The 115343-nt window shown below is 42.0% G+C and carries 111 protein-coding genes, 1 tRNA gene and 1 other RNA gene (2 of these 113 running past the window's edge); 48 read left to right on the top strand and 65 right to left on the bottom strand.

The features are described from left to right. Positions 1-112, top strand: the 3' end of a protein-coding gene (gene atzF / locus Q4492_RS01625) for an allophanate hydrolase (RefSeq protein WP_303415515.1). 1694 nt of this gene lie to the left of the window's left edge; 112 of the gene's 1806 nt are visible here — the last part of the coding sequence; its start codon lies beyond the left edge, outside the window; it ends in the stop codon at positions 110-112. A gap of 87 nt (positions 113-199) precedes the next feature. Here the strand turns inward: atzF and Q4492_RS01620 are convergent, their stop codons facing one another. The 4 genes from Q4492_RS01620 to gcvP all read right to left on the bottom strand — a co-directional run bounded on the left by Q4492_RS01620 (position 200) and on the right by gcvP (position 5874). Beyond that, positions 200-1147: a hypothetical protein gene (locus tag Q4492_RS01620; RefSeq protein WP_303415514.1), complete on the bottom strand. Its 948-nt coding sequence runs from the start codon at positions 1145-1147 to the stop codon at positions 200-202. A gap of 217 nt (positions 1148-1364) precedes the next feature. Beyond that, positions 1365-2219 carry an EamA family transporter gene (locus tag Q4492_RS01615; protein ID WP_303415513.1) on the bottom strand — a complete coding sequence of 285 codons (855 nt, stop codon included), beginning with the start codon at positions 2217-2219 and terminating at the stop codon, positions 1365-1367. A gap of 143 nt (positions 2220-2362) precedes the next feature. After that, on the bottom strand, positions 2363-2623 hold the full coding sequence (locus Q4492_RS01610) for an HlyU family transcriptional regulator (RefSeq protein WP_303415512.1): 261 nt from the start codon (positions 2621-2623) through the stop codon (positions 2363-2365). Positions 2624-2970: 347 nt separating this feature from the next. Next, on the bottom strand, positions 2971-5874 hold the full coding sequence (gene gcvP / locus Q4492_RS01605) for an aminomethyl-transferring glycine dehydrogenase (RefSeq protein WP_303415511.1): 2904 nt from the start codon (positions 5872-5874) through the stop codon (positions 2971-2973). 277 nt (positions 5875-6151) lie between these two features. Here gcvP and Q4492_RS01600 point away from each other — a divergent pair, with 277 nt between their 5' ends. Next, on the top strand, positions 6152-8137 hold the full coding sequence (locus tag Q4492_RS01600; RefSeq protein WP_303415510.1) for a TonB-dependent copper receptor: 1986 nt from the start codon (positions 6152-6154) through the stop codon (positions 8135-8137). Positions 8138-8235: 98 nt separating this feature from the next. Here Q4492_RS01600 and Q4492_RS01595 read toward each other — a convergent pair whose 3' ends face one another. The 8 genes from Q4492_RS01595 to Q4492_RS01560 all read right to left on the bottom strand — a co-directional run bounded on the left by Q4492_RS01595 (position 8236) and on the right by Q4492_RS01560 (position 14303). Next, on the bottom strand, positions 8236-9297 hold the full coding sequence (locus tag Q4492_RS01595; RefSeq protein WP_303415509.1) for a lipid A deacylase LpxR family protein: 1062 nt from the start codon (positions 9295-9297) through the stop codon (positions 8236-8238). After that, positions 9294-9821 carry a disulfide bond formation protein B gene (locus tag Q4492_RS01590; RefSeq protein ID WP_303415508.1) on the bottom strand — a complete coding sequence of 176 codons (528 nt, stop codon included), beginning with the start codon at positions 9819-9821 and terminating at the stop codon, positions 9294-9296. Before Q4492_RS01590 ends, Q4492_RS01595 begins: the two co-directional genes overlap by 4 nt. A gap of 79 nt (positions 9822-9900) precedes the next feature. Continuing rightward, positions 9901-10245, bottom strand: a complete 345-nt coding sequence (locus tag Q4492_RS01585; protein WP_303415507.1) for a YdbL family protein — start codon at positions 10243-10245, stop codon at positions 9901-9903. Positions 10246-10258: 13 nt separating this feature from the next. Then, on the bottom strand, positions 10259-10459 hold the full coding sequence (locus Q4492_RS01580; protein ID WP_368389426.1) for a YnbE family lipoprotein: 201 nt from the start codon (positions 10457-10459) through the stop codon (positions 10259-10261). Between the two features lie 47 nt (positions 10460-10506). Continuing rightward, a complete protein-coding gene (locus Q4492_RS01575) occupies positions 10507-12879 on the bottom strand; it encodes a YdbH domain-containing protein (RefSeq protein WP_303415506.1) in 2373 nt (790 codons plus the stop codon). 27 nt (positions 12880-12906) lie between these two features. Next, positions 12907-13317 carry a hypothetical protein gene (locus Q4492_RS01570; protein ID WP_303415505.1) on the bottom strand — a complete coding sequence of 137 codons (411 nt, stop codon included), beginning with the start codon at positions 13315-13317 and terminating at the stop codon, positions 12907-12909. Continuing rightward, on the bottom strand, positions 13317-13955 hold the full coding sequence (locus tag Q4492_RS01565; RefSeq protein WP_303415504.1) for an O-methyltransferase: 639 nt from the start codon (positions 13953-13955) through the stop codon (positions 13317-13319). The genes Q4492_RS01570 and Q4492_RS01565 overlap by 1 nt, the downstream gene beginning before the upstream one ends. A gap of 15 nt (positions 13956-13970) precedes the next feature. Beyond that, on the bottom strand, positions 13971-14303 hold the full coding sequence (locus Q4492_RS01560) for a hypothetical protein (protein WP_303415503.1): 333 nt from the start codon (positions 14301-14303) through the stop codon (positions 13971-13973). Between the two features lie 141 nt (positions 14304-14444). Here Q4492_RS01560 and Q4492_RS01555 point away from each other — a divergent pair, with 141 nt between their 5' ends. The 7 genes from Q4492_RS01555 (at position 14445) to Q4492_RS01525 (ending at position 20792) form a co-directional block, all read left to right on the top strand. After that, entirely contained in the window at positions 14445-14840 is a 396-nt protein-coding gene (locus Q4492_RS01555) for a hypothetical protein (RefSeq protein WP_303415502.1), read from the top strand. A 4-nt stretch (positions 14841-14844) separates the two neighbouring features. Further along, positions 14845-16332, top strand: a complete 1488-nt coding sequence (gene rmuC, locus Q4492_RS01550; RefSeq protein ID WP_303415501.1) for a DNA recombination protein RmuC — start codon at positions 14845-14847, stop codon at positions 16330-16332. After that, positions 16332-16967: a gamma-glutamylcyclotransferase gene (locus Q4492_RS01545; RefSeq protein ID WP_303415500.1), complete on the top strand. Its 636-nt coding sequence runs from the start codon at positions 16332-16334 to the stop codon at positions 16965-16967. The genes rmuC and Q4492_RS01545 overlap by 1 nt, the downstream gene beginning before the upstream one ends. 702 nt (positions 16968-17669) lie before the next feature. Then, positions 17670-18911 carry a cell division protein FtsA gene (ftsA, locus tag Q4492_RS01540; protein WP_303415499.1) on the top strand — a complete coding sequence of 414 codons (1242 nt, stop codon included), beginning with the start codon at positions 17670-17672 and terminating at the stop codon, positions 18909-18911. 80 nt (positions 18912-18991) lie between these two features. Next, positions 18992-20215 carry a cell division protein FtsZ gene (gene ftsZ / locus Q4492_RS01535; protein WP_303415498.1) on the top strand — a complete coding sequence of 408 codons (1224 nt, stop codon included), beginning with the start codon at positions 18992-18994 and terminating at the stop codon, positions 20213-20215. A gap of 326 nt (positions 20216-20541) precedes the next feature. Beyond that, positions 20542-20629: transfer RNA gene (locus tag Q4492_RS01530), tRNA-Ser, on the top strand. Positions 20630-20670: 41 nt separating this feature from the next. Beyond that, a non-coding RNA gene (locus Q4492_RS01525) (RtT sRNA) lies at positions 20671-20792 on the top strand. Between the two features lie 75 nt (positions 20793-20867). Here the strand turns inward: Q4492_RS01525 and Q4492_RS01520 are convergent. Next, positions 20868-21458, bottom strand: coding sequence for a 2-hydroxychromene-2-carboxylate isomerase (locus Q4492_RS01520; RefSeq protein ID WP_303415497.1), 591 nt, complete (start codon positions 21456-21458; stop codon positions 20868-20870). 164 nt (positions 21459-21622) lie between these two features. Here Q4492_RS01520 and Q4492_RS01515 point away from each other — a divergent pair, with 164 nt between their 5' ends. Next, positions 21623-22372: an AraC family transcriptional regulator gene (locus Q4492_RS01515; protein ID WP_303415496.1), complete on the top strand. Its 750-nt coding sequence runs from the start codon at positions 21623-21625 to the stop codon at positions 22370-22372. Positions 22373-22453: 81 nt separating this feature from the next. Next, the gene (locus Q4492_RS01510; protein ID WP_303415495.1) at positions 22454-23329 is read left to right on the top strand and encodes an AEC family transporter; all 876 of its coding nucleotides are present in this window, start codon (positions 22454-22456) and stop codon (positions 23327-23329) included. A gap of 82 nt (positions 23330-23411) precedes the next feature. Here Q4492_RS01510 and yghU read toward each other — a convergent pair whose 3' ends face one another. The 3 genes from yghU to Q4492_RS01495 all read right to left on the bottom strand — a co-directional run bounded on the left by yghU (position 23412) and on the right by Q4492_RS01495 (position 25615). After that, positions 23412-24278 (bottom strand): glutathione-dependent disulfide-bond oxidoreductase, encoded by an 867-nt coding sequence (gene yghU / locus Q4492_RS01505; protein WP_303415494.1) that lies wholly within the window; start codon positions 24276-24278, stop codon positions 23412-23414. Between the two features lie 40 nt (positions 24279-24318). After that, the gene (locus Q4492_RS01500) at positions 24319-24993 is read right to left on the bottom strand and encodes a haloacid dehalogenase type II (protein ID WP_303415493.1); all 675 of its coding nucleotides are present in this window, start codon (positions 24991-24993) and stop codon (positions 24319-24321) included. An 82-nt stretch (positions 24994-25075) separates the two neighbouring features. After that, complete coding sequence (locus Q4492_RS01495) at positions 25076-25615, bottom strand: carboxymuconolactone decarboxylase family protein (RefSeq protein ID WP_303415492.1); 540 nt, start codon at positions 25613-25615, stop codon at positions 25076-25078. Positions 25616-25776: 161 nt separating this feature from the next. Between Q4492_RS01495 and Q4492_RS01490 the strand changes: the two genes are divergently transcribed. The 3 genes from Q4492_RS01490 (at position 25777) to Q4492_RS01480 (ending at position 29522) form a co-directional block, all read left to right on the top strand. Continuing rightward, a complete protein-coding gene (locus Q4492_RS01490) occupies positions 25777-26358 on the top strand; it encodes a TetR/AcrR family transcriptional regulator (protein WP_303415491.1) in 582 nt (193 codons plus the stop codon). A gap of 234 nt (positions 26359-26592) precedes the next feature. After that, positions 26593-27555 (top strand): ABC transporter substrate-binding protein, encoded by a 963-nt coding sequence (locus Q4492_RS01485; RefSeq protein ID WP_303415490.1) that lies wholly within the window; start codon positions 26593-26595, stop codon positions 27553-27555. 71 nt (positions 27556-27626) lie between these two features. Then, positions 27627-29522, top strand: a complete 1896-nt coding sequence (locus Q4492_RS01480; RefSeq protein ID WP_303415489.1) for a diguanylate cyclase — start codon at positions 27627-27629, stop codon at positions 29520-29522. 27 nt (positions 29523-29549) lie between these two features. On the opposite strand, the gene Q4492_RS01475 is transcribed toward Q4492_RS01480, so the two are convergent. Next, positions 29550-30509 (bottom strand): ketopantoate reductase family protein, encoded by a 960-nt coding sequence (locus Q4492_RS01475; protein ID WP_303415488.1) that lies wholly within the window; start codon positions 30507-30509, stop codon positions 29550-29552. Between the two features lie 467 nt (positions 30510-30976). Here Q4492_RS01475 and Q4492_RS01470 point away from each other — a divergent pair, with 467 nt between their 5' ends. From Q4492_RS01470 to Q4492_RS01445, 6 genes are all read left to right on the top strand, one after another. Next, entirely contained in the window at positions 30977-32329 is a 1353-nt protein-coding gene (locus Q4492_RS01470) for a magnesium transporter (RefSeq protein ID WP_303415487.1), read from the top strand. Between the two features lie 11 nt (positions 32330-32340). Next, complete coding sequence (locus tag Q4492_RS01465) at positions 32341-33138, top strand: hypothetical protein (RefSeq protein WP_303415486.1); 798 nt, start codon at positions 32341-32343, stop codon at positions 33136-33138. Positions 33139-33141: 3 nt separating this feature from the next. After that, a complete protein-coding gene (locus Q4492_RS01460) occupies positions 33142-33990 on the top strand; it encodes a mechanosensitive ion channel family protein (protein ID WP_303415485.1) in 849 nt (282 codons plus the stop codon). A gap of 23 nt (positions 33991-34013) precedes the next feature. Then, complete coding sequence (gene ptsP, locus Q4492_RS01455; protein ID WP_303415484.1) at positions 34014-36245, top strand: phosphoenolpyruvate--protein phosphotransferase; 2232 nt, start codon at positions 34014-34016, stop codon at positions 36243-36245. Between the two features lie 48 nt (positions 36246-36293). Continuing rightward, entirely contained in the window at positions 36294-36881 is a 588-nt protein-coding gene (locus Q4492_RS01450) for a DNA-3-methyladenine glycosylase I (protein ID WP_303415483.1), read from the top strand. Between the two features lie 92 nt (positions 36882-36973). Continuing rightward, complete coding sequence (locus tag Q4492_RS01445) at positions 36974-37978, top strand: class I SAM-dependent rRNA methyltransferase (protein ID WP_303415482.1); 1005 nt, start codon at positions 36974-36976, stop codon at positions 37976-37978. Here the strand turns inward: Q4492_RS01445 and Q4492_RS01440 are convergent. Then, the gene (locus tag Q4492_RS01440; RefSeq protein ID WP_303415481.1) at positions 37975-38301 is read right to left on the bottom strand and encodes an MGMT family protein; all 327 of its coding nucleotides are present in this window, start codon (positions 38299-38301) and stop codon (positions 37975-37977) included. The two genes, Q4492_RS01445 and Q4492_RS01440, sit on opposite strands and share 4 nt — an antisense overlap. An 88-nt stretch (positions 38302-38389) precedes the next feature. Here Q4492_RS01440 and Q4492_RS01435 point away from each other — a divergent pair, with 88 nt between their 5' ends. Next, positions 38390-39856: a YdiU family protein gene (locus Q4492_RS01435; protein ID WP_303415480.1), complete on the top strand. Its 1467-nt coding sequence runs from the start codon at positions 38390-38392 to the stop codon at positions 39854-39856. Positions 39857-40082: 226 nt separating this feature from the next. Beyond that, positions 40083-40289, top strand: a complete 207-nt coding sequence (locus Q4492_RS01430) for a cold-shock protein (protein WP_368389427.1) — start codon at positions 40083-40085, stop codon at positions 40287-40289. Positions 40290-40380: 91 nt separating this feature from the next. Here Q4492_RS01430 and Q4492_RS01425 read toward each other — a convergent pair whose 3' ends face one another. After that, positions 40381-40701 (bottom strand): DUF3301 domain-containing protein, encoded by a 321-nt coding sequence (locus tag Q4492_RS01425; protein ID WP_303415478.1) that lies wholly within the window; start codon positions 40699-40701, stop codon positions 40381-40383. A gap of 132 nt (positions 40702-40833) precedes the next feature. On the opposite strand from Q4492_RS01425, the gene Q4492_RS01420 reads away from it, so the two are divergent. The 5 genes from Q4492_RS01420 (at position 40834) to Q4492_RS01400 (ending at position 47313) form a co-directional block, all read left to right on the top strand. After that, complete coding sequence (locus Q4492_RS01420) at positions 40834-41547, top strand: DUF599 domain-containing protein (RefSeq protein WP_303415477.1); 714 nt, start codon at positions 40834-40836, stop codon at positions 41545-41547. 121 nt (positions 41548-41668) lie between these two features. After that, a complete protein-coding gene (gene htpG / locus Q4492_RS01415) occupies positions 41669-43594 on the top strand; it encodes a molecular chaperone HtpG (RefSeq protein WP_303415476.1) in 1926 nt (641 codons plus the stop codon). 503 nt (positions 43595-44097) lie between these two features. Then, positions 44098-44391, top strand: a complete 294-nt coding sequence (locus tag Q4492_RS01410; RefSeq protein ID WP_303415475.1) for a cytochrome c5 family protein — start codon at positions 44098-44100, stop codon at positions 44389-44391. Beyond that, entirely contained in the window at positions 44381-44551 is a 171-nt protein-coding gene (locus Q4492_RS01405; protein ID WP_303415474.1) for a hypothetical protein, read from the top strand. The genes Q4492_RS01410 and Q4492_RS01405 overlap by 11 nt, the downstream gene beginning before the upstream one ends. Before the next feature lie 521 nt (positions 44552-45072). After that, positions 45073-47313, top strand: a complete 2241-nt coding sequence (locus Q4492_RS01400; protein ID WP_303415473.1) for a diguanylate cyclase — start codon at positions 45073-45075, stop codon at positions 47311-47313. Between the two features lie 54 nt (positions 47314-47367). Here Q4492_RS01400 and Q4492_RS01395 read toward each other — a convergent pair whose 3' ends face one another. From Q4492_RS01395 to Q4492_RS01375, 5 genes are all read right to left on the bottom strand, one after another. After that, positions 47368-48471, bottom strand: a complete 1104-nt coding sequence (locus tag Q4492_RS01395; protein WP_303415472.1) for a phosphoribosylaminoimidazolesuccinocarboxamide synthase — start codon at positions 48469-48471, stop codon at positions 47368-47370. Between the two features lie 99 nt (positions 48472-48570). Continuing rightward, positions 48571-48789, bottom strand: coding sequence for a hypothetical protein (locus Q4492_RS01390; protein WP_303415471.1), 219 nt, complete (start codon positions 48787-48789; stop codon positions 48571-48573). A gap of 345 nt (positions 48790-49134) precedes the next feature. Continuing rightward, on the bottom strand, positions 49135-49521 hold the full coding sequence (locus tag Q4492_RS01385) for a hypothetical protein (protein WP_303415470.1): 387 nt from the start codon (positions 49519-49521) through the stop codon (positions 49135-49137). A 123-nt stretch (positions 49522-49644) separates the two neighbouring features. Then, complete coding sequence (locus tag Q4492_RS01380; RefSeq protein WP_303415469.1) at positions 49645-50847, bottom strand: EAL and HDOD domain-containing protein; 1203 nt, start codon at positions 50845-50847, stop codon at positions 49645-49647. Positions 50848-50971: 124 nt separating this feature from the next. Further along, positions 50972-51277, bottom strand: coding sequence for a hypothetical protein (locus tag Q4492_RS01375; RefSeq protein WP_067863713.1), 306 nt, complete (start codon positions 51275-51277; stop codon positions 50972-50974). 243 nt (positions 51278-51520) lie between these two features. On the opposite strand from Q4492_RS01375, the gene Q4492_RS01370 reads away from it, so the two are divergent. Beyond that, positions 51521-52450 (top strand): AEC family transporter, encoded by a 930-nt coding sequence (locus Q4492_RS01370; RefSeq protein ID WP_303415468.1) that lies wholly within the window; start codon positions 51521-51523, stop codon positions 52448-52450. 38 nt (positions 52451-52488) lie between these two features. Here Q4492_RS01370 and Q4492_RS01365 read toward each other — a convergent pair whose 3' ends face one another. Next, positions 52489-53556: a nucleoid-associated protein gene (locus Q4492_RS01365; RefSeq protein WP_303415467.1), complete on the bottom strand. Its 1068-nt coding sequence runs from the start codon at positions 53554-53556 to the stop codon at positions 52489-52491. Between the two features lie 140 nt (positions 53557-53696). Here Q4492_RS01365 and Q4492_RS01360 point away from each other — a divergent pair, with 140 nt between their 5' ends. Then, positions 53697-54230 carry a YaeQ family protein gene (locus Q4492_RS01360; RefSeq protein WP_303415466.1) on the top strand — a complete coding sequence of 178 codons (534 nt, stop codon included), beginning with the start codon at positions 53697-53699 and terminating at the stop codon, positions 54228-54230. Between the two features lie 17 nt (positions 54231-54247). Here the strand turns inward: Q4492_RS01360 and arfB are convergent, their stop codons facing one another. Next, positions 54248-54661 (bottom strand): alternative ribosome rescue aminoacyl-tRNA hydrolase ArfB, encoded by a 414-nt coding sequence (gene arfB, locus Q4492_RS01355; protein WP_303415465.1) that lies wholly within the window; start codon positions 54659-54661, stop codon positions 54248-54250. A 167-nt stretch (positions 54662-54828) separates the two neighbouring features. After that, entirely contained in the window at positions 54829-55044 is a 216-nt protein-coding gene (locus Q4492_RS01350; protein WP_303415464.1) for a PA3496 family putative envelope integrity protein, read from the bottom strand. Between the two features lie 377 nt (positions 55045-55421). Between Q4492_RS01350 and Q4492_RS01345 the strand changes: the two genes are divergently transcribed. Then, positions 55422-58166, top strand: a complete 2745-nt coding sequence (locus Q4492_RS01345) for a bifunctional acetate--CoA ligase family protein/GNAT family N-acetyltransferase (protein ID WP_303415463.1) — start codon at positions 55422-55424, stop codon at positions 58164-58166. A 125-nt stretch (positions 58167-58291) separates the two neighbouring features. Here Q4492_RS01345 and Q4492_RS01340 read toward each other — a convergent pair whose 3' ends face one another. After that, positions 58292-58576, bottom strand: a complete 285-nt coding sequence (locus Q4492_RS01340; protein WP_082792353.1) for a helix-turn-helix transcriptional regulator — start codon at positions 58574-58576, stop codon at positions 58292-58294. A 361-nt stretch (positions 58577-58937) separates the two neighbouring features. Between Q4492_RS01340 and Q4492_RS01335 the strand changes: the two genes are divergently transcribed. Genes Q4492_RS01335 through Q4492_RS01325 form a run of 3 tightly spaced genes read left to right on the top strand, consistent with a single transcriptional unit; the run spans position 58938 to position 63687 of the window. Next, on the top strand, positions 58938-61568 hold the full coding sequence (locus Q4492_RS01335; protein ID WP_303415462.1) for an RND family transporter: 2631 nt from the start codon (positions 58938-58940) through the stop codon (positions 61566-61568). Beyond that, complete coding sequence (locus tag Q4492_RS01330; RefSeq protein WP_303415461.1) at positions 61568-62377, top strand: outer membrane lipoprotein-sorting protein; 810 nt, start codon at positions 61568-61570, stop codon at positions 62375-62377. The genes Q4492_RS01335 and Q4492_RS01330 overlap by 1 nt, the downstream gene beginning before the upstream one ends. Next, a complete protein-coding gene (locus tag Q4492_RS01325; protein ID WP_303415460.1) occupies positions 62377-63687 on the top strand; it encodes a hypothetical protein in 1311 nt (436 codons plus the stop codon). The genes Q4492_RS01330 and Q4492_RS01325 overlap by 1 nt, the downstream gene beginning before the upstream one ends. 33 nt (positions 63688-63720) lie before the next feature. Here Q4492_RS01325 and Q4492_RS01320 read toward each other — a convergent pair whose 3' ends face one another. Then, positions 63721-65001 (bottom strand): GGDEF domain-containing protein, encoded by a 1281-nt coding sequence (locus Q4492_RS01320; RefSeq protein WP_303415459.1) that lies wholly within the window; start codon positions 64999-65001, stop codon positions 63721-63723. A gap of 180 nt (positions 65002-65181) precedes the next feature. Further along, entirely contained in the window at positions 65182-65595 is a 414-nt protein-coding gene (locus Q4492_RS01315; RefSeq protein ID WP_303415458.1) for a DUF2892 domain-containing protein, read from the bottom strand. Between the two features lie 209 nt (positions 65596-65804). On the opposite strand from Q4492_RS01315, the gene Q4492_RS01310 reads away from it, so the two are divergent. Both Q4492_RS01310 and Q4492_RS01305 read left to right on the top strand, forming a co-directional pair. After that, entirely contained in the window at positions 65805-66734 is a 930-nt protein-coding gene (locus Q4492_RS01310; protein WP_303415457.1) for a universal stress protein, read from the top strand. A gap of 25 nt (positions 66735-66759) precedes the next feature. Further along, entirely contained in the window at positions 66760-67023 is a 264-nt protein-coding gene (locus tag Q4492_RS01305; RefSeq protein ID WP_303415456.1) for a hypothetical protein, read from the top strand. Positions 67024-67163: 140 nt separating this feature from the next. Here the strand turns inward: Q4492_RS01305 and Q4492_RS01300 are convergent, their stop codons facing one another. The 5 genes from Q4492_RS01300 to xthA form a co-directional block, all read right to left on the bottom strand. Next, complete coding sequence (locus Q4492_RS01300) at positions 67164-67889, bottom strand: hypothetical protein (protein WP_303415455.1); 726 nt, start codon at positions 67887-67889, stop codon at positions 67164-67166. Between the two features lie 115 nt (positions 67890-68004). Further along, on the bottom strand, positions 68005-68319 hold the full coding sequence (locus Q4492_RS01295) for a 4a-hydroxytetrahydrobiopterin dehydratase (RefSeq protein ID WP_303415454.1): 315 nt from the start codon (positions 68317-68319) through the stop codon (positions 68005-68007). A gap of 87 nt (positions 68320-68406) precedes the next feature. Continuing rightward, complete coding sequence (locus Q4492_RS01290; protein ID WP_067863768.1) at positions 68407-68673, bottom strand: hypothetical protein; 267 nt, start codon at positions 68671-68673, stop codon at positions 68407-68409. A 72-nt stretch (positions 68674-68745) separates the two neighbouring features. Beyond that, positions 68746-70005, bottom strand: coding sequence for a DEAD/DEAH box helicase (locus Q4492_RS01285; RefSeq protein WP_303415453.1), 1260 nt, complete (start codon positions 70003-70005; stop codon positions 68746-68748). A gap of 203 nt (positions 70006-70208) precedes the next feature. After that, on the bottom strand, positions 70209-71024 hold the full coding sequence (gene xthA, locus Q4492_RS01280) for an exodeoxyribonuclease III (protein WP_303415452.1): 816 nt from the start codon (positions 71022-71024) through the stop codon (positions 70209-70211). A 193-nt stretch (positions 71025-71217) separates the two neighbouring features. Here xthA and gorA point away from each other — a divergent pair, with 193 nt between their 5' ends. Then, a complete protein-coding gene (gorA, locus tag Q4492_RS01275; protein WP_067863777.1) occupies positions 71218-72570 on the top strand; it encodes a glutathione-disulfide reductase in 1353 nt (450 codons plus the stop codon). A gap of 116 nt (positions 72571-72686) precedes the next feature. On the opposite strand, the gene chrA is transcribed toward gorA, so the two are convergent. Further along, positions 72687-73859 (bottom strand): chromate efflux transporter, encoded by a 1173-nt coding sequence (gene chrA / locus Q4492_RS01270; RefSeq protein WP_303415451.1) that lies wholly within the window; start codon positions 73857-73859, stop codon positions 72687-72689. A 143-nt stretch (positions 73860-74002) separates the two neighbouring features. Further along, positions 74003-75259, bottom strand: a complete 1257-nt coding sequence (locus Q4492_RS01265) for a glycosyltransferase (RefSeq protein WP_303415450.1) — start codon at positions 75257-75259, stop codon at positions 74003-74005. A gap of 109 nt (positions 75260-75368) precedes the next feature. Between Q4492_RS01265 and Q4492_RS01260 the strand changes: the two genes are divergently transcribed. Then, the gene (locus Q4492_RS01260) at positions 75369-75902 is read left to right on the top strand and encodes a DinB family protein (RefSeq protein ID WP_303415449.1); all 534 of its coding nucleotides are present in this window, start codon (positions 75369-75371) and stop codon (positions 75900-75902) included. 68 nt (positions 75903-75970) lie between these two features. Beyond that, a complete protein-coding gene (locus tag Q4492_RS01255) occupies positions 75971-77068 on the top strand; it encodes a DUF1835 domain-containing protein (RefSeq protein WP_303415448.1) in 1098 nt (365 codons plus the stop codon). 415 nt (positions 77069-77483) lie between these two features. Here the strand turns inward: Q4492_RS01255 and Q4492_RS01250 are convergent, their stop codons facing one another. Continuing rightward, on the bottom strand, positions 77484-78512 hold the full coding sequence (locus tag Q4492_RS01250) for a GGDEF domain-containing protein (protein ID WP_303415447.1): 1029 nt from the start codon (positions 78510-78512) through the stop codon (positions 77484-77486). Between the two features lie 366 nt (positions 78513-78878). Here Q4492_RS01250 and Q4492_RS01245 point away from each other — a divergent pair, with 366 nt between their 5' ends. Beyond that, positions 78879-80528 carry a SulP family inorganic anion transporter gene (locus tag Q4492_RS01245; RefSeq protein WP_303415446.1) on the top strand — a complete coding sequence of 550 codons (1650 nt, stop codon included), beginning with the start codon at positions 78879-78881 and terminating at the stop codon, positions 80526-80528. Here the strand turns inward: Q4492_RS01245 and Q4492_RS01240 are convergent. Both Q4492_RS01240 and Q4492_RS01235 read right to left on the bottom strand, forming a co-directional pair. Further along, positions 80504-81124 carry a YigZ family protein gene (locus Q4492_RS01240; RefSeq protein ID WP_303415445.1) on the bottom strand — a complete coding sequence of 207 codons (621 nt, stop codon included), beginning with the start codon at positions 81122-81124 and terminating at the stop codon, positions 80504-80506. The two genes, Q4492_RS01245 and Q4492_RS01240, sit on opposite strands and share 25 nt — an antisense overlap. Next, a complete protein-coding gene (locus Q4492_RS01235; RefSeq protein WP_303415444.1) occupies positions 81121-82299 on the bottom strand; it encodes a cation diffusion facilitator family transporter in 1179 nt (392 codons plus the stop codon). The genes Q4492_RS01240 and Q4492_RS01235 overlap by 4 nt, the downstream gene beginning before the upstream one ends. Before the next feature lie 538 nt (positions 82300-82837). Here Q4492_RS01235 and Q4492_RS01230 point away from each other — a divergent pair. After that, positions 82838-83719 carry a bile acid:sodium symporter family protein gene (locus Q4492_RS01230; protein WP_303415442.1) on the top strand — a complete coding sequence of 294 codons (882 nt, stop codon included), beginning with the start codon at positions 82838-82840 and terminating at the stop codon, positions 83717-83719. Between the two features lie 28 nt (positions 83720-83747). Here the strand turns inward: Q4492_RS01230 and queE are convergent, their stop codons facing one another. Then, complete coding sequence (gene queE / locus Q4492_RS01225; RefSeq protein ID WP_303415440.1) at positions 83748-84380, bottom strand: 7-carboxy-7-deazaguanine synthase; 633 nt, start codon at positions 84378-84380, stop codon at positions 83748-83750. Between the two features lie 114 nt (positions 84381-84494). Between queE and Q4492_RS01220 the strand changes: the two genes are divergently transcribed. Together Q4492_RS01220 and Q4492_RS01215 are read left to right on the top strand one after the other, a co-directional pair. Continuing rightward, entirely contained in the window at positions 84495-85004 is a 510-nt protein-coding gene (locus tag Q4492_RS01220) for a DUF3087 family protein (protein WP_303415438.1), read from the top strand. A 175-nt stretch (positions 85005-85179) separates the two neighbouring features. Further along, positions 85180-85818 carry a rhodanese-like domain-containing protein gene (locus Q4492_RS01215; RefSeq protein ID WP_303415436.1) on the top strand — a complete coding sequence of 213 codons (639 nt, stop codon included), beginning with the start codon at positions 85180-85182 and terminating at the stop codon, positions 85816-85818. 34 nt (positions 85819-85852) lie between these two features. On the opposite strand, the gene Q4492_RS01210 is transcribed toward Q4492_RS01215, so the two are convergent. The 17 genes from Q4492_RS01210 to ccoN form a co-directional block, all read right to left on the bottom strand. After that, positions 85853-86311, bottom strand: a complete 459-nt coding sequence (locus Q4492_RS01210) for a hypothetical protein (protein ID WP_303415435.1) — start codon at positions 86309-86311, stop codon at positions 85853-85855. 210 nt (positions 86312-86521) lie between these two features. Then, on the bottom strand, positions 86522-87493 hold the full coding sequence (locus tag Q4492_RS01205; RefSeq protein ID WP_303415433.1) for an SLAC1 anion channel family protein: 972 nt from the start codon (positions 87491-87493) through the stop codon (positions 86522-86524). A gap of 120 nt (positions 87494-87613) precedes the next feature. After that, positions 87614-88528 carry a recombination-associated protein RdgC gene (gene rdgC / locus Q4492_RS01200; RefSeq protein WP_303415431.1) on the bottom strand — a complete coding sequence of 305 codons (915 nt, stop codon included), beginning with the start codon at positions 88526-88528 and terminating at the stop codon, positions 87614-87616. Between the two features lie 104 nt (positions 88529-88632). Next, positions 88633-89103 carry a thioredoxin fold domain-containing protein gene (locus tag Q4492_RS01195; RefSeq protein WP_303415429.1) on the bottom strand — a complete coding sequence of 157 codons (471 nt, stop codon included), beginning with the start codon at positions 89101-89103 and terminating at the stop codon, positions 88633-88635. A gap of 40 nt (positions 89104-89143) precedes the next feature. Next, complete coding sequence (locus tag Q4492_RS01190; protein WP_303415427.1) at positions 89144-90025, bottom strand: alpha/beta hydrolase; 882 nt, start codon at positions 90023-90025, stop codon at positions 89144-89146. A gap of 101 nt (positions 90026-90126) precedes the next feature. Beyond that, entirely contained in the window at positions 90127-90669 is a 543-nt protein-coding gene (locus Q4492_RS01185; protein WP_067863821.1) for an adenine phosphoribosyltransferase, read from the bottom strand. A 160-nt stretch (positions 90670-90829) separates the two neighbouring features. After that, positions 90830-91624: a fumarate/nitrate reduction transcriptional regulator Fnr gene (gene fnr / locus Q4492_RS01180; RefSeq protein WP_303415414.1), complete on the bottom strand. Its 795-nt coding sequence runs from the start codon at positions 91622-91624 to the stop codon at positions 90830-90832. 72 nt (positions 91625-91696) lie between these two features. Next, the gene (gene hemN, locus Q4492_RS01175) at positions 91697-93085 is read right to left on the bottom strand and encodes an oxygen-independent coproporphyrinogen III oxidase (RefSeq protein ID WP_303415412.1); all 1389 of its coding nucleotides are present in this window, start codon (positions 93083-93085) and stop codon (positions 91697-91699) included. 83 nt (positions 93086-93168) lie between these two features. Next, positions 93169-93831 (bottom strand): sulfite exporter TauE/SafE family protein, encoded by a 663-nt coding sequence (locus Q4492_RS01170; RefSeq protein WP_303415410.1) that lies wholly within the window; start codon positions 93829-93831, stop codon positions 93169-93171. Then, on the bottom strand, positions 93824-94024 hold the full coding sequence (gene ccoS, locus Q4492_RS01165; RefSeq protein WP_067863833.1) for a cbb3-type cytochrome oxidase assembly protein CcoS: 201 nt from the start codon (positions 94022-94024) through the stop codon (positions 93824-93826). Before ccoS ends, Q4492_RS01170 begins: the two co-directional genes overlap by 8 nt. A gap of 52 nt (positions 94025-94076) precedes the next feature. Next, entirely contained in the window at positions 94077-96557 is a 2481-nt protein-coding gene (locus tag Q4492_RS01160; RefSeq protein ID WP_303415408.1) for a heavy metal translocating P-type ATPase, read from the bottom strand. Then, the gene (locus tag Q4492_RS01155; RefSeq protein WP_067863839.1) at positions 96557-97078 is read right to left on the bottom strand and encodes a FixH family protein; all 522 of its coding nucleotides are present in this window, start codon (positions 97076-97078) and stop codon (positions 96557-96559) included. Before Q4492_RS01155 ends, Q4492_RS01160 begins: the two co-directional genes overlap by 1 nt. Before the next feature lie 133 nt (positions 97079-97211). Further along, on the bottom strand, positions 97212-98636 hold the full coding sequence (gene ccoG, locus Q4492_RS01150) for a cytochrome c oxidase accessory protein CcoG (RefSeq protein WP_303415406.1): 1425 nt from the start codon (positions 98634-98636) through the stop codon (positions 97212-97214). A 149-nt stretch (positions 98637-98785) separates the two neighbouring features. After that, complete coding sequence (ccoP, locus tag Q4492_RS01145) at positions 98786-99679, bottom strand: cytochrome-c oxidase, cbb3-type subunit III (protein WP_303415405.1); 894 nt, start codon at positions 99677-99679, stop codon at positions 98786-98788. Beyond that, entirely contained in the window at positions 99676-99861 is a 186-nt protein-coding gene (locus Q4492_RS01140; RefSeq protein ID WP_067863848.1) for a cbb3-type cytochrome c oxidase subunit 3, read from the bottom strand. The genes ccoP and Q4492_RS01140 overlap by 4 nt, the downstream gene beginning before the upstream one ends. Positions 99862-99867: 6 nt before the next feature. Next, the gene (ccoO, locus tag Q4492_RS01135) at positions 99868-100485 is read right to left on the bottom strand and encodes a cytochrome-c oxidase, cbb3-type subunit II (protein WP_303415723.1); all 618 of its coding nucleotides are present in this window, start codon (positions 100483-100485) and stop codon (positions 99868-99870) included. 23 nt (positions 100486-100508) lie between these two features. Then, positions 100509-101939, bottom strand: coding sequence for a cytochrome-c oxidase, cbb3-type subunit I (ccoN, locus tag Q4492_RS01130; protein ID WP_303415403.1), 1431 nt, complete (start codon positions 101937-101939; stop codon positions 100509-100511). Between the two features lie 371 nt (positions 101940-102310). On the opposite strand from ccoN, the gene Q4492_RS01125 reads away from it, so the two are divergent. Further along, the gene (locus Q4492_RS01125; RefSeq protein WP_368389425.1) at positions 102311-102910 is read left to right on the top strand and encodes an alpha/beta fold hydrolase; all 600 of its coding nucleotides are present in this window, start codon (positions 102311-102313) and stop codon (positions 102908-102910) included. Beyond that, positions 102907-103974 (top strand): 23S rRNA (cytidine(2498)-2'-O)-methyltransferase RlmM, encoded by a 1068-nt coding sequence (rlmM, locus tag Q4492_RS01120; RefSeq protein ID WP_303415402.1) that lies wholly within the window; start codon positions 102907-102909, stop codon positions 103972-103974. Before Q4492_RS01125 ends, rlmM begins: the two co-directional genes overlap by 4 nt. Positions 103975-104004: 30 nt before the next feature. Here the strand turns inward: rlmM and Q4492_RS01115 are convergent, their stop codons facing one another. Then, positions 104005-104286 (bottom strand): antibiotic biosynthesis monooxygenase, encoded by a 282-nt coding sequence (locus tag Q4492_RS01115; RefSeq protein ID WP_303415401.1) that lies wholly within the window; start codon positions 104284-104286, stop codon positions 104005-104007. 150 nt (positions 104287-104436) lie between these two features. Between Q4492_RS01115 and tusA the strand changes: the two genes are divergently transcribed. Further along, positions 104437-104679 (top strand): sulfurtransferase TusA, encoded by a 243-nt coding sequence (gene tusA / locus Q4492_RS01110; RefSeq protein WP_303415400.1) that lies wholly within the window; start codon positions 104437-104439, stop codon positions 104677-104679. A 121-nt stretch (positions 104680-104800) separates the two neighbouring features. Further along, complete coding sequence (locus Q4492_RS01105; RefSeq protein ID WP_303415398.1) at positions 104801-105217, top strand: ProQ/FinO family protein; 417 nt, start codon at positions 104801-104803, stop codon at positions 105215-105217. A 65-nt stretch (positions 105218-105282) separates the two neighbouring features. On the opposite strand, the gene Q4492_RS01100 is transcribed toward Q4492_RS01105, so the two are convergent. The 5 genes from Q4492_RS01100 to mqo form a co-directional block, all read right to left on the bottom strand. After that, positions 105283-107229, bottom strand: coding sequence for an EAL domain-containing protein (locus tag Q4492_RS01100; protein WP_303415397.1), 1947 nt, complete (start codon positions 107227-107229; stop codon positions 105283-105285). A gap of 100 nt (positions 107230-107329) precedes the next feature. Beyond that, positions 107330-107962, bottom strand: a complete 633-nt coding sequence (locus Q4492_RS01095) for a transglutaminase-like cysteine peptidase (protein WP_303415395.1) — start codon at positions 107960-107962, stop codon at positions 107330-107332. A 22-nt stretch (positions 107963-107984) separates the two neighbouring features. Continuing rightward, on the bottom strand, positions 107985-109082 hold the full coding sequence (locus Q4492_RS01090) for a DUF3080 family protein (RefSeq protein WP_303415393.1): 1098 nt from the start codon (positions 109080-109082) through the stop codon (positions 107985-107987). Next, positions 109063-110367, bottom strand: a complete 1305-nt coding sequence (locus Q4492_RS01085; protein WP_303415721.1) for an MATE family efflux transporter — start codon at positions 110365-110367, stop codon at positions 109063-109065. The genes Q4492_RS01090 and Q4492_RS01085 overlap by 20 nt, the downstream gene beginning before the upstream one ends. Before the next feature lie 500 nt (positions 110368-110867). Then, on the bottom strand, positions 110868-112361 hold the full coding sequence (gene mqo, locus Q4492_RS01075; RefSeq protein WP_303415390.1) for a malate dehydrogenase (quinone): 1494 nt from the start codon (positions 112359-112361) through the stop codon (positions 110868-110870). A gap of 443 nt (positions 112362-112804) precedes the next feature. Here mqo and Q4492_RS01070 point away from each other — a divergent pair, with 443 nt between their 5' ends. Both Q4492_RS01070 and Q4492_RS01065 read left to right on the top strand, forming a co-directional pair. Continuing rightward, entirely contained in the window at positions 112805-113206 is a 402-nt protein-coding gene (locus tag Q4492_RS01070; protein WP_303415388.1) for an SMI1/KNR4 family protein, read from the top strand. Positions 113207-113209: 3 nt separating this feature from the next. Then, a complete protein-coding gene (locus Q4492_RS01065) occupies positions 113210-113623 on the top strand; it encodes a tetratricopeptide repeat protein (RefSeq protein ID WP_303415386.1) in 414 nt (137 codons plus the stop codon). A gap of 67 nt (positions 113624-113690) precedes the next feature. Here the strand turns inward: Q4492_RS01065 and phaC are convergent, their stop codons facing one another. Then, positions 113691-115343, bottom strand: the 3' portion of a protein-coding gene (gene phaC / locus Q4492_RS01060; protein ID WP_303415385.1) for an alpha/beta hydrolase. 105 nt of this gene lie beyond the right edge of the window; the window shows 1653 of its 1758 coding nt (coding positions 106-1758); its start codon lies beyond the right edge, outside the window; it ends in the stop codon at positions 113691-113693.

Raw genomic sequence — 115343 nt, 5'->3', positions numbered from 1 at the left:
ATTAGCGGATGGCCGTTGGGTGACGAGCTTTATCTGTGAAGGTTATGCGATCGAAACGGCTGAAGATATAACTCATCATGGTGGCTGGCGTAACTATATGCTTGCTAAATGAGCTGATAATCGATAGCTAAGCGTTAACGAAAATGACATGCCTAGTGCATGTCATTTTTTTTATAAATCGATATTTGGGAGAGCTTATTTATTTTACGTGATATCTGAATAATACGAGGTTATCCAAAATTACATTGCTTGACCAAATAAACGAAGCGCCTGTCCCAGTAAATTTCTCACGGAAATTCATGTAGGCTTTTTTGTTATTAACACCGATCTCATCTTCCGTGAATTCTACGGATTTAGGCCAAGATAAATAGCTGTCGCTTGATTCCCAGTTTGATGGGATATCCCAATGCAATGAGTAGGTTTCAATATATTCATCGCGACCGCTGGTATCACAGGTTTTAGTCATACGTTGCTCGCCAACCTCTTCTACGCAGCTTAAGTCATAAATTGGGGCTGTATAAAAGGTTTGGGCGGACCAGTCTGCATTGGTTTTAGTACCATCAGAGAAACTTGCAATGAGCCCACCATCTCCAGGGAAAAAGCGTTTTCCGCGGTTATTCTCACTACCTAAACCTGAGTTTTCCTCCCAGTCGACAACTTTAATCGCAATGTCGTACGGCGTTTTAACTTTGAATCTTACAATATTGGAATTGAACGGTGTGAAAGGTACAGGATCAACACCAATGAGCTTGCCATTAATAAATAGCTCAAAGTAATTATCAGCAAATATATAACCGGTAATGACCTCACCCTCTTGATCGACTTCAATGACGGGGACTGAAGATAGATCAACTTCAGCTAAGGAGCTGGGTACTACATTAGAGCACTCATCATAAAGATTGCTGGCAAATTTATCAGCTTCATATTGAACCTTAGCTGGTACCGTAAATGAGTGATCATTAATAGATTTTACACCTATAGGCGATAAACGAGATCGCCCATTCTCACAGCTAAATAAAGTTTGGGTTTTAACTTCAGCACCGCCTTTGATGACATGTGCTGCCCCTGCATATTCATTGCTGGCAGATACTGGGAAGCTTAATATGCTAAGTAATAAAAGTGATTTTATCGGTGTCTCAATCTTCATCGGGGGACCTTTACTTCAAAACGCTAATGGGGAACATCATATAGGAGATGAAGAGAGTGGAAAAATATTAATAGCGTTGTCTTTCTTTTTTTGTGAATAGGCTGATCTTAAACAATAATCGCTCACTCTGTGTTTTAGCTAAGCTTGATTGGCTTCCGATTGACTCACTATAATTTGTTCTTAGCTTGGTGCTTTAAAGTATCAATGCTATTGAGTACTAAGCACCCCAATAAAGTAAGACTAAACCTGCACTAACAATAATGGCGCCGAGCAGTCGTTTCTGCCAATGATCCTTTTCATGGAAAACAAAAATAGAGAATAACACCGCTAAAATGATGCCCGCATTGGTAAAGGATACAACATGGGCCGCAGGCATTAAGCCCATGGCTCTCACCACGAGCGCATAAGAGGTGCCTATACAGCAGCCACCTAAAATTATATAAAACAGTGAAGGGCGTTCTGCCGGTACCCACCGCTTACTTTCACGATGTTGAATCAGCGTTAAGCCAATAAATGCGCATAAATAACCAATAGTGATAAAACCTAATTGTTCGGCAAAACCGGGAATATAAGCGACCGCCACTTTATCGCTTAACGAGTAAATACTAGTTCCAAGCGCCGCAGCAAATGTCCAAGGCAATGCTTTCTTTGTATCTCCAACCTTAGAGGAAGATCCTACAACCCAAAGTCCTACAACGCTTACCAAAATAGCAAACAGCTCAAATGGACTAAAGCTGTTGCCAAAGAATAGGAAAGACCATAAAGCAATTAATAAAGGTGAGCTACGCGCCAGTGGGTAAACTAAAGAGACAGGCGCATAGTGGTAGGCGCGCCGTAAAGAGACGAAGTAGAAAATATTAGCGCATGCAGTTACCGCCATAGCGGCGACTAAAGGCCATTCCCATTGAGCATTGAGAATAAGATGCCAAAGTGCAAAAGGTCCCAGTATGACGCAGTGGGAAAGTAGCCCCCACCAGAGGTAATTTGCGCGTGAATTAACGTGGCGTGCCAGCAAGTTCCAAGTCACATGCATAATGACCGACAGCCCGATTAACACATAAGGGTTATCCATTATTCCCAAAACCTATCCCTTCGATATAATATTTTTTATTTTTGACAGTATCATCCCCCTAGTATTTTCAGCAATAGGCAAAAGTGACAGAATTATTTTGCTCCCACGCAGAGCATGGGAACGAGGAGGAAAGCTTTTAGTGTTTAATGGGCGAAGATCTTATCGCCTTTTTGATCAATGAGCCTTTTCGCTTTTTGATGCGTCAGTGTTATACAGTTTTGCTTATCCGCAACACGGTCAATCAGGGTATAGCTACGGTGATTCTTCTTTTTGCTGATGACTGCATGCAACCGGTACCGACCAAACTCTTCCTCTGGTAGGGCCGCAATGGTGTAGCCTTTATAACGAATGGCGCCATCCGGCAGAGGTGAAAACAGAGATTTAATTGACCCAAGTAGACTCATAACGATGCTCCTATATTTTATTGTTTTCGACACTATGAGCATTGTTAGAGAAAAGTGGAATAACCTCAGTACCAAATGACTACTTTTTGTACAACTGGATATAGACTTAAGTTGCAGTGTTTCTGTCTCGTATCTCGTTACCACGCTCGGCGTGGTAATTAACAACAATGCTTCCTGATAACATATTTACTTGCTCTAAACGAAAAATGGGCCGTCAGGCCCATTTTTTAATTTCAACGCCATTGTAAACATTTTCCTAATTTATCCGGAGATGTTTTCACAATCTTTATTGAAATTCACAATCTTTAATGTCGATTCACAATCTTTATTGTAAACCGACAAATAAATTACCCTTCAGCGTAATCCTCTACCGGAAGGCATGAGCAAAATAGGTTGCGGTCGCCGTATACGTTGTCGATACGGTTAACGGTTGGCCAGATTTTGCTGTCTTTTAGGCGTTTAACAGGGAAGGCGGCTTGAGCCACGCTGTATGGGCGATCCCAGTTTGGATCGATAAGATCTTCCAGTGTATGAGGCGCATGCTTTAGCGGGTTATTCTCCGCGTCCATTGTGCCATCTTGCACTTGGCTGATCTCTTCGCGAATGGTGACCATTGCTTCGATAAAACGATCCAACTCTGCTTTAGATTCAGATTCGGTTGGCTCGATCATTAAAGTGCCTGCCACAGGGAACGACATAGTTGGGGCATGGAAACCAAAGTCCATTAGACGCTTAGATACATCTTCCTCAGTGATACCTGATAGCTCTTTTAGCGGGCGTATATCAATGATGCACTCGTGGGCAACACGATCATTACGGCCTGCGTAAAGAACAGGGTAGTGCTCGCCTAGTTTCTTCGCTAAGTAGTTAGCGTTTAGGATGGCATTTTCCGTAGCTGCACGAAGGCCGGTGCCGCCCATTAAGGCGATATAGACCCAAGAGATTGGTAAAATTGATGCGCTACCCCAAGGGGCTGCGGAGACTGCGCCATTTTCAGGGTTAGGCCCTTCAATCGGTTGTACTGGGTGGTTGGCAACAAAGGGTGCTAGGTGCGCTTTAACACCGATAGGTCCCATACCTGGGCCACCGCCGCCATGAGGAATACAGAAGGTTTTGTGTAGGTTCATATGGGAGACATCGGCACCAATGGCTGCAGGCTGGCTGACTGCCACCTGTGCGTTTAGGTTAGCGCCGTCCATGTAAACTTGTCCGCCGTTCTCATGGATGATGTCGCATATCTCACAAATACTTTCCTCATATACACCGTGTGTAGATGGGTAGGTAATCATTAGGCAGGCAAGGTCATCTTTATGTTGTTCCGCTTTAGCGCGCATATCCGCAACATCAACGTTACCTTTATCATCACAGCTAACCAGCACGACTTTCATATCAGCAAGGGCTGCAGACGCAGGGTTGGTACCGTGGGCAGAGGTTGGGATTAGGCAGATATTGCGGTGGTGATCGCCATTTGATTGGTGGAATTTACGGATAGCCAGTAGGCCGGTATATTCCCCTTGAGCGCCGGAGTTAGGCTGCATGCAGATGGCATCAAACCCTGTGATCGCTTTTAGCTGATCTTCCAGTTCATCAATCAGTTGTTTATAGCCCTGTGCTTGATCAATCGGTGCAAAGGGGTGCAGTTGACCAAATTCAGGCCAAGTCACTGGGATCATCTCTGCGGTTGCGTTGAGTTTCATGGTGCATGAACCTAACGCGATCATGCTGTGCGTGAGGGAGATATCTTTGTTTTCTAGTTTCTTAAGGTAGCGCAGCATCTCAGTTTCACTGTGATAGCTGTTAAAAACGGGGTGCTGAAGGATCGCTGATTCACGTACCAGCGCAGCAGGTATAGAGTTAGAACCTTTGGCCGTTAGGTCGGCATCTATCGCTTCAATATCAAGCCCATGGCCTTCACCTAAAATGCAGTTCCATAAGGTATTGATAATTTCACGGTTCGTGCATTCGTCACAGGTTATGCCTAATTGAGTGTCGCTAACCTTGCGTAGGTTAATACCTGCATCAAGGGCTGCTTGATAGACCGTTTCTGCGTTGTCTACTTCCAGTGTAAGGGTATCAAACCAGCTGTTATTTAGCAGCTTAACGCCTTTGGACTGTAGGCCTTTTGCGAGGATATCGGTTAGACGGTGGATACGGCTTGCAATGGTTTTAAGACCGTCTGGGCCGTGGTAAACCGCGTAAAACGAGGCCATATTGGCCAGCAGTACTTGCGCAGTACAGATATTTGACGTGGCTTTCTCGCGGCGAATATGTTGTTCACGGGTTTGCATCGCCATACGTAGGGCTTTATTACCGCGGGCATCGATAGAAACACCGATAATACGGCCGGGTACAGAACGTTTGTAAGCATCACGGGTTGCAAAGTAAGCCGCATGTGGGCCACCGTATCCCATAGGTACACCAAAACGTTGAGCACAACCAAATACCACGTCAGCACCAAGTTCGCCGGGTGATTTAAGTAGGACTAAGCTCATGATGTCTGCCGCTGCACAGAACAGCGCTTTCTTCGCGTGTACTTTTTCAACCAGTTCCGCGTAGTCGTTGATGTCGCCTGTTGTGCCAGGGTACTGAACTAATACACCAAAAAATTCATGTTGATCGACCAGTTCAGCTACATCACCTACAACTACGTCATAACCGAGTGGTTCGGCGCGGGTTTGTATAACGCTGATATTTTGTGGGTGTACGTTTTTGTCAACGAGGAAGGTATTTGCCTTTTTCGCTTTTGACATACGTTTACACAGTGTCATCGCTTCAGCGGCCGCGGTTGCTTCATCAAGCAGAGAGGCGTTTGCTAGATCTAAACCGGTTAGGTCAAGAATCATGGTTTGGAAGTTAAGAATCGCTTCTAAACGGCCTTGGGATACTTCCGGTTGGTAGGGAGTATAGGCTGTATACCAACCCGGATTTTCCAATACATTACGTAAAATTACATTAGGCACGATGGTATCGGTGTAACCCATACCTATCATTGATGTGTTGATCTTATTCTTTTGGGCAACGGATTTAAGGTAAGCCAGAACTTCATCTTCGGTACGGCTATCATCAAGTGCGATCGGGGACGTTACTTTGATCGACTCGGGAACGGTCTGCTCTATTAACTGATCAAGGTCAGCTACACCCAGTTCGTCCAGCATAGCCTTTTGTTCTGCGGCAGAGGGGCCAATATGACGTGCGATGAACGCATCTTTTTGCTCCAGCGTAGATAGTGGAGTCTGATTCTGTAACGGCATCTTTTAATTACCTGTAATCAGTTGCTTATTTATTTAGAAAAAAGTGCTCAAAATTTGGGCTAATCATACCTGTTTTTTTCTATGCTTGTGAGAGGTAAACGACAAAAGTTTACTTTAGGAAACTTTTTTCTCTTATTCGGAATATTTCGGAATATTGTTGTTAAGGTCAATTTACGGCTTAAGTCTGCGACACTGTGTCACATCCCTTTTTTGACTCTGTTCTATTAGAATTCGCGCAATTTAGTTGTTTCTAATGAAAGTTTATTAAGGTGAACCTGTGAAAAAGAAAATTATATCGTTGATGGTGGCAGCGTCTGTCTCCCAATTGGCTCAGGCGGGCCATGAGTCTGATCAAAATATGGTTATTGAGATTAACCAAGGTTTACCTTCATTAGAGACAACGGTTAGTAAGTCTACTTCAGGTGTTAAAGCTTCGCCTGTATCCGATGGTGGTGAGCTACTACAAAGTATTACCGGTGTGTCGGCTGTGCGTATGGGCGGGCGAGCATTAGATCCAGTGATTCGTGGTCAGAAAGAAACTCAGTTAAATATTTTATTGGACGGTGGTTATATTCACGGTGGTTGTCCAAACCGCATGGATCCGCCAACCGCTTATACCTCCGTTGATAGTTATGATCGTGTAACGGTAATAAAAGGTAACCGCACTGTGATTTATGGTGGCGGTGGTTCAGGCGGTACGGTTTTGTTTGAACGTGATTGGCCGATGATTGATGAGAAAGGTTATAACGCGGATATTTCAGGTAGCTATCGTGGAAATGGTGAGCAGTGGGAGCTAGGTGCAGATATTAAGGCGGGTAATGATGATGGTTATATCCGCTTTATTGCTCATGAAGGTGAATCTGAGAATTATGAGGATGGTGCGGGTAACGAAGTTGAGTCTAAATATGACAGCCAATCAAATGCGATTTTGGCGGGTATTCGTTTAGGTGAAAATACAACGTTGCAAGCGAGCTTTGAAAAAGTTGATGAGGAAGATGTACTTTTCCCCGGCGCACAGATGGATAGTCCTTATGCCGATGCGGAAAATTCGCGTATCAAACTTGAGCATCAATTTACTCAAGGTGCATTGCGTCAGTTAAAAGTAGAAGCGTATAAATCGGATGTTATCCATTTAATGGAAAACAGTATGATGGGTGTGCCTTCAAGCTCAGATACAGAAGGTATACGCATTGTTTTTGATGCTAATGCTGCCGATATTGATTGGACCTTTGGTGCTGATATCCAAAATAATGATCGTACAGCTATTGGTTATATGAAGATGAATGGCATGGCGGCGTTTAGTCAGTGGCCAGGTGTTTCTATTGATCAAACGGGTTTGTTTGTTGAGGGCGAAAAAGCCCTAACCCGTGATGATGTGCTCAAAGCTGGTGTACGTTATGACCGCGTAGAAGCATCAGCTTCTAGAGCTGGTGAAACCTTTGGTATGACGACGCCTGCGTCTCAGTATACTGCGATAAATGGTACGACTGAGATCGATAGTAATGAAAATAATGTAGGTGGTTTTGCTTCTTGGACGCATCGTTTAAATGAGCAATATACTATTGAAACAACGTTCTCTCGTAGTGTTCGTACAGCTGATGCAACAGAACGTTATATTGCTAAAACCAGTGGTACACCTTGGATCGGTAATCCTCAGCTAGACCCTGAAAAACATCACCAATTAGAAGCAGTATTGGCCAGTGATCAAGGTGATTTGAATTGGACATTAACGGGTTGGTATAACCGTGTTGATGATTATATTTTACGGTTTAAATCAGGCGGTACTGAACAGTATAAAAACGTTGATGCCACCTTGTACGGTTTAGAAGCCGGGCTCTCATACAAACTAACAGATACACTAGAGTTTGGGTCTTCTCTTGCTTGGTTGGAAGGTGAAAATACAACCGATGACACAAACCTATCGCGCATCTCTCCACTTGAGTTGAACACATCACTTAATTACCAGAAGCAGCAGTGGAAAGCGGGTGTTGAATGGAAGCTAGTCGCTCAGCAAAATGATGTGTGTTTAAGTAGCGATGCTTGTGGTGGACAGGACGTACGTAAAACACCCGGTTATGGGCTCGTTAATTTGCACGGAGAGTATACGGCCAGCAATGGTTTTGTGGTTGCTATGGGTGTAGATAACCTGTTTGATAAGGACTATACATTGCATGAAAGCCGTGATTATCTGCTAGATACTGATCCTGTACAGGTTGCTGAGCCGGGTCAAAATATCTGGGTTAAAGTTAGCGCTCATTTCTAATTAGTCTAACTAGACGCTGCAATATACTGGATCAGGTCGTTGGTATTTACGAGCTGATCCAGCCTCTCTCCTTTATCTATTTTGCCTGTGACTTCGCGCTATATACTGTATGAGTAGCTTAGGCTGAGTGAGCCAAAAGAGTGCCCCTCATCTTGTGCTTTAAATTCTCGACTGCGATGCACCTGCGCAAATGAAATTTTCCAGCCATGGTAAAGAGCTGCAATACCGAAGGCTGTTTCACCGACAAGATTTTCTTTGTCTATAGAGTGACTATCGCGGAAGGTGTTTCCATCTAAGAAAATATCTTGGACTACCCAACGGCCATCCATAGATATAAAAGCATGTACCCCGAGGTTATGATTACGGCTGCCTCGCTGATAACGTCCATCGCCTAACCCCGGCGCGCTATTATCACCGCCGCTACGTAAGGCCGATGTGCCAAAATCTTGTGGCAAGTTCCAACCAAATCTTAGTTCAGCACCGGCATTGAGGTAGGTTGCAACATTACCTAAGCTGCCACCGCCATGGATGATAGTATCGTATTCAAAAAAAGGGGAAAGTTGCCCTTTTACTATACGATTTTTGTGTTCGTAGACTAACTGAAAGCCGGGTTCGTTCTTGAGCTGATTATCCCAGCCTTTAAATTTTTCAAAGCCGCGAATGTCATGGATAAAGTCTTGTGCTTCTTGGCCTAAGGCGAGAGGGCCGACAATACCTAAATTAAGCTCAGCCGTATTCATCCTGTTTTTTGTTCGGCTATGGTAAGCCAAACCACCATATAACCAAGCGGCATAAGGGCGATCATTAGGGTCAACACTGGTACGATCAATATCTTGGGGTGTATATATCTGCTGCCCAACGCTAATAACCACGTTGCGTTGTAGTTGATTGGACGTTTTATCGCTTGGGTCAAATAGAGGAAGGTATGGGGTGATACCTCTGACCCAACTAGGAAGCCTCTCATCATTGAGATAATCATTCACATTAGGTGAAACCCAAGAGGCCCGTACACCATTAGTGTAGTCTTGATCGGTTTCAGCAAATAGATCATTTTCAAAATATAGATTTAAGGTCCAAGGCGCCTTGGGTTCTGCTAAAGCTGCCTGCGTTGTGAGTAATAAAAAACAGGTAGCAGATGCCACGCGTGGAGTAAGTGTCACAGAAATAGCCCTTTGTTTTTTGTACGGCGGGTTAGAATCTTCCAACTGATCACAAAAAGTGCGACAAATAAGATTAAGCATTGTTCGGCCGTCCCTAAGCCAATAAGGCTTATCTGTTCCACGGGACATTGGATCGCTGCATTGATCAGTTCTGCTAGTTTACCATTAATCGATTTTTGTTCACTTAAAAGTAGTTCTATAGGCTGTTCGCAGGTGGCTGGGCTCAAGGTTGAGCTAATGGAGTGTTTCCATAAGTGGTAGCTGGCTAAGGTTATGCCTGTAGCAGATAGCAGGGTATTAAGTGTTCCATAAAACCGCTGCCCGAAGGTCTGTGGATTGTGAATTAAAGCCATAAAGAAGAGTAGGGCGTTGATTAAAACTAAGAGCTTTGAAATAGACACCAGTGGGCTGCTGGTATGGGTTATAGGGTCTTGTAGGCTATAGATCGCATAGATAACGGCGGTTAAGCATAATATAAAGCCTAAGAAGTTAAAGCGGCGATAGATGGGGTCTGTAGTACTCATCTTACTCTCTTTAAGTGTTCTACGAACAAGAGCATCTTATATAGAGCGGTTCTTGTTCGTAGAGGTGTAGATACGCCGGTTATTTCTTTTGCCAATTACCGTTTTGAAGCTGGATATATTGTCCAGCAGGTGTACGTTGCTGTAGACGTTGCCCCATACGGATTTCAAAAACGGATCTTTCTACGCCCGCTTTAGCTGCACGTTTTGTATAGGCTTCGCGGCGTTTATTGTTGATACTATCGACGAGGCTACGTAGGCCAGCAGAGGGTGTGGAGGTAACAACACCAATATATCCGTTGCTTCTCTCCCCGATCAACCCCTGTGATTTGGCGTCATCCATAGAAATCGCCCAAACGGGTGTCGCTATAATTGAGAGCATGAGTGCGAATAGCGCTATAAAATTACGTAGGTTTAACTGTTTCATCACTTAAGCTCCCTTAAAAAATATCGCTGTTTTCAGATAGAAGATCATCAATCTCTCGATCAACTTTAACAAGAATTTCATGTTCTATCTTAACATTAAGATTAATTGTGATGGGTTCGCTAGGAACGGCGACTTCAACACGGGGTGAACATCCGCTAACACCAGCTAACGCAATCAAAAGCGCCATGGGTGGAAGTAAAGAAGTTAGTTTCATGATCGTTCCTCAATAGTAGCTTACTTATAACTTAAGTCTTAATTGCCTTAACGATAACGCTTCTCAATTGTTCTCGTCAATTTATCTGCGAATTGAAGTGTTTTAAGTAGTTTGGGAATGTTTTCCTCAACGTTAATGGTAAAGTCGATGGGGTGGCCGTTATGCCAATCTGGATTACTACCTTTTAGGCGAGTTGTTAGTAACGCAGTGCCATCGGGTTCATAATTAAGTTGAATATTTAATAACTCAAAGTGGAAGTTTTCTAAAGCGTCTATTGCTGTTTTTAGACCAACGTTAGTGGCTGCGTAAGCTGCAACCGAAGCGCTTGGTGAAAATATTATTTTCCCTCCAGGCGCTAAACTAAGTAGCTTGCCATTATTGACGCTTATTTCGCCATCTTTGTAACGTAAGGGAAAACTACCTGAGAGTTTTCCTTCTCCTGATAATCCCTGTTGCTGTTCAAGTTTAAGTACTTCGCCCAAATCAAGCTGTTCAATATCAAGTTGTGTTGCTAGGTCTGGGTTTAACGGATCAAACTCCAGATCCTTTACTTTTATACGTCCACCGAGTATTTCAGCGGTAAGCGTTTTTAAAGAGACGAGATCACGCCTTTTGCTACGCTCTTGCGTGTAGCTGTAATTTGTACTGACCTTTGTGATCTCAATGCCATTTGTAACCTTTCCTAGCTTAATGTTGCCTGTATCAGTTAAGCGTCCAGAGGGGGTAAGTGCTGTTTTGGAATCCAGATCTAGTTGTTCAATAAGTGATTCGCCCCAGCCAATTGTCGCTGTTCGGATGCTCGTGTTGGCATTGATTGATAGTTGGTTGTTTTTAAATTGACCACTACCCTTATGAAAAAGGCTGCCTGCTTTAAGGCTAAGTTCTGCTGGTATAGTGAAATATTTCCGCAGGGGCGTGTCGACTGTCGCTAAGCTGATAGGTTTAATTTCCCAGTTAAAGCGGCTGTTCAACGTTGTTATATCTGTTGCTGTTGTACCATTTATGACGACAGGTAAGTCTGGTGAGCTGAGTGTGTAGTTATGACTGAGTTGTTGTTTGCTTAGTTTGAATTCGGTTGACAGATTGATTAGCGGTTGCTGCTTTTTTTGTAGTTGTATATCGACCTTTTGAAGTTCTGCATGGCCTTGTAGATCTCCCTGCATTACGTCTAGTTTCTGCAGATTTAAATTAAGCTCCAGCGGCGCTATAGCTATATCAGGTAAGTTTATCGACGTGGTATTGATCTTGAGTTTCAACGGTTGTATTTGTGGCGATAGGGGAGCTTTCAATGTTTCTTTTGCAAGGTTTAAATCTACATCCACTGGGTTTTGAAGCTGAATGCTAAGCTTTTGAATAGGTTGGCTTAAAGCCGCATGATTGATATTGAGCACAGTAAGTGTGCTGGCCTTATCGATGGATGCCTTTAAGTGACTGCGTGAAAAGTTTATATCTCCACTAAGTTCAGCTTTTGCTTGTTCTATCTCTTGTGTGGGGTTTAGCAGGTTTAAGCTAGCGTTTATTGTTTGTTGTGTTTGTATGCTTTCCAGCAGCGCATCAGGGGTAAACTGAGTGCGTAATGGGAAATGAGTTATCCCTTGAGTTTTAAGCTGGCCATTCACTACGAGCGGTTTTTCTGTGTTGTTGCTCGCTGTTATCGCAGTGCTTAGGGTTGGAAATATTTCATTCTTCCAGCGTTGAAGTCCGGCGACCTCTATCTGTTGAGTTGAGTCCAGCTGTAATTGATCGGTATAGGAAAGCGCGCCATCTATAGTGAGAAAGGGTTCGTCGTTTTCTAAAAGCCTTAGGTAAAAATGGTTATCGTAACCTAGCTTTAAGTCGCCCCAGCCTAAGTCTTTGCTGTTTCGATAGAATTTAACGCGGCTGTAGAGTTCTTCTCCATCAAAAAGAAGAGCGCCGCTAAAACGCCAGTCTGCGGTATCCGATGGGTAATCTAGGTTGAGATTCAATTCACCAACTTGGATAAGATCTACAGGTATTTTTTTGAACCATTGCTGAGGTAGACGATTACTTAAATCGATAAGGTCGTTGCTCTCTTCTGTTTCAATACTGTCCGTTAAATAGGTGATGGTAATATCCGATTTTGGCAGTTGGATTAAGCTAAGGCGCTGACGTAGATACAGATCGACAGGGTTAAAACGCAGTAGGATATTTTCTGTTGAAAGGGTGATCTGTTTGCCGGTTTGGTTTTTTTGCAATTTGAGCTTTTCTATTCGCAGTGAATCCCAGCTTGGAGGCTCCATAACTAACTCAACATGGGAAAACTCTTGCTTTTGTAACCAGTGTTCAAGCCCTTTTTGGGCAAGTATCGGCGAAAGAAAGTATAGAGCGATGGGCAGAAGTAAAAGAAATGTCAGACTAGAAGACAGTAGCCACCAAAATAGCTTAGCGCGCTTTCGCATACCGCCTCCATTTTATTAAAAGAGTTATTAGGCTGATTCGAGTTCTAAATCGTACAGTCTTTCGACCGCATCTTTTAGGTGGAATATAATATCGGTGTATTGATCGCTATCATTCTCGATATCAATGTCGCCGAGTCTATCAGCGGTTTCTTCTAATGATTCACCACGGTTATCGATTCCCTTGTCGCCCAATAGCCAATACATTAGGCCGTAGATCTCTTTAACTGAACCTACTTGATCTAAGTCTTCAATGATTTCATCACGTAGCTTAATTAAGAGTGGCATTAAAGGGGCGCTGTTGTCAGTTTCTAAATAGAGATCTAAAAGCTCAGCGGCGGTTGAGATCGCATAATCTTCTGAGTTGATCATGGTGAGACCCCCGTCTATTTTTTCTAGAGAGGGGATATCGGTTTGATAGCTTTTAATTAAATACGACATTAGCGAATTTTCCTCACCACATTCATTCCATCTCTTACGGTAAGGAATAGGTTTTCAACATTCGGGTCTGTGGCAATCTCTTTGTTTAGATCAACCAGTACATCATCTATATCTGATTCGGGTTGTAATACCTTACCTGACCACAGCATATTGTCTAAAACAATAAGTCCGCCTGGGCGAGTCATTTCTAGCACTTTATGGTAGTAATTCAGGTAGTTACGTTTATCGGCATCAATAAAGGTAAAGTCTAACTGAATATCGAGAGTCTCTATAGTTTCCAGCGCTTTACCAAATATAACTTCAATTTTATGACCGTGAGGGCTGCGGTCAAAAAAAGTCTGTGCAAACTCTATGGCACGTGGATTGGTTTCACAGCAGATTATTTTGCCATCTTCAGGCATACCCTCAGCAATTGATAGTGCTGAGTAACCCGTAAACATGCCAATCTCTAATACATTTTTTGGCTGGTGGAGCTGAGATAATAATTTAAGTGTACGCCCCACTAAACGGCCAGATAACTTTTGCGGCCAACCCATATTTTTATTAGTTTCATCAATCAACTCCTGTAAAAGTTCAGGTTCAGGAGTTGTACTTTGAAAGGCATAATCTTCAACGGCTTCGTTTACCAGAAATTCCACGTATATCTTCTCTGTCTATGGCTTTTCAGCCCTTAATATCACTTTACTGGCCCAGACATTTAGCAGGGGACTGCCGTCAACAGGGCTCAATTCAAATTGGCAGATAATAATATCACTTTCTGGGCACTGCTTGATAATGGCTTTTGCATTGGCAGGGGCTGGGCGGCAGCCTGTTTTTGGTGGTGTTCCTACAGCATACAGAGACCAGTGCAGAAGTTGCTTATATTGATCGAGGGTATCGCAGACGGTATAGCTGTCATCAATAACGCGATAGGCGGGAGTAGACTCAGAATATATGGGCAGTGGTAGCAAGAGAAAAAGCCATAAGAGCCTGCTTGCTTTTAGCATAAAAGTTCCTCTAGAGCATTAATTGGCGTATTCATTATAGAGCGCTGAGTGGTAGAAAGCCTGATCGGTTCTTATATTTATGGGTTGTGCTTTTGTATCCGTACAAACAGTCAGTTAACAGCTATAGATAAAAGCCTTACAATGCGGTCTGATTTATTACTTTTATGGAGTACCGGCGTGCCTATTATTGATCCACTGATTATTTTCTTAGTGACAGGAGTTGTTTCTATGTCTGCTGCATTGAGTGCAGGGGCGTTAAATAAACTGTCTGAAGAGGAGAAACCCCCGTTTGCGAGTACGCGTAACGGTATGGTGACTATTGTTATGTTGGGCAATCTTGCAGCCTTAACTCTTGTTTTCTCTGCTGCTTACGGATTTATCAATTTGGAATGGTGGATCGCATTACTTTGTGTCTTTATCTCCTTCCCTGTTGTTCATGTCATAGTGATTCAACAGATGTTTGGTGAATTTAAGGCATTAATGTTGACCTCGCCTTTAGTTATTCTTTCTATCCCTGTTTTATATTTATATTGGTAATTTAATGATGCCATCGCTAACACAGCTTGATGTAGGAAGTTTGTTAATAGGTACTGTAGCTGGGTTGGTTGTGGCGTTTGTTGTTGCCAAATTAATGTTTTCTTCGTTGCGCCGTCAATTGAGTGAGCGTAATGATCAGTTAGAACAAACGCTTCTGCAAGCTCAAGGGGCACTAGAAATTGAGCGACAGGAGCATATTCAGCTTAAATCTGAGTTTCAGCAACTGAATGAACGTCATCATGGCTTGGATATGCAGCGGGCTCGGTTAGAGGAACGTTTAGCTTATATTGAACCTTTGCTAGACAACTTAGTAACAGAAAAAAACAAATTAGAAAAAAAGTTGGAACAAACTGTTTTCCAGTTATCAGATCGTTGTGAAGTGGTTGCGGAGCTGGAAACGCGTTTAGATGCAGAAAGAGAGGCGCAAGTAGAGAAGCTAGCGACATTAGAAAAAGCGCGCGAGCAGTTAAAGCAAGAGTTTCAAAATCTGGCCAACCGTATTTTTGATGAAAAAGCCCAGCGTTTTTCTGAGACGAGTAAAGAAAACTTAGGCCATCTCTTAACCCCCTTACGTGAGCAGCTTGGCGATTTTAAGCGCCGTGTCGAAGATGTGTACGATAAAGAAACGAAAGACAGACAAGCCTTATACACACAAATTAGCCAGCTGAAACAGCTTAATCAGCAGATGAGTGAAGATGCGGTTAACCTTACGAATGCCTTAAAAGGCGAGAGTAAGACCCAAGGGAACTGGGGTGAAGTCATCTTAGAGAGAGTCCTAGAAGAGTCTGGCTTACGCAAAGGGAGTGAGTTCGAGTTACAGGTAAATGCATCACAGGAGGGTAAGCGCTACCAGCCAGATGCAATTATCCATCTACCTGATGGTAAAGATGTGATTGTGGATTCTAAAGTCTCTTTAACTGCTTACGAGCAGTATTGCTCTGCCGATACATCTAAAGGTGAGAATGGCGCAAGGCAGCGTTTTTTAAGGGAGCACCTTCTGTCGATACGGGGCCATATTAAAGGCTTGAGTGATAAGGCTTACCAAACGCTAGAAGGTGTTCGCTCCCTTGATTTTGTACTGCTGTTTGTTCCTATCGAAGGCGCGTTTCTATTGGCTTTAGAGAAAGAACCGAATCTTTTTAAAGAAGCTTTTGACCGAAATATCATGTTAGTTAGTCCATCCACATTGATGGTTACGCTACGTACAATTCATAATATTTGGCGTTATGAGCATCAAAATCAAAATGCGAAAGAGATCGCACAGCGGGGTGGCGAGCTGCATGATAAGTTTGTCGGCTTTGTTGAATCTATTGATGATATAGGGCGTAACCTTCATAAAACTCAACAGGCTTTTGATACAGCTCATAAACGTCTTAGCAGTGGGCGAGGTAATTTAGTGAATCAAGTGGCTATGTTGCAAAAGCTGGGAGCTGAAGGGAAGAAAAAACTCAGTTCCGATCTATTGGCGCGGGCATCAGAAACGGATCAGTAATGAAATCAATCATTGGTTACGGCTCGCTCTTGTCTGAACGCTCTGCTCGGGAAACGGTACCGAGTCTAGAAAACTTTCGCATTGTGGAAGTATCAGGTTATAAACGAGTTTTTAATAAGGTTGGGGTGGTTTTCTTTAGCCGCCACAATGCCACGGCGGATTCACAAGAGATTGCTTGCTGTTCTACGCTTGAAGCTAGGGATTCAACGATCATCTGTTCACAGTTTGAATGTAGTGATGATGCTTATCATGCGCTCTATGAGCGAGAGCATCGTTATGATTGGTTAGAAGTCGATACGTTTCATCCCGAAGAGGGAGTGTCGAGAGGCTTTATGTGCACGACCAATACAGATACTGCATATAGGCAAACTAAATGCGCCTCTGAGCAGGAATATTATGAGCGTGTCGGCCAATACTACAGTGGCCAATTATGGCGTAATGACATTTTGCCTTTCCCCCGTTATTTAGCTTTCTGCTTGCAAGCTGCTGAGGGGCAAGGTGCCGAAGTGCTCGATAACTTTTTAGACTCTTCCTTTCTTGCGGATGGGAATACCTCCATAAGAGCCTACCTGAAAGAAGCGCCCCATCTTGAAAACTGGCGCGAAATGGATACAGGTTATAGTTACCGTCGTTAAGTGCTGCCCTTGTAGTAGATCTTAGTTCTCTTCTTACTGGTGGCTCACAGTATGCCAGTGAGCGCTTTCTATTGTGTTGCTAATCCTCCTTGTGTTTTTCCCGAGCGGAATGAGTATTTATTGGGCTAAATCTGATTTTTTTACCTGGTTACTGTAATGAACTGCACAGGTCTATTACCTAAAAAGGTGGTGCGTTTAGCGGCAAGCTGAAACTGATTCATAGTTAAAAATTGTCTTAAAATTTAATTTAAGCGCCAATAAATTATTTTAAAAAATAATCAAAACCTAATTTTGATAATTGCATGAATATTCAATATTTAAATTTGATATTTACGTGAATAATCAAATTTAGATTTTGATCTCTGCTAGATTATTCAAAAATTGATTTTGATTTGTTGTTAAAATATCAATATCAAATTTTGATTTTTAATATATTTTTAACCTGTTGAATAAGCAGTGTATATTTATTGTACGATTTTGTTTTATCTGTTTAGATTGCGCTAGTGTTTTGAAATATTTGAACTTTTTTCCTAATATATATTTTTGTTTGGCCGATAAGTAAAATAGAGTGAATTTATTGCGATGCTTTATAGATATAAAATAAAGAGTCAAAATATAAAAAAATTCATCGAAAATAGGTTGGTTTATTAATGGTAATAAGTGAAAATAAGGCAGCCTATAATTAATGTACGGCGTGTGAATATGGTAGCTAACTCAAATATGATTGTTGCACTCGATATTGGTACCTCCAAAGTGGTTTGTTTGGTTGGGGAAGTTAATGTCGACAGTACAATTGATATTGTTGGAATTGGATCCCATCCCTCAAAAGGTCTTAAAAAGGGGGTGGTGGTTAATATCGAGTCCACGGTGAGCTCTATTCAGCGTGCGGTCGAAGAAGCTGAATTGATGGCTGGCTGTAAAATCCACTCTGTTGCTGTTGGGATTGCGGGTAATCATATTAGTAGTTTGAACTCACATGGCATTGTTGCTGTGAGAGATGGTGAAGTAACCGAGTTTGATCTAGAGCGGGTAATTGATGCCGCACGGGCTGTTGCTATTCCTGCCGATCAAAAAATTCTACATATATTGCCACAAGAGTATGAGATCGATAGTTCAGAGGGTATTCGTGAGCCTTTAGGCATGTCCGGTGTACGTTTGGAAGCCAAAGTTCACTTAGTAACGGGTTCTGTCAATGCCGCTCAAAATATAGAGAAGTGCGTCCGCCGTTGTGGTCTGGAAGTGGACAATGTTGTTTTAGAACAGTTGGCATCTAGTTACTCCGTATTGACGGAAGACGAAAAAGAACTAGGTGTATGCATGGTAGATATTGGTGGCGGTACTTCTGATATCGCCATTTTTACGGGTGGTTCTATACGTCATACGGCAGTGATTCCGATTGCAGGGGATCAAGTTACTAATGATATTGCAATGGCGTTGCGCACGCCTATGCAGCATGCAGAAGATATAAAAATTAAGTACGCCTGTGCATTGGCTCAGTTAGCCGCACCGGATGAAATGATTAATGTTCCTGGTGTAGGTGATCGTCCGGCACGGACTTTATCTCGTCAATCATTAGCTGAAGTTGTAGAGCCTCGCTACGAAGAATTATTCAATATGATTCAAGCTGAGCTTCGACGCAGTGGTTTCGAAGAGTTAGTGGCTGCGGGCATTGTGTTGACGGGAGGCACATCCAAGATGGAGGGTGCTGTTGAATTGGCTGAAGAGATCTTTCATATGCCGGTTCGCTTAGCGTCTCCTCAAGGTACGCGAGGAATGGAAGATATTTTAGGTAATCCTGTTTATGCAACAAGTATGGGGTTACTGCAGTACGCCTATGATGATCAAGGCGGAGAGTCTGGCGCTCAATTAGCTGAGGTAGAAGTGATTGAGCAGCAAGCGAGTATGTTGAATAAAATGAAAACATGGTTTCAAGGTAATTTTTGAAACCCTGTTTATTAAACGGATGAATCATTAAATAAACGCTAAGTAATTAAAATAAGCGTAAAAACTGGAAGGAGATCGGTATGTTTGAGTTAGCGGATAATATTCCTCAAAGCGCCGTAATTAAAGTAATTGGTATTGGTGGTGGCGGCGGTAACGCTGTACAGCACATGGTTAATTCTGAAGTTGATGGTGTTGAGTTCATCTGTGCAAACACGGATGCGCAAGCATTAGATAACATGCACTCGAAAACAGTTATTCAGATCGGTGGTGAGTTGACCAAAGGTTTGGGTGCGGGTGCAAACCCTGAAGTAGGTCGTCATGCAGCGATTGAAGATCGTGAACGTATCGGCGAAATGCTGGAAGGAGCCGATATGGTTTTTATCACTGCCGGTATGGGTGGCGGTACAGGTACAGGTGCCGCACCTATTATTGCTGAAGTGGCCAAAGAGATGGGAATCTTAACGGTCGCTGTTGTGACAAAACCTTTTTCTTTTGAAGGCCGTAAACGCCTTAAAATTGCTGATGAAGGGATTAATGAGCTTAAAGAGAATGTAGATTCTCTTATCATTATTCCAAATGAAAAATTACTGCCAGTGCTAGGTAAAAATACTAGCCTGCTTAATGCCTTCAATACGTGTAATGATGTTTTGAAAGGTGCTGTACAAGGTATCGCTGATCTTATTATCCGTCCGGGTATGATCAACGTCGACTTTGCAGATGTCCGTACTGTTATGTCTGAAATGGGCATGGCGATGATGGGTAGCGGTAGTGGCCGTGGTGAAGATCGTGCAACAGAAGCGACTGAAGCTGCGATTAAAAGCCCCTTGCTTGAAGATGTGGACCTGAAGGGGGCGAGTGGTATTTTGGTTAATATCACCGCGGGTCTTGATCTTAGTTTGGGTGAGTTCTCAGAAGTGGGTAATATTGTTGAAGAATACGCTTCTGAGAACGCTACTATCGTTGTCGGTACAGTAATTGATCCAGAGTTGACTGATGAATTAACAGTCACTGTTGTTGCAACAGGTCTTGGACGTGCAGGCCAGCAACAGGTGGATGTGGTTAATACAGGTACTGGACGTGCTTCCGCTGTAGCTGCTGCTTCAGGCGCTGTTTCTGATTTTGATCAGCTGGAACTACCTGCGGTTATGCGTTCCGCACGCAAAGATAGCGCTCAAAGACAGAAAGCAGAACCGATTGAAATACATAGAGAGATAGAACAGGAACAGCCTGTTCTACAAAAGACAGGTACGGATGACATGGAGTTCTTAGATATTCCAGCATTCTTACGTCGTCAAGCGGACTAAGTTAATTAAGTCTACTTGATAGTTTTATACCTTCCAGGTATTACTTTGGCCCAGTTTTAAGCTGGGCTTTTTTTCTTCTCCTGTTAGTTAGCACTCCTCTTTTAATTTAATCCTCCAGTGACTTTAGAAAATATGATCGTTGTATCTAGGCATTAATCGATTTATTTTCTCTTTTCTTGCACCGTCTAATCCGTTTATTTTGCGACAAATACCCGAAGATCAAATGATCACTGAATTTTTCCGTTAAATACCTTGCGGATAGGGGAGTCTATGTTACAATTCGCGCCGCGTTGATGAGCAGCTTTATGCCGCACTCAATGCAGGATGGTCAGGTGTCCGAGTGGCCGAAGGAGCACGCCTGGAAAGCGTGTATACCGCAAGGTATCGAGGGTTCGAATCCCTCCCTGACCGCCATCTATTTAAAACGAAAAAGCCTTGCTTAGCGCAGGGCTTTTTTGTGTCTGCGATTTAGAGGGATGAGAACCCGAGAAGAGGGTTTGAGCCGAGCGAAGCGAGACAACGTGGGAGCCTGCGACCACGGCCCCGAAGGGGTGAAATAATCCCTCCCTGACCGCCATCTATTAAAACGAAAAAGCCTTGCTTAGCGCAGGGCTTTTTTGTGTCTAGCTCGTGGCGTTCGCTTTGGCTTCTCTTACTGTTTCAAGGTTTCTTCAAGTAGTTCTAGTCGATCTTGTCCCCAGAACTGTTCGCCATTAAGTAGATAAGAGGGAGCGCCTAACACACCGGCGTTAATGGCGTCATTGGTGTTGTTTGTGTAGATCTCTTCAATGGCTTGGGATTGTGCGCTAGCGAGTAGTACATCCGCATCAATATTGTGTGCCTTGAGTATCTCTCTGAGGGTGCTTTCATCGGCAATGTCTTTTTCGTGTTCCCAGCAGGCGGCTAAAATCTGGCCAATGACTGCTCCGGCTTCTGCCCCTGAGGCTTGAAGCGCAATAATGCACTTGTCAGCTAAAACGGGGCTGGTTGGGAAAAAGCTTGGCTGCTTGTTGATCGGCAGGCCACGTTTCTTCGCCCAACGTCCAAGTTCAATTAAGCGGTAGTCTAGTCTGCTTTTTGGGCGTTGCGGTAAGGGTGTTGCGCCGGATTCAGCAAAAACTTCACCTAGTTTGACGGGTTTGAAATTTACTTGTGCGCCAGCTTCTTTGGCTATCTTTAAAAAATCAGAATGACCTAGATAGGTAAAAGGTGAAATACTGGTGAAGTAGTAGTCGATTTCCATGCTGCAATATTCCTAAGGCTAAGTTGATTCGTGAGTCATATTGGTTATTTATCACAACTTCAGTGATTAGATTTATATAATAATGGATAAATTGTCTTGAAAAGTCTCTTTTGTATGACTTATAGTCCGGTATTGTTTGGCTTTTAGTAGGTATTAAATCCTCAATGAGTAAACCGGATCGTCTTTCTGCATTGATATCTCGCTTTGATTTGAGGGCAGATATTGTTAACGATTTAAGCGCTGCGAATCTATTTCTATTCGGCTGTGTTGAAAGCGGGGAGATTAGGCGTATAGAGTTTTGGCCTCTCAAGTCAGAAGTGGTTCACTCGACTAGGGATGAGCTGATTGTCGCAGCGTCAATTGATATGGGGGGCGAGGCGAACCCTCTTGTGCAGGCTCTACCTAAGAAGATCGTTTTAGCTGTTGATCAAGCGCGTTCAATTCAAGACCTTAGTCAGCTAATCTTGAGTGAGATTGTTGAGGCGCGTTGTGGCCGTGCAACGACTATCCAGCGTTTGTTTGAGGTCTTGGTCGTTATTTTATTAAGGCATGCGATTCAATCAGATATTGAGAAAACGGGGCTGATTGCTGGTTTGGCGGATGATCGGATTTGTAAGGCGATTGTGGCAATTCATGAGCGTCCTGAATTTGAATGGCATATCGAAGATCTTGCTGATATTGCTGGATTATCTAGAAGCCAATTTATGGAGTGTTTTAAAACCTGTGTTGGCCAGAATCCAGCTCAGTATCTTCGGGAGTGGCGCTTAGCTTTAGTGCGTAAAGATCTGGAAAGGGGTGAGCGTGTTAAGGCGGTTGCTTCCCGTTATGGCTACAGAAGTCAGGAAGCGCTTAGTCGAGCTTTTAGTAAGCACTTTCACTGTACGCCTTCGCAATACCGATTGCAGGCACGTTGAGTTTTAGTTGCGCTAAGGCTGTTAGATATTATTCTTAACGGCTTAAATTTAATTTGTTAAAACGTCTTAGGTTGTAGATTTATGTTTTCAGAAATTTTTTCCATTCTAGCGCCCGTCTTTGTCTGTGTAGCTATTGGCTATGGTTGGTCGAAGAGTGGTAAAGATTTTGATACCGGATTGGTGACATCTATAGTCACCTATTTTGGCACCCCTAGTTTAGTCTTTTATGCTTTAGCAACAGTGGAGTTGGAAATATCTCATTTATGGAAAATGGGCCTCTCTGCACTTATTGCCAATCTTTCTTTTGTTATGATTGGGGGGACTATCCTTGCCCTTCTTAAGCTACCTCACCGTGCTTTCCTACAGGCCTTGAGTTGGCCTAATGTGGGTAACGTGGGCCTGCCCCTTTGCTTGCTTGCTTTTGGGGATGAGGGGTTGGCTTTAGCGATTGCATTTTTCACTGTGTATGTAGTGTTGCAGCTAACTGTTGGGGTTGCTTTTGTTTCTGGTAAATTCACGTTAATGTCTCTGCTGAAGATGCCTATTATCCCTGCCACCTTATTGGCGTCTGTGTTTTTATTTACCGGTCTTACTGTGCCTAAATGGTTATTTAATACAACGAAGTTGATTGGTGATCTAACAATACCTTTGATGTTGTTTACACTGGGGGTTTCCCTTGCCAGTCTTAAAATTAGAGGCCTGAAAACGGCCTTTGGCTTGTCTTTTTTAAGATTAGGAATGGGCGTTGGTGTTGGACTAGGTATTGTCTGGGGAATGGGGCTAAGTGGCGCCGCTGCAGGCGTAGTTATTCTACAGTGCTCTCTGCCTGCTGCTGTCTTTAGTTATCTGTTTGCGCAGCTCTATGATCAAAGGCCACAAGAGGTGGCTGGGTTGGTTATTGTATCGACCTTTATGGGCTTTGCTTCACTGCCAATGTTACTTTGGTATGTGCTGTAAAAATCCTCTACCTATATAGATAGAGGGTTTAGTGGAGGTTTTGTGCCCCTCGGTGTCTGTGATGGGGCTGACTGCACCTTAACTAGACCTTAGGTTTTAGCTTTAAAACTTGGTCGATGTCAGAGGCGTTATGCCGATTGGCTAGATTTTCCCAAGGCTCTCCCCAGGTTCTATTGACGATTCGACCCCGTTGAACGGCAGGACGTTGTGAAATCTCTTCAGCCCAGCGTTTTACATGTTGGTAGCTATCTACCTCGAGAAATTCCCCCGCATCATATTGCTTGCCGAGTACAAGATTACCGTACCAAGGCCAAATGGCTATATCTGCAATGGTGTAGCTGTCTCCTGCGATAAACTTGTTGTCCGCTAGTTGCTTGTCGAGCAGATCGAGTTGACGTTTCACTTCCATAGTGAAACGGTTGATAGGGTATTCAAACTTTTCTGGCGCATAAGCGTAAAAGTGACCGAATCCGCCGCCAAGGTAAGGGGCTGAACCTTGTAACCAGAAGAGCCAATTAAGTACTTCTGTACGCTCTGTTACATTCTTGGATAGCAGCTTGCCAAATTTCTCTGCGAGGTATAACAGAATCGCTCCAGATTCGAACACTCTAGTGGAAGAGTTGCTTTCTGAGTGATCCATTAATGCAGGGATTTTTGAGTTAGGGTTTACGGCGACAAAGCCAGAGGAAAACTGATCCCCTTCACCAATATTGATTAGGTGAGCATCATATTCTGCATCGGTGACGCCTAAAGCTAATAGCTCTTCAAGCATGATGGTCACTTTCTGGCCGTTGGGTGTAGCTATTGAATAAAGCTGAAAAGGGTGCTCGCCTATGGGGAGTTCTGCAGAATGTGTAGCGCCAGACACAGGGCGATTGACTTTAGCCCAAGTTCCGCCGCTTTCTTCATCAAACTGCCAAACTTTTGGTGGCGTATATGTATTTGTCATATTAATTTTACTGAGGAGTTATGAAGCATTATTTTTTAAATTAAGCGTCTATTTCTTCGCTTAACTCGACTAAATCTTTGACGATTAGGTCAGGTTCAATATCCCAAGGGTCAAAGATCTTTCCTGCGTCTCGTTTTATCCACGCGGCTTTTAAGCCAGCGGCTTTCCCGCCAATCACATCCCAAGGATTGCTAGACACCATCCAGCTATTTTCTGTGTTGGCTTGGGTACGTTTCATTAAATATTGATAGACCTGAGGATTCGGTTTATAGGTATTTAGGTCATCTACGCTGATAACATGGTCTAAAAGGGGTAATACGGATGCATTGTTAAGTAGTTTGCGAACAGCGATTTCCGGGCCATTGGAAAAAGCAGATAACAGGTGTTTTTTTTCCTGCAGTTTAATTAGGCCGGGAATAACATCATCAAAGGCTTTAAGGTTTGCAAACTCGCTTACTAAATGGCGTTGCTCATCTTCAGTTAATGCGATATTAAAGGTGGCCATGCAGTAGCGTAATGCTTGTAACGTACAAACACTAAAGTCTTCGTACTGTTGCATTAAAGCACGACGGAAGGCGTACTCTACTTTCTTATCATGCCATAGCTGACCAAAGGCTTTTGCCTTAGTGCCGATGAGTTGCTCTAAGTGTTGGCCCATATCAACAGGGTCAACAAGGGTTCCATAAACATCAAAACCGATTGATTGTTGTATCATGCCTGTCCCACCTTTTAAGAGCATTCCACAGACTGCTTTTGTGAAATACTCTGAATGAATCGACTAGGTTTAATTATCGCTGTTAAACAAAGGCTTTGAACATTTCGTCAACGGGTGTTTTAGCGATATGGTTAGTGTAGTTGCTGATAACTTTCTGTGATAAGCCGAGCAGGATGCCAAGGATGTGCTTTTGCTCATAACCCGCAGTATAGAATTTTTCTAGCTCTTCAGTAGTTAAGTGGCCGCGGTTACGTAGGATTGAAAGCGTAGTTTCATGGAGTACTTGCAGTTTATCTGTAGGCATTTTTGTCTGATTTCTTAATGCTTGATCTACCGCAGGATCAACTTTCATCATATCAGCAATCATGCTGTGGGCAGGAACACAATATGCGCAATCATGTTCTACATTAATGGTTTGCCAAACGACAGTTAGTTCTGCTGCATCAAAAGCTGTTTGTTGAAATAGGTCATGTAAACGTTGGTAAGCTTCGAGTGTTGCTGGATCTTCACCAAGAACTGCATGTAAGTTGGGAATCATGCCAAAGTTTTTTAATGATGTTTCATAAAGAGCTTTGCTGCCTTCAGGCGCGGATTCCATGGTGTGCAGGGTAAAGGTTTTCATATGATCTCCAGAAAAGGTACTCATTAAAAAATAGTGCGTAATTGCATTTATTTTTTTGTGGTTAATGTTATTGAACGATTGTTCATTTTTCTAGCTTAGCTGGACTTGAATGAATGTTCAAGTTAAAATTTGAACAAATGTTCAGCTGGTGATGAAAGACGATGGTTAATCAAATAAAGCATGATAGGGAAGTGGTGATTCAGAAAGCTACTAACTTGTTTTGGGAAAAAGGCTTTCATGCCACATCTATGCGGAATCTACAGGATCATATAGATATGCGACCTGGCAGTATCTATGCCGCTTTTGGTAGTAAAGAGGGTTTGTTTAAAGAGGCGTTAAAGTGCTATACAGATGCTAATATTCGACATATGCAAAAGTGCCAAGAGCAAACCTCCTCACCACTAGAAGCACTTAAGTTGTTTATTAGATCGATTGTTAAGCGGCAGCAAGATGATGCACCCAGTGAAGTGTGTATGTTGGTTAAAACTGTGTCAGAGCTTACTGAAGATAATGCTGAGCTTTTAGCTGAATCTAAACGTCTGTTAAATATGATGGAGGATGGTCTGGAAGCTGTGATTATTTGTGCTCAGGACGCAGGTGAGATTAGTTCCTCAAGCGATACTCGTCGTTTGGCACAGTTTTTACAGATTCAATTGATAGGGCTTCGCGCCTATATACGGACAAATAAAGATAATCCGTGTATCGATCAGTTAATAGAAGATACCTTTCTGCGTTTGCATTAAATTCGCCAGCATCTTGCGATCTTATTTTTTTGTACAGAATTCTGCACATTAGCCTTATACCTATTTATCTGTCGGTTTTTGTAGTCCTCCTCTCGAAGTAGGTGTAGATTTGGCCGTTTTTGTATAGGTTAATTTTATTTATGTGATAAGGGTCATGATTAAGTCAGACTTATGGCTGTTTTTTATGTTTCATTAATCTACACTTATCCTACTTGTTCTCGTTAAGTGATAAATATGCAAAAACGGAATTTTCTACAGGGACTATTTACTGCTTGTTTTATCTTTTTGCTCACGTTACTTAATGGTTGTTCTAGTTCTAAAGATCCATTGGTTGTTGCTACTCATGTTTGGCCCGGTTATACGTTTATGTATCTCGCTGATCAATTGGGCTGGGTGGATACTGCACAGATAAGGTTTCAAGATACTTATTCTGCCAGTGAGTCACTGGAATTAATCAAAGAAGGTAAAGTCGAAGCTGCGACTTTAACGTTTGATGAAGTGATACGAGCTAGGTCAGAAGGGATCGAACTCACAGTTGTCGCTATCTTAGATATATCGGCTGGCGCGGATCAAGTTATTTCGCGTACAAGGTTATCTAAACTCTCCGATATAAAAGGTAAACGCATTGGTGTTGAAACCTCAGCAGTAGGTGCGGTTGTATTAAGCCATCTATTAGATCAAGCCGGGCTCACTAAAGATGATATTACCGTTGTGGATATCACTATAGATGATCAAGAGACTGCTTGGCTGGACGGAAAAGTTGATTGCGTTATCACTTACGAACCTGTGGCCAGAAAGTTAATTATGGCGGGCGGGTTTAAACTCTTTGATAGCCGATCAATGCCGGAAATAATTTTAGATGTTTTGGCGGTAAAAACAGAAGCTTTACATAAGCGAAAGCAAATTACCCATCTGATTGATGCACATTTTAGGGCGCTGCGTCATTTTGATGTACAGCGAGAAGATGCTCTATACCGTATGGCTCCTCGTTTAGGAATGGAGCCGGATTTAATTCCTTTTTTGTTCGAAGGCTTACTTCTACCCAACCGATCGAATAACCAGCGCTTAATGAAAGGAACCCCATCAGAACTCGATCGAGTAGGCGGGGAGATAGTACAGGTTATGACGCAATCAGCCTTGATTAAGGAACCTGTGAATATTAAGAACCTTGTTGATCCGAGCTTTGTTAGCCTATGAAAAATAGATTATCGAGGTGCTTATTAGGATTCTGTATAGCTGTTTGTTGCTATAGTCCTGGATTGTCAGCAATGGTTTCCGATGAAATTACTATTGGTGTGCTTGCTGTTAGAGATAAAGCAGTTATTAACCAACGGTGGGATTCACTGGCCAACCTTTTAAATAGTAAGAACCCAAACTATTCATTTAAGATCAAAGCTTTTTATTTTGATGAATTAGAGCGGGCAGTATCAAATCGCAGTGTCGCTTATGTATTGGCGAACCCCAGTTTTTATATGTACCTGCAAGAGCGTTATGGGCTTTCCTCTCCTATTTTGACTATGGTAAATAAAACAGGGGAGCAGTTTATTAAATCCTTTGGTGGCGTTATTTTCACTAAAGCGGATAACGCTTCAATCACCAATCTAGAGAGTTTACAGAATAAAAAAGTGGCTATTGTTAGCTCTTTTTCTTTGGGCGGATATCAGATGCAAGCCTTTGCATTGGAGAGTCAGCTCGAAGGTTTGCATGATAGTCTCGAACTCGTTGAATTAGGTATGCCCCATGATCAAGTTGTAAAAAAAGTTCTGTCGGGTGATGTGGATGCAGGGTTTGTGAGAACGGGAGTGTTAGAGCAGATGGTCACGGAAGGAGATCTGTTACTCGAGCAAGTTAAGATCGTTAATCAGCAGTCTTTAATGTCGTTCCCTTTACTATCATCAACAACGCTTTATCCTGAATGGCCTTTTGCTGCATTACCTTATACTGATAATGAGGTAACAAAATATGTAGTTGCAGAGTTGCTGAAGCTAACGCCAGATGATGCGTACTCGGTAGCTATGAATATCGGTGGTTTTGATATACCTGCGAACTATTCGAGCATCACTCATCTATTGCGTACACAGCGTTTCCCGCCTTTTGATCATGATTTACCTATCTCCCTGTTAGATGTTTGGGAGCAGTACAAGTTGTCTATAGTACTGGCTATTGCTTTACTCTTTTCATTAATTATGGGTTATCTCTTTTTATTGCGTAGTAACCAAAAATTGGCGGATATACAAAATGAGTTAGCTATTGAGCGAAGCATGTTAGAAGAAATGATTTGGGCTACGCATGTCGGTACGTGGACTTGGAACTTTGAAATTGAGCAGGTGCAATTTAATGATCGCTGGGCTGATCTGCTCGGTTATACATTAGCAGAGTTAATGCCCGTTACCTTTGATACGTGGCGTAGTTTAGTTCATCCCGATGATTTACCACTTGTGGAAACTGCTTTGCAAAATCATTTAGATGGCGTGACTGCTTACTATCAGCATGAATTAAGGATGAAGCATAAAAGCGGCAAGTGGGTTTGGGTCTTAACGCAGGGTAAAGTGGTGGAGAGAGATAAAGCAGGAACCCCATTAAGGGTCTCTGGGATTCATCTAGATATTAATTCCCGTAAAAATTTGGAAGCCGAAAAAGATGCTCATCGGCAGCAGCTAGAAATTTTAGCGACTAAAGATAGCTTAACTCATTTATATAATCGCCGTAGCTTTGTAGAGTTTGGCGAGGCGCTTTTTGAGCAAGCTAAGAAAAGTAATCAGTCATTAAGCTTTTTAATGATTGATGCTGATTATTTTAAACGAATTAATGATCAATATGGACATCATGCAGGTGATCAAGTATTAAAAAGTATGGCCGCATTTCTAGAGAGAAATATACGCCAAGGTGATCTGTTAGCTCGTTTAGGTGGCGAAGAGTTTGGTATCTTGATGCCGAAGACTGAAAGAAATACAGCATTGATGATTGCGAACCGGATTTCAGAACTAGCAAAATTTGAAGTGGTTGATATAGAGGCTGAGAAACTTCATTTTAGTTTAAGCATTGGTGTAGCCGAGTTAGATGATGATATTCAGACTTTGAGCCAATTGATGGCCGAGGCAGATAGGGCGTTGTACGAAGTGAAAGCATCAGGTCGCGGGTTTGCTAAAGCTCTTACAAAGTGACGCCTATCTATAATCTGTTTGGATGCCTTAGTTATTTTCTATCTGAGCGAGCTTGTCGCATTTAATCCGTAATAATGTATCAATGAGCTCTGTTGTCGTTGCAGGGGTTTTGAGTTTTAGGCAGCGCTCAATGACTGCGCCACTAATGGCATCCTGTTCTAAAGGCCTACCTTTTTCTAAATCGACCAGCATCGATGTTTTAATCGCATTAAAATTACTGATCAGTGTGAACATTTCATCCACATCTACTTTTGTTAGGGTCACATTGTCATAACTTGCTGCTTGAGCGGCTTCCTCCATCATTTTGTAAACGGTTCGGCCTAAATGAGGTTCTGATGTTATCTGTTGGGTATTTAATTCCGTTAGGGCAGATAGCGGATTAACACCGTTGTTGATTAGGAGTTTTCGCCAGAGCTCGCGACGGATGTCATCACTGACTTGAATATCAATATCAGCCGCACTAAACATCTCATATAGTGTGTTTAATAAAGCTGTATCTGTCGGCTTTTGAGTGTTCGGCCATTGCCCGAATATAATTTGTGCAATACCGTCAGCCTCTACTGTTCCCGGTTGGGTAATATGTCCACCTATTCTAACGGCTAAACCCCCTAGCGTTCTTTTTTGGCCAATAACGGCGGCTATTTGCGCTTCATTATCTACACCGTTTTGTAGGGATAGAATAGGGCAGCTGCCTTGTTTTAACCAAGAGGCCATTTCATCCATGACAGCTGCAGTGGCTGTGCTTTTAAGGCAGAGGATGATGAGATCGAAGTCATTGCATTGATATTTATCAGACCACTCTGCCTGACTTAGTGCATTCACAGGACCCTGGAAATTGATAGATGAATGCTGCAATCTAAGTCCTTTAGTTTGCATTGCTTCCAGGTGTTCGCTTCGTGCAATAAAAGTAACCTGATGACCGGCGTTAAGTAGCTTTACTCCGTAGTAGCAACCAATTCCGCCTGCGCCCCAAATTGCAACTTTCATGAACTATCCTTAAAAATATGACTTGTGTTCTATGGTTAATCTCACTACTTAGCACACTGCACTGTGCTTATATTCAAGTGGTGAGGCTCTCATTTTCTTGATTTTACCGTCTGTTTTTTGATGTAACAGAGATACAAGCTAGATCGGCATTATCCTGTAGATGGAGGGTATGGGCTAGCTTGAATGTAAAATTAAATTGTAGAGTCCATTGGTAATATATGTACAGTTAAACGCCCCTTTTAACATAGTTAAAGAGAATAATGGGTAATTTTTCGGTTATAAATTGAGTCATGAAATGAAAGCGAGTAATGTCAATATTAGAGCCGTTAACCTGCTGTTTTCTGTTCGTTATTTATCTATTGATCCTTTAGATAGAGTTACTTTTTAGATCGTAGGATTGTTTGATGAACAACAAAGTGTGCATATCTATGACTTCGTATCAATTATTTGATGTTTTAGGCTCTTGAATGAATGAAATAGAAAAAAAAGAAGATCTTGAAGGGTTTGTATCTCAACTTAATACCCCAGAAGAGAGCCCGTCCGTTGTTTTTGATAATGCGGTTGAACAGCTAGTACCCACTGAAATCAGTTTATTACTGGAATCGCTACCTATTGAAAGCCGTTGTGCACGTTGGCAACAAGTTCCCGATGAGCAAAAAACTTCAGTGCTCTTGGGTATGCGTTATCAGGCGCGGGATTCTATTCTTTTAACACTAGATGAAAGCACTTTAGATCTTATTTTAAGGTCGTTAGATGCTGAGAGTCTGATTGAGTTATCAGATAACCTAACTGAAGAGCTGATTGAAAAAGCATTCGGTTATTTAGATTCCAAACAGAAAAGTTGGTATCAAGGTGCGGCGGAATTTGATGAAAAGCATATAGGTCGTTATGCCGATCATCATATAGTGACTATTCCGCCGAATGCAAAAACAAGAGATGCGATCAGAGCTTTAAAGAGAGGAACGACGGAACTTTTTGATCAGGTCTTTGTAGTTGATAAGCAGGGGCTGTTTCTAGGGGTTATCCCTGTCTCTGTATTGCTTAAAGAGAAAGATCCAATACGGATGGTGCGAGGGATGATTGAAACAGTGTCGAGTCCCGTGCTTGGGAGTGATCCATTAATGACCGCAGCCGAAACTTTAGAGCATTCGGGCGAATATTCCTTACCCATTGTTGATAATGATGGGCGGCTTGTGGGGTGTATTACACAAGCTATAGCTTTGTGGATTACAAGGGAGCATTTCGAATCACAATTTATGGCCAAAGTTGGTCTTAATGAATCTGCTGATCTATTTGTTCCTGTTTTTAAAGGGGCACGGCAACGCGCTGTTTGGTTAGGATTAAACTTACTAACAGCATTTTTAGCATCGTGGACTATAGGTTTATTTGAAGCAGTACTGAGCCAAGTGGTGGCCTTAGCTGTATTGATGCCGGTTGTTGCGTCTATGGGAGGGATTGCCGGTAGTCAGACATTGACGCTTATTATTAGGGGGTTAGCGACTAAGCAGGTGACATTTAGAAATTCATGGTTATTGAGTAAGCAAGAGCTAGGTATCGCCTTGTTTAATGGCGTGGGTTGGGCGGTTGTTATTGGCTTGGTGACTTGGTATTGGTTTGATAGTGGCGTTATTGGCTTGGTTATAGGTATTGCTGTTATGGCAAATATTATGGTGGCGGCGCTATCGGGTGTTTATATTCCTTTGATTTTGGATAAATTAAAGTTTGATCCTGCTTTGTCAGGTGCTGTGGTGTTAACAACAGTAACCGATGTTGTAGGTTTTGTGACGTTCTTGGGGTTAGGAACTCTGTTGATTCTTTAGTTGGATAGAAAATGTATATAATTGATCAGCCTGCTCAGCAAGAATTAAATCTAGAAGAAAAACAGTGGTATTCCATGGCGCTGGGAGATCTGACACTCTTTTTACAACAAAATGGCAATGAGCTTCTTACGGCAGTAAATTATCAAAGCCGAGATAAGCCAGCCTTACGTGAAGCCCTACGAAAAATAGACGACTTACCTCAAGAGGTTAAGGTCGGAGAACGTCTCTATAGTGGTCCAGAGGAGGAATCCGTTTATATCGAGCTACAACTAGCGGATAAACCTTATCAAGTGAATGCTGATACGCCCATTAAATTAGGCCCTAAAGGGCGGGTAGTGTTGTATGTTAGTACATCCTTATGGGTACAGTTAAAAACTATAGATACGCAAAAAGTGATGACGGAATACCCTGCAGTTATACCGCGTATGAGTTGGGTCGGTAGCAGTTCCATAGAAGGTGCGTTGTGTTACAGCACAAAAACTGCAGCACCGTCTGAATTAAGCCAAGTGAGCCGTAAAGAGCACCGTGCAATTACCGCGTTGGAAATTGTTAATGATAGTAGCCATTCCCCATTAACCATTCAGCGCTTATCACTACCTTTAAATATGTTGAGTCTATTTTATTCAGAATCCGCAGGGTTCTGGACTGAATCGATTAGATTTCGAATGGATGCTGAAACGGGTGAAACCGTTATAGTTACGTCACAAAAACCACCGGATGAACTGGGTGGATGTGAAAAAATATCCACGGCTAGAGATTCAAAACAATCCAGTAGGCTTCGTACAGCTATGAAGTTGATAATGGGATAAATGATGCCTGAATTTTTACAAAGCGTTGCCCTTGTTTCTTGGTTTAGGGCCATACTGTTTATTGTTGTTGGTTTTATTATTGCCAAGCTAGCTTCACGTCTGTTTCGTAAGTTGAGCGATAATAAATTAAGTACCCATCACCAGCTATTGGGCAGTATGTTAATTTTTTATCTACTGTTTATGCTCTTTTTCCTATCAGGTTTAAAAGAGCTGGGCTTTAGCATGAGTGTGTTGCTGGGTGCGGCGGGGGTTTTATCTGTTGCTGTAGGTTTTGCATCACAAACATCAGCGTCTAATTTAATTAGTGGCTTGTTTTTGATCGCTGAAAAACCTTTTGAAGTGGGCGATGTCTTGACGTTGAATGAGTTTACGGGGGAGGTCATAGCGATTGACCTGCTGTCTATAAAGCTTAGAACTTTTGATAATGTAATGATTCGTGTGCCTAATGAAACATTAATTAAAACTACCTTTGTAAACCTTTCACGCTTTCCTATACGTCGTGTAGATCTTGTTATTGGTATTGCTTACAACGAAGATATAGAAGCGGCAAGAACTGTTTTACTTGAGGCTGCACTGCATCATCCTCGTGCATTGGTTAATCCAGATCCTTTCTGTATTGTAACTATGTTTAATGCCTCATCAGTGGATTTGCAACTGTCAGTGTGGGTAGTACGAGCCGAGCTAAAAGATGCGAAAAGTGAACTCTTAATCGCGTGTAAAAAGGCATTAGATACGGCAGGTATTGAGATACCTTTCCCTCATACCAGTGTTTATGTGGGAGAGCATACTAAGCCATTGCCGATCCAGTTAGTGCAAGCTGCTGAGCAACACAAAGAATCAAATACTAAGTAATTAGTTAATTTAAGGGATATCAGATGGATAATGTCGTATTCCAGATTTCCAAACTTATAAACCGGGTTAGTAATGAAGTCGACCCTGAAAAGCAGATCAAGCTGATTGTAGATTCCATTAGCGATCTCTTCTCTATCGATGTATGTAGTTTGTATCTGTTAAATGAAAAACGTGAACCGACGCTTTTTGCCACTCATGGTTTGAAAGCTGATCACCCTATCTCGCTTGGTGAGGGTAAAGGTCTGATTGGGCGAGTGATCACATCTAAACACTTAATTAACGTGGCCAATGCCTCTACAGAAAAAGGCTACGAATTTATACCGAGTACAGGCGAGCAAGCTTTTAAAAGTTACTGTGGCGTCCCTTTAGTAAGACAAGGTGAAAGTGTTGGTGGTTTAGTTGTACAAAACAGGCGAGCAGAAAAGCTGTCTGAAGATTATGAAGCACTTTTAGTCACGCTTGCCGCTCACTTAGCGGCAATTGTGCCTAATGTCATGCGTTTAAAAAAAGGCAGAAAACAATTAAATTTCCGCATTGAGGGTGTGAAAGGGGCTCCAGGTATTGCTGTGGCCCCAGTGTATACACTTTCCTCAGCGAGTTTAGATCAGATTCAGGCGGGTCAGTGTGATAATGTCGAAGCGGAATTAGCACGCTGGAAATCGCTTAAAGAGGAGGTTGTTCTTAGTTTAAATGAAGAGAAAGCTCTGCTAGGTCAGAGCTTAGGTGATGGCAGTATTTCCGGTATTTTTGATGCTTATCAAATGCTACTGCTAGATCCCGCTTTAAATGTGTTGATTGAGTCTGAAGTAACGTCCGGTGCTAATATTTTAACGGCACTGAAGCGCGCTCTGTATTCCTATGCCGATTCATTTAGGGCTATGGAAGATTCTTATTTAGCCGCGAGGGCTGATGATCTCCTCCATTTAGGTAATAAAATCCTCAATATTTATAACGGTCCTGTTGATAGTCATGTAAAAGATTTACCGAAAACGCCTATTATTTTATTGGGTTCTGATATCAGTGTGACTGATATAGCCACATTCCCGACTGGTATTGTTGCCGGTATTGTGTGTATGAACGGCTCCTATCTATCACATACGGCTGTGCTTGCTAATGCCTTGGGTATCCCTGCGGTGCTTGGGATTGGGCGAAATAACCATTTCGTTCAAGGGGAGCGAATTGTACTCGATGCGGATAACGCCTGTGTTATTCAAAATCCAAGTAAAGCTATCTGTAATGAGTATCGCAGAGCGGGTAAAAAGAACAGTAAAGAGGTTGAGCAACTCAAGCAGCTTAAAGAGTTACCAGCACAGACAGTCGATGGCGTGAAAATAAAGCTAATGGCTAACAGTGGCTTAGTTAATGATATTAAACCCAGTGTGGCGAGCGGTGCCGAAGGCATAGGTTTATATCGTACTGAAATACCTTTTATGACGTGCCAAGCGTTTCCTACAGAAGATGAGCAGATACAGATCTATTCGCAGATATTTGCCGCTTTTCCGTCAAACCCTATCTATATGCGTGTGCTTGATATAGGAGGAGATAAACAACTCCCATACTTCCCTATACAGGATGAGATGAACCCTGCCTTAGGCTGGAGAGGGATTCGTTTTGGATTGGATAATGCCCACCTTTTACTGACTCAAATTCGCTCCATGCTACTCTCTGCGGGAACGGAGGGGCAGTTAAATATATTGATACCTATGGTGTCTGCTAAAGAGCAAATTCAGTCCTTCAAAAAACTGGTTTGTAATGCTTTAGAGCAGCTGGAGGAGGAGGGCTTTAGCGTTAATCCACCCAAAGTCGGCTGTATGATTGAGGTGCCCGCGGCTATATCACAGATCCCTTTTTGGGCTGAAGAACTAGATTTTGTCTCAATTGGTTCCAATGATCTTAGTCAGTATCTACTCTCAGTGGACCGTAATAATGCGCGAGTGGCGAGTCTTTATGACCCCCTACATCCAGCCGTTGTACATGAGGTTAATCGAGCGGTTCAAAACGCTAGAGAAGCTGGTTTAGCTATTAGTTTGTGTGGGGAACTTGCTTCTGAACCTTTAGCTGTTGTGTTATTGGTTGGCATGGGCCTTTCAACGTTGAGTCTTGGTGCGGCTTATCTGCCTAAAATTAAAAAGCTTATTAGGATGATTGATAGTAAGGATGCGCATGCTGTTTTACAAAAAGCTCTTAAACTCCACACTACGCAAGAGATACGCGCGTGTGTTAAAGAGTATATGGAAACAATAGGTTGGGAGTAGGCTAGGCGTTTTTATCCGGTTGTTAAATGGTTGCTACAGAGGTGTGAAATGGACGTTTCCATTTATGATGGGAAAAAGCGCTGTTTCGGTAACAAACCGAATCAAAGCTATTATGCAGATTATCATGATAATGAATGGTCAGTTCCTGAGCGAAATGATCAAAAGTTATTTGAGATGCTGGTGTTAGAGGGGGCTCAAGCGGGACTGAGTTGGGATACGGTCTTAAAAAAGCGTGAGGGCTATCGCCAAGCGTTCCATCAATTTGATGTGCTGAAAGTAGCAGCGATGAGCGATGAGGAACTTGAAGCTTTACGCGAGAATGCAGCGATTATACGTAATAAGCTTAAGATCTACTCTGCACGCAAAAACGCTAGTGTTTTTCTAGCGATTCAACAAGAGTTTGGTTCTTTTGCTGATTACCTTTGGGCTTATATTGATCATAAACCTATTATTAATCACTGGAGTTCTTTTGAGCAGGTGCCGGTTACCACTGAAATAAGTGATCTCATCTCAAAAGATTTAAAAAAGCGTGGTATGTCTTTTGTTGGGTCTACTATTATTTATGCCTATATGCAGGCTATTGGTATGGTGAATGACCATCTAACCGAGTGTTGGTGTTATAAACGGGATCACTAATCTCTCTTTATGATTGGCGTATCTCTATCGTTTCTTAATCGCCTTTGACCACGTAGAATCGCAGTCCCTTTTACCTTATTAGTGCAGATCAGATGACAGACTTAGTCTCCTTACTTCAGCAAGCTTATCAAAATCGTGCCTCTTTACTTGAAACGCTTCATGCAGAAGAGACAAACTGTTATCGGCTTTTTCATGGTACGAATGAGGGTATGGCGGGCTTAACGGTTGATCGCTACGGCCCCCAACTTCTGATTCAAAGCTTTCATGATTCTCTAAATGAAACACAAGTTGCCGAGATAGAGGCATTTTACAGCGCACTGTTTTCTACGGAAGAGATCATTTATAACGATCGTAGTGCGAGTAACTCGCGTCGGCAGGATGCTAATGATAAACGTAGCTTAACGCTGGTAGGACAGGAGCTAGGGGTAAATTACCGGGTAAAAGGTAAACATTCAGGTCAAGATCCTTTTCTCTTCCTTGATATGCGCGTCGGTCGACGTTACATCAAGGCGCATGCTGCGAACAAAAGCGTGCTTAACCTGTTTTCATATACCTGTGGTGTAGGACTTTGTGCGGCGATTGCGGGTGCTGAAACGGTTGTAAATGTAGATTTTGCAGAACGCAATTTGGCCATTGGCCAAGAAAACTCAGAGCTTAATAACTTAAACTCAGAACAGATCAAGTTTATTCAAAGCGATTTTTTTACTGCAGTGAAGCAGTTTGCTGGTATCCCTGTTAAACAGCGCATTCGTCGTGGACAAAAGCCGCGTACCTTCCCTCGTCTGGAGCAACAGCAGTTTGATATAGTCTATCTTGACCCACCAAGATGGGCGAAAAGTCATTTTGGTACAGTTGATCTTATTCGCGATTATCCGAGTGTGCTAAAGCCCTCTCTATTAGCGACAAAAGAGGGTGGGACTCTTATATGCACAAACAACGTGGCTAAAGTCCCAATGGATGAATGGCTTGATGTGGTAAAACGTTGTGCTGAAAAAGCGGGTAGACCGATTCAGAATATAGAGCTCCTAACACCTGAGTCAGATTTCCCATCACCGGATGGTCAGTCGCCATTAAAGATAGCGGTGTTACATCTTTAGGGGCGCCATTGGTAACTTTTCAGTTTTATTTTACCATTGATAAAACTGATGCCTTCCTCTTCTAGTCGAAAGCGCTGGCGTTTATATGCTTCGCTTTCACTAGGGAAAGAGATCATCCCCTTTGCATTGATGACCCTATGCCAAGGCAGTTGAGTGTCTTTAGGTAGCTGGCTCAAGGTACGACCCACAGCTCTAGCCATACGCGGTAATCCCGCTAGTTCGGCAACTTGCCCATAGGTAGCGACATAGCCTTTAGGTATCATTGATACCGCTTGCCATATTCTCTCTTGATAGCTTGGTTCTGTATTTACTTCTGCGTTCATTTTTTGTTATCACCGCATAATATTTGGGATGATAATACCCGACTAAAATGATAGGGTAAAAGGACGTTATATGTAGGACGATTATTCAATGGCAACGCTGAAAACACTTAATTTTGATAACAGTTATCTTAGTCTACCTGAAACTTTTTATCAGCGGCTTCATCCTACACCGCTTAAAAATCCATTTTTAATTGGTTTTAATCCCGATGTTGCGCAGTTACTAGATATTGATCCTTGCGCTGTTAATCCTTCAGTCATTGCTGGTTATTTAGGCGGTGAAGAGCTTCTACCCGGCAGTGAACCTTTAGCGATGAAATATACCGGCCATCAATTTGGCGTGTATAACCCTGAGTTAGGTGACGGTCGAGGTTTACTATTAGGTGAGGTGGTTAACAAAAAAGGCGAACGCTGGGATCTACACCTGAAAGGAGCTGGAAAAACTGCCTTTTCTCGTTTTGGTGATGGTCGAGCTGTACTACGCTCAAGTATTCGTGAGTATCTCATTAGTGAAGCTATGCATGGCTTAGGTATTCCAACGACTCGGGCATTGTCATTGGTGGGTAGTGAAGAGCTAGCTATGCGTAATGGGATGATGGAACCCTGTGCAACGGTTTTACGTGTCACTCAATGTCATATACGTTTTGGCCATTTTGAACACCTTTACTATACCCGTCAGCATGATGAGCTTAAGGTTTTAGCCGACTATTGTTTAGAACGCTATTTCCCCGATTGTTTGCAGACCGAAAAACCTTATCTCTCTATGTATAAAGAGGTTGTGCAGCGAAGTGCTTCTTTGGTGGCAAAGTGGCAAGCATACGGCTTTGTTCATGCGGTCCTTAATACGGATAATATGTCGCTTATTGGAGAGACCTTTGATTATGGGCCTTATACCTTTATGGATCATTACAAGCCAGGCCATGTTGCAAATGGTAATGATCACCAAGGCCGTTACGCGTTTGCAAATCAACCTTCAATCATTCAATGGAATTTATCCTGTCTTGGGCAAGCCTTGTTACCTTTAATTGAGCGTGATGATGTAGTGGCTGTGTTAGATCAGTATCCAGAACATTATAAACAAGCAGAGCTGGCAGAGTTTAGAAAGCGTTTAGGGCTGCAGTTACAAGATGCCGCTGATGAAGAGCTAGTGATCTCATTGCTTAAGCTGTTTGCGCTTTATTCTGTTGATATGAACAGGTTTTTCCGTTGCTTATCGGATTTTGATGGTTCTGACGCTTCTACCGCTGCTCTAATGGCGTTGATTAAAGTACCAGCGGCTTTAAGTGAGTGGCTAATCGCTTATGAGGCACGTCTTGAGCAAGAGGTCGCCAGTTTTCCTATACGTCGTGCCCAGATGCGGGCGGTTAACCCTGAATATATATTACGTAATTATATGGCGGAAGAAGCGATTCGCACGGCCACGGAAGGGGACTTTACCTTGGTTCATGATCTGTTGATGTTACTGCGTAATCCTATGGATGAACGCACTGAATTTAGTCGTTTTTCTGCTGCACCACCTGAGTGGGCAGGGGGGATTTCCTTAACCTGTTCGTCATAAATGAAATTAATTGCACTTTTATTGAATAAAAGCGTTTTTTTTCGTTGACCAGAGCTTAATAAGCTTTATAGAATGGAAGTCGCTTGAAAGTAAGACGTATATTTATGCACACCATTACGAAGTCTTATCAGTACCTCGTCCTGTTTTTCATAAGTAATCGCAACACTTCTAGCACAATCCGTCTCTTATGAGGCAAAAAAAATTACTCTGAAAGAATAGGACTATCATTATGTCTACTACTGGTACAGTTAAATGGTTTAACGAAGAGAAAGGTTTTGGTTTCATCGAGCAGGAAAACGGCCCAGACGTTTTCGCTCATTTCTCTGCGATTCAAGGCGACGGTTTCAAAACTTTGACTGAAGGTCAGAAAGTTGAGTTCACTGTAACTCAAGGCCAGAAAGGCCCACAGGCTGAGAACATCACTAAGATCTAATTCTTAGTAAGTTCTAGTAAGAAAAAGCAAGGCTAAGGTCTTGCTTTTTTTGTGTCTGAAATTTGTAATAGACAGAGCTTCATTATTTATTTTAATGAAGAATATGCGGATCTAAATGTACATCCGTTATTTGATAGCCCAACGTAGTAACTCGGCCTGAATAGCGCTCTTCACCGGTCGAAGAAAATTCAAAATTATAAGAACGCCAGATTCTTATCTTGCCATCAGCTGCCCGTTTTAACCAAAAAGCACTTAGATTAATATTATCATCGAGTAACTGAAGATCTAGCTCTTTGCATTGTCTGCGAATACGATTGAGAGCGACCTCTTTTACTTTTTGCGATTGCCACCAATGATAAAAAAGGTAGGCAAATAAAGTCACGATGATTAGTGCTTGAAGATCTATATACATTGTTGCTAATTTCCAAAGCGCGTGTGGAACAAAATAAGAACCAAATTAAAAACATAGATTCTTTTGATTCTTACTTGTTTTACAATGAGTTGTATTACATTGCACGATTAATTTTATGTTGAGGCTCTACTTATGGTGTCGGTTTACCAGTTTATTCAAGAAAGCTGGCTCAATCTTTTGGCCTTAGTCTGGTTTTTAGTCTGCTTCAAAGGTTACATGTTTTATGCACGGCAAAAAAGCTATGAAACACCGTGCTTAGCCAGTCTGTTACATATGTACAGAAAAGAGTGGATGCTGAGAATGCTTACCCGTGAGGTACGAATCGCAGATACTACGGCGATTGCTAACCTTGAAAGAGGGGTCTCATTCTTTGCCTCCACGACGATGCTTATTCTGGCAGGTTTAATGACGGTTTTGGGATCTACGCAGCAAGTTATTGATGTTGTGTCTGATATACCTTTTGCGTCTAAAGCGACCAGTGGTGAGTGGGAACTTAAAATTCTGTTAATGATTACGCTGTTTGTATACGCATTTTTTAAGTTTACTTGGAGCCTTAGACAATACGGTTTTGTTTCGATTATGGTGGGTGGTGCCCCCTTGCCTGAAGAGCATGTTTCTGAGCTGCAAACCGAAGCTCATGCCAATCGTATTGCAAAAATGACCTCGATGGCTGCAAATAATTTCAATGTAGGTTTACGGACATACTATTTCTGTATGGCCATTCTTGGTTGGTTTATTAATCCGTGGATATTTATGGCGCTGAGTACAGGTGTTGTTTACGTATTGTATCGACGCGAGTTTAAATCATCGACCTTAAAAACTTTAATGATGAGTGCCGGTGATTAAAAAAGCTGAGCTTGAAGCTTGAAATGAATTTTCACGTCCCAATATTGTTTTCATAGGTTGCTTTGTTGTTTGTCAGCAAAGCACTGTTTCTTGTAATAATCGATATATTGGATAAGTGTTAATGACTACCGAAACTCGTACAGAAACTCATGGTTTTCAGACAGAAGTGAAGCAGTTGCTTCATTTGATGATTCATTCCCTTTATTCGAATAAGGATATTTTCCTCCGTGAATTGATCTCTAATGCATCAGATGCCGCTGAAAAATTACGCTTTGAAGCATTATCTAATGGATCCCTGTATGAAAATGATGGTGACCTTAAAATCAACATCAGTTTTGATAAAGAAGCGAAAACCTTAACGATTGAAGATAACGGCATTGGTATGAGCCGTGATGAAGTCATCGAACATCTAGGTACTATTGCTAAGTCAGGTACATCACAGTTCCTTTCTCAATTAACGGGCGACCAGTCTAAAGATAGCCAATTAATCGGACAGTTTGGCGTAGGCTTCTATTCTTCCTTCATTGTTGCAGACCAAGTTGAAGTGTTCACTCGTAAAGCGGGTTTGCCTGCGGCTGAAGGTGTGCACTGGGTTTCGGAAGGCGAAGGTGAATTTAGTATTGGCAATGTAGAGAAAGAGGGGCGCGGTACACGTATTGTTCTTCACCTTAAAGAGGGTGAAGAGAGTTTTGCGGATGGTTTTGCACTACGTGGCTTAGTCCGTAAATACTCTGACCATATATCTATCCCTGTTGTTATGCAGAAAGAAGCCACGCCTAATTTTGATGAAGAAGGCGAAGAGGAAAAAGATAAGGCTGTTGAGCTTGAAGATGAAACCGTGAACAGCGCTACTGCGTTGTGGACACGTAATAAATCTGATGTGACTGACGAGGAGTATCAGGAGTTTTACAAACATATATCCCACGATTTCGGGAACCCACTAACATGGGCCCATAACCGTGTTGAAGGGAATATGGAGTACACCAGCCTGCTGTTTGTTCCTGAGCGCGCACCTTACGACCTTTGGAACCGTGAAGCGCCACGTGGCTTAAAACTCTACGTGCAGCGTGTCTTTATTATGGATCAAGCGGATGAGTTTTTGCCGCTATACCTTCGCTTTATGAAAGGTGTAATTGATACTAAAGACCTTTCACTTAACGTCTCACGTGAAATCCTGCAGAAAGATGCAAACGTTGATAAATTACGCTCTGCTTTGACTAAGCGTGTTTTGGATATGTTGATCAAATTAGGCAAAAATGATCCTGAAAAATATGCATCTTTCTGGAAAGAGTTTGGTCAGGTACTGAAAGAGGGGCCTGCGGAAGATTATACTAACCGCGAGAAAATTCTTAAGTTAATGCGCTTCTCTTCAACTCATACGGGTAGTGAAGAGCAGAATGTATCGTTGGATGATTACATCTCCCGTATGCCTGAAGGTCAGGATAAGATCTACTTTGTGGTTGCTGATAACTACAACACGGCTAAAAATAGCCCGCACTTAGAGATCTTCCGTAAGAAAGGAATCGAAGTGCTGCTAATGACCGATCGTATTGATGATTGGATGATGAGCCAGCTGCATAACTATGATGAGAAGGCTTTCCAAGATGTAACTAAAGGTCAGCTTGATCTGGATGATACTCAGACTGAAGAAGAGAAGAAAGTTCAGGAAGAGGCGGCTAAAGAGCTTTCAGGGTTAGTTGAGCGCTTGAAAGCAAGCTTAGCTGACAAAGTAGCTGATGTACGTATTACTACTCGTTTGACGGATTCACCTGCTTGCTTAGTGTTAGGTGAGCAAGATATGGGTCTGCAGATGCGTCAGATTATGGAAGCAGCAGGTCAGGCGGTTCCTGATAGCAAGCCAACGTTTGAAGTAAACCCTGAACATCCGTTGATTGAGAAACTTGATAAAGAAGCTGATGAAGATCGCTTTGCTGATCTTGCTTTGGTTTTATTTGATCAGGCTGGTTTAGCTGCGGGTGCACAATTGGATGATCCAGCGACTTATGTTGCTCGTCTTAATAAGTTACTGTTGGAATTAAGCGCATAAGCTTAGTCACCATCAAACTTAAAAAAGCGGCTTTTATAGCCGCTTTTTTTATGGCACTAAGGTAAGCGGCACTTTATTTTATATACATTGCATGGTTTTCAATATGTGTGATTAAGTCTTTTGCGGTTGAGGCTTTATTGTAGAGTCAGCCTTAATGAAGTTAGATATCTAGTTGTGCTCAATGTTCAGACTGTTTAATCGGTTCGACCCCTTCTGCCATTACTATCAATCCTAGCCTTTTAGCTAAAGTGACAGTGAATTGACTTAAATAACTGAGTCCGCAATAACCTCTACCAAAATCATCAATCGCAATATGAATGCTTGCTTGAGTTAGGCTTTTGCTTATCATTGTTTCTTATTATCAATAGATTTTACGGCTACTTTTTGATTCAGGTTAATGGTTTCTTGGCGCTAATAGTTGAGTATTGGATCTGTGGAATTGGGTCGGATTTAGGACGGGCATTTTTTCGAGCAGGTTCATCATTTCAATTGAGGTAATCGTAATGGGTAAAACACTAGGGCTAATTAGTTTAGTGCTATTGTCATCTATTTCCTATGTACACGCAGAGGGTCAAGTTATTTATGATAAACACTGTAAGGGCTGTCATGTTGCGGGTGTTGGCGGGGCACCAAAACCCGGAGATAGTGCAGCATGGGAGCCGCGTATAGTGCAGGGCATTGATGTGATGGTACAAACGGTTGTTGTGGGCAAAGGCACTATGCCACCTAAAGGAACCTGTTTTGATTGTGATGAGGCGGCTTTGAAAGCGGCAGTAGAGTTGTTAATTGCAGAATGATAAACAGGGTAAATTACATACGTTGTGTATTGTTGAATCTTCTATAGCTGCAACCTGTAAGGTGGAGTCGTTGTTCAATACCTCTGTTGAGCGAAGAGTCCCTCAATCTATTACCGACTTTCCTGTAGCTAATGTTTTTCTCTCCTCATTGGCTGAATAGAGTGGCTTGGAAATAGTGGGTGGGCGGGCCTTATCATTGCTAAAATGCTAGAATTAGCAGTTGTGATTCCCTAGATGGAGAGTCGGGTAAAGTAGAGTGACTCTAAAAGGTAAGTTTTGCTTCCCAGGCAAGTTACTTAACCAGAGAATGGCGTAGGAGCTGTTGAAACAGCAAGAGGAAGCTTAGGCCTTTGTTGTAGTGTTAATCGTGGGGAAATAAGCCATTATCAGATTATTGCTCCACACGTGGAATTTCTCGCCTCGAGATAAAAATTCAACGCTAGGCGCTTTAGAGTAGATTTTAGTCGGTGACCCTGTGTTAATAGGGAAATAGTCTGTGCATTAGAGAGTGCGTTCATTCGGCCCGCTCAGTTCATCGTTTAAATGTGTATGTAATAAGGCTATATCTTGGTTTTTGTTCCAATATAGAAAAGACTTATGGTTTTGAGTCTAATTTGTCGTTCAAACTTCATATTCCTGATCTAAACTGAAGTGCAGAGTTTTTTATTCTAAGGGTTGTCTATGCGGTTACTGTTTGCCAGCGTATTTTTCATATTGTTAAGTGGCTTGGCTTCAGCTAAAGATACCATTGATGTTCGGTTATTGTGGAAGCATCAGTTTCAATTTGCTGGTTACTATATGGCTATAGAAAAGGGTTTCTATGCCGAAGAGAATTTAAATGTCCGTTTGAAAGAGTATGACTTTAATCTTGATCTAGTTGATGAAGTTATACAGGGTGAGAGCCAGTTTGGCATAGCGCGTACCTCATTGTTAATTGATAAAAATGCGGGAGCGGATGTGGTTGCGCTGTTTGCGGCTTATCAACAGTCTCCGTTAATGCTTTTGACTCGTAAAGATTCCAATATTCTTCTCTCTTCCGATCTGAAAAATAAAAATGTCATGATCACCAACGACGCTAAAAAGGTTGGAGAGATCATTGCGATGCTTTTGCAGGCGGGCATCACCGTTTCTGACTTTAATCAGCAAGAACATAGTTACAACCCCGAAGATCTTATTAATGGTAAAACCGATGCTATGGCATCCTATATATCGAATGAACCTTTTCACTTGGAAAAACAGGGAGTGGAGTACAACACCATACATCCTAAAGATTATGGTTTTGATATGTATTCAGATATTTTGTTTACTTCTAGGGAGTTTGTAGAAAAAAATCCTGAAATTACAGACCGTTTTTATCGCGCTTCTATTCGAGGCTGGCTTTATGCATTTGAGCATATAGAAGAAACGGCGGAAGTTATTTTTAAATATTATAACTCTCAAGATAAGTCTTTATCTGCGTTGATTTATGAGGGAGAAGAGCTTAGAAAGTTAGCCTTTGATCATAATGGTAATTTTGGCACGCTTTCGATCAATAAGTTTAATGAGATGGCGCAGGTATACCTGATTACAGGGAGTATTTTTTTAGGCTACGATTTCTCTGATTTTATCTACCGCCCGCTCAGTAATATGTATAGGTTAAGCCAAGCAGAGCAGAGCTATCTTGATGAAAACCCTAAAGTGAAAGTATGTGTTCATCCGGACTGGTATCCTTTTGAATCTTATTGGCAAGGGAAATATCAGGGCATACTTGCTGACTACCTACAGTTGATAATGGGTAATGTAGGTCTTGAGTATGAAATAGTCCCTTCCATTACTTGGAAGCAATCTTTGAAAAGTATTCGTACGGGAGGCTGTGACCTTTTGGCGGGTGCCATGCAAACGGTAGAGAGAAGTCAGTATCTTGATTTTACACGGCCCTATTTGAGCGTGCCTGCCGTTATTGCCGTGAAAACTGACGAAAATAAAAAATATTTACCTGAAATGACCTTAGGTGTCATTGATAAATCAGCTTTCCAAGAGATCCTATCCATTCGATACCCTAACCTTAAAATCTTAAGTGTAGATCATGTTGTTGAAGGACTGCGTTTGCTGCAAGCGGGCACTGTAGATGGTTTTGTAGGTGCAGATGCTAATATTGCTCATATAGCTAAAGAGTTTCAGATAGCGGACATAGCGATCAGTGATGAGCTGCGAGATAGCTGGGATTTTAGTATTGCGATAAGAAATGATATGCCTTATCTGCAGAGTATTTTAAATAAATCGATTGCGAAAATAACCCCTGAAGAGCGGGATGCAATTATTAACCGTTGGTTGGTCGTTGAGTATAAACATACGGTTGATTACACCATTATTTGGATTGTAATAGGTGTGAGTGTAGTACTTGCTTTGTTGGGATTATACCGCTACATCCAAGTGATATCCTACAACAAGATGTTAAAAACAATAGCAGAAAAGGACGCATTAACCGGTATATTTAGCCGTCATAAACTACGCTCTGAATTGGAAAGCTTTACTGAATTGGCTAAGCGCCATAATTGGTCACTTTCAGTAATCTTTTTTGATATTGATAATTTCAAACAGATAAATGATAGTTTAGGCCATGATGTTGGCGATAAAGTACTGTTGGCGTTATCTAAATTGATTAGTAAGATGACTCGCAAAACGGATCGTTTTGGCCGTTGGGGCGGCGAAGAGTTTTTGTTTTTGATGCTTGAAACGGATCTTGATAAAGCGCATAAAATAGCAGAAAAGTTTCGATTAGAGATCTGTCAGCATCAGTTTGGATTACCTATGCCGGTAACCTGTAGTTTTGGCGTAGCGCAGTATAAGCATAATGAAAGTATTGAGCATTGGGTTAGTCGCGCAGACAAAGCGATGTATCAGGCCAAACATGAAGGGAAAAACTGTGTACGGGTTAGTTAAAAAACGAGCAGTATAGATAACTGCTCGTTTTAGGTGTTTTTGTATCAAACTTATTTAATCGATCAAGCCGTAATCGTTACGTAAAATCTCGATAATTTCTGCTTTCGGGTTTTCTGAAAGTGTCAGAGGTTGGCCAATGATTTTTTCTGCGATACCTACATAAGTTTCAGAGACCTTCATTAATAAGGCTTCAGGTAAGGCATTATCTTTAGCTAGAGCATAACGCTCATCCATACGCTCTTTATTTAAAAGAATATCCGGATCGGGGAAGTAGTTAAGCAGTTCTTGACGGAAAACCTCTTTAGAGTTTTCAACTACTTTGCCTTCGCGATAGGAGGGACCATCCCATATACGTGATGAATCAGGTGTACCGACCTCATCCATGTAGATCAGCTTTTCCTTACCCGCAGCATCCGTTACATAACCGAATTCGAACTTAGTATCGACAAAGACCTGATCAATCTCCGCAAGTGCGTTACTGATAACATCGAAACCCTCTTTGAGTAGTTTCTCATATTGGGCGATATCATCTGGGCTACGGAATTTGAAAGCTTCGTGATTATTGCTGATATCATCGCGTGTGATATTTACATCATCTACTTCAGGTACACCAGGAATGCCGGTAAGGATGCCTTTAGTTGATGGGGTAATAAGAAGCTCAGGTAGCTTTTGGTCTTTATTTAAGCCGTCAGCAATTTTAATCCCACAAAACTCACGCTCGCCTTTTGCATAAGAGCGCCACATCGATCCAGTGATATATTGACGACAGATCGCTTCGATCATGACAGGTCTTGCTTTTTGTACGATCCAAACAAAAGGGTGTGGAATATCTAATATATGGCTATCTGCAAGACCATGTTCACGGAAGAGTTTGAACCAGTGGTTGGATATAGCGTTTAAGGCTGCCCCTTTGCCAGGCACGCCATTCATTCCGCCTTCGCCATGCCAGATACATTCAAAGGCTGAGATACGGTCACTAATAACCATAATAGCCAACGGCGCATCAGCCGCGACATCATAGCCTTTTTCTTTAATAAGGCGTTTGCTATCAGCTTCAGTTAACCAGTAAACCGAGCGAACTTTACCGCTATGAATCGGTTGATCTGTGCGAATAGGGAGATCGTTATTAACGGCCAATACTTTATCAGCAAGACTCATTGATATATGTCCTGTATATAATCTGTGAAATCAGTAAATGAGGGGCTTTACCAAGTTAAAGCCCGGGTTTAATCGGCATTACTTTTAAGAGTTAAACTGTTATGAATAGCGTTTAACATCACGTAAAAGTGAGCTCAAATCCAAATCTTGCATGTCTGCGAGTGCTTCCAAATCATTGGATGTTCGCGGTGGTAGCTTCGTGAGCCGCTCTCGTTTGGCGTCCTTGTCTCGAATTTTCTCTAATAGACTGTTCTGTATAGCGTCCAATTGCTCTGTAGATAATGCAGAGAGGCGACTGATTAATTCTTCTTCAGTCATATTTCTCGTTTATGCTCCGAAACAAAAAATCAAAAACAATCGGTAATTATACCAGAATTGTATGATCTTCGATCAAGTGGCATTTTAAATTTTATGCTGGAAACTTACCTTTCAATTTTACTGTGGGGTGAAATAGTTTTTCTCGATGGATGTTTATCTAATTAGTTCTAAGCCCTTTGTAATAGCTATGCGGGCTAGGTTTCATAAAATAAGACGGTAATGGTATATATGTTGTGGGTAGATAAACCAGATAATTAAATATAATAGCCTAAGTTGTCCGATAAAGATCCATGCTGGATCTAGCCTAACCTTTTGAGCTTTGATCTGAGTTGAGGGTGGAATTGCTTATAGGAACAGATCGCGGTTGACTGAGGTTATAACGCAATGAGCACAGCTTTTACCGTGAATACAGTCGCCTGCTGCTAGCTTTTCTAACTCGTCTATTTTTTTCTTTACCTGTATCTGTAGCTCTTTTGAGACTTTTTTCTCTTGCCTATAAATCTCTAAAAATAGATCAGCTTCAGAAAAATCAAATATTATAGGGGTGGTTTTAAGGTAGCAGCTGCTTAATGTAAAGCTGATCTGATTCTTTTCTAGAATGATTTGGGATTCTACCGCTGGAATACCCCTGAACTTGAATCCTTTCGGACTCATTTGATTAAGTATTGAATGGCATATAGGAGCGCACAGTTCATTGTCAGTGGCACCAAGGCTGGTGACAAAAATACTCATGGTGACGTCCTGTCTAAGATATAGTGATACCTTTATTCTAGGGTAGGTGAGCAAAAAGGGATAGTGAGATTAATGATAGTCAGGGACGGTCGGTTTTATGTGCGAAGGTTTTGAAGTATGTCTTTAAATTGATGCGGCTTTTTGACTCTCTAGAGCCCATTGTATAGCGTTATTTTGAGATTTTAATAAGTGATTTTCGTTGACTTGGCCAGAGAGTTTATCCCATTGATAATGAGAAAAACTGATCACATCGTTTAGCATAAGGCCGAGTTCACCTTCTCGATGTAGTAAAGCGTCACTAACCGCATCGCTTATAGGTATATGGTTACTTAACTCGATCATGGGAATAGAAAATAACGCGTCGGCTCCTGATAGTATGCCCATTAAGAAGGACAAACCTGGCTCTGAATTATAATATGATGCCATAGATTCGCACATCTTGGCGCGAATAAGCAGCTCACGACAGAGTTCGTCAGGTATATCTAAAGTGCCAGAAAGAGAGACAACGACTGCCCAGCGTTTCAATTCGGTTAGGCCTAGTAAAATAATTGCTTCATTGATCGTTGAGATCGACCGTTGTAATGAGAAAGTGGCTGAATTGACTATTTTTAATAAGCGCAGGGCGAGACGAGGATCTTTAGATATGATCTTTTCAAGGTCTTCGGGTGTTACATCAGGATTGTTTAGCTCAGATAGAAGCTCCATCATGACTAATTCACTACCACTTACTCGTTGCCCTTCAATAATTTCAGGATAAGCAAAAAAGTAGCCTTGGAATAACTTAAACCCAAGTTTACGAAAGCGATGAAACTCGACTATAGATTCGACCTTTTCAGCTAAGAGTGTAACCTTATATGGTGCTAGTTTTTCTAATGTATGAAACAGCGCTTTGCCTTTAAGATCGAGCACATCAATTTTTACAATATCAACTGTATCCATAATGGCTGCAAACTTATCGTTCCAAACGAAATCATCGAGGGCTATTTTGAATCCTTTTTTAGATAGCTCTCTGACTTTCGCGATTGTATCTTCGTTAATTGGAACATCTTCAACAATTTCTAGAACTACGTTATCAGCGGCGAAGCTGGGGAGTTCGTGGAAGAGAAGTTCTTCATTAACGTTCATAAAGGCTGGAAGAATACGCATTTGCCCTTTATGTAAAACGCCGGTGAATGCATTAATAAGTACTTGGCATGTGGCAGCGGTGGCATCAAAGAGCTCACCTGGAGGGCAGCCGTTAACATCGCGGTATAAGAGTTCATAACCGACTGTTTCGTAGTTAACATCTAATATTGGCTGTCTCGCTAGTAGAATTTCCTCAAGCACTGCTAACCCTCGTACGACCTAGATAAGTTATTACTTAATTAATGAAGTTACAGATGATAGTGGGTTCTTACAAGGAAAAAAAAGCCGAGCATGGGCTCGGCTTTTTTTCTTGCTAACAATTCAATTACTTTGCAATAGACTGTAGTTCAGTCATTGCAGCTTCGCGTGTTTCGTTCGCGATAGAGGTGAATGCTTCACCTTGGCCTTTAAGTAATTCGAAAAGCGCTTTGTTTGCTTCCATGTTGAACTTAATTAGCTCTTCTGGAGTTTTAAGCTCTTTAGCTTTCTCTGCTTCAGTTTTGAAGAAAGAAGTTAGCTGTTCGCCAGACTTTTTCTGCTGTTCAATAGATTTTGTGATCGCTGCAGCCTGCAAGTTCATTAGAGATTGAAGGGCATCGAATGATTTCTGAAAATCAACTGGGTTTGTCATAATAATTCTCCTTAAGGTTCTTGTGCGCTGCACAATATGGATTCTATTCTAGTCTGTTTTTTGACCAAGTCAACACTATTTTTGCTGCACTGCACAAAAATAAATTTTAGTTCCGAAACGAATAAAATTAAAGAGTTAGTTTAGAAGAATAATAGGAAGATATTAGGGGATGATGTATAGACCTTGGTTGAACAAATTGATCTAATTGGTTCCCCAATTAATGAACGCGAGTAGTGTAGGTCTATGGCCGGTATCGAAACGATTCTATCCCTCTTCATTCTTATAGGCCTTGGTTATCTGGGTAAGCGAACCGTTATGGCAGGGTATTCGTTAGCCCCACTCAACACGTTTGTTTATTATTTTGCGGTCCCCGCGCTGTTATTTAACTCTGTATATAAACTCTCACCGGATAGTTTATTTCAGCCTTGGTATCTGCTTGCTTTTCTTCTTGCCGCTACATTAACGGCTTTAACTGCCGTGTTTGGATGTGTTTTTTTCTTTAAAGAGAAAGATCGGGAGGTGTTAGTTTTTAGAGCATTAAACGGTACCTTTTCTAACTATGCTTATATGGGTATTCCTCTGGTTTTTGGTTTGCTGGGAGAGGAAGCTTATGGGGCGATGGTGAGCATTATCTTATTGGGTAATCTATTCCAGATTGGCGGCACTCAATTTCTTATTGAGAGCCAGCGTCAGGATGGTCGCGGGTTTAAGCAACTGTTGGCGATTCTGGATAAATCTCTTTTACGTAGCCCCATCTTTTTAGCAACGTTTTTTGGTGTTTTAGTTTCCGCATTAGCCCTTGAGTTCCCGGTTATTATTGTCAATGCTTTGGATCTGTTGGCACCTGCAACCGTACCGGTTGCTCTGTTTTGTTTAGGAGCAAGTTTGGAGTTTAAAGCGCTACAGCAAAGTAAAGCGGAGTTAGTATGGTTGGTGGTCGTTAAACTATTTATTCATCCGCTGCTTACCTTAGCTATTTTCCGGATGGCAGGGCTTAATGATCATAACTGGTTATTGGCTGCTGTTTTCTTAGCTGCGCTTCCTACTGGGGCCTTAGCGCATGTTATGGCGTTACGATATGACGTAAAGGAGAAGGAAACATCGCTTACAGTGGTGCTTTCTACATTAGCTTCAATTGTAAGCGTGTCTTTATGGGTAGGGTGGATGATGTAACTGTGAGTGGTTTTACAGTTACATCACCTGAAAGGTTCTTAATCGTCCTGTTCTAGGGCTTCACGCAGTTGGTTAATGACTTTACTGGGTAAGCGACTAATAATAATGCGATTATTATCTTCGTCGAATTCAATATCTTTACCTGAGTTAAGTTCGCCAAAATTACGTTTAGTAAAGTCTACACTCCAGTTATCCGCTTTAACTTTAAGCTTGGCAAAGCGGTTAATTGTACTGGTATGAGGTTGGAACTCTTGGCTGACGTTATAGGGGCCTTTATTCGCAAATTGTCCAAAGGTGCCCGCTGCGGTTTCTGCCTGTTCTGGGGGAATGTAGGCATCGAATAGATTTTCTATCTCATTCAGATTGGCTGATTCCTTTTCGGAACGCTGTTTCGACAGATAGCTGACTACGTCTTCCACGACCTCTTCTTTACGGTCACTCATATTATTTTGGTTACAAAAGTCTCGTGTCGCGCGGATAAGTTCGCCTGTTGATTTACGTGATGGGGTGACATCGGTACAGCCAAATGCGGTGGAGAAAAAGTGAGTAATCTCACCTTTTTCTTTGCTACCAATAAAGCTTAGATAGCTATCCTGCTTTTTGCGAAAGGTGCTGATATTAATACGCGCTGCCTGGTGAAGTTGATCCAGATTAACTTCCATCACTTCTGTCGGATGAAGGTCATTGTCAAATCCTATACTGGCTTTGTCTCGGACAAGCGCTATCAGTAAATATTCATAACGATCGCTGGCATATAGGGAGAAAAGTACATATCCGCCGTTAGCATTATGGGCAGATGGATTGTTGATGGCAGCCGCTAATTGGGACATGCTTTTATCAACCAATGTGGCGAATACAGCTTCATCCCACTCTTGGCTGACAAATTCTTCAAACGCAGATATAAATGGGTAACTCTCTTCGTTCTCAGTGTTAAAGGAACCATGGGTTAAACTTGAGCGGCGACTGAAGGCTGCGTTAAGGGTCTCAAACAACTGGGTTGCGATCGGAGAGGCGATAGGGATTATGCCACCGCGGTCGGTGATCCGTGCGGGGGACTCTTCCGATTCCTTAACGAGTTCGCGAATCGCCAGATGTTTTAATTCCATAATGACCTCAAATCTTATTCGGTAAAAATAATATGGGGGAGAGATTGTATTTAAAACTCTTCGTTGATGCAGTATAAAGATGCACTCAATGTAAATGTCCTTGTTTGTGGGCGTTCATAATTATCTATAGGTTCCCTCCCATGGCGTTAAAACCTACCATCTTTAAAGCAACGTTGAACCTGATTGATATGAATCGGGATATATATACCACGGAGAAGTTGACCTTAGCTTTACATCCATCAGAAACGTCTGTTCGTATGATGGTGCGGTTACTGGCTTATGCGCTTAACTATGATCAGGACCTTTCTTTCAGTAAAGGTTTGTCAGCTAATGATGAACCTGATCTATGGATTAAACGTCCAGATAATTCTGTGAGTTGTTGGATTGAAGTTGGACAAGCTTCGCCTGAGCGGATACGTAAAGGCGTTAGCCGAGCTGATCAAGTCAAACTGTATGCTTATGGCTCAGAAGTAGATATATGGTGGGCTAAGCATTCTGAGGCACTTATGGGGTTACCTAAAACCGAGATCTATAGTTTCCCTGCTGCTCAGGTGGATCGTTTAAGTGAGTTATGCGGCCGAAATATGGAGCTGACTATTACGATTAGTGAAGAGCAACTTTATGTCACGGTGGGGGATCTGCAGCTAGAGGTCGATTTGACGCGCTTAGCTTAATCTATATAGAGGGGCGGTTAAAAGTCGACTTTTCCTCGTCCTTTTTTAATTTGTCCCCGTTTGTTTTTTTTATCCATTCTTTTTCTTTGTGAACTGCGTGTGGGCTTTGTTGCCCGCCGTTGTTTCTCGAGTGTTGTCGCGGTTTTAATTAGCTGTCGTAAACGTAGTAGTGAGTCCTCTTTATTGCGCTCCTGATCCCTAAAACTTTGTGCTTTTATAACTATTACGCCATCCACAGTGATCCTTTGATCTTGGTAGGCTAATAAGCGGTCTTTAAAAAAATCGGGTAAGGAGGAGCGTTTGATATCAAAACGTAGATGGATAGCGCTAGATACTTTATTCACGTTTTGACCACCGCAGCCTTGGGCTCGGATCGCTTTAAATTCGATTTCGTTGAGAGGGATGGATATACGGTTTGATATAGTCAGCATAAGGTTATTCTATCAATCAGATGGATAGAAAGTCAGGCTTTATGGCGTTAGGGTTGTAAAGTATTTGAGGTTAGGGATGATTAAATGTTTTTTTGTCGTTTATAGCCTAAATATAGCGCAGGCTGGTGGTTCAGCCCGCGCTCAAAACGGGTTGGATATAAAGTCAGCTAGTCATCATACCAATCATCAAATACATCTTTGATATCTTTCATTAATTCTCGTTCTTCACGCATAGCCTCCAAGCGTCGACGCTTGTCTGGATTAATGCTGTCTTTTTTATGGATAGTTGAGTCGACTTGTACTGAGTCAAGGTCATCGCTCATCCACTCTTCCAGATCAATTGCTGAATCTGGCTCATTACTAACGGGGCGTTGTTGGCTCATCGCAATGCCTCACCAATTGAGTTTATATATAGCCTGATTATGGTACATATTTCAAAATAGGAAAGTAGAGTCGAGACTATTTTTTGTCAAGAAAAAAGTAGGGCTGCAACGCCCGATAAGAATCACTTTTAGTGATGGGACAGGTTATGGAGGAAAGTGGAGACTAAGTTATTGGAAGATTAGATAAGAGAAACGGTATCTATGTGGTAAACAACTTGCCACTTAGCTACTCTAAACTTCGTAAAGTTGACCCGACCTTACTTTTGTAAGAAAGTCGTAAAATTTAGATGTTAATTATACTTTGGTATAGAAAAAACTGTTTTGCTGCAGTGCAAAAAAGTATAAGATAATGAGATATTGATAGAGGATTTCAGTGCGTGGCTACTAAGTATCTCAAACGTTTTTTTAAACCAGCTTCTATTGCTGTTTTTGGTGCATCTGCCAGAGAAGACAGCATGGGCGGTATTGTTATTCAAAACCTGCTAGAAAGTGGTTTTAAGGGATCTATTTACGCAGTCAACCGTCATGAATACGATGAGGTGCATGGCGTACCTTGCTTTAAAACCCTATCAGATCTGCCTGAAATGCCAGATTTAGCCATTGTTTGTTCACCACCGGAAACTGTTGCAGACCTTATTCGTGGCTTAGGCGTGAGTATGGTTAAGGCCGCGATGATTTTAACCGGTGGGTTGTCGATGATGAAAGATGAAACCCATCGATCATTGCGTGATGAAGTGCGGGAAGCGGCTAAACCTTATGGTATAAGGATCATGGGGCCTGATTGTATGGGTATGCTTGTCCCTGGTCATAATATGAATGCCAGTTATTCCCATGTAAATATACTTAAGGGCAAAGTCGCTTATATCGGCCAGTCGGGTATTTTAGGTACCGCTATGATCGATTGGGCAACAGGTCAAGAGATCGGTTTTTCCCACTTTTTGACCTTAGGTGATGGCGCCGATGTAGATCTTCCTTCGGTGATCGATTACCTCGCACAAGATCCATATACCCATGCCATATTATTACAGTTAAACCGTGTGGATGGATCAGCACGGGATTTTATCTCTGCGGTGCGTTCTGCTTCGCGTAACAAGTTAGTACTTGTGTTAAAAAACGATACATTTATCGGTGCAAAATCTGCGACCAAATTAGCTGAAGGCATCTATGATGATGACCTTGTTTATGATGCTGCACTGCGGCGAGCGGGTGTTGTTCGAGTCAAAAGGTCTGATGAGTTATTTAATGCATTAGAAACGCTGACACGTATGAAACCTATGCGTGGTGAACGATTGGCTATTCTATGTAATGGCACAGGTCCAAATGCGTTAGCAACAGAGCAGTTATTTAAACATAGAGGTAAACTTGCGGAATTAACGGATGAGACGCTCGATGCACTGGCTGAGATACTGCCTACCCATTGGAATCGTTCTAACCCTGTTGATCTTAATTCTGATGCGCGCCCGGAACGTTTTGCCGAAGCGGTACGATTATTAACAAAAGATAAAAATGTTGATGCGGTTTTGATGTTACATGCGCCGACACGTATGGCTTCTTCAGTTGAAACGGCTGATGCTGTGATACAGATCGCTAAAAAAACACCACGCAATATTTTAACCTGTTTTATGGGGCGAGCGACTGCTATTGAGGCCCGTAATCATTGTAATTCTGCAGGCATATCAACTTTTTTAACGCCTGAAGAATCGGTGGATGCTTTTATGCATATGGTGGACTTCCACCGTAATCAGGAAGTGATGCGTCAGACTCCACCCCCTTATATGGAGCAAAGTAGCCCTCATCATATTCGTGCTAGACAGCTTGTCCAAGATGCATTGACTGAGGAGCGGGATTATTTGCGCCATGAGGAAGCGATTGAACTATTAGATTTATATGATATTCCTGTCGCTAATACTTTTTATTGTGACAGCATTGATGATGTAGTGAAATGCGCCCAAAAAATAGAGGGTTCTGTACAAGTTAAAGCACTGCATAAACAGAATGTTTATCCATTCAGTTATGATGAGACTGGCCGCCAGCGTTGGAAAGAGATCGTACAAGACCTTTTTTCCAGTGCGGAAGTTGAGCATGCTACGACACAGCTATCCTATAGAATGGGAGAGGTTTACCCAGCAGAACATTTGATGGGTTTTTGTGTTCAGCAGATGAAGCGGGGTTTCCAATCGTTACAAATTAATGTGGGAATTACTAGAGATCCGACGTTTGGACCGGTAATATTTTTTGGTGTCGGTGGACATACCGTGGATGTTTTAGCTGATCGCCATGTCATGCTACCCCCTTTAAATCTTGCTTTGGCCTCAGAGTTGATTAGTCAATCTCGGCTTTGTCAGATCATTGAAGAAAATAGTTACCGTCCTGAACTGGATCTACAGCAACTGGCTAATTTACTGCTTAAATTATCTGAGATGATTGTTGATCTACCTAATCTTAAAGGGTTAGAGATTAACCCAATGTTGGTTAATAAAAGTGGTTTGCTAGTAATGGACGTTGCCGTCTCTCTTTCAGCTAAAGCGGGCTGTTTGTCGATCTCTCCATACCCTGAGCATCTAACTGAAAAAATAAGTCTCAAGCGTTCAGGTCGTAAGGCCATTATTCGCGCAATTCGTGGGGAGGATGAGCCTAACCACCTTGAGTTTTACAATAAGCTTAGCCCTCAATCTATACGTCTACGCTATTTTTACAGTCGCGGTATCCCAACACATCAAGAACTGGCTAACTGGACTCAGATTGATTATGACCGAGAGATGGCTTTCATTATTACAGCCCCTCGGGAAGATGGGGAGGGGATGGAAACCTTAGGTGTAGTCCGTGCAGTTACAGACGCTGATAATGTACAAGCAGAGTTTAGTGTTGTTATACGTGATGATCTGCAGGGTGAAGGCTTAGGTGTCGCGCTTATGAATAAGGTTATTGAATATTGTAAAAGTCGCGGCACTTTGCAAATTACAGGCTCAACCTTGCCTAATAACAAAGGTATGCAGAATTTAGCTAAAAAGCTAGGTTTTACAAATAGTTATAATGCCGAGGAGGAGGTTGTTGATATGAAAATGATGTTGAATGATCCCTTAGAGGATTGGCAGCGGCTGCGTTTAAACTTGCCTCGCTAAGTGTTATTAAACTCTGCTCGCTCATGAGCTTAAGGTATAAATAAGTGGGACGTTACATTTAGCGAAGAGCAAACAGTAAAATGATGGGCACTAGCTAAATTTAGACTAGCGCCTACCGTTGCTGTTTATATTGTTGGGCAAAACATCTCATGAAGAGTATGGATAATGCGTTTTGCTGTATCACCTTGTAAAGAGTAATAGATGGTTTGTGACTCTCGGCGGGTTTTAACTAACCCATCTTTACGAAGTACAGCAAGGTGTTGAGAGAGTGCTGACTGACTTAAATCTAAACAATTGTTCAACGCTGTAACAGAAAGCTCTTTCCCATCGAGATAGCATAGGATCAACAAGCGACTTTCGTTGCCGAGCGCCTTCATTAATTGCGCTGCTTTGCCCGCATTATCTTTCATCATTTCAAGGGTTTCTGCATCAAGTGATGCCACAGTTGAATCATTCAAAATTATACTCCGAAGCGCTTAACTATTAATGTTGGAAATGTAGTTTCCATACTGCTCACGCCAGCGTTACTGCTATTAATTATTATCAACTTATAGTTATTAATATGTAGTTTTTTATAACTGCTCGCATCTTACCTAGTTTGCTGCTTTTTCGCAATTTTCTAATATATTGCTGTCAAGTATAGGGCATAACTTAACCTCTTGCGCCTTAGTCTCGTCTTAGTTTTTTAGAGCCATAATATATTGCAATATTAGGTTATACTAATATAATTGATGCTTATTTACTATAAGCTTCACACTATAGAGGTGCTCAATGGGGTTTAAAGCGTGGCTGGTTGCTTTGGCTATGGAAAAACCTAAGTCGGTTTTCCTGATGATTATTGCTCTAGTGGTACTGGCAGGTCTACAGATACCGAGCATTAAGGTAGATACCGATCCGGAAAATATGTTGCCTCATGATCAGGTCGATCGTGTTTTTCATGACAATGTTAAAAAACGGTTTTCGCTCTATGACTCTATTATTGTTGGTGTAGTTAATACCGAAAGTGAACAGGGGGTTTATAACCCACAAACTTTGCAAGATCTGCATCAGCTTTCCACTGCGGTTCAGTCTATGCCGGGGGTTATCCGTCAAGATCTGATGTCGTTAGATACGGTGGATAATATAAGTCAGTCGGTTGATCAGCCGGGTACTATTCGTTTTGAATGGATGATGAAATCGGCGCCGACAACTCAACTGCAGGCTGATCAGATAAAAGCATCTGTCGAAAACCTTCCTTTACTTCAAAATACGCTTGTCTCAGGGGATGGGAAAGCTGCCGGTGTTTATATACCGATTGAGAGCAAGTCTGAGAGTTATCGTTTATCGCAAGAGATTCAGATTGTTATTGATCAGTTACAGGCAAAGCATCCTGATTCTGGAAATGAGTTTTATATGGCTGGCCTTCCTGTTGCTGAAGATACTTTTGGTGTCGAGATGTTCATTCAGATGGCGATCTCTGCTCCTTTAGCAGGGTTGATGATCTTTATTCTAATGTGGGTGTTTTTCCGTTCCATGTTATTGATTACCGCACCGATGCTTGTTGCATTGGCGGCGGTCATTATTACGATGGGTCTATTGATTGGGCAGGGCTATACCGTCCATATTATGAGCTCGATGATCCCTATTTTTCTGATGCCTATCGCCGTTGTTGATTCTGTTCATATATTGTCTGAATTTTCCGATCGCTATAAACCGGGAGATAAACCTAAAGCTGCGTTAAGGGAGGTGATAGGGCATCTATTTACACCGATGTTTTATACGTCAATCACATCGGCTGTCGGTTTTGCTTCATTAGCATTTACGCCAATCCCTCCTGTGCAGATTTTTGGTCTACATGTGGCTTTTGGTATTTTGCTTGCTTTTGTTTTAACTGTAACTTTGGTGCCTGCTTATATTGTTAGTTTATCGCCTAAACGCTTGGCTGCACTTAAAGATCATTCTATTTCGGAGCAGGTGCATGAGGATGAGGCTAGCTTGTTGAGCCGCTTGCTGTCGATTACTGGGCGTTTCTCTATAGCTAAATCTAAAGCCTTGGTAGTCATGTTTGTCGGTGTAACCTTAGTGTCAATTTATGGATTAACAACCATTCAGATTAATGATAACCCCGTACGTTGGTTTAAAGAGGATCACCGGCTTCGTATCGCCGATAAAGTGATGAATGAACACTTTTCCGGTACCTATGATGCCTTTTTAGTTTTGGAACGAACCGGCTTGGATCAGCAGAAAGCGGCTTTCCTTGCTTATTTACGCAAACAGGTAAATGCGCGTGAAAATGCAGAAGGGGTTGTTGCTAAGCTAGATAAAATTCTAGGTTCACTTGATAGTGAAGAGTACAGTGCCTTGCTACAAAAGCTTACCTTTGAATTAGATGATGCTGCCTACGAGGATAGTGCTCATGAAGAGAGTTGGTTAGCTTTATTAGATACTGTAGAGAAAGCGCAATCTGAAAGTAAGTATTTTCTGACGCCAGAAGCATTAGCTTATTTGGATGACCTCCAGTTATTTTTAAATGATTCCGAGTTAATCGGAAAAAGTAATTCCCTTGTTACCTTATTGAAAACTGTATACAGAGAGTTGCAAGGGGGCGATTCTAGCCAGTACAAACTGCCAGAAAGCAGTAATGCGGCGGCACAAACTATTTTAAGTTTTCAATCCTCTCATCGTCCCGATGATCTATGGCATATGGTGACACCTGACTACAATTCGACTGCACTATGGCTACAACTTAAGAGCGGTGATAATCAGGAGATGAGTCGGGTTATTCAGCTTGTAGATGATTATGTAGCTCTACATCCTCTTCCTGAAAATGTTGAGATGAACTGGGCAGGTTTAACTTATATCAATGTGGTTTGGCAGGAGCAGATGGTAACTGGCATGTTAAGCAGTCTTACGAGTGCGTTTTTTATGGTGCTGGTGATGATGTTTGTTCTGTTTCGCTCAATAAAACTCGGCTTATTAGCGATGCTGCCTTTGACGGTCACGATTTTATTTATTTATGGTCTGATCGGTTTTGTCGGTAAAGATTATGATATGCCGATCGCTGTTCTCTCCGCCCTAACTTTAGGGTTATCAGTGGATTTCGCTATTCACTTTTTGGAGCGTTGTCGGGCAACCTATCAGCAAACAGGTAGTTGGCCTGAAACCGTTGATGAAATGTACAAAGGCCCCGCTCGAGCTATTAGCCGAAATGCGGTTGTCGTGGCGATAGGTTTCACCCCTTTATTATTTGCACCTTTAGTGCCTTATATCACCGTAGGTTTTTTCCTCGCGATGATTATGGCTGTTTCTGCTGTAGTTACCGTGGTCTTATTACCCGCTGTAATTAACGGCATTAAAAATAAAGATAAGCTTTTTTCAGTGTCAGAGAATGATCTATTAAAAAAGCAAACAGGAGAAAGGTAATGTTTAAGTTAATCTCCACAACGTCGCTGTTTGTTGTGGCTGTCCTTAGTGTTTTCAACAATGTTTATGCGGCGGACTTAACTGATGCCAATGAGATTGTGTCTAAAGCTAATTTAGTCTCTTACTACGCAGGTAATGATGGTCGTTCGGAAGCGCGAATGTTAATTACGGATGCCCAAGGTAGAGAGCAAAAGCGGCAATTTACTATTTTACGTCGTGACCGAGAAGAGGGCGGCGAACAAGACTTTCTCGTTGTATTTAGTCGTCCATCCGATGTACGCAATACCGTATTTCTTGTGGCTAAAAAGCCGGGTGGGGATGACGATCGTTGGTTATATCTTCCTGGCTTAGATTTAGTAAAACGTATTTCGGCCGGTGATAAACGTACAAGTTTTGTTGGCTCCCACTATTTTTATGAAGATGTATCGGGTCGTAGCATAAGAGAAGATAGCCATCAGTTACTGGAAACTACAGATAAGTATTATGTGATAGAGAATAAACCTCTGGATACGAATAGTGCTGAATTTAGTCGGTATATTGCTTGGATTAACAAAACTAGCTTCTTGCCGGAAAAAATAGAATATATGGATGAGAACGATACAGTCTATCGACGTGTAGAGGTTCTTTCTAGCGCACTTATTCAAGGTCATGAAACGGTAACTAAATCAAAAGTTTCTGATCTGCGTAGCGGCGGTTCAACTACCTTAGAGTTTCGTTTTCAAAACTATGATCTAGGTATGGATCAGGCTGTATTTAGTGAGCGCTCATTGCGTAAGCCACCACGTGAATGGTTGCAGAGAGGACAGTAATGAAGTCTAAAATAGCCCAAGCAAGGCTTCTACTTACGGTTGTAATATTCTCGCTCTCATCTCTACTTTATGCGGCAGATGATTGGGGGGATGACGCTTGGGGCCAAGAGGAGAAACAAGGGGCTATAGTACATGGCTTTATCGAAACCGCTGTCGGTAGCCGAGTGAGTGATGATGCGTTAATAAGTGATGATTTAAGCTTGGCAGAGGTGCGTGCCCGAGTTGAAGCGGAAAGCTATCAAGGTGGCTTGCGCCTGAGCGGTAAAGTAGACCTATATGCTGATGGGGTTGAGAGTGGTTTAGATATCTATCTACGGGAAGCTGTGGCGGAGTTTTCCCTAGCGGATAATGTTGATGTGAGAGCGGGGCATCAAGTTTTAACTTGGGGGACTGGGGATCTAGTCTTTTTAAATGACCTGTTTGCTAAAGATTGGGTATCTTTTTTTGCTGGTCGAGATGATGAGTATTTGAAGGCGCCTTCGTCTAGTATAAAACTGTCTGCTTATGGGGAAAAAGCGAATATTGATTTTGTTTGGACACCTATATTTAACAGCGATAATTTTATTTCAGGTGAGCGCTTTTCCTATTTTTCACCGATGGTGGGAACACAAGTAGCTGTACCTAACGGAAAGCTCGTACCGGAAGAGCCAAGTGAGAGCTTCAGTCATGGAGAGTTTTCAGCGCGTATTTATGGGCGTAGCCAAATACTTAGTGGTCGTAGTACGGAGTGGGCTCTGTATGGCTATCGGGGCTTTTGGAAACAACCTAATGCCATTAATAGTAATAATCAGCCTTATTTCAGCCCGTTAACAAGTTTAGGTGCTAGCCTTCGTACGAATATTGCTAGTGGTATAGGTCATACGGAACTTGCGTGGTACAACAGTGTTGATGATGGAGGAAGCGACCCTTTAATTCCAAATAGTCAGGTTCGTTTTTTAATGGGCTATGAGCAGGAGTTGATTTCGAAACTGACCTTAGGCGTCCAATACTATTTTGAACATATACTTGACTACAATGCGTTGGTAGCTAATGACGGTGATTCTATATATCGCCCTGATGAGCATCGAGAGTTGTGGACCCTCCGCTTGACCTATAGAGCGATGCAGGACAATTTAACACTTAACTGGTTTAGCTTTTATTCGCCTACAGACCAAGACTACTATCACCGTCCCTCAGTTAAATATCGCTTTAATGATCAGGTGAATTTAACCTTAGGTGGAAATATTTTTGGCGGAGAGCAGGCACATACTTTTTTCGGCCAGTTTGAGGATGCATCGAATATATATGCACGGCTGAGGTGGAGCTACTAACATGCTTGGTAGACTGAGTATGAGGCGAATTTATTAAGCGTAATCTTTTCGCTGCCCACGACGGGTTGGTTTTGGCTTAGGTTTGTAATGGACCGTTGTAGAGCAGTTACGACCGTTTTTCTTCGATGCATATAGTGCTTCATCCGCTTTTTTTATAACGGCTTGGGCATCGGCTAAGTCTGCCGTTTTTTCACAAACACCAATACTTATCTGGACACTGACCACTTCACTTTTATCGCGCTTATGGCGCTGTTGTTGGCCCTGATCGTTATCTTTGGGACGATCTTGATTACGGATATGCATTGGGTAGTTGGCGATTGTTTCCCTGAGCTGTTCTATATAAGGGAGTGCTTCCTCCTCGTTTTTACCAGGGAAAACTAAGGTAAATTCTTCCCCCCCATACCTATAGGCTTTACCGCCCCCAGTGACTTGATTTAGCTTGGCCGCAACCATTTTTAAAACCTGATCACCTACATCATGCCCGTAGGTGTCATTAAACTTTTTAAAGTGATCAATATCACACATGGCTAAGGTATATCGTTTACCTAAGGTTGCTAATTTATCTTGCAGGGCTCTACGGGCCGGAATCGCAGTTAATTCATCAATAAAAGCCATATGATAGGAGTTCTGCATTATTGAAATCGCTAGAGCAATTAGGCTGGCAGATACAAACAGGGCTGAGATAAGAGGTTTATCGAAGTAACTTAACATGATTAATGCTGAGATAAATGAAGCAAGTAGGGCCGCATCCGTATAAGTTTTACGCAATATAAAAGAGAGTAATACAGGAATAAAACAGACTGTAAAAGTAATAGCGGCGGCTTCGCTTAGGTAATATTTATGGATCAGCATCTCTAACATGCTCATCGGCAGATCGGCTAAGTAAAGCCCTATAGAGCCATTGGCCCAACTGAGATAAAGGGCTAGATAGCTGAAAAGTATAAGCGCGATTCTAATGATACCCGTGGGGGTCAATAACCCTCGCTCCTTATAGATAGCGATTAATGCCATATGAAGAGGGAGTAATACCGATATACTACTGAATAAAACAAAAGCATCAGGTTGGTTTAGACTGGTCTGTAAACCATGTTGAATAAGCCAGTAGGCGCCACTTAAATTGAGGGCCGTAAACAGAATTCGGCTTTTTTTAAACCAGTAACCTAATAGTGCGACAATAAAAGCTACAGGGTAGGGGGTTAAGGATAAAATTTGTTGGTATTCGTGGCTAAGCTGAGTGGCTATAGGCAGCACAAGTCCCATACCACCAAGTAGTAGCAGAGAAGGCAAAATTAAGCCTGCAAGTCTTAAAAACAAATTTATAATCCAACCGAGTTAACAACTGCTCCATTGTAACGACAGTGAGCGAAAAGTAACGACAGTTAATGAAAAAAATTGTTCTAAAACAATAAAAAAGCCGAGTAAAGGTACTCGGCATAAGTTACAGGCTTTATACAGGACCCTATCTGAGGTCACTATAATGCGCTATTTAAGCGTTTAAACCCCTTCTGTTTTTTTACAGCCTAGCATTGTTGCGATCATCATCGCTGGACACCAACCAGTAAAGGCTGACTGGCTTAAACTCACACCAATAATAGCGGTGATGATTAGGAACATAGGCGTTAGATTTAAGAAGAGTACAGCCGCTACCGTTAATAAGATTACCGACCCTGCGATAATATGAACCGCTTGATTGACGGTGACACCTTCACTGCTACAGCGTTCAGCTTTAAGCCCCATTTTCTGAAAGATAAGTATGGCTGGACACCAGCCTGTAAATGCGGATTGAAATAGATTCAAACCAACAAAGCCGGTTAGGTAATACCAGTTTGGATTCACGTAGGTTCCGAGTGCTAAGCTGGCAAGGACAACGAGGCCTGCCATTAAGCGTAGGGCTGCATTGATAGTCATAAAGCCTCCTGTTTTCAGAAAGTGTAGATTAAGGATTAATTCATATCCCAACATTATATATAAGTAATATCTAATATAAAAGTTTTTTTATTCAGTAGTTAAGTGTTTCAATCAAGGTATCTTTCATCTATTGAATCTATACTTTGAATAGTTATCCTCGAGTGTAACGTCCGTAACTAAGAAAGATTAAGTCTATGATGAGGGAGAATATGGATAAAATTCTGGTTAATATCGATTTCAAATATGACAACGCAGGCTTATTAGACAAAGCGATATTGCTAGCAAAGCAACATTCAGCGGTTATTGAGTTGTTTAATTGTTGTTACAACCGCGGGATTACCCAAGGGTATATGTTTGATAAAGCGGCAGAGCAGAAAGCAGAGCACGCTTATATTCGTCAGACGGAAGCAAAACTAGAGGCCTTATCCGAAAGGGTAGAAGCCGCGGGCGTTAAGGTCAGTTTTGATGTGTGCTGGGAGCGTCATCAGGTTGAGGGGGTTATGCGTAAAGTCTTGCGTTTTGAGCCTGACCTTTTAATACATGGGGTCCAGTCCCATCGTGGAATAGGACACTATCTGTTTGCGCCTATAGATTGGCTGATTGCAAGGAAAAGCCCAGTACCTGTGCTGTTTGTAAAACAGAAGCCTTGGAAAGATATCCTTCGTATAGCTGCGTGTGTGGATCCCTTCCATCAAGGTGATGAGCACGGCGAGGTAGATAAAGTTATTTTAAAAAAGGCTCAAATGTTTATCACTGATCATCTAAGTGAAGAACGTGTTTTACACTGTTTCAATACATTACCCCACGAAGCTATTTTTGATGAGCACATGGTGACAGATTATGCTGCTTTACAGGAACGAGTAGAAAAAGAGCATGTGAAACGTTGTAATCGATTACTAGCTGAGTTTGGTCTTAGTGTTGATTCTGAATTGGTTGATATTATAAAAGGCGAAGCGGAGTCTGTAATTAGCCAATATACAGAGCAAAAAGGTATCGATGTGCTGGTGATGGGTGCGGTGGCGCGAGGTATGTTCGATCGGCTTCTGTTGGGCAGCACTATGGAAAAAGTAGTCGATGATGTTGATTGTGATGTGCTAATCGTTAAAGGGCCGGATTTTAAATGTCCAGTGGTGGAATAAACAAAGCCGGTTGTAAAGGGATCTAATGCGTTATCTTTTTGGTGTAGTTTTACCTGCATTATTGCAGGTGCTTGTGGTTTTTATTGTGGTAGAAACAAATACAGGCAATGGTTCTTGGGCGGGGCTTGCTGCTTACCTTATTGGTATTTTCGCTATCCCATTAACGGCTATTATTAATGCGTTATATATATGGAAAAGTCCAGATGAGCACTTTCTCAATATGATCGGGAAGTGCTTTAGTATTTCTGTGATCGCCCCGATTCTTTGCCTTTTTATGATGTTTTTATAGTCGGATTTTAAGTGCAAAGCGGATATATGTAGCTTTATTAGTTTACAAATATAGACCTATTAAGCTCGTAATAACGGGAGAATATAGGCGATTAACAGGAAGTCATAGAGATGTTAAGCACCTTTTGATCTTTCACTTCTTCATACTAATGATGTGCCATCGGCGTTGATACTCAGCTCTCCATTCTTGGAAAATTCTAAGCTGATTTCAGGGTAGGCTTGGGAGCGGTTGTCACCTAAGTAGGCAGAGAAATTTTCTAAAATAATGTCCACTTCCGACTGTGTTTGAGCTTGTGCTAAGGCTTCACGCATAGGCTCAGTCGCCTGAATCGCCGCTACATGAGAGGATAAAGCGTGAGCCGTTTGTAATGTTTTAAGCATTTCGGGATGTTGCTCGAATGCCGTCGTTAATTCCTCTGTATAGGCATAATCATTAGGTAGAACCAATTTTCCTTGGTCATCAAATTGAATGGTTTGAGGCGCTTCAGGAATATTGTTTTGAGTTAAAAAGTTGGGGAAGACAGAAGAAATATGTTTTTGTAGTGCCAATACATTATTAGCACTAGGTAAGAGAAGATTAGACGCGCCAGAGGCTAAGTCGTTAACTGAGGGGGATTGGGTGAAGTAGCTATCTAAGTCGATCTCCTTCGTACCACTTCCGGTATCCATTCGATAAACGGCTGTGCTGGTTTGCATCGCTTTGGCTTCATCAGATAAGGTCACGCTTGAACTGCTGATCGATGGGTAAACCTTTGCCCCTTGGGGGTGAGGATTTACCGCTTGGTTGTTAGTGGTTAGAGAACTATTTATCACCTTAGAGGGGGTAGTATAAGCGGTGTTGTAGCTGTTATTTGTATAAATGGTCATGGCAAAGCTCAAGGTATAATCTATGTTAGCTTAGCTAAAGCGATTTATGTGCCAGTTTTGTGGGTGAAGCTTATAGCCTAAAGTTATTCGGACTGAAGGGGGGAGATAAGAAGAGTTACTGTTTTGCCAGTTTATATGCGTACAGATCCATTTGTTTGGCAAGGTCGGCATCTTTGTCGGAGATTCCAGATACTTCGTGGGTCATTAGTTGAACGTTTACCTTGTTATAAACATTAAACCATTCGGGATGATGATTGATTTTTTCGGCGTAGATGGCGCATAAGGTCATAAAACCGAATGCAGTGCTGAAATCATTAAATACAAATTGTTTGGTTACTTTTCCTTTATCTATATGCCAGCCACTACCCGTTGTATTGAGCTCATCAAGAAGGGCTTGAATCTGGTCGGCATTAAACTTATTGCCTGTCATCATAGTGCCTATACTGAGTATCAATCGAGTTGGGTCGAGCATGTTGATAAATGGGGTGTATCCCCATTTATCTATGCCAGTGCGTTTTTACAGATCAAGGTTTCGAGTTAAAACTTCAGCGGACTTAATAATACGTGTTGTCCGATAAAGTTCTGGGTGCTTTTCATCATCGGAGTATCCTACTGGATCTCCAGCGCCCGTATTGACGAACCAAGAATTTTCCGGACTGCGTTCATCCAGTAATTTTTTAAATTCCGCCGGTTTAATGCCCAGCGCTTGAGCCGCTGCATTGTAGGTGCAGCGAGTTTTTACTGCATTCAGGTAGTCTCGTATGATAATAATTTTATCCAGCATTAAAAGGTAATTCCTAAAAAGTTAATATTTGTATAGCTGTATTTACCTGTTAGCTATGATCGACATCGAACGTTATTTTTCGCCCCAAATTTTCTTAGCGGCTTCCGCAGCACGGATTCTATCTTTTTTGCTCATGCGTTTGCCTTTTACCGGCGCTTGACCTTTTTGTTCTCGAACCTCAATGGGGACGATACTATCGCGCTCAAACCCTTCTATTTGCTCACGTTCAAGGGTTTGTTTAATGCGCTTTTCAATCAGTTTAAAGTGACTGTCACCTTCATGGTCGATGAAGGAGAGTGCTAAGCCTATTTCGCCTGCGCGACCAGTACGTCCAATGCGGTGTACATAGTCTGCTGGCGAACGGGGTAGATCATAGTTTAGCACACAAGGGAGATTAGGGATGTCGATGCCGCGTGCAGCGAGATCGGTGGCCACTAATATCTTACATTTTCCTGACTTAAAATCAGCTAAGGCGCCACTGCGCTCTGCTTGAGTTAAGTCTCCGTGTAGTGCTTGTGCATTAATATCTGCACGGGATAGTTTTAAAATTACATTGTTGGCGGTACGTTTACTGGCAACAAAAATTAAAACGCGAGACCAGTTCTCTGTTTTTAGCAGGTGCTTCAACAGCATAGTGCGATTGGTACGATCGACCTCTATTGCGCGTTGTGCTAATTGTTCAGGAATTGTAGCTTCTTGTTTAATCGAGATTTCAATAGGGTTATTGAGTATCTCTTGAGTCAAGGTCCGGACACTGTGTGGGAACGTAGCAGAGAAGAGTAAATTTTGTCGCTGCTCTGGGAGTTCGTCAAGAATATCATCTAATTCATCACTAAAACCTAAATCAAGCATACGATCTGCTTCATCTAACACTAAGCTGTGTACGGCGCGTAGATCAATTGCGTTACGTTTAAATAGGTCGATTAAGCGTCCAGGGGTGGCTACAACTATATCGCAACCACTACGCATGGCTTGCATCTGAGTATTGATAGATACACCGCCATAGACAGCGAGTGATTTTAATCTGCGTGGGAAGTATTTTGCATATTGTTGAACGGCTTCTTCAACCTGAACGGCTAGTTCACGGGTAGGCACCAGTATTAAAACGTTAGCGTGGTTGCTACGCGGTGGAATTGAGTCTTTCATCCTTTCCAGTATAGGCAGCACAAACCCTGCAGTTTTGCCTGAGCCTGTTTCTGCAGCGGCCAGCACATCTTTACCTTCTAACGTCGCTGGAATGGCTTTCAGTTGGACTGGCGTTGGTTCGGTGTAACCTAAATCCGTTAAAGCATTTAACAGAAAGTCGGAAAGATTAAGTGAAGAAAAAGACATAAAAAGGTAACTGCTCAAGATTCAGGAGATCGAACGGTTCATTCTAGCAGAATTGAGTAGAATTATCGGCCTGTTCTTTTAAGCCTTGGCAGGTTCAACGGAAATACTGAGTTCTTTGCCGATGCAGAGGGAGGGAAACCCTATTTAAGTAAGCCTTGCCCTTAAGCGCTTAAGCGTGTTGAGGGCAAGGTTTCTATGTTTGATTATAGATCCAGCTCTGCCCAGATAGGGGCGTGATCAGAGGGTTTTTCCATGCTTCGAATCTCATAATCAACACCGGCATCTTGGCATTTCTCTAGCAGTGGTGCCGTTAGTAAGATGCCATCAATACGTAGACCACGTTTTGGATCATCAGCAAATCCCTTTGAGCGGTAATCAAACCAGCTAAAAACACGGTCTTCATCAGGGTTAAGGTAACGGAAGCAATCAGTTAAGCCCCAGTCTGTTAGTTTTCCATACCATTCCCGCTCTTCCGGTTGGAAGCTTGCTTTGCCTGTTTTTAACCAACGTTTACGGTTAGGCTCACCAATACCGATGTCTTTATCTTCAGGAGAGATATTTAGGTCACCCATAACAACGATATTTTGTTCAGGTGAGCAGTGGGTCTCTAAGTGACTTTGTAGGTCGGCATAGAATTTACGTTTAGCTGGGAATTTTATTTCGTGATCTACACTTTCACCTTGCGGGAAGTAACCGTTCATGACTCGAATCGTATTGCCGTTGTCTGTTTCGTAATCACCCATAATCATGCGCTTTTGCGCATCTTCGGTATCGGTTAGGTAACCTTTCTGTACATTGGTCAGTGGCTTTTTGGAGATAAGACAAACACCGTAATGGCCCTTTTGTCCATGGATTTCGACGTGGTAGCCCATCGCTTCAACATCGGCCATAGGGAAGGCTTCATCATGGACTTTGGTTTCCTGTAAGCCGATGATGTCTGGTTGGTATTTGTCGATAACGGCTTGTAGTTGGTGGAGGCGTGAGCGAAGGCCATTCACGTTGAAGCAAATTAGTTTCATCTGATCGCTGTCCTGATCGGTAAATAAATGAATATGAATTTTATTGAACAATTAAGGGGAAAGATACTCTGAAAGTGATTAGGAAAATCAATTAGGCTATTTAACTTTCTTAATTAGCCCTCATAGTAGTATCAATGTAAATTGATACTTATAAAATAGACCCATCTTTAAGACACAAGTAAAGGAGCCTGTTGTGGCGGAATATGATTTTGATCTATTTGTAATTGGTGCCGGTTCAGGTGGTGTGCGTGCAGCTCGTATGGCTGCTGGTATGGGTGTAAAGGTAGCTATAGCTGAGGATCGTCATTTAGGCGGGACTTGTGTCAATGTTGGCTGTGTACCTAAAAAGTTGTTTGTTTACGCTTCGCAATATGCAGAAGGCTTTGCTGAAGCTGCGGGATTTGGTTTAACGAATAAAGGCGTGGAATTTGATTGGCCCACTTTACGTGATAATAAAACTCGAGAGATTGAGCGCCTAAATGGGATCTACCAGAATCTTTTAGTTAATTCTGGCTGTGAGCTGATAAATGGTCGTGCGGTATTGGTTGATGATCATACTGTGGCTGTAGGTGATAAGCAGTATAGCGCTGAGCGTATTTTGGTTGCGGTTGGTGGTTGGCCAAATGTGCCTGATATTCCAGGCAAAGAACATATCATTAGCTCTAACGAAGTCTTTTATCTGGATGAGTTTCCTAAACGTGCGTTAGTCGTTGGCGGTGGTTATATTGCAGTCGAATTTGCCGGTATTTTTTCAGGCCTTGGTACTGAGACAAAATTGGTTTATCGCGGTGACCTGTTTTTACGTGGCTTTGATAATGAAGTACGTGAGTTTGCGGCGACAGAAGTGGCTAAAAAAGGCGTAGATCTAGTATTTAATAATAATGTTGAATCTATAGAGAAGCAGGCGGATGGCTCTTTGCTTGCTCAGATGACAGACGGTTCTAGTATTGAAACTGATCTTATTATGTACGCAACAGGCCGTAACCCTAAAGTAGCTAACCTTGGTTTAGAAACGCTAGGTATTAAACAGGCTAAAAATGGTGCGATCATCGTTAATGATGAGTTCCAGACCAATGTTCCTTCTGTGTACGCAGTAGGAGATGTGATTGATCGTGTTCAGTTAACACCGGTAGCTTTGGCTGAAGGTATGGCCCTAGTTAATAACCTATATGCGGGCGAAAATAGAAAGGTTGATTATGACCTAATTCCAACCGCTGTTTTCTGTCAGCCAAATATAGGTACCGTGGGCTTGAGCGAAGAACAGGCGCGTGAAAAATACAGCAATGTTGAGGTGTATAAATCGAGTTTTAGAGCGATGAAGCATACCTTAAGCGGCAGTGAAGAGCGTACCTTTATGAAGATGCTGGTGGATGCTGATTCACGTAAAGTTATTGGCGTGCACATGGTAGGCCCTGATGCGGGTGAGATTATTCAAGGCATAGGTATCGCCTTAAAAGCGGGTGCAACCAAAGAGGTGTTTGACTCGACTATAGGTATTCACCCAACAGCCGCTGAAGAGTTTGTGACTATGCGAGAACCTGTTTAACTTTCTTATAAGCTCTCCTTCCCTTTGAGCTTAGAGTTAGCCCGCTTTGTGCGGGCTTTTTTTGTCTATGATTCTTATAGGGTATTTTTTATATTGAATGCTCTCGCTATTGATTATTAAAGCAGAAAACCAAGGCCGATAAAGCTTAAAACGAATAGCAGTATAGGTGGCTTAAACTGTCTTAATATAAAGAATGCGATAAGCGCGATGGCAAAGTCGATATTAGATTGTACTGCGCTTATGAAAATAGGTTGATATAAGGCAGATAGCAGCAGCCCAACTACAGCCGCATTAACGCCCCAGATTGCCCCAGCAACCCTAGGTTGTTTAGCTAATGATTCCCACGTATTTTGTAGACTTAATACCAGCAATAAACCCGGTAGGAAGATAGATAGTGTTGCGACTAAGGCTCCTATTAAGCTTGCATTAGGAGTCAGTTCTGCACCTAAAAATGTAGCTAATGTAAACATCGGCCCCGGTACTGCTTGAGCGGCGGCATAACCGGCAATAAAACGGTCGTTATCAATATGTTCTAACGACTGTTGTAGCAAAGGGAGTACTACATGTCCGCCACCAAAAACTAAACTACCCGTTTGGTAAAAGGATGCAGCAAGGGCTACCCAATCAGAAATATAAGCGAGAGGAGGTAAAATTAGGAACAAGCTAATAAAGAGGATAAAGGGAGGCTTAGCGAGTATAGATTTTACTGTAGATGTAGAATTTTTCTGTATGTTTAGAGCAGTGTTTTCTATATGGGATTGGTGTCTGGATTCTACTACGCCATACACTGCCGCCCCCATCAATACAGCCATCTGTGTCCAAATATTAGGTAGTATTAACAGGGCGGCTGCACTAAGTATAGCGATACAAAGCGAACGTTTTTCTTTACAAAAGCTACGTTGCATATTCAGTGTTGCATCGGCGACTATAACAACGGCCAATAATTTTAAGCTGTGGATTAGGCCATTGACTCCACTGCTGCCTTCGCCGAATTGAGTAGTGGCAATAAAATAGATAATTAGAAAAGAGGGTAGTGTGAAACCGACAAAAGCAGCAATGCCTCCTGCTATACCTGCGCGTTTTAATCCGATAGCAAAACCCACTTGGCTTGATCCTGGGCCGGGTAAAAACTGGCTTAGGGCGATAAGTTGGGCATAAGCTTCCTGTTCAAGCCATTTTAGATCTTGGACAAATGTTTTTTGGAAATACCCCAAGTGAGCTGCTGGGCCACCAAAACTAGTGCAACCTAGCAGAAGAAAACGCCAGAATACCTCCAAAATTTTAGACATTTATATCCTGTTACCTATGCTGATTAGTCACTAATTGACTATTTTCGAATAAAGCGCATCACTGCAAATATTGCAGAATAAGGTAGAGATATGAAAATTATATGACAACTCTAAGCCTTAGTTGTTGAGTGGGATATGTTAACTTATTCAATCTGTTTGTTTTTAGCCTCAATCCATTGGGACATGTATTGAGTACTCTTCATGCTGTGGTGCATTAGCATTGAGCCAGTGAAGTTTTGGAGTCTGTGAGTTTGTACGTTGTCGAGTAAGGCTAAGATTTTTTGAATCAGAGCGGGGCCTGTTTTACTGCCGTCATATAAAGCCGTTAAAATTGGTCTCGCTGCTTGTTTTGCCAACAACCAATTATCAGGTTCACTATAAAGCGTCACACAGGCGTTGATAAACTCTTCATCATTCTTGGCGATTTCTCCCGGCCAGCTATAATTTGGAGCCATACCTTCCGCGCCAATATCTGTTGTTATTGAGGGTGTCTCGCATACCATTGCGTCTAAAAGTTTGCCTTTAATGCCAGCACCAAATCGTAAGGGAGCTAAGCATAAGCGTGCTTTTTGTATCACGTCGTAAGCATCATCTGCCCAGCCTTTGATTAGAAAACCGCTTTTAGGATTGTGTAGTGCAGTTGCCTTTGGTGGCGGATAGGATCCGTAAATATGTAGTTCTATGTTCGGTAGCCCTTTCTCTTTTAATCGTTTTCTAATCTCTGGCCACAAGGTTTGTATATATAGAACAGAATCCCAGTTAGGGGCATGACGGAAGTTGCCGATCATCATCATATGTTGTCGATCCTCATAGGAGGCAAGCTGTTTGGGGAGATGATTAAGGTCAAGCATAAAAGGGAGGTGATGAATTTGTGAAGCGGGCATTTGAAACTGTTTTTGGAGCAGCTCTATCTCATAGCTGGAGATGATTAATGAAAGGTCTGAACGATAGATCGCGGCTATTTCACGTTTTGCGATATCAGAGTATAGGTCACTTAACTGCATCTCTCTTGCTTGTTTTACTGCTTGATGGCGGGCATTTCGTAAACACTGCAGATCTTCTGTATCTAAAATACGCAGAGCATTTGGGCAGTTTTTTTCGACTCGCCATCCAAACTGTTCTTCCATCATAAAGCGGTCAAACATAACAATATCTGGTTGTAGTTCATGGATGGTTTGATCGAAGCGACTATCATTTAATGTAATCGATAAGGTATCTATTCCCTCATCTTTTAAGTCGACCATATGATCTGTTACTTGTGCAGGGCTGGCAAATATCACCTGCCAGGCTTGACGTTTAAATAGACGCAACAGGGATAACATATGGCTACCGGCTGCAGATGATTTAGGTTCCGGCCAGACGTATCCAATAACTAGAACTTTGAGTGGAGATGCCTGCATGAGAAATACCTATAGAAAAAATTAACTGAGCTATTTTACCTAGCCAAGGTGGAGAATCTACAAGTTGTCATGTTCGCCTGTTTAAATAGATACAAATAAAGGAGGGAATATGACACTGAAAGATCATTTTGAGTTAATGGCTCGTTATAACCAGTGGATGAACGAAAGTATTTATGAAGCTGCAAGTGAATTGGAGCCATCTTTGCTATCAGCGGATCAGGGTGCTTTTTTTCATTCTATTTTAGGCACACTTAATCATATTTTGGTTGGCGATATTATATGGTTGAAACGGTTTGCTGAGCATCCGTCCCATTTTAAGGCGTTAGAAGCAGTTAAGCTAATAGCTAATCCAGACACGTTAGATACATTACTGTACCCCGACTTTAATGAGTTAAGGGACGCACGTTATGTGTTGGATATGGCGCTTATTGATCTATGTGATCAGGTAGAAGTTTATGACCTTGCTTATCCATTAGCCTATTTTAATATGCATGGGAATAAATTCGAAAAACGGTTTGGCTATCTACTACAACATTTCTTTAATCATCAAACCCATCATCGTGGTCAAGTGACCACATTATTGAGTCAAAATGGAGTTGATTTAGCAACCACCGATCTATTAGCTATCATTCCTGAGGCTTGATAGGGTAAAAGTTGTTCCTCTCCAATGATGTGGGTTGTGGAGCAGAACGATGGGCTAATGGAGTAAAGATGAAGTTACATATTACAAATGGTGATTGTGCTGGCGATATGCTTAATCGCTCAGAACGGATACAGGGTGATGTACTTTGTTGGAAAGATCTATTACATGATGGTCCGGTTCTCGCGCTTCCATACGAAGCATACAGTAAGGCGCGTACCACTTATTTGATGAGTTTACTTAAGAGCGCAGAGTATTCGGGCGAGATCACTGAACAGATGATTGCAGCTGACTTTGTTGCTCGGAAAAATCGATTAGACAATATTGAAGTCTATGATGAAGTTGTATTGTGGTTTGAGCATGATTTATACGATCAACTACAGCTGCTAGAGATCTGTCATCGCCTTCTTAATCTTGGATTAGCGACGCCTCCGTTATCAATTATCTGTATTGATCGCCATTCTGAGGTCCCTTATTTTTATGGCTTAGGTAATCTGACACTTGAGATGATGGAAGAGTTGTTTGATCAGCGCGTTCCTTTATCACAGCGCCATCTTATAGTGGCAGATACTATTTGGAATTTTTTTACTGCCCCATCGTCTGAAAACTTGGCGAGTGTTGCACAAACCGAAATAGCTGAGTGGCCTTTTATGGCGGCAGCACTACGTCGATTTTGTCTTGAATATCCATCTATAGAAACGGGCTTAACTTTAACGCAAACTTATCTACTTTTGACCTTATTGCGTGCCCCTGATGAATTACCTGCCTTGGAATATACTTTAAAACAGTCGGAACTGAAGGGTTTGCTGCCTGAAGGGACTAGTGCTACTGAACGGTATTATGAGGTTCTCTCTGGGCCGGCAACATTTAGGCGGGTTTTTAATCACCTGCAACAGTTAGAAGCGGCTCCTTTTATGGGAGACCTCTCTGTTCGTTCCGAACTTAACCGCTTGATGAATGCCGATCTACCTTATATTAGTAAGTGTCTAGTTAATGGTGAGGAGGTTTTTTCGCTGACGGTTGCTGGGGCGGAAGCGCTTCAAGGCAACAAACAGTGGCAAGGGGGCAATCCAAGTGATTTCTGGCGTGGTGGAGTGCATTTAACCTCAGAAGCGTACTGGTTGTGGGATGAGCACTTAAAACAGTTCAATGTCTCAGCCTATGATTAGCCCAGCCCAGTAGGGAACCGCCTAGTTTCTTTTTTCGCGCTCTTGGTAAATTCAAATAATCTCGTTGTTGAGTTACTTAGATAATTCTTATCTTCAAAAGTAGATATGACGTGAAGGTGTAATGCTTTATTTTGTTGGCTTGTAAATGGATGTTGATAGCGTAAAACTATTTTTTATAGTCTTGTTATGAGGTTTAGTTGGTTCTAGATAAGGTTTGGGGAAATCACTTATATCAGGAAATTTAATAGTTTTTAGTATCTGATTAGGCTTTTGAATGGTTATATAGCAGGGGTGTGGGTGGTAGGGATTTTATGAGGGAATAGGAAAGATTTCAGGCCCGGACTGCGTTCGGGCCTTACTTTCTTTCTTGTTCCAGCAAGCAGGTTTTAGCAATTAGATCTTAGGCAGCGTCTCTTTAATTTGCGCATTTTACTTGGTTGCGACCACTGTCTTTGGCTTTATAAAGCGCTTTATCTGTACGGTCTATCAATTGTTCAGCGGTTTCCCCATGTTTAAACTGAGAAACCCCAAAAGATGCCGTAATCGAGCTGATAATTTCTCCCGATTTCTTTTGTTTAATTCTAATTGCTTGAATTTTTTCGCGTACCTTTTCTGCAATTTCGCTTGCAGAATCTATGTTAACTCCAGGCATCAAGACGGCAAATTCTTCACCGCCATAACGTACTGGAAGCATAGGCTCTGGGCATATATCTTTTAGAAGTTTGCCTACATATTGCAAAACCTTATCGCCCATAAGGTGCCCATACGTATCGTTAAAGCCTTTGAAATGATCTATATCTACCAAAATGAATGATGAGATAAGTTTATTATTTGTGCTGTTGACGAGTTGCGCTAGTTCAGAATCAAATACCCGACGGTTGAATAGATTGGTCAGTGGATCAACACGAGCATCCTGCCTTGTTTTATTTAGCTCTTCTTTGAGTGCTTGGATCTCTATTTGAGCCGCATACATTCGTTCTTGAAATAGGCGTGCGGTGTCTCCAATAGATTTAGTATGTGTTGATAGCGCATGAATAATTGAATCTAGGGGTAGGCTTGCTTCGCCATCCTCTTGTTGCTGAAGTGTGACTAAACTCTCTTCTAATACGGTATTAAAATTGGCCGTTTTTTCAGCTGTGTGGCCAGCATCTTCATAGAGGTTGTTAATTAAGCTGATTAAACTTGCTTGAATATCTTCAGCACCGTTGATCTCATCCTTGATCATATGCTCACGAAAAAGTTGTTCGCTGAGCATGGTAGGGCAAGTGCCGTAGGTTGTAAGTGTTTTGTCTAACTGAACATTCAATTCTGGTAGACGGTCACTCACATAGGTGTACCACAACGCATAATTGAGTGGATTGGGGGGGATGTTGTGCTTAACCATCAATGGGATGGCCTGACGTAGATATTCAGCAGCTTGGTTATTGTTTTCAGCGAATTTCATACTACCTCAATCGCTTAGATATAGTTGAACGAATGTTGCTTTGAAACAGGCTTTCTGTGAAATAATCTAGAAAGGTCGTTCCTTCATTACCCGGTAACTCTAAAACAAGCGTTTTAATTTATAAACAGTTTATTAAATAAATATTTAATTACAGTCACTTAAAGCTATGTTTCTTGTATCGGCAGAAGTCCTTTAATCTTCAATGAAATATCTTTTTTCTTGATTTATATTCATCGTCCAATATAAGTTTGATCGATTATTGATCTGATGGGTCTATAGGTAGGTGGCGCCTTTGGCCTTATAAAGATAAGGTTTCTTGCTACACTGTTTTGAGTATTAGTCATTTTATAAGGAGGGATTCTCTTTATGGCGCTGCTTCGTGGTATTCATTTTCGTAATATACGAGGAGATGTTTTTGGGGGTATTACTGCTGCAGTGGTTGCGCTCCCTCTAGCGCTAGCCTTCGGTGTTTCTTCTGGTGCAGGGCCTATAGCCGGTATTTACGGCGCTATTTTTGTTGGTTTTTTTGCGTCTTTATTTGGTGGAACTCCAGCTCAAGTGTCGGGGCCAACGGGGCCGATGACTGTTGTTATGGCGGCAGTTTTTACTCAGTTTAGTGCTATTGATCCGGTACAGGGGCCTATTTTGGCCTTTACTGTTGTGCTAATGAGTGGTTTTTTTCAAGTGCTCTTCGGGCTGTTTAGGCTGGGTAAGTATATTACCTTGATGCCATTTCCTGTGATATCCGGTTTTATGAGTGGTATTGGGGTTATCATTATCATCTTAGAATTAGCGCCGCTATTAGGACATAGTGGTGAGTCATCGGTGATTGCCTCATTGCAAATGCTGCCAGCAAATATTTTATCTTATCAGGCTTCGGCTCTACTGCTTGGTGTATTAACGCTGTTGATTGTTTTTTTATGCCCAAAATCAATAGCGAAAATTATCCCGTCACCCTTAATCGCTTTGTGCTTAGGTACACTGATTTATGTCACTTTATTACCTGAAGGCAGTGTGCCTGTTATTGGTAGTATCCCTTCAGGTTTACCTGAATTTATCTTTCCAAGTATTGATTTTGCACTTCTTGAAGATATGTTGCTGGCTGCAATTATGCTGGCGGCTTTAGGCTCGATTGATTCTTTATTAACCTCATTAGTGGCAGATAATATAGTTAAAGAGCAGCATGATTCCGATCGCGAGCTGATTGGTCAGGGTGTTGGTAATATGATGGCGGGGCTTTTTGGTGGGTTACCTGGTGCGGGGGCGACAATGCGAACCGTCATTAATATTCGTGCCGGAGGGCAAACACCTCTTTCTGGAGCTGTTCATGCCATTGTGCTTCTTCTTATTGTTTTGGGGGCGGGTTCTTTAGCGGAAGATATTCCTCACGCAGTGCTTGCTGGAATTCTAATTAAGGTTGGTATTGATATCATTGATTGGAATTTTCTTAAGCGGCTTCATCGAGCGCCCGTTTTTGTTGTTGTGTTGATGCTTTTAGTATTCGGGCTGACGGTTTTTGTTGATCTTGTTACTGCCGTCATTATTGGTGTCTTTATAGCGAATGTCATTACGATTAAGCATCTATCGGATATTCAGATTGATTCCATTCGAGTTGTTGCAGATCAACCTGATGATATTGATCAATTAAGCCCAAGAGAAAAAGAGATTCTTGTTAGCGCGGGAGGAAAAATCCTGCTTTATCATTTAGAGGGGCCAATAAGTTATGCTTCTGTGAAAGGGATGACAAAGAAATTAACGAATAGTCAGCCCCATGATGCCCTAATGTTTGATTTTACGTCAGTCCCTTTGATTGATGTGTCTACTGCAATGGCGATTGAAAATATTATGGTTGAAGCGTTAACGGCTAATCGAAGCGTGTATATGATTGGTATTAATGGGCCGGTTCGCAGTGTGCTTTCTAAAATGCAGATACTTAACCGCTTAGCTGATGAGTGTTTGTTTGATAAGCGGATAGATGCGTTAGAAGCGGCTTACCAACGCATCACCTTATCTTGATAATGTATTTGGTGTTGGTAGGGAATAAGTTGCTGTCTTAATTCGGCCAGTTGTTGGTCGCTTGCTTGGCCGGTGAGTAGCAACTCTTCATTCCAGTTGCGAGACAGTACTTCTGCGTGGCATTTCATGAGTAGTGTTTCAATACTACCGACTAAAGCGTGGGGTAGGGTTAAAGTAAAACGAAATTTATCTACTTTTTCTAATGTAGGTAATGTTTTTAAGGCTTCTTGGACGGCTAAGCTGTAAGCTCTGACAATCCCTCCAGCACCGAGCTTAATACCACCAAAATAACGTGTTACTACGATGCTGATCTCACAAAGCTCTGTGTGACTAAGAACGTTGAGCATTGGTTTTCCTGCAGTGCCTTTAGGTTCACCATCATCACTACTTCCCCAGCAGTTTAAGTCTGATCTAGGTCCTGCAATCTGCGCCCAGCAGTTATGATTTGCTTTGCTATGCTCTTGTCGTATGCCATCTAAAAAGGCTTTAGCGCTCTCTAGGTTAGGTGTATGGCCTATATGGGTAATGAAACGACTATGTTTTACTTCAATCTCTGATTGATACAGCGCTTGTGCGGGGATCTGCTGTTGATTCATCGCTCCAACCCTGTAGCTAAAAATATATGGCCTAGCCAATCTTGGGGAAGCTCTAGTTCTGCTAATGATTTTTTAAGCCCCGCAATTATCTGTTCTGAACTATTATCCGGTAGGGTTAATGGTTGATGTTTAGGCGCAGATAAGAGTATTTCTAGATTGACTTTGTTTTTGTAGTAATGAAGTGACAGGCGATAAAGGTTTACCTCTTTATCTAGAGATTGCAGGTACTGTTGAATGCATGGTTCGATATCGTCGCGCATCGGTAATAATTGGTTACTATGTAACTTTTCATGCTCTTCATCATCGTAGGTATCTATGTGGTAGATGATATGAGCGATATCCCCATTGTCATATAGCTTCATGCATGCGGCATCACCAATAAAGTGGCCTTCAGAGGCGCTAATGAAAGGGGAGACTTGAATGTGCATCTCTAACAAGCTTTTATTCCCCATCGCTCGGGTTTTAAAACTATGGACACTGATAATTCCTTTAACTGACATAACTTGGCTTTTATACTTATCAACCTGCTCTGGGGGTAAGGCTGAGCCAACCAGCTCTTGAAAACTTTTCCAACTAAGACTCCATCCAATTTTAGCAACCATTAATGCTACGGCTATAGCAGCCACAGAGTCGAGCCAAGTGATCCCTGACATTGCCCCTGCAACACCGATAAAAACTACAACGGATGAAATTGCATCTGTTCGACTATGCCAAGCATTTGCAATTAGGAGATCAGATCCTATTTTACGGCCAATTCTAACTGTATATTGATAGATCCACTCTTTTAAAATAATGGAGAGTAAAGCAGCGGCTAATGCGGGCCATTCGGGAATAGGTAAGGTTTCATTACTCAGTAAATTGAGAGTACTGTCGTATGCCATAGCGCCTGCGACGGCAATCAAAATACTCCCTAAGAGTGCAGTACCAACCGTTTCAAAATATCCATGCCCCCAAGGATGGTTTTCATCTGGTCCTTTATGAGAGATTCTTAAAATTACGATGACTATAAGGTCAGTAAATAGATCTGATAAAGAATGGATGCCATCAGCGATTAAGGCGGATGAGTGCGAGACAAGGCCAACGCCTATTTTTAGTAGACCTAAGAGCGTATCGATTAACGCTCCGATGATGGTGACTTTATTTGCGGCTTTTAGCTGTGCCGTATCTCGTTGCATTATTTGTCCATTTTAACTCAGAGGGTGAAGATCAAAGATAGCTTTATCTTAGCAGTTTTATTGTTTTCGATAAGCAAGAAGTAAAGGTAGATAGGTTATTTGTAGTTATTGAAGGTTATTTGAATGCTTTGTTTGAAATTGCCGGATAATGCTAGCTATTTAGGGGTGTTTAGGCGAATCATTGTTTTATTGAAAATATACCTTTTACACTGTTAATTTGTGTAACTCATTAATGTCTCTCCTATACATATTTTAAAACCTTAAATTACAGTATTGACATATTTAACATGTTGATATTAAAGAGGTAATTTGTCATTGATCAAAAAATGATCAGTTTGACGGAGCGCCTTATTTAATAGGCGTTTCATGACGTTTTAAATAAATAACTCACAAAGTTATCCACAGCGTATGTGGGTAGCCTTTGCTATCCCTTATATCATCAGTGTTTGAGTTTTATTGGGTATAAAAAATTGCCTTTTCTGTTGTATGAAAACCAACAAAAACTTAGTATCGTTTTATTAAAAATTTAGGATTGAATATGGAACATGGAATAGCCGTACAGCTGGTTTTACCTCTAGCACTTTTTACTATTATGCTGGGTGTTGGAATGTCTTTGCGGGTGTCTGAGTTTTCGCTGCTTTGGCGTCAACCTAACGTTGTCTTCGTTGGGGTTTTATCTCAACTTTTGTTATTACCTTTATTAGGTTTTGTTGTTGTCAGTGCTTTTGATCTCCCTGCGGCCCTAGCTGTCGGTATTATGGTGTTAACTTTTGCACCTGGGGGAGCGACATCTAATATGATTACTTATCTGTCACGGGGAGATACAGCTCTGTCTGTTTGTCTAACAGCTATCTCTGGTTTGATTACACCCATTAGTATGCCGATTTTAACGGCCTTAGCCGTCAGTTACTGGATGGGTGAACAAGCGGCGATAGAGTTTCCCATTGTTCTTACAATGGTCAAATTGATGGTGATCTCTGTGCTTCCCGCTTTATTGGGTGCCTTAGTCCATCATCGCTGGCCTGCTTTTTGTCTGCGCATTGAGCGCTATGTTAAAGCGTTAGCAGGTCTTTTTCTGATGTTGGTTGTTTTCGGTATAGTAAAAACGAACTGGGAGCAGTTACCCGCGTTAACTTTTCAGTTAGGGCCGAGCGTACTTGTACTCGTTTCTTTAGCTATGTTTTTAGGTTATTGGATTGCTCGCCAGATGCGACTTAATACAGAGCAAGGTATTAGTTTAGCTGTAGAGGTAGGTATTCAAAACGCGGCGATAGCCTTGTTAATAACGGGGGGAATTTTACATAATTCGGAGATGGCTGCCAGTGCGCTTATTTATGGCGTTCTGATGAATATTCCCGCTTTTATATTAATCGCTTACCGTTTTTATACATCTAGGCAGATATTTAACCGTACAGTGTAGCGACCTAGTTCCAACCAATACCTTAGTTTTAATCAATACCTAAGGTTTTATGGCTTTGAAGACTCAGTTTCCACCGTGGGTTCTTTAAGCAGAAGTTGATAATATCTTGAGTGTGGATAGGGCGGGTTGGACTATCTAAAGGCTGTAGATAAAATTCTCTGAAATCCATCTCTTCAAACTGTTCAGGCCGGGCAAGTTGCTGAGGGTAAACTAGCTTTAATTCATCACCAGAAGTGATTATTACCTTGGCATCGGCTTTTGGACTGACGCAGACCCAGTCAATGTTGTTTGGAAGAGGTTTTGTTCCGTTGGTTTCTATGGCAATAATAAAACCATGCTGGTGGCAGGTATCGACCAAGTTTTGATCGAGCTGGAGAGCAGGTTCTCCACCAGTAAAAATAATATAAGGTGGAATATGACTGTCTTTAGGCCAAAAAGAGCTTAGAAACGTACAGAGATCATCGGCAGTTTTGAATTTTCCACCGTTTTGACCATCAGTTCCGATGAAGTCAGTATCGCAGAAATTACAGACAGCTGTTTGCCTGTCTTGTTCGCGACCGGACCATAAATTACAGCCGCTAAAACGACAAAAGATTGATGCGCGTCCACTTTGTGCACCTTCGCCTTGCAAACTATAGAAAATCTCTTTTACGGAATACATTAGATTATGTTAGAAAGGGCCTTTATTTTAAAGGCGCTAAGTCTACACTGGCAGATTTTGACTGCAAGTTAATTTCATTCATCATCATATAATTAGGTTTAATAGGGTAGTTACGTGGAACTTAAACAGATAGATAAAACGATTTATAAGAAAAAACAGCGTAAGGTTGCGCTGATTTTGTGTCTGATCTTTGCGCTGATTGCTTTAGGATTAAGTGCTTTATTACGTAACTATTTTGGGAACCCAGAACAAGCAAACACAATGATCAATTTAATAGGTGTTTTAACAGGCGCTTTAATTACGATCGGTGTTTTTTCTAGATTTGTTGGGCGTCCCTATTATGATGAACTTCGTTATGCATGGAACCTTAAGCGTCAAGCTTTGAAAATACAGAATCATCGTCATCGCTGGGAAGTGTTGCTTGATGAAGGTGATAAGACTGCCGCTATTGTATTGGCTTTTTATTATAAGGCTACGTTACAAATTCAGAGCCTTGAAGGGAATGATTTTGGTTATCATGACACTGAAAAACGGGAAGCTAAATTTTTAGATCAATGTCAGCAAAAAGGTTTAGAAGCGGACCCTCATTTATATACGATTGATATGTTACTCACCTTAAAATAGAGAGGTTTATCTCGTTTCTATTTTATAAAGGTGTCGTTTTATATTTGTTCTTAGCGATAAATCGTCCATCAGTTTATTCTAATGTCTTATATTAGAGTTAATGACTATTAGTAGGCTTTTGTGCAAAAATCGTTATAACTATACCGAATAAACTTATAATAATAGAGGTTTCGACATGTTAAAGCACACAGTGGGTCGTTTTGCGTTAGTGGCGGCATTGATCTCATCTCCCCATGTAATAGCTGAAGGAGGCAAGGCGATGATAGCGCCGGGTCTTGTGTCTTTTACTGTTCAGCATGATGGTGAGCCTATTGAGGTTATGCGTAATCAAGATCCTAATAATACGATTAATGAGCTTTATAACACGACCTTTCGAGGTATGCCTCAGCCAATAAGACCTTTTGAGCCTTATGATGTTGAAACTATTGGCGAACGTGAATTTGTTGATTATATGCAACAGGCGGAAACTGATGAGAATATCTTAATTGTAGATACTCGCACCGTTGGTTGGCATTATCGTTTAACGATTCCAGGCAGCATGAATGTTCCTTATACCGTAATGGAAGAAGAGGAAACAGCGGCGGATGCTTTGGAAGAGTTTGGCGCAGTTAAAAAAGAAGATGGTAGCTTTGATTATAGCCAAGCTAAGACATTAGCAATGTTTTGTAATGGTTATTGGTGTGGACAAACGCCAGCCTTAATTCGAGCAATGCTAGAAGCTGACTATCCAGCAGAAAAGCTGAAGTATTATCGTGGTGGAATGCAAGCCTGGACAAGCCTAGGTCTGACTACTGTAGGCGATGGGGTAGAGTAGAGTATTCATAGGAAAGCCTACAGGGTAGGTTTTCCTAACTTATCACTTGTCCTCTATAAACTAAGCCTGATTTTTTTCTTTCAGCTTTAGGTTTATCTTTCTTTCGTTCGACTACTTGTCCCCTATAGATAACGGTATTCACTTCCTCAGCTATCTCATCAGGCTCTTCAATGGGGGCTTGTTCGGTTTCAATGATTTCCTCAGAATAGCCTATCTTTTCTAATAGATGTAATGCAGCCTCAGGTTGTAAGCTTTCTGCAATGGGGAAAAGCAGGTCTGGAGTAAAGGAGCAGCGCAGGTTTTGGCTGTTGACTAAAGTGTTGAATGCTTCTTCGTTATTTAGTCCGCAATAATTCAATCCAATTAATGCACCTTGATTGATAACAATTTGCCCAGAACGGTTTGATTCGGAAGCAATGAAAACGGTACCCGTGAGTTTTTCCCGGCATACTTTCAATAATGTATTTTCTAAAGAGAGTGGAACATTTGTCATTGTAAATGGCCCATAAGCTATAGACCTTGTAATCAAAAGCATGAATTACGCCAAAAACATTAACCTTTTGATTTTTAATGACTTAAATTTTTTTAACGCTTATTTTTGTTTCATTATGGTGACGATTGGTTCGTTGTGATTTTTTTTAGTGCATTTTTCTGTCTGGAAACAGGTCAATAAAAGGGGCGAGGTGGGAGCGCCCCCTTTGGTTTATTCAGGAAGGCATATTTCGTTGCGGATTATCGCCAGTATTGTACGAATAAAAAGTATGCTGATGACCACTGAAGATAAAGTAAGTAATACAATAGCTATATATTGGAAAAATGGAGATGGATTGTGCTGATACATCACCAATGTTGCTATTGTTGAGGCGGCTAAAGGGAAAGAATACGCCCACCAAGACATGTAAAATTTTATTTTACTGAATCTAGGTAGTTGTGTGAAAAGCAGTAATACTAAGAACATCGATGTATAAAATAAGATACGCGAAAAGTTGTCTAGATCAGCGTTTAATTTCATGTATGAGATAAAACCTACCGCTGGGGGAGCGATTAAGATAAATAGGGTAGGGAGCAGCTTTTGTGGTAGCGGCTCATGGAAGAACATACGGTTAAAAATGAGAGTCTTTAAAATAATCCAGTAAATAAACCCAATTGAAAAAAAGAACCAGCTTAACTCTATAAAACCATGCTCAACACCGGCAATGGGAATCAGGATATTACCGACAACAGGTATGAACCATGCTGGGGTTGAATGTTCGATTTTAAATTTTGGATGGTGAATCCATTGGCTTAAAGCATGGATGGTAAAACCTAAGTGTATAGTGACACCTGTTCCCCATAAATATAATGAGAGCTCCTTAGATACATGTAGAGTTGCGATACTCATTAAAATAAGACTAATGGAAAACGCAGGGAAAAAACTCATTTTGATGGGATGTTGATACTCTTCTACAACAGCGTTTGGGTATTTTTTGGCTTTTAATGTATAAGTGATAACAATCAGTAGTAGTACTGACGCACTTAGAATAAGGAGTGCCTGAGCAATCACGTCAGTAAAACCAAAAACGACAGAGGCTTTATCCCAAGCGAGGGTAAGCCCTGTTAATCCCATTACTACAGAGAAAAAAGCTGCAGGAAAAAATTGTAGTTTAGGTAAGTTCTGTTCAGGGCTATTTTGCATGTCTCTAACCATCATTAAATTAGAATATTCTAATATTATAATTATTTTTAAGAATTAAAGCCAAGTTTTTCTGTACACCTTTTCCCAGCCATAAAGTATGGCTGGGAAGCAGCGATTAGTTTAGGGTCTCTTTGCTTCACCACCAAAGGCCTTAATAATCGCAGGGAACAGTTTGGCAAACTCTAAGCCCATTTGAACCATATCTGCATCAAATTGAGCGACTTCATCTTCAGCGGCCTCATCGGACATTTTATCTTGTAGTTGGTCACTGAGTTTAAGGCGTTTGATTGAGAGATCATCTTGTAGCAGGATTTTTAGATGTTCATCCCATTCAAGGGCAAGTTTAACTACTCGTTTACCTGCTTCAAGGTGGGCAACAAACTCTTCATCTTCCAGTTGTTGACCTTTAATTCGAATAACACCGCCTTCAAGGACATTATCGCGTAACTCGCATTCATCTAACACTTCAAAGCCTTCAGGTATGCTAGTGTCACTTTCTAACCAAGTGGACATAACGGCTGATGGTGATTGCTGCACATCAGGAAGTACTATAGGTAGACTACCTAGCGTTCCACGTAGGTGGCTTAGTAGCTCTTCAGCACGTTTGTGGCTAGAAGAATCAACAGCAATCCAGCCTAAGCTAGGAAGTATAATTGCACTGGTTTGTTGGAACTTACTGAAAGCGCGGGGTAGGAGGTCAAGCACAACTTCATCTTTTAGTTGGTCTTTCTCTTTTTTATAAACTTTACGTGCTTGGTCGCGCTCAATAACGGCAACCTTTTCACCAACGGCTTCTTTGATAACGGAGCCGGGTAGGATCTTTTCCTCTTTGCGGGTAGCCACCATAAACATGCCGTGTACTTGGTGAGCGAGTAGATCTTCTGTTAAATGGCAAGGTGAAACCCAGCCATAACGGCTCAATTCTTGGCTTTTACAAGGTGTAAATGTTTGTTCCAAGAGCTTTTCTTGTAACTGTTCCTGTGTGTATTCGAAGGGTTCAGTTAAACGATAAAAGATGACATTCTTAAACCACATAGCAGCTCCTGATAGAAAAAAGGCAGTGCATAGTAGCAAGAAATGTTGTGGATGGAAGAGGAAATTATAGGTTTATGACGAAATTAATTATCTAAATAGGGTGCTTAGGGATTTATTTTTTTAAAAGCTGTATTAAGGGACTTATCGACATAGTATCCGTAGAGATCTAAGGTGTTGATGCCGACCATCTTTTCTGCAATTTCCTCACCTTTATTGTTGAGAAAAAGCAGTGTTGGGGTTGCCCATGCATTGTACCGTTGAGCAAATGTATTAGCGCCTACCTGTTGCCCGTTAAAATCTTTAATGCTACCTCCTGTATTAATTTCAAGCTCGCTAAAGAGCGTAGTGCTCTCATAATGACCACTTAAAAGCATTGGATGGATGATCTCTTCGGTAATAAGAAGACAGTAGTTACAATTAGGTTGCGAGACTAAGAGCATCACAACTTTTTCCTGACCTGATGAATTTCTACCAGTCTCTACATAGGCCTGCTGTAAGTCTTTTGTTCTCGGTATCTCCACAGCCCAGATCGCTTGGCTGATTATTAAACAAAAGATCGGTAGTAATCTAAACATGTAAATTCCGGCGTTTATTCTCAGCGTGGGGGCTGAGTGTTTATAGTTGTTCGATGAATTCTAAACTATGTTCAGTAACTTCATCCATATAAAGGTCGCGAAAGAAGTGATCAGCTCCCTCAATTTGAATGCTTTGTACCGCATCGTTGTTTAAAGTTTCCAATTTTTCAAATAGATCGGCAACGATAGTATCTTCACTGCCACTGAAGACTAGTGTTGGCAGTGTCGTTTTAGATAATAGCGTGGGAGTATCAAGGCGTGGGTTAGCTTGATAGTAGTTTACAAAGCTTGAAGCGGCTACTTGCGTATCTTCACAGTAGATAAAATCTGTATTGGTAAGCATGTTATCTGGGGCTAATTGACTAGCTTTTTCTAGCTGATCTGGCAGTGAGTGTTGGTAGCGTTTGTTGTAACTCGCTGCTTCATATTGTTCCGACCAAGTTTGCGGAGCAATTAAAATTTGTCCTTTTATAACAGGGTCTGAGTGTGTATCCGCATACCAAGCTGTTTGATTCCCTCCCCGGGAGTGGGCGGCTAATATTATCGATTGGCTACCTTGTGTTTTAAGCCAGTCCACCCAAGCAGCTATTTCAGGAATTGCATCGGTATGTTTATGGGTGTGAGGAGTTTTACAGTCGTACATACCATGCCGATTATCCAGGCCTAAACTTAAATTGATAGCTAGGCTACTCATGCCTTCATCAGCCAGTAGCTCTTGCCATGTGGCAATGATCTCCATGCCATTGTGGGCGAGTGTGCCGTGGGTGATGAGAAGTATATTGTTAAAACCGTTCTCTTCTGTCAGGTGCAGGTTGGCATTTAAGTCGAGATGCTTATATTTTAGTGTGATCTCTTCTGCATATAGGTTACTGGAGTTAAGAAGGCTGCTAGCAAGGAATAGGGCGATAATAATACGGAGCATAGAAATACCTAAACGGCTTGTTCGTCAATTAAGTTATAATGATATTCTTAAAAGAAATATGCAAGCCGTTTCAGTATTCTATTAGAGGTCACTTGTAGTGTTTAAAGGCCTTCGTAGGCTAGAAGCGTATGTACTGGGACACCTGCATCTTGGATTTTGCTGGAACCTTGAAGATCAGGTAGGTCAATGAGTGCAGCGGCTTCTGATACTGATGCTCCCAATTTTTTGATAATGCTGCAGGCCGCAAGTATTGTTCCGCCTGTAGCGATTAAATCGTCAAAAACTAAAACTTTGTCTCCAGAAGTAACTGCATCAACCTGCATTTCAACGGTCGCTGTGCCATATTCCAGCTTATATTCTTGTTCGATTGTTTGGCCTGGAAGCTTCCCTTTTTTACGGACGAGAACTAAGGGAATATTTAGATGGTAGGAGATAATAGAGCCGATCAAAAAGCCTCTGGCATCAATGCAGGCGATATGAGTAATATCACTATCAACATAACGCTGAATAAAAGCGTCAGAGATCATGCGCAATGCTTTCGGGTCTTTAAATAGGGGGGTTATGTCACGGAACTGTACGCCAGGTTCAGGCCAGTCAGGGATGGTTCGAATAACTGACTTCACATAACATTCGTCGTATGACATTAAAAACTCCTTGGAAACTGCTTGTTGATTTGGCTCAATGCATTTTAGGGGAGATAAAGGTCTAATGAACCCGTTGGGTTACACATTGAGATGGCTACTTTTTGTGCGACTGACGAGCACCGGTAGTCAATATGCCGGTGCTCTTTTATTTTATCGATCTTTAGCAGTGGCCGTTTTTACCACATTGAGCACTTACTGGTTCAGTCGCATCACTTTCTATAATCTCTCCAGATAATCTGTAGAGTTGCTCTATATCTTCTATATGAACCTCTTTACCTTCAACGCGCAGTAAATTAGCTTTTTGGAAACGTGTGAAAATACGGCTGACAGTTTCTACGGCTAAGCCTAAGTAATTACCAATCTCATTACGTGACATGGATAGACGGAAGCTTGTTTCAGAATAACCTCTTGCTTTAAAGCGTTGCGATATTTTCACCAAGAATGTTGCTACACGCTCTTCTGCATTTTTCTTTGATAAAAGAAGCATCATCTGTTGCTCTTCGCGAATCTCTTTACTCATAGTGCGTAAAAGCTGGCGGCGTAGTTCCGGAAGCTGCCCCGACAGATCGTCGAGACGTTCAAATGGAATTTCACAAACGGTTGTAGTTTCTAGTACTTTTGCTGAGACAGGGTATTCGTTGCAATCAAATCCGCTCATGCCAACAAGTTCACCTGGAAAATAGAATCCAGTGATCTGTTCTTCACCTTCATTTGTGATGGTGTAGGTTTTAACGGTCCCTGCTCGAATCGCATACACGTCAGTGAACTCGGAACCTTGGTTAAATAGGTGCTCCCCTTTTTTTAATGGTCGGCTTTTATCGATAATCCTATCTAACCGTTCCATCTCTGTCATATTAAGCGAAACTGGGAGACATAATGAGCTAAGACTACAAGTGTTACAGCTAACCTGCTGCAAACTGCGCAGCTTCCCTTCGTTTGTCTTGTTATCACTCATAATACATTCCTGTTGTCGTTATAATCGAGTGGCTACATTTTGATTATGTAATATTTCTGTAAATACGGAAAGTTAAATAATCCGTGAGAATCGCTGTGAGCTAAGGTCTTTTGGTATATAAGCATCAAAAGCCATGCATATTCTGCGAATTAGTAACCGACCGGCGGGTGATACGGTAATGCGTTTTGTGTCCATTTGAATAAGACCATCGGTGGTAAAAGCGCTTAGCTCTTGCTGGGCATCGGCAAAGTACTGATCGAATTGGATACCGAAGCGCTGCTCTATTGGTGCTTTTTCTAATTCGAAATGGCAAATAAGGTGAGTGATGACATGGCGCCGGATAATGTCATCTTGGGTTAAGCTTACGCCGCGTTTAATTGCATGTTTTTCGCTTTCTACTGCATCTGTATAAGCTTGCATCTCATGCTGGTTTTGATAGTACACAGAACCAATTTGACTAATGGCAGATACCCCCATGGCAACTAAGTCACATTCAGAATGTGTTGTGTAGCCTTGGAAGTTTCTGTGTAGTTTTCCCGTGTTTTGCGCAATAGCTAATTCATCATCAGGTTTAGCAAAGTGGTCCATGCCTATATAGACATAACCGGCATTGAGTAGTTTACTGATAGTTGATTCTAGAATAGCAAGTTTCGTCTCTGGGCTAGGTAGTGTTGATTCATCGATGTGACGCTGTGGCCTAAAACGATCTGGCAGGTGAGCATAATTAAATACAGAGAGTCTATCTGGGTTCATCTCAATAACGGTATCTAATGTCTCGTTAAAGCCATCAAATGTTTGATAGGGCAAGCCATAAATAAGATCAAGGTTAAGTGAGCGGAAGCCTTGGCGGCGAGCTTCTTCTAAAATGGCAGAAGTTTGTTCAACCGATTGCACACGGTTAACAGCTTCTTGCACTTTAGGGTCTATATCTTGTAAACCTAAGCTAATGCGATTAAAACCGATCTCTCTTAATACTTGGATTGTTTCTTCAGTGGCTTCTCTTGGATCTATCTCAATAGAGTAATCGCCGGAGTCATCATCTAGTAGATTAAAATTAGCCCGCATCTGCTGCATTAACTCTCTCATCTGCTCATGGCTAATGAAAGTAGGCGTACCGCCGCCCCAGTGAAGCTGAGTGACCTGACGGTCATTACTATACCATTTGGAAAGCTGAGCCATCTCTTTATACAGGGTATCCAAATAGGGCTGTGCTTTCTTACGATTTCGTGTAATGACCTTATTGCAGGCACAGTAGTAGCAGACGTGTGCGCAAAATGGGATGTGCACATAAAGAGAGAGTGGCGCATTTAAGTCGGCAGAGTTCTGTCCTGTTGTCACTAAATCCGAGGAAGATAGTTCAGGATCGAACTGAACGGCTGTTGGGTAAGATGTATAGCGTGGACCTGAAAGGTCGTATCGCTTGATTAGATCTAAGTCCCATTTTATCAGGTTGCTATCCACGAATTTTTCCCTCGTTATCTCAACTGCTGCCATCACTGACAGTAAATAATCTATTAGTAACTAAGCTTGGTTTAACTCTATGGCTAATTCAGTATGCCTTGCCAAGGGATTGTGTAGAGTCCCATCAGTATAATCAGGCTACCAGAGAGGTGTTTTGTTAGTTTTCGTTGTAAAACTGTTTTTACCTGTTGTGCTAAAACGCCAGTTAAAAGCATAGTGGGCAGCGTGCCTAATCCAAAAGCGATCATTAATTGTGCGCTTAAGGTCCAGTCCGCAGCGGCGGATGCCCATATGAGTGTGCTATAAACGAGACCGCAAGGTAGCCAGCCCCAAAGTACGCCGAGCATGAGTGCTTGGCGTAATGTTTTAACCGGTAAAAAGTGGCGTGCAAAAGGGCTGATTTTTTTCCAGAGATAGGAGCCTAGATGCTCAACCTTGGTCAGACCTTGCCACCATTGTGCTATATAAAGTCCCATGCTGACTAACATTAAACCTGCAAATATTCGTAATGCGAGTTGTATGCTTGGGTTTTCAATTAACCAACTTACACTGCCGAGTAATGCCCCCGCTATAGCGTAGCTGGTAATTCGCCCGCTGTTGTAACCCAGTAATAAGCCAAAGCCTTTCATACCATTTGGGCTGCTAAGGGAAACTGTTGTCGCAATACCACCGCACATACCAAGGCAATGTGTACCGCCGAGTAAACCTAGCAAAAATGCGGTTGGTAGTGAGAGTGCTTCAGTCATCCTTATCCTTAGGAGAAGGTTTTTTTACTTTGGCGTCATCGGGAATCAGTGCTTCGTCATCGTCATATAAAATGCTATGAGCGGGGCTGTCCAAATCATCATACTGACCATTATTAACGCTCCAAAAGAAAGCCCAAACGGCACAGCTCGCTAAGATGATAGCGATTGGAATAAGGAGAAAAATAATGTCCATGGGAATCAATAACCCTTAATTTTTAAAGGAGTAATTCTACCTGATTTTGTTGTTAGGGGTTAGTCTTCAACGTTTCAGATTGATGTTTGATTGGGCCTAATTTTCTTTTCTTTAAGCGGTTCAAACGCATTGCATTACTGACAACAACAAGCGAGCTTGCAGACATTCCTAGTGCCGCCATATAAGGAGCAATAAAGCCAAAAGCTGCAAGAGGAAGCGCCATAAGGTTATAGAAAAGAGACCAAAATAAATTTTGTTTGATGATTCGCTTAGTTTTTCGAGCGAGTAAAATACCGTCCACTAAGCGTAGTAGGTCGTGACTGATTAACACTCCGTCAGCATTAGTTTTTGCTAAGTCTGTTGCGCCGCCCATAGCAATCGATGTTTGGGCGCCAGCCAGTACAGGAATGTCATTTATTCCATCGCCTACCATGACGACCTGTGCGCCATTTTCTTGAAGGTTTTTCACATGACTTAGCTTTTGCTCAGGAGAGACGCCTGATACTGTGTTATTAATACCTAAGAAAGTGGCTACTTCCTCAACCGCAGATGAATTATCGCCTGTTAGCATTTCACAGGTTAATCCCAGTTGCTGTAGATGTTTGATGGTCTGTTGGGCTTCTCTGCGAACTTGGTCGTTGAGCCTAAACCAAGCTAAAGCTGAATTTTCATTGCAAAGGAGTAGCCATTGACCACTGGTTTCTGGCAAAGGGGGTTGAGGTTGTGAACAAATCTGGGATGAAAAGTCTGGTTTTCCTATACGGTAGCGCAGATTACCTATAGACCCTTCGAGTCCTTGACCTACTTCATTATGGATATTGGAAGCGTTCAGTTCGGCTGATTTCTCATGAAACGCTTTGGCTATAGGGTGTTCACTATGTTTTTCAATCGCCGCTGCAATTTTAGTACATTCGCTTTCACTGAGATCTGTTAAGGGTACGATTTGCTGTAGGCTCAGATTGCCTTGAGTCAATGTGCCGGTTTTATCAAAAACAATATGGGTGGCAGTGGCTAGGCTTTCTAATACATGGCCGCGGGTAATCAATAACCCATTTTGTCTTAAGGTACCGGTTGCTGCAGTCAGTGCTGTCGGAGTTGCTAGAGAGAGTGCGCATGGGCAGGTGACAACGAGAACTGAGAGTGTAATCCAAAAGGCTTGAGAGGGTTCAACTAGCCACCAACTGAAGCCAACAATAATCGCTGTTAGTAGAACCGCAGTGACAAAATAGCTAGCGACTTTGTCGGCGACTTTAGCTACATGAGGTTTTTCCTCTTGCGCCCGTTCGAGCAAACGAACAATGGCAGATAACTGGGTCTCGTTACCTGTTTGAATGATCTTGATGGTAATTGGGTTTTCTACGTTAATTGTGCCGCCAACAACCTTATCATCGATTTGCTTGCGTATAGGTAGGTATTCACCGGTTAATGCGGATTCATCAACTGAGCTGTTACCCGCGGTGATAATACCGTCAGCTGGGATCGTATGGCCTGGCCGTATAATGACATAATCGCCTACCGTTAAGTCTTTGACGGGAATTAGTTGCTCATCATTGCCGACGATCTTTAATGCACTTGCAGGTAGTAAATTAAGTAAAGAGTTCCCCGCACGGCCTGTGCGGTGACGGGCTTTCATCTCAAGGAAGCGACCAATTAAAAGAAAGAAAGTAAACATGGTCACTGAATCAAAATAGACTTCGCCGCTATTTGTGATTGTTGCCCAAACGCTGGCGAGATAGGCACCACCTATAGCTAGTGATACAGGAACATCCATAGTGAGATGTTTGGTTTTGAGGTCTCGCCAAGCCGCCAGAAAGAAGGGGCGTGCGGCATAAAAAATAACGGGGGAAGCAATAACTAGGCTTGCCCAACGCATGAATGTGACGTATCTATTTTCAATGCCCTGAATGTCACCGCCATAAAGAGCAACCGCGATCATCATTGTTTGCATCATCCCTATACCGGCAATACCTAGTCGGCGGGTTGCTCGCTTCTGTTCTTGTTCTAAAAGCTGCTCTTCTTTATCAGGGTGATAGGGGTGGGCTTGATAACCTATACGGTATATTTCAGAAAGCAGGGTGCTTAATGGGGTAACTGTTTTATCCCAAGTGATACGCGCACGGTGGTTAGTTAAGTTAACGTGTGCTTTCTCAACGCCAGGAACCCCTTGAATATGATGTTCCAAGAGCCAAACACAGGCTGCACAAGTGATGCCTTCAATAACGAGGGAGGCTTCGGATAAGTTGTCTTTAGTAATGACAAAGTCTTTCTGGATATTAGGTTCGTTATAGAGAGTTAGTTCTTGAAGAAGTTGTTCAGGTAACTCTTTGCTTCTAATTTCAGGTGAACCTGCTGATTCGGTACGATGCTTATAATAGGTATCTAGCCCACTATTAACGATGGTTTCTGCTACAGCTAAACAACCGGGACAGCACATGTCACGCGGTTCATCATTGATAATGGTTGTGAAATTGCTACCAGGTGGAATAGGGAGTCCACAGTGGTAGCAATTTTTTGATGAGTGGTTGTCCGTCATTAGTTGTGCGCTGGTTCTAACTCAATACTATTTTGATCATAAGGCGGATGGATCTCCGCACGTAAGTTCCAGCTAGCAGAATCATCTTCTAAGATAAGGTAACGTTTACCTTTAAGGGATGTTTGCAGGCTACCGGTATATGAATTGGTGCTTGGAACCTGTTTTAGCATGATGTTTTGATCGTACTGTTGATGCGTTGGATGCACGATACTTAGTGTTAAATGCTTAGGCTTTTCGGTCTGGTTTGATCTGAAATGTACCATTAGATCGCCTGTTGCATTATCAAGTTCAAGAGTGCCTGAGACGCCTAAAGCTTTAGCTGCTTCTGAATGGGATTTGTCAACAAAGTGGCCCCGTGCAACTTTGTACATATCATCTTTAACTATACCGTCGTGGGTAATGATAGATAGGTAAAGGAAAGAGGTGCCATAAATAACGACGGCAATGATTGGCGCTAAAATAAACCAGAGCCAAGGCTGTCTGTACCAAGGAGCAATCGGTGTGTTGTCTTCTGAATTCATTGTTATATACCCCAAAAAAAAGCTGCAAGTTAAATGCGTGTACGGTTACACATTTAACGGGCAGCTATTCTAACCTATTTACCAACAAGGTGGTGCATAAATGCACCACCTTATGTTGATATTCATCAGCAACTTAGCGTTTCGGCGCTGGGCCAATAAAGCGGTTTTCCTCTTTTATAGAAATTGAAGGGTTATCTAATGCTTCAACCTCAAAAAGAATATTGTTATTGGCTTTGCTTAAGTATTTAGCTGGAATAGCAATACGTATAGGCAGATCCAATAGTTCACCGGACTTAATCATTACAATCTCATCGCCCATATATTTCATGCCTTCAAGTCCTGAAACTTTAATGCTGAATTCATGATCAATCTGCTCTTTGTTTGCGAGCTTGAGAGTGTAAGTATTTTCAATCATGCCATTAGAGGTTTCAGCGAATAGCTTGCCTCGGTCACGCAAAATATCTACTTCAAGTGGGATACGGCTATATAGTGTATATCCGAATGCGATAAACATCGCGCAGAGAACTGCAAAGTAGCCTATTAAACGTGGACGTAAAATATGAGTTTTATTCCCGGCTAACTGGTGTTCTGTTGTGTATTTAACGAGGCCTTTTTCATAGCCTACTCGTTCCATAATATCGTCACAAGCATCGACACATGCACCACAGGCGACACACTCATATTGAAGACCATCGCGTATATCGATTCCGACAGGGCATACGTGAACGCAGTGGTTACAATCAATACAATCACCTAAGCCTTCGGCTTTATAGTCACTCCCTTTTTTACGTTTACCTCGGCTTTCACCGCGCTCTTCATCATATGAAATGATAAGGGTGTCTTGGTCAAACATGACGGATTGGAAACGTGCATAGGGGCACATATAGATACAAACTTGCTCTCTTAGCCAGCCTGCGTTTCCGTATGTGGCAACCGCGATAAAACCAATCCACCACATCTCCCAAGGGCCTAGTTGGAATGAGAGAACGCCATCGATGAGTTCTCTTATCGGGGTGAAATAGCCAACAAAGGCAATCGCTGAGGCAATAGAGAAAAGGATCCAAAGTATATGCTTAGCGCTTTTTCGCATGAGCTTTTCTGTGCTCATACCTTCGGTTTTATCCATGCGCATGCGTTTGTTACGGTCACCTTCAGTCATGCTTTCGATCCAGATATAGATCCAAGTCCACACAAATTGTGGGCAAGCATAGCCGCACCATAAACGTCCAGCGAATACAGTGAAGAAGAAGAGGGCGAAAGCAAGAATAATAAGTAACCAAGATAACAACATGAAATCTTGTGGCCAGAACGTCATGCCAAATACATGAAATTGGCGGTTGGGTAGGTCAAATAAGACAGCTTGACGGCCATCCCATGTAATCCAAGAAAAACCGAAGAACATTAGAAGCATAATGAAGCTTGATGCTTGACGGAATTTTTTGAAAATGCCTGTATAATCTTTAACGTAAATGTGCTCACGTTTTGCGTACAGATCAAAATTCTCCTCAGAATTTTTCTTTTTCTTTGGAGTGACGTCTTGAACTGGGATCTGATTCATATCGTTGCTCACATACTCACCAGTGATAATTGAAAATCAACTTTGCTAATACCTGCTCAATGCATTAGCAAAGCTGAATATTTTAAACGATCTACAAAAAAAGGCGATATGATCCATATCATATCGCCTTTTATTTTCAATTTCTGCACTTACTTATTTGACAAGCTATATACGTAAGCGGTGATCAAATTGATTTTGTCTTCGCTTAATAGGTCTTTATGAGCAGGCATTACACCAGCACGACCGTTACGAATTGTATGAGCAATGTTCTCAAAAGAGCCGCCATATAACCATGTGTTATCAGTTAGGTTTGGTGCTCCTAAGATAGGCAGGCCTTTAGCGTCAGCGCCGTGACAAGCAGTACAAAGTGCCTGGAATTGGCCTTTGCCGCGTTCAGCTGCTTCACTATCAGACTCTGCTCCGCTTAGTGATAGAACGTAGTGCGCAACATCACGTACACCTTCTTCACCAAGAACTGCGCCCCAAGGTGGCATACCACCTACGCGACCATTAGTGATGGTGGTTTTGATCGTTTTTGGATCGCCGCCGTATAACCAATCATTATCAGTCAGGTTAGGGAAGCCGTGTGCGCCTGTCGCTGCTGAACCGTGACACAGTGAGCAGTTGTTAGCGAACATGCGTTGACCCATTTTAAGGCCACCTGCATTTTCAGGCTTTAGAAGTTCTTCAGTAGGCAGAGAAGCGTATTTTGCAAATACAGGCTTATATACTTCTTCTGCATGTTGAATTTCTTCTTCCCATTGGTTGTGAGATGTCCATCCAAGCAAGCCTTGGTAATTACCTAGACCTGGGTATAGAACAAGATAACACAGACCAAAAACGACAGTTCCAATAAACATCTGGAACCACCATTTAGGGAGTGGATTATCATACTCAGCTATGCCATCAAATTCGTGGCCTAGCGTTTCTTCAGTAGTCTCTTGGTGCGGTTGGCTCTTGCGAGTAGCAAGAAGCAGCCAAGTACAGCCAAGAATTACTGCTAGGGTAATTACCGTTACCCACGCGCTCCAGAAAGCACTCATTTTTGATCTCCCCCGTTATTGGACTCATCACCCAGTATTGGCTCGTCAGGTTCCTGAAGAGGCATATTCGCTGCATCGTCATATTTTTCTTTGTTTTTAGGGTTAAGTACCCAAGCAAACAACGCTAAGAATGTGATTAGCATGACAACCGGAATGTATGGACCATAAACTTCGTAATTCACGCGTTATTACCGCTTGTTGTTGTATTCAGAATGCAATTTGCCCAAGGACTGCAAGTAGGCAACAAGAGCATCAATCTCATGTTTGCCTTGCACTGCATCCTGCGCACCAGCGATCTGTTCATCAGTGAATGGAACGCCAACACTGCGCTGTGCTTCAAGCTTCTTGGCTGTATCTTTGCCAGTTAGCTTGTTTTCAAACAACCAAGGGTATGCCGGCATTTTAGATTCAGGAACAACGTCACGAGGGTTATACAAGTGAGCGCGATGCCAATCATCAGAGTAACGGCCGCCTACGCGAGCTAAATCAGGACCAGTACGCTTAGAACCCCATAAGAATGGATGTTCCCATACTTGCTCATTAGCGGTTGAGAAGTGACCGTAACGTTCCGTTTCTGCACGGAAAGGACGAATCATTTGGCTGTGACAAACATTACAACCCTCACGGATGTAGATGTCACGGCCTTCAAACTCAAGTGCTGAGTAGGTACGTAGACCTTCGATAGGTTTAGTCGTAGAAGACTGGAAGAACAGAGGTACGATCTCAGCCAAACCACCGCCACTGATGACGATGATAATCAGCAGGATCATGATGCCGATGTTCTTTTCAATCGTTTCGTGTTTGATCATTTCTATATGCTCCCTTGACCTTAAGCTGCTTGTGCAGAAGCATTAGCTTCTGGTGCAGTGCTGTTTTTACGAACAGTCTGCCAAGTGTTGAAAGCCATCAGAACCATACCCGTTAGGAAGAACATGCCGCCCAACCAACGAACGAAGTAACCAGGATGAGACGCTTCAAGTGCTTCAACGAAGCTGTATGTCAACGTACCGTCTTCATTCACTGCACGCCACATTAGGCCCTGAAGGATACCGTTAACCCACATCGCGCAGATGTATAGCACTGTACCAACGGTAGCAAGCCAGAAATGCGTGTTAATAAGGCTAACACTGTACATCTGAGCTTTGCCGAATAGGCGAGGGAGCATATGGTATACAGCACCGATAGAGATCATTGCTACCCAGCCAAGTGCACCTGCGTGTACATGGCCAATAGTCCAGTCAGTGTAGTGAGACAGTGCGTTTACTGTCTTGATGGACATCATTGGGCCTTCGAACGTAGACATACCGTAGAAGGATAGGGATACAACAAGGAAGCGAAGAACAGGGTCTGTGCGAAGCTTATGCCAAGCGCCAGACAAGGTCATCATACCGTTGATCATACCACCCCATGATGGAGCAAGTAGAATCAAAGACATAACCATTGCTACAGACTGAGTCCAGTCAGGAAGCGCTGTGTAGTGAAGGTGATGACCACCTGCCCACATGTATGTCGCAATTAACGCCCAGAAGTGAACGATAGATAGGCGGTAAGAGTAAATTGGACGTTCAGCTTGTTTTGGTACGAAGTAGTACATCATACCTAGGAAGCCAGCTGTCAAAAAGAAGCCTACAGCATTGTGGCCGTACCACCACTGAACCATCGCATCTACAGTACCAGGGTAAATAGAGTATGACTTCCACATTGTTACGGGAATCGCCATGCTATTTACAATATGCAGTACTGCAACTGTAATGATAAAGGCCATGTAGAACCAGTTGCCTACATAGATGTGAGATGTTTTACGCATCTTCACAGTGCCAAGGAAAACTACCGCATAAGCAACCCAAACTACTGTAATCAGTAGATCGATTGGCCATTCTAGTTCGGCATACTCTTTAGAAGAGGTCAAACCTAGTGGCAATGTGATAGCAGCTGCAAGAATTACAACCTGCCAGCCCCAGAAGGTAAACGCTGCAAGACCATCAGAGATCAGGCGACGCTGGCTGGTACGCTGTACAACGTAGTAAGAAGTTGCAAACAGGGCGCAGCCGCCGAATGCAAAAATAACTGCGTTAGTATGCAGTGGACGCAGACGACCATAGGTCAACCATGCGGTATCAAAGTTTAGTGCAGGCCAAACCAATTGTGCAGCGATTAGGACACCGACGGTCATGCCGACGATACCCCAGATTACTGTCATTATGGCGAACTGGCGCACCACTTTATAATTGTAGGTGGGGTGTTCAGTTGCTGTGCTCATGTCAGACTCTCATCAACAAGCTAGATTATGGAAATTTGAGTTTCGCTGCCAATTATCTGGGAATAAGCCCGTATTATCAATGTATTTAGGAGATTAACTGGGGCATATTGTCGCAGGAGTTGAATGTCGACCTAGGTATAGTATCTTTACTTCTTACGTCTCGGTTTTGCTTGTAACTTATTGAATTTAAAGGATTGTATTCTTTTCTGTATCTGCTGTTTTTTCGAAGTTAAGATCTATTTAGTGGCTTTTTTTGACCTATATCTATGTTTTTTGAAAAAGAACGGGGTTCTTTTCAGGGCTTTGTTTGACATAAATCAATTTCGATTTGTGCAATAATCAGTTGCTTTTATGTGGATAGGGCGCGGTTAGTGTTAATAAATGGAAAGCCTGTGAATGGGCGGATTATTCTTGCGCATGGCGCGGGAGCCGGTATGAATAGTGAGTTTATGCAAACAATAGCTGAGAAATTAGCCAGGCAAGACTTCGAAGTAATCCGTTTTGAATTTCCTTATATGCAGCTTATATCTGAAACAGGCAAACGTCGTCCTCCTGATCGAATGCCTAAACTTCTCGCTGCTTTTGACGAGGTGATAGCTCAATTTGATGATGGTGTGCCGTTATATTTGGCAGGGAAGTCGATGGGGGGACGTGTGGCTTCGATGTTGTTTGAGCGCTCTCCGGCGATTGGGTGTTTTGTTTTTGGTTATCCGTTCCACCCAGCAGCTAAACCTGACAGGCTTCGTATTGAACATTTGTTAGAGATTGAGAAGCCTATGCATATATTTCAAGGCACAAGAGATCGAATGGGTTCACTTTCTGATGTAACGCAGTACAATCTGCCACAATCGGTGTCATTGCATTGGTTAAACGATGGTGATCATGATCTAAAGCCTAGAAAAGTATCAGGTTTTTCGCGTGAGGATCATTTAAATCATATTGTTAGTTTTATTAAGGATTGGGTGCGTTGAACCTTATTAATCGTTTGCTTTTACAGTGTCGTTCCGGTTTTGAGAAAGAGGCTGCGGCGGAAATTACTGATCGGTGTGGGTCTGTAGGTATATATGGTTACTGCACGCTTAATGAGAACGACGGCTATCTCTTTTTTCATATTCAGCAAGAAGGGCATGCAGAAAAAGCGATACGAGAGCTCGGTTTCCACGAATTTATCTTTATTCGTCAATGGATGGCCTGTGGTGACTGTCAAAGTTTAGAGCGAGAGGATCGTGTTACTCAAATTGAAACCTTAATTGAAGGTTTTCCCTCCTGTTCTGATCTTTGGGTTGAATATCCAGATACGACCGATGGGCGGGAGTTGGCGACATTTTCGCGTAAATTCGGCTCAGCATTGGCACAAAAGTTACGTAAATCTACTTTTTTGAAAAAGGAGAAACCTAATAAAGCTCTCCGTTTGATGCTGTTTGTGTTGACGGGCAGTGATATTTATATAGGTTATTCTGCTGTGGCTAATTCTGCGCCTTGGCCGTTAGGGATTCCTCGGTTGAAGTTCCCTAAAAATGCACCTAGTCGTTCAACGTTAAAATTAGAAGAGGCATGGCATTGGTTTATCCCTAAAAATGAGTGGGATGAACGATTAGCACATGGTTCTCGTGCGGTTGATCTTGGCGCTGCGCCGGGTGGTTGGACTTGGCAGCTTGTGCAGCGGAGTATGTTTGTGGCCGCTGTTGATAATGGGCCTATGCAGCCTGATTTAATGGAGACTGGGCAGGTTAACCATGTCCAAGAAGACGCATATAAATTTATTCCAGATCAACCTGTTAATTTAATGGTTTGTGATGTGGTTGATAAACCGATTAAGACAGCGGATATGGCTGCTGATTGGGTGATCAATGGATGGTGTTCTGAAGCTATATTTAATCTTAAGTTGCCAATGAAACAGCGTTACCAAGAGGTTACTGCATGTTTTAATTTGATCGCCGAGCGGTTTATGAATGCAGGGCTTGGTTATGAATTGAGCGCTAAGCACCTTTATCATGATAGGGAAGAGATTACTTGCCTCTTGCGTATTCGTTAAATCGAACACGCAAGGACAAGTCTGTTTATATTAATGTTCATATACGGTGATTTTTTCTTCGCTTTCTAGCATTGGGTTAATCATTGCCATCATTTCTAAACGCTCTTCTGAACTCGCCCAGCGTTGCCAGTCTTGCAGTGTTCTATAGGTTGCAATAACGAGCCGATGCTTATGATTGGTAACATTTTGTAATGCTTCTCCAGAGATAAAGCCGTGTGCTTGCATGGCTCGTTGTAAGGTTTCCCGTGCAGCTTTGTCATAATGTATGACTAATTCATCTGCTATGTGACGTTCGATCATAACTCTGATCATAGCGCTCTCCCCATCTGAAATAACATATCTGTCTTATAGAATGGTTTATTTATGGCTTAAAAGCGATTTTAGTTAAGTAATTCGAGTTAAATTGCTTTTTCTGTCATAGGTAATTTGAGACAATATACGACTTTGTGCAAGAGACAAAAGATGACTGATATCAAAGCAGATCATATTCTAGACGCACAGGGTTTATATTGTCCTGAGCCGGTTATGATGTTACATAACCATGTCAGGGATATGGGAGTAGGGGAGATACTGCATATTATTGCAACGGATCCTTCTACTCAGCGCGATATCCCCAAATTTTGTAATTTTTTGGGTCATGAGTTGGTGGGAGAGTATGTAGAGCAGGAACTTTTTGGGTATTATATCCGTAAAGGTGAACGCTGATATCCATCAGATTTTTTTGAAACCAAGCAATTAATTTATCAACTGGAACAATTGCTTGAATCTGCTGAAAAGCAGCAGAACAACCATATAAAGTAATATGTTCCAGTCCGAGGCTTACAAGGTGAATGACGTAGTAAACAAAGCGCCAAAGGCGAAATCCAAAAACCGTGCTGCTAATATGGCTGCCCTGCAGCAGTTGATGGAAGCGTATCCTAAAACCTTTGATCGTAAGAATGTCAGACCTCTTAAAATCGGTATTCAGGAAGATTTGGTTGCTGATGAGAAGGTTGCAAAAAACAAGATTAAAAGAGCTTTAGCGAGCTATGTTCGTGCCCTAAATTATTATCGTTCTTTGCGTGAAGGCGCTGAACGTATTGATATTAATGGTGAAGCGGCGGGTGTTGTTACTAAAGAAGAGTCTGAACACGCTAAACAGAAGTTGAAAGAGATTAATAAAGCCCGTCAAGAAAAGCGTCAGGAACAAGAGCGGGAAGAGCGTTTGAGTATGAAATTAGAGATGTTAGTTAATCGTAGCTAAATCTCTTTCAGACATAAAAAAACGACGGCATGCCGTCGTTTTTTTATGTCTGAACCTAACTGAATCTAGCTTAGTTCTTTCGGTGAACCATGTAGATAGCCTTGGCTACCATCAATCTCAAGCTGAGTTAATAACTGTAGCTGGCTTTCGCGTTCTACATGCTCAGCGTAGGCTTGAATATCTAAACTATGGGCCACGCTGATTAAACTGCTAACAAAAAAGCGATCTTCTGCATTTTTGTCTATTTCCCTAATGAGGGAACCGTCAATTTTCACGTAATCTGGTTGTACAGAGTACAAATAGGAGAAACCATTGGGGTGAACACCAAAATGATCAACACCGAAGCCAATATCAAGCTCTTTTAATGCTTTTCTAAAGGCTGTTATCGCATCGGTATTATTTAAAACAGCAGTTTCATCTACTTCAAATAGCAGTTTGCCTGCAAGGGATTTTCCCTTTAGCTGTTTGGATAGCCAATCAATCAATGAATCACTTTGTATAGCTTCATGGCTTAAGTTTATGGTTAACGGGCAAGCTGCGCTCTCAATTTTTTGTAAGGCTAGCTCGATAACTGCACGATCCATTTCAGTCATAAGGCCAAGCTCTTTTACCAAGTTGATAAACTCGCCTGCCGATGTGGCTTTGTTATCGCGGTCTAAAATACGAGTGAAAATTTCATCTTGGATCGGCATTGAGTTGGGACTTTTGCTATAGACGCTTTGTGCTTGTAAAAATATTTTACGCTGATTGATAGCATTAGCGACATGCTGTTTCCAATCAGAAGGTTGGGTATTGGTTGCGTTCGCTTCGCTATTATATTGCTTCCACAATACACTTTCTTTGGTCGCTTCCTCGCTGGCGATTTTAGCATCGGATAGGAGTTGGCTACTATGACTTATATCGCTGCATTCACAGCTACCCACACTAATAATAGGGTGGGAGATCTCTGTATTCATAAGCTGGCTTAATAGCTTACGGCTTTCTAAGTCCACTTTGTCTAATTTAAGTTTTAATTGATCAAAGTTTGTATGGCTGGTTAATAAAACGAAGTCAGCACCGGTAATCCTTCCGAGGATAGACTGGTCTGCCTGTCGAGATACCTCTTCCAGCAGTGTTGCTAAGTGCTTGAGAAGATTGTTGGTTTTGTCCATGCCTATCTGTTGGTTGATCTTTTGTAGGTTGATCAAGTGGATATTAAACAGGGTGCCTTTACCAAAATCTTTACGGTAATCAATTCGTTCTGCTAGTTGAGTAATTGTTGCCCTTTGGTTAGATAGGCCCGTTAGGTTATCTTGATAAGCGTTACGGCGAAGCTCTTCAATATTTCGAGCTTGCTCTTCAAACATACTTTTTACGCGTCTAATCATGCGATTCATCGCTTCGACAACTTGGCGCAATTCTCGAGTGCTTGGTAGTTTTTCTTGTTCTATATAGCGTTTTTCTGAAAGCGCTATAGCTTGCTGTTCGACACTGTTTAGTGGTCTTAATAAATATCGAATTAGGCTGCTAATAGCTAATAGGCAGATGATGGAAAGAGATACAAACAAAATTATACTATCTTGAGCTCCCTTCCATAACTTATCGTAAGCATAGTCTGCACTACTTCGTACATAAATTTTACCCACCTGTTGCCATTGATAAGTGACTTCTCGATACATAGAGGGGGGGGTAATAACGACTAAATTCTGGAACCACTGGGGAATATCATCGCTAATCGTTGATGGCACACTTTTCTCAAATAAGATGCCTTGTTCAGCATTAGTTACAATGATTTGTTGGTAGAAACCGCTGTCAAAAATAGCGTTAACTGCGGTTTCCACAGTTGCGCTATCGTTCTCTGCCATATAAGGACCGAGGTAGAGGCCTAAGTGTGTTGCGGAGTCCTGCGCGTGAGATTCCAATTGGTCTTGTAGTATTGACCGCGAACTTTCTGACATAATATACAAAGTGCCAGAAACCAAGCCGATAAGAATGGCAAATATCGCAGCTATCAGTTGGTTTACTAGTGACATAGTATTGCTCCTCGTCATTAAACCTAGCGCAGGTTAATGTCTTTGTTTTCAATTCTTGATTGCAACTTAACCCAGGGTTTTAAACGATCTGATGTGCCGACTAATGTCGTTCTACGGCCCATTTTAGATATCCAAAGTTTATCACCATTGAAGCTCTGTATACGTGCAGCAAATCAGGGCGTTTTGACGCGGGTAAGATTGTGCCATTGATATTGTCGAGTATTAATGGGATAGCGCTCTGATTGGGGTAATAGGTTAAGACCATATGTGCTTGGTTATACTCTAATGCTTTTACATAGGCTAAATTCATTTTTTCTACAGGTACACCCAGTTCTTTTAGGGTGTAATATTTAGCAATACTGAAATCTTCGCAATCACCGCCATTTGTTATGAGAAACTCGACGGGGGTTGCCCAGTAATCTTTTTTCTTCCAGTGTTTTATGTCATCCAGAAAGCGCACTTGGTTAAAAAAATCGTTTACCTGTTCTAGCTTATCCTGCTCGCTTTCATTGGCCAGTGTCGTAAGCATCTCCTGCCAAATTTCTAATCGACGCTGTGCTTTTGCACCGTACTGCTTACCCAGCTTTTCTATATCTGCTTGGCTAAGGCGAATGCTTTCATCTGCACCCACTTGAATGAAAATCAGGCAAGAGAGTGCGAGCATAAATGCCAGTAGAGATAGATGGCATCGGCTGCTAAAACTGCGCTTGTCTATAGAGCGAACTGAATTCAATGTTGAGTCCATAACCTAATGGTCAATCACTATGTGTAGGCATCATGCCACATTGTTTGAGCAGTTTCTGCCAGCTCTGCGTATGTTTATCTCGTGCAAAAATATATTGTGCCCATAAACTATCCGGTTGCGAGTTAGATAGTATTAAACGTCGATAAATTTCTAGTTGCTTAGAGGGTTTCAAATTGTAGCTATTAAAGGAATCAATTAATTGATTGTTGGCTGATCTCCATTCTATCGCATATTTGTGAACCATAGCTAAATAGGGCTGAACCTCACCAATATAATATTTATAAAAAACGTTTTGTATGATTTTAGCTCTTGTGGAGGGAGTATTGTTAAAACACAGCTGTTTTTTTTGTAATCCATGCTCAATCGTTTGCGATGCATTCATTAAATGGGCAGTCAGCAATTGAAGCGAACTTAGAATTTTAGGGCCTGAGCGGTTGTTATATAAAATTTTATAATTAGATTCTAAGTTATTGAGTGCTTGAGGGATTTCCCATTGGGCACCTAGGCGCGGGGATTTAATAATATCGGTTAAGGTTTTAATCGCATTGATGCTGTTCTGCGTACTACCATCATCCAGTAAAGGTAATAGGTTTTTAGCACGTGAGAAGTTTAGCTCTATCTCTTTTGCGGTGAATATACCGTTCCATAGTTCTGAAGGTAGGTTTTCCTTTTTTATCTGATAAATAGTATCAACTTGGGCCAACAGTTTTGGGTCCACTTGAGAATCAGTGCTTAATTTTCTCTTACACTTCTCTAATGCATGAAAAAATATTAACTCATAATGCATTTTTTGTGAGGGTGCATAAACCTTACCTAAGGAGCTATTTCGTTCTGCAATTAAAGGTAATAACTTACATTCTTTTAAGTTCATAACGTCGAGTAGGCCCTCTCTGATCTCTGTCGTGGGGCGGATTAGGTGGCGACGAAGGGGGAACTGGTGACGAGAGGGGATATCTTCTACATATAGTTGATCAACCTTGAGTACATTGCTGATTCTGTATTGGTAGTTATTTAGCATCTCTTCAGGTGTATCTCGCTCACAGCCTGTAAGGGTTAGGGCTAGTAAGGTTCCCCATAAAAGGTGATAACTATATTGAAAGAGATGCATGTAAGGTCTGTTTGCTTTTCCATTTTAAACGAGAGAGTAACAGTATAGCGCTAATTGTTAGGCCGATTAAAAGACCAATCCAAAAACCACTAGGGCCCATCTGCGTAACAACAAGATCTGTTTTGCCTAAAACATAGCCTGTTGGTAAGCCTACAAGCCAGCATGAAATAAAGACAAGCATAAGAGGGAATTGTGTATCTTTGTAGCCCCTTAGAGCGCCAGAACAGGTGATTTGTACAGCATCTGATAGTTGGAATACTGCAGCTATTGTTAATAGGGTGGTCGCAATCTTAATGATTTCTACATCTGTGGTGTATAAGGTGGCTATTTGTTGGGCAAAAAAAGCGATAAGCCCAGAGCTGATTAAAGCAATAGATAAGGTGATGATTAAACCTGCTTTTGCACTATGAATCGCCCCTGCTGCATTTTTTGCTCCCAATTGATGACCAACTCGAATTGTCAGCGCAAAAGAGATGCTCAGTGGAATCATAAAGACGAGTCCCGTGAAGGTTATAGTGATTTGGTGAGAGGCAATAATTATTTCACCAAGATCAGCTATTAAGAGGGCGATAACCGAAAACATACTAACTTCGATTAATAAGGCAAACCCTATAGGTAAGCCTAAAGCTACATAGCGTTTAAAAGCATCGACTTCGGGGAGCTTCCAGCCATTTAGTGGAGATAGCTTTTTAAATGTACTGGCATTGGTCAGGTAGATAATGGAGACAATTAACATTAGCCACATCACGATTGCGCTAGCCCAGCCGCAACCAACTCCGCCTAGTTGAGGGAAGCCTAATTTTCCATAAATTAGCAGGTAATTAAGGGGGATATTACACAGAAGACCAAAGACCGCAATTTTCATAGCAGGTTGGGTTTTGCCAAAGCCTTCGATATAGCTGCGAATCAGTTGGTATAGGAGTAAAGCGGGTATGCCCCATGAGATTGCAGCAAGATACTCCATGGTTAATGTTGCTAAATGGGGTTCTACATCCATAAAAGCTAAAATAGGAGCGCAGTTATGTAGAAAAAACATAGCGCAAAGGCTTAGTAGAATCACAATAAGTGATCCTTGGTGAAGGGTTTCATTTGCTTGGTGAGGTTTCTCTTCACCAACAAAGTGGGCAACCATAGGTGTAGTTGCCATTAAGATCCCTTGGCAAGCAATAAATATAGGTAGCCAGATACTCGACCCTAAAGATACAGCGGCAAGGTCGGTGGAACTAAAACGACCGGCCATAAGGGTATCAACAAACCCCATTGAGGTTTGCGCTATTTGTGCGATTGCAATGGGGAAACCGAGATTAAGTAATAACTTGATTTCAGAAAGGTATTTCAGCGCTCTGCTCCAGTAAAATAATGGGCTAGTTTTATATAGTAAAGAAGCTATCAGTTTACCTTAGCGGGTATTTTCTTCTAAAAGTTCGAGTATTTGTAACGCTTCAGTTGCTGATTGGCCACAAAAATCTTGTTCAGCTTTAAAGTCTGCGCATGCTTTCGGTCGATCGGGATGATGGAAGATAGCACAGCGTAAAGTTTCTGTAAGATGCTGGCATCTGACACCGGCAGGTTTTTGGAGACTGCTGATACTTGGAGCTATACAGCATGCTCCGCACTTTTCTCTGCACTGCATAGTGTAATGTGCTTCATATAAAGTAAGAGGTGGGTATTGTACGTTGGCAACCAATAAAGAAAAAGGCCGATATACCTATCGGCCTTTTTAAAGTTTGAGCTAGCTTTTAGTTTCAGTCGCGAGCGGGTTGATGAACTGATGTCACCTATGGGCTAGCCTTTTTCAGGATCTAGTTTTAGGGTGGATAGTGTATATTCGCGGATTGATTTTAGGCGTTCAGGGTCTTGAGTAAGGTCATGGCCATAGGAGGGAATCATCTCCTTAATTTTTGCCTGCCACTCAGGTGACGCCAGTTGATCTTTAAAGCAGATTTCTACAATACTAAGCATCGCACTAACGGATGTTGATGCTCCAGGTGACGCGCCAAGTAACGCAGCTAAAGTACCATCAGCAGCGGTAATAACTTCAGTTCCGAATTCTAATTTCCCTTTACCGTTCTCATCTTTTTTGATGATCTGTACACGTTGGCCGGCGTGAGAGATCTCCCAATCGTTTTCTTTAGCTTCAGGGATAAAGTTGCTCAATGACATAACACGTGAACCATGTGTCTGCATCACTTCACTAATTAGGTATCGTGTTAGATCCATATTAGTAGCACCAACATAGAGCATTGGTTTGAGGTTATTGAGCTTCATGCTGCCAATTAAATCGAAAATAGACCCATTTTTAAGGAACTTAGTTGTGAACCCCGCAAAAGGCCCAAACAGCAGTGATTTCTTGCCATCAATTATTCGAGTATCAAGGTGAGGAACAGACATAGGTGGAGCGCCAATAGGGGCTGCTCCATATACTTTAGCGGCGTGCTGTTCGATGATCTCTTCATTTTTACAGACGAGCCATTGGCCACTTACAGGGAAACCACCATACCCATCAGCTTCAGGAATCGCTGTTTTCTGTAAGAGGGGGAGTGCTCCACCGCCCGCGCCTAAAAATACAAAGCGGCTATCAATAACATCAAACTCGTTAGTTGCGTTATTTTTGATAGTGACAGACCAGCTAGTATCTTTATTTTGATAGAAATCTTTAACATCATGGTTAAGAAGAAGCTCAAAATCACTTTGATCTTGAAGGTTTTTAACCATGTGACGGGCCAGTGCGCCAAAGTTTACATCAGAGCCATAACGTACCCGAGTCGCCGCTATTTTTTCGTTGCTCTTTCTGCCTTCCATGACCAGTGGCATCCATTCTTTCAGAACTTCAGGATCTTCACTGTACTCCATTACGTTAAATTGATGATGTGAGCTTAGGGCTTCGTAGCGCTTACGTAAAAACTCTACGTTTTTATCGCCCCAGACGAAACTTTGATGGGGGACTGGATTAATAAACTGTGAAGGCTCGGGTAGTGCATTTTGCTGGACTAGATAGGACCAGAACTGCAAACTCACTTCAAACGAGGCATTAATAGCAAAGGCTTTGTCACAATTAATGCTGCCATCATCCATTTCCGGCGTATAGTTCAATTCACAATAAGCGGCATGTCCTGTTCCCGCGTTATTCATGCAATCTGTGCTTTCGACAGCAATTTGATCGAGTCGTTCGATCATGGCTATTTTTAGGGATGGGTCCAGCTGCTTGAGCATAACACCAAGTGCCGTACTCATCGCTCCCGCGCCGACTAGCAATACGTCTACTGATTTTGTGGTCATAGGAACTTCGCCATTTTAATAATAATAATGGTTTGTGAAGTGACACAGGTAAGGAGGCTTGTGGCCGCAACGTAATTATTAATTATGCTGAAATAGCTTATTACGTGATTACCTGAGACTTCAGAGCCCGCAAACAATGGGATGATTATATTACAAATTATATTGTTGCAGTGCAGTTGGCGCGAATTATACGGGTTTTGTTCTGAATGTCTTGGTTTGAAAGTCTAAAGACGTTAGCCATTTGGATAATAATAGTCCTAAAGTATTATGTTTTTAGGGCGAGTTGAGTTGTTTTTTTAATATTGCTGACTTACATCAATACTTACTATTCTGTTTAGTTATAAGCGCGGGTTTTTTTGATATTAGTTTTTAGATATTTACATAGTGGATAGTCTGGACTAGGCTGCAAGCCTTATACAACATACATCTGCTTGGAGTTGTTAGTGGAAGATATTCTTGAGTTGTTACAGGAACGTAACCAAAAAGTTCCGGTGCCATTAGATCTACCGGATTATGATGATCTGGTTGAGATAGAAGAAGCGATTCTGATCTCTTTACCAGATGAGTATAAACAGTTCATGCTTGAGGCAAGTAATATTGTCTGTGGTTCTATTGAGCCAGCGACATGTGCAGATCCTCAATCTCATACCTTTCTTCCCGATATGGCAGCAAGAGCCTGGGATCTAGGCATGCCACGTGAATATATCCCTATTTGTGAACATGAAAATGGATTTTATTGTATCGCTGATACTGGACAGATCTTTCTATGGTTGTATGACGAGGGTATCGAGGATGAGTGGGGGTCAATATGGGATTGGGCTAAAGATGTTTGGTTGGAGAGTTAACCTATGAATGCTCAATTATTTAAACAGGTAGAGCAGCTGGCTGAAGCGTTAATGTCCGCAGCAGATCGAGATGATGAAGCTGTCTTTTATCAACTTTATGATCAGTTGAAGTCGTTATGTGAGCAGCACGTTGGTAAGAAAAGCGATCATCCGCTTTTCTTCGAGACCTTGGCTGATTTTACTGACGATAATGTGACAGCTGTGGATTATTATCAGCGCGCATTTTTAATTGCTGATTCGCTTAAGGAAAATGAGTATAAGGCTTCCATACAGTTCTCTCTTGCCCAGCGATTGATTGAATTAGATCAAATAGGTGAGGCTAAAGCGGCATTGGTTAAAGCGGAGAAGTTTGCCAGCTTTACTGTAGATGATGTGTTAAAAAAAGAAATTGCTGAATTGCATCAAACCGTGATTTAACCGCTAAAATTTTAGCCTAAATAAAAAAGGAGCCAATAGGCTCCTTTTTTATGGTTTAGCACTAATGCTAATCGATACGAACTGTTACGTAACGACCAGGTGCCGCTTCAATACCTTTATAAGTATCGTTGCCTTCAGTTTCTGGTGCGGCTACTTTTTTGCCTGCACGGCGTTTTAGCCATTCAGACCAGTGTGGCCACCATGAGCCTTCTTGGCGTTCTGCTGATTCTAACCAATGGTCTGGACCTTGGCCTAGCTCACCGTTAATCCAGTAGTTACGACGGTTTTTAGAAGCAGGGTTGATAACACCTGCAACATGGCCGCTTGCGCCTAGTACAAATTCATTTTTGCCTTTAAGGAGTTCGGTACCAGGAAAGGTGCCTTTCCAAGGGGCTATATGGTCTTCAATGGTGGATAGGAAGTAGCAAGGGATCTTGATTTTTCCTAAGTCGATCTTTTCACCACAGAGTGTCAATGCGTCTTTCTTAACCAATGCGTTTTCAAGGTACATATTGTTGATGTAGAAGGTGTACATCTTCGCAGGTAGGTTAGTCGAGTCACTGTTCCAGTAGAGAATATCGAAAGGAGGAGGTGTCTGACCTTTTAGGTAGTTATTAACAACGTATGACCAGATTAAATCATTAGAACGGAGCATGTTGAACGAGGTTGCGAGCTCACGGCCACTCAGGTATCCCTGATTAGTAACTTTGTCTTCTAATTTTTTAACTTGCTGTTCATCAATAAACACACATAGATCACCCGGATCAGAGAAGTCTAATAGTGTTGTAAAGAATGTGGCGGATGCAATTGTTGTATCTTTACGTGCAGCCATAACCGCTAATGCTGAGGCTAAGAAGGTACCCCCTACACACCATGCTACGGCATTAACTTTATCAGCCTCAGTAATCTCTTTAACTACATGGCTTGCTTTTATGATGCCGTCGTCTACGTAGTCGTCCCAGCTAATTTGCCCCTGTTCAATGGTCGGGTTAAGCCAAGAGATTAGGAAGGTTGTCTGGCCTTGATCGACACAGTACTTCACATAAGAGTTACTTTCTTGTAGATCAAGAATATAAAATTTATTAATGCACGGAGGGACAATTAATGTAGGGCGAGTGAATGTTTCTTCAGTCGTTGGCTTATATTGAATAAGCTGAAACATTTCATTCTCGAAAACAACCGTACCAGGTGTCGTTGCAATATTTTCGCCTAGAACGAAAGCAGACTCATCCGTCATAGAGATGCGGCCTTTATCTACATCACCGAGTAGGTTTTTAAGGCCATCAACTAAACTTTGTCCATTGGTTTCCAGTGCTTGCTGTAACACTTCTGGATTTGTCATGGCAAAGTTTGTTGGCGAAAGCGCATCAATATATTGCTGAGTATAGAACTCTAGCTTCTTCTGCTCGTTATCGGACAAGTTTGCGTTTGCTGCCATCTCTTGCATCAGCTTAGAGCTTAGAAGGTAGGACTGCTTGATGTAGTCAAAAACAGGATTCTGAGACCACTCTTCAGCTTGAAAGCGACGATCGCCACGGGCTGGTTCGGCAACAGCGTTGGACGCTTTACCCGTTAAGAGATTTGTCCATAGATTCATCTGACTTTGTTGATAATCGCTAATAGCACGAATCCAAACCGTTGGGTCTTCCCACGAACGGTTTGCAAGTTCAGTCCAAGATTGTGCAAATTGAGTAAAAACATCATCGCCACCAGAAGTGGA

It is taken from the genome of Neptuniibacter sp. 1_MG-2023, from assembly GCF_030547185.1.
In the GTDB taxonomy this organism is placed as follows: domain Bacteria; phylum Pseudomonadota; class Gammaproteobacteria; order Pseudomonadales; family Balneatricaceae; genus Neptuniibacter.
The sequence above is the reverse complement of the archived record's forward strand: the minus strand, read 5'-3'. Positions and strand labels throughout refer to the sequence as shown.

Coding starts and splice junctions, on each gene's coding strand:
- Q4492_RS01575 (WP_303415506.1), bottom strand. CDS start 12,879: ATGCGAAAGCGCGCTAAGCTATTTTGGTGGCTACTGTCTTCTAGTCTG.
- Q4492_RS01580 (WP_368389426.1), bottom strand. CDS start 10,459: ATGAAACTAACTTCTTTACTTCCACCCATGGCGCTTTTGATTGCGTTA.
- rdgC (WP_303415431.1), bottom strand. CDS start 88,528: ATGTGGTTTAAGAATGTCATCTTTTATCGTTTAACTGAACCCTTCGAA.
- Q4492_RS01560 (WP_303415503.1), bottom strand. CDS start 14,303: ATGCTAAAAGCAAGCAGGCTCTTATGGCTTTTTCTCTTGCTACCACTG.
- Q4492_RS01585 (WP_303415507.1), bottom strand. CDS start 10,245: ATGAAACAGTTAAACCTACGTAATTTTATAGCGCTATTCGCACTCATG.
- Q4492_RS01335 (WP_303415462.1), top strand. CDS start 58,938: ATGGGGTTTAAAGCGTGGCTGGTTGCTTTGGCTATGGAAAAACCTAAG.
- Q4492_RS01290 (WP_067863768.1), bottom strand. CDS start 68,673: ATGCTGGATAAAATTATTATCATACGAGACTACCTGAATGCAGTAAAA.
- Q4492_RS01610 (WP_303415512.1), bottom strand. CDS start 2,623: ATGAGTCTACTTGGGTCAATTAAATCTCTGTTTTCACCTCTGCCGGAT.
- mqo (WP_303415390.1), bottom strand. CDS start 112,361: ATGACCACAAAATCAGTAGACGTATTGCTAGTCGGCGCGGGAGCGATG.
- Q4492_RS01250 (WP_303415447.1), bottom strand. CDS start 78,512: ATGAAATTCGCTGAAAACAATAACCAAGCTGCTGAATATCTACGTCAG.
- Q4492_RS01315 (WP_303415458.1), bottom strand. CDS start 65,595: ATGACTATCAATGCAGCCCTACGCTTAATGGCAGGCCTCGTTGTCCTT.
- Q4492_RS01235 (WP_303415444.1), bottom strand. CDS start 82,299: ATGCAACGAGATACGGCACAGCTAAAAGCCGCAAATAAAGTCACCATC.
- Q4492_RS01435 (WP_303415480.1), top strand. CDS start 38,390: ATGGCAACGCTGAAAACACTTAATTTTGATAACAGTTATCTTAGTCTA.
- Q4492_RS01375 (WP_067863713.1), bottom strand. CDS start 51,277: ATGACAAACCCAGTTGATTTTCAGAAATCATTCGATGCCCTTCAATCT.
- Q4492_RS01295 (WP_303415454.1), bottom strand. CDS start 68,319: ATGACAGGCAATAAGTTTAATGCCGACCAGATTCAAGCCCTTCTTGAT.
- gcvP (WP_303415511.1), bottom strand. CDS start 5,874: ATGCCGTTACAGAATCAGACTCCACTATCTACGCTGGAGCAAAAAGAT.
- Q4492_RS01245 (WP_303415446.1), top strand. CDS start 78,879: ATGGCGCTGCTTCGTGGTATTCATTTTCGTAATATACGAGGAGATGTT.
- Q4492_RS01190 (WP_303415427.1), bottom strand. CDS start 90,025: ATGCTCCGTATTATTATCGCCCTATTCCTTGCTAGCAGCCTTCTTAAC.
- Q4492_RS01500 (WP_303415493.1), bottom strand. CDS start 24,993: ATGATACAACAATCAATCGGTTTTGATGTTTATGGAACCCTTGTTGAC.
- Q4492_RS01615 (WP_303415513.1), bottom strand. CDS start 2,219: ATGGATAACCCTTATGTGTTAATCGGGCTGTCGGTCATTATGCATGTG.
- xthA (WP_303415452.1), bottom strand. CDS start 71,024: ATGAAACTAATTTGCTTCAACGTGAATGGCCTTCGCTCACGCCTCCAC.
- Q4492_RS01520 (WP_303415497.1), bottom strand. CDS start 21,458: ATGGAAATCGACTACTACTTCACCAGTATTTCACCTTTTACCTATCTA.
- Q4492_RS01160 (WP_303415408.1), bottom strand. CDS start 96,557: ATGACGGACAACCACTCATCAAAAAATTGCTACCACTGTGGACTCCCT.
- Q4492_RS01310 (WP_303415457.1), top strand. CDS start 65,805: ATGGATAAAATTCTGGTTAATATCGATTTCAAATATGACAACGCAGGC.
- Q4492_RS01440 (WP_303415481.1), bottom strand. CDS start 38,301: ATGAACGCAGAAGTAAATACAGAACCAAGCTATCAAGAGAGAATATGG.
- ccoG (WP_303415406.1), bottom strand. CDS start 98,636: ATGAATCAGATCCCAGTTCAAGACGTCACTCCAAAGAAAAAGAAAAAT.
- Q4492_RS01515 (WP_303415496.1), top strand. CDS start 21,623: ATGAGTAAACCGGATCGTCTTTCTGCATTGATATCTCGCTTTGATTTG.
- ccoN (WP_303415403.1), bottom strand. CDS start 101,939: ATGAGCACAGCAACTGAACACCCCACCTACAATTATAAAGTGGTGCGC.
- Q4492_RS01485 (WP_303415490.1), top strand. CDS start 26,593: ATGCAAAAACGGAATTTTCTACAGGGACTATTTACTGCTTGTTTTATC.
- Q4492_RS01365 (WP_303415467.1), bottom strand. CDS start 53,556: ATGGAATTAAAACATCTGGCGATTCGCGAACTCGTTAAGGAATCGGAA.
- rmuC (WP_303415501.1), top strand. CDS start 14,845: ATGATGCCATCGCTAACACAGCTTGATGTAGGAAGTTTGTTAATAGGT.
- Q4492_RS01495 (WP_303415492.1), bottom strand. CDS start 25,615: ATGAAAACCTTTACCCTGCACACCATGGAATCCGCGCCTGAAGGCAGC.
- Q4492_RS01300 (WP_303415455.1), bottom strand. CDS start 67,889: ATGACCATTTATACAAATAACAGCTACAACACCGCTTATACTACCCCC.
- Q4492_RS01450 (WP_303415483.1), top strand. CDS start 36,294: ATGGACGTTTCCATTTATGATGGGAAAAAGCGCTGTTTCGGTAACAAA.
- Q4492_RS01510 (WP_303415495.1), top strand. CDS start 22,454: ATGTTTTCAGAAATTTTTTCCATTCTAGCGCCCGTCTTTGTCTGTGTA.
- Q4492_RS01090 (WP_303415393.1), bottom strand. CDS start 109,082: ATGCATCTCTTTCAATATAGTTATCACCTTTTATGGGGAACCTTACTA.
- Q4492_RS01490 (WP_303415491.1), top strand. CDS start 25,777: ATGGTTAATCAAATAAAGCATGATAGGGAAGTGGTGATTCAGAAAGCT.
- Q4492_RS01475 (WP_303415488.1), bottom strand. CDS start 30,509: ATGAAAGTTGCAATTTGGGGCGCAGGCGGAATTGGTTGCTACTACGGA.
- Q4492_RS01260 (WP_303415449.1), top strand. CDS start 75,369: ATGACACTGAAAGATCATTTTGAGTTAATGGCTCGTTATAACCAGTGG.
- Q4492_RS01305 (WP_303415456.1), top strand. CDS start 66,760: ATGCGTTATCTTTTTGGTGTAGTTTTACCTGCATTATTGCAGGTGCTT.
- Q4492_RS01240 (WP_303415445.1), bottom strand. CDS start 81,124: ATGAATCAACAGCAGATCCCCGCACAAGCGCTGTATCAATCAGAGATT.
- Q4492_RS01570 (WP_303415505.1), bottom strand. CDS start 13,317: ATGTCGTATTTAATTAAAAGCTATCAAACCGATATCCCCTCTCTAGAA.
- Q4492_RS01340 (WP_082792353.1), bottom strand. CDS start 58,576: ATGAAAGATAATGCGGGCAAAGCAGCGCAATTAATGAAGGCGCTCGGC.
- ftsA (WP_303415499.1), top strand. CDS start 17,670: ATGGTAGCTAACTCAAATATGATTGTTGCACTCGATATTGGTACCTCC.
- Q4492_RS01255 (WP_303415448.1), top strand. CDS start 75,971: ATGAAGTTACATATTACAAATGGTGATTGTGCTGGCGATATGCTTAAT.
- Q4492_RS01620 (WP_303415514.1), bottom strand. CDS start 1,147: ATGAAGATTGAGACACCGATAAAATCACTTTTATTACTTAGCATATTA.
- Q4492_RS01285 (WP_303415453.1), bottom strand. CDS start 70,005: ATGTCTTTTTCTTCACTTAATCTTTCCGACTTTCTGTTAAATGCTTTA.
- Q4492_RS01230 (WP_303415442.1), top strand. CDS start 82,838: ATGGAACATGGAATAGCCGTACAGCTGGTTTTACCTCTAGCACTTTTT.
- Q4492_RS01065 (WP_303415386.1), top strand. CDS start 113,210: ATGAATGCTCAATTATTTAAACAGGTAGAGCAGCTGGCTGAAGCGTTA.
- Q4492_RS01155 (WP_067863839.1), bottom strand. CDS start 97,078: ATGAATTCAGAAGACAACACACCGATTGCTCCTTGGTACAGACAGCCT.
- Q4492_RS01170 (WP_303415410.1), bottom strand. CDS start 93,831: ATGACTGAAGCACTCTCACTACCAACCGCATTTTTGCTAGGTTTACTC.
- fnr (WP_303415414.1), bottom strand. CDS start 91,624: ATGAGTGATAACAAGACAAACGAAGGGAAGCTGCGCAGTTTGCAGCAG.
- Q4492_RS01555 (WP_303415502.1), top strand. CDS start 14,445: ATGCGGTCTGATTTATTACTTTTATGGAGTACCGGCGTGCCTATTATT.
- Q4492_RS01370 (WP_303415468.1), top strand. CDS start 51,521: ATGGCCGGTATCGAAACGATTCTATCCCTCTTCATTCTTATAGGCCTT.
- Q4492_RS01590 (WP_303415508.1), bottom strand. CDS start 9,821: ATGAGTACTACAGACCCCATCTATCGCCGCTTTAACTTCTTAGGCTTT.
- Q4492_RS01425 (WP_303415478.1), bottom strand. CDS start 40,701: ATGTATATAGATCTTCAAGCACTAATCATCGTGACTTTATTTGCCTAC.
- ptsP (WP_303415484.1), top strand. CDS start 34,014: ATGGATAATGTCGTATTCCAGATTTCCAAACTTATAAACCGGGTTAGT.
- Q4492_RS01420 (WP_303415477.1), top strand. CDS start 40,834: ATGGTGTCGGTTTACCAGTTTATTCAAGAAAGCTGGCTCAATCTTTTG.
- Q4492_RS01330 (WP_303415461.1), top strand. CDS start 61,568: ATGTTTAAGTTAATCTCCACAACGTCGCTGTTTGTTGTGGCTGTCCTT.
- Q4492_RS01385 (WP_303415470.1), bottom strand. CDS start 49,521: ATGAGTATTTTTGTCACCAGCCTTGGTGCCACTGACAATGAACTGTGC.
- tusA (WP_303415400.1), top strand. CDS start 104,437: ATGACTGATATCAAAGCAGATCATATTCTAGACGCACAGGGTTTATAT.
- chrA (WP_303415451.1), bottom strand. CDS start 73,859: ATGTCTAAAATTTTGGAGGTATTCTGGCGTTTTCTTCTGCTAGGTTGC.
- htpG (WP_303415476.1), top strand. CDS start 41,669: ATGACTACCGAAACTCGTACAGAAACTCATGGTTTTCAGACAGAAGTG.
- Q4492_RS01445 (WP_303415482.1), top strand. CDS start 36,974: ATGACAGACTTAGTCTCCTTACTTCAGCAAGCTTATCAAAATCGTGCC.
- ftsZ (WP_303415498.1), top strand. CDS start 18,992: ATGTTTGAGTTAGCGGATAATATTCCTCAAAGCGCCGTAATTAAAGTA.
- arfB (WP_303415465.1), bottom strand. CDS start 54,661: ATGCTGACTATATCAAACCGTATATCCATCCCTCTCAACGAAATCGAA.
- Q4492_RS01100 (WP_303415397.1), bottom strand. CDS start 107,229: ATGTCACTAGTAAACCAACTGATAGCTGCGATATTTGCCATTCTTATC.
- Q4492_RS01205 (WP_303415433.1), bottom strand. CDS start 87,493: ATGCAAAATAGCCCTGAACAGAACTTACCTAAACTACAATTTTTTCCT.
- Q4492_RS01265 (WP_303415450.1), bottom strand. CDS start 75,259: ATGCAGGCATCTCCACTCAAAGTTCTAGTTATTGGATACGTCTGGCCG.
- Q4492_RS01395 (WP_303415472.1), bottom strand. CDS start 48,471: ATGAGTCTTGCTGATAAAGTATTGGCCGTTAATAACGATCTCCCTATT.
- ccoP (WP_303415405.1), bottom strand. CDS start 99,679: ATGAGTGCTTTCTGGAGCGCGTGGGTAACGGTAATTACCCTAGCAGTA.
- ccoS (WP_067863833.1), bottom strand. CDS start 94,024: ATGGACATTATTTTTCTCCTTATTCCAATCGCTATCATCTTAGCGAGC.
- Q4492_RS01460 (WP_303415485.1), top strand. CDS start 33,142: ATGCCTGAATTTTTACAAAGCGTTGCCCTTGTTTCTTGGTTTAGGGCC.
- queE (WP_303415440.1), bottom strand. CDS start 84,380: ATGTATTCCGTAAAAGAGATTTTCTATAGTTTGCAAGGCGAAGGTGCA.
- Q4492_RS01115 (WP_303415401.1), bottom strand. CDS start 104,286: ATGATCAGAGTTATGATCGAACGTCACATAGCAGATGAATTAGTCATA.
- Q4492_RS01215 (WP_303415436.1), top strand. CDS start 85,180: ATGTTAAAGCACACAGTGGGTCGTTTTGCGTTAGTGGCGGCATTGATC.
- Q4492_RS01465 (WP_303415486.1), top strand. CDS start 32,341: ATGTATATAATTGATCAGCCTGCTCAGCAAGAATTAAATCTAGAAGAA.
- Q4492_RS01545 (WP_303415500.1), top strand. CDS start 16,332: ATGAAATCAATCATTGGTTACGGCTCGCTCTTGTCTGAACGCTCTGCT.
- yghU (WP_303415494.1), bottom strand. CDS start 24,278: ATGACAAATACATATACGCCACCAAAAGTTTGGCAGTTTGATGAAGAA.
- Q4492_RS01400 (WP_303415473.1), top strand. CDS start 45,073: ATGCGGTTACTGTTTGCCAGCGTATTTTTCATATTGTTAAGTGGCTTG.
- Q4492_RS01470 (WP_303415487.1), top strand. CDS start 30,977: ATGAATGAAATAGAAAAAAAAGAAGATCTTGAAGGGTTTGTATCTCAA.
- Q4492_RS01210 (WP_303415435.1), bottom strand. CDS start 86,311: ATGACAAATGTTCCACTCTCTTTAGAAAATACATTATTGAAAGTATGC.
- Q4492_RS01390 (WP_303415471.1), bottom strand. CDS start 48,789: ATGACTGAAGAAGAATTAATCAGTCGCCTCTCTGCATTATCTACAGAG.
- Q4492_RS01325 (WP_303415460.1), top strand. CDS start 62,377: ATGAAGTCTAAAATAGCCCAAGCAAGGCTTCTACTTACGGTTGTAATA.
- Q4492_RS01195 (WP_303415429.1), bottom strand. CDS start 89,103: ATGTTTAGATTACTACCGATCTTTTGTTTAATAATCAGCCAAGCGATC.
- Q4492_RS01480 (WP_303415489.1), top strand. CDS start 27,627: ATGGTTTCCGATGAAATTACTATTGGTGTGCTTGCTGTTAGAGATAAA.
- Q4492_RS01185 (WP_067863821.1), bottom strand. CDS start 90,669: ATGTCATACGACGAATGTTATGTGAAGTCAGTTATTCGAACCATCCCT.
- Q4492_RS01410 (WP_303415475.1), top strand. CDS start 44,098: ATGGGTAAAACACTAGGGCTAATTAGTTTAGTGCTATTGTCATCTATT.
- Q4492_RS01360 (WP_303415466.1), top strand. CDS start 53,697: ATGGCGTTAAAACCTACCATCTTTAAAGCAACGTTGAACCTGATTGAT.
- Q4492_RS01350 (WP_303415464.1), bottom strand. CDS start 55,044: ATGAGCCAACAACGCCCCGTTAGTAATGAGCCAGATTCAGCAATTGAT.